This is a genomic window from Amycolatopsis tucumanensis (genome assembly GCF_021654135.1).
Taxonomy (GTDB): domain Bacteria; phylum Actinomycetota; class Actinomycetes; order Mycobacteriales; family Pseudonocardiaceae; genus Amycolatopsis_E; species Amycolatopsis_E tucumanensis.
Window position 1 is genome coordinate 1 of the sequence record NZ_JAKGSD010000024.1, and the last position, 112,766, is coordinate 112,766.

Consider the following 112,766-nt stretch of genomic DNA (forward strand, 5'->3'; position numbering starts at 1 on the left):
AGCAGCCGTGTCAAGGCGGGAAAGAGTACCTTGACACGCCTGATCGGCGACTAAAAGCAGGCTGTGGATCGGGGGCGGGGGAGGTCTGGTTGGGGTAGTCGGTGGCGTTGCGTTGCCGGGTGGCGGTTTGTTAGTGCTGGGCGTGGTCCACTGGGAGGTCTTTGCCCCACGTGGTGTTCGGTGTTGCGCCGACCGTCACGGTGATCGAGCCGCCTCCGTTGATCACCTGCTCGGGTAGCCAGGACCTGTCGGTCGCCTTGCCGTTCACCGACACCGACTGCACGTAGATGTTCGTCGCCGACGCTCGTGGGGCGCTCACCGTGATCGTCGGACCGTCGTCGCGTTTGACCCACGCCTTTTCGAACATCGGGCTGGACAACAGCATCTCCGCGCGGCTCGGGGTCTGCGGGTACATGCCCAGCGCGGCGAACACGTACCAGGCCGACATGGTGCCCAGGTCATCGTTCCCGGGCAGGCCGCTCGGGCCCGTCCGGTACACCAACGATGCCATCGCCCGGACCGTCTCCTGCGTCTTCCACGGCTGCCCCAGCCCGTTGTACAACCACGGCGTGTGGATGCCGGGCTCGTTCGTCGGGTCGTAGCGGAAACCGTCGCCGCCCGTGGCCCATGAACCGTCGGGGCGGTGGAAGAACGCGTCGAGCCGTGCCGCGGCCACCGACGGGCCGCCCATCGCCGCCGCCAGGCCCGACACGTCGTGTTGCACCATCCACGTGTACGTCGCGCTGGTGCCCTGCGCGAAACCCACATCGGACGTCGCCGAGAACGGCTGCACCCAGCTGCCGTTCGCGAGCCGGGCCTGCTGGTAACCGCCCTCGGGGGTGGCCGCCGGGTTGAACGTGTTGCGCCACCAGCTCGCCCGCGGCATCAGCTCGCGGTACTCGGCGCCGCGCCCCAACCGCGACGCCCAGTCCGCCAACGCGAAATCGGCGGTCGCGTCCTCCAGCGTCTCCGCCGCGCCGCCCCAGCAGTGGCACGTGTCCTGCGGCGCGTACCCGAGCCGCTCGTACTCCGCCAGGTTCGGCCGCTGCCCCTCGCACTGCCCGGGGCAACCCGCGTCCGACAAGCCGGACGGGTGCGGCACCGTCGCCTGGCGCACCAGCGAGTCGAACGCGCCACGCACGTCGAAGTTCCGCACACCCATCGCGTAGAACCCGGCCAGCGTCGGCGCCGACGGGTCACCCGTCATGACGTGCGTGGGACCGTTGACGTGCACCCACCGGTCCCACACGCCGCCGTTCTGCTGCGCCAGGTTGTACAGCGACTGCGCGAAATCCCCCGCCACCCCGGGTTCCAGCAGCGCGAGCAGCTGCGTGTGCGCCCGGTACTGGTCCCAGCCGGAGAAGTTGCCGTACTGCGCCCGCTGCCCGCGCGCGAGCCGGTGCACCGCGAAGTCGCTGCCCAGGTAGGTGCCGTCGACGTCGCTGGCGATGTTCGGCTGCAGGAACGAGTGGTAGAGCGCGGTGTAGAACGTGGTGCGCTGGTCCTCGGTGCCGCCGGCGATCTCGATCGAGCGCAGCTGCTTCGACCAGGCCTCCCGCGCGTCCGCGGCCACCGACTCGACGTCGTCCTTCGGCTTGACCTCGGCGGACAGGTTCTTCCGCGCCGCGTCGAGGCTCGTGTACGAAATGCCGACCTTCATCGTGACGTCGGTGTCCGCGAAGCTGACGTAACCGCCCGATCCCCGGCCCGCGCGGTCGGCGCCGGTCGCGTAGCCCTCGCCGCCGCTCGCGGTCGTCGCGCCCGGCCGCAGCTGGTCGTTCACCCACGTGCCGGTGCCGGAAAACGCCTTGTCGAACGAAGCCACGAAGTACAGGCGGTAGTAGCTCTTGCGGTTGTTGATCCCGCCGTTGGCGCGGCGGCCGCAGAACGCGCCGGTCAGCACGGAACCGGTGACCGTGCGGGTCGCCGGGTCGATGGTGATCTCGGCGTCCTCGCTGCCGTTGAGCGAGTTGGACACCCGGAACAGCAGGTTCGCGGTCTTGCCCGCGGGGAAGGTGAACTCCCCGACACCGGCCCGGGTGGTGACGGCCAGATCGGCGGTGGCGCCCGAGTCCAGGCCGACGCGGTAGTGCCCGGGTTCGGCGAGCTCGTTGTCGTGGCTGAAGTTGCTCGCGTAGATCTCGTCGCGGGTGTCGGCGGTCGGCGAGGACGTCACGTCACCGGCGAACGGCATGATCGGCACGTCACCGGCGGCGCCGGGGTGGCAGCCCGCGCCGTTGACGTGGGTCAGCGCGAAACCCCGCACGCGCGGCGTGTTGTAGGCGTAACCGTTGGCGCCCGCGGCGTTCGTCTGGTCGCCTGCCGTGGTGGTCGGGCTCCACGAGATCATCCCGAAGGGCCGCACCGCCCCGGGATAGGTGTTGCCGCCGCCCGCGGAACCGATGAGCGGGTCGACGTAGCGGGCGGGGTCGGTGACCTTGGCGGGCGCCGCGTCAGCGGGCGGCGCGACGAGGAGGGAGCCGGCCATCGCGGCGGCCAGGAGGGTGCGGATCACACGAGGATCTCACCCGCTGGTGCTGTCCAGGACGTGAACGATCTTCGTCCTAGGGGTGATCCCTTCGGTACGCGGCGGGGGTGGTGCCCAGCCGGCCGCGCATCACCCGGGTCAGGTGCTCCTGGTGGGAGAACCCGCACCGCACGGCGACTTCGGGGATCGGCAGCGTGCTGCCACGCAGCAGCCGGCAGGCGTGCTCGACGCGCAGGCGCATCAGGTACCGGTGCGGGGTTTCGCCGGTCGCGGCCTTGAACCGGCGGGTGAACTGGCTGACGCTCAGCGCCGCGACGGCCGCGAGCTCCGCCAGCGGCAGCGGTTCCGCGAGCCGCTGCTCCATGAGCTCCCGCACCGCGGCGAGCTGCGTCCGGGACAGCGCGGCCGACTCCGGCTCCACGGCCGTCCCGTAGCGGTGCGCGAGGTGCGCCGCGAGCAGCCCGGCGAGGTGGTCGACGTAGGTCCGGGCCGTCGGCGTCCACTGCCGCAGCACGCCGTCCAGGCCCAGCATCACCTGCTCGGCCAGCGGATCGGCGACCACGACCTCCTCGCCGAGGCCGACCGGGCCACCGGCCGCGTCGCGCAGCACCGAGTCGGGCAGGTAGGCGTGCACGGTCCGCAGCTTCCCGCCGAGTTCCACGGTGAGATCGCGGCCGGCCGGGTGGAGGAACAGCCCGCCGGCGGGGATGTGCGCCACCTGGTGCCGCCCGCGGCGCACGGTCACCGGGCCGTCGAGGTGCAGGATCACCAGGTGGGTGCCCGCCGCGTCGAAGCTCGCGCGGTAGGGCGCTTCGGCCTGCGTCGAGACGTAGAGCCGGTCCCACCCGAGGCCCGCGCTGGAGCGGGCCGGGTGGATCCACGGCTGGCGCAGGATGCCGTTGGTGTCGGCCAGGCTCAGCTCGGGCACGCGTCCTCCTCGGCGTCGAGGTCGTGCCCAGTCTAGGTCGCCGTCAGGCGCGCGAAAGGTGGTGACGAGTCCGCGGAGCCGGAGCGGTCCGGATCTCCGGGCGGGCGGCCTCCAGCCGGCGGGCGGCCACCTCGCCGCGGATCCGGAGCGCGTCGCGGTCTTCGACGTCGAAGCTGCCGGACATCCGGGACGGCGCCTGGCGGCGGTGGTTGCGGTTGAGGCCCCACACGATCAGGGCGATGAGCAGGAGGAACATCAGCAATTCGGTCATGGCAGAAATTATTCGCTCCGCCAGAACCTGCCACGAGTGGCAGAACGGTCCTTGTCCGGCAAAATTCTGCCAGTTACTCTGACGGCATGCTCCGCACCGTGGCCGCCGTGCTGGTCGATCGTGCCGCCGTCTTCGAGTTCGGCGTCGTCTGCGAGGTCTTCGGCATCGACCGGACCGAGGACGGCGTGCCGCCCATCGAGTTCCGCGTGTGCGGCGAACGGCCAGGCGAACCCCTCCGGTCCGGCGTCGGCGTGCAGTTCATCCCCGAGCACGGCCTCGACGGGCTGGACGGCGCCGACCTGGTCGCCATCCCGGCGGCCGCCGTTCGCGACGACTACCCGCCCGCGGTGCTCGACGCCATCCGGCGGGCCCACGCGAACGGCGCCACCCTCCTGACCGTCTGCAGCGGCGCGTTCCTGCTCGCCGCCACCGGCCTGCTCAACGGCCGCCCGTGCACCACGCACTGGAAGCACATCGACGAGTTCAAGCAGCGGTTCCCCGAGGCGATCCTCGATCCGGACGTGCTGTTCGTCGACGACGGCGACATCATCACCAGCGCGGGCACCGCGGCCGGGATCGACGCGAGCCTGCACTTCGTGCGCCGCGAACTGGGCTCGGCGGTGGCCACCGCGATCGCTCGCCGCATGGTCGTGCCTCCGCAGCGCGACGGCGGCCAGCGGCAGTTCGTCGAACTGCCCATGCCGGAGTCCACTGCGGACAGTCTGGAACCGGTGCTGACGTGGATGGTCGAGAACCTCGCCGAGGAGCACACGGTCCCGGCGCTGGCCCGGCGCGCCCAGATGTCGGAGCGGACCTTCGCCCGCCGGTTCGCCGCGGAAACCGGCACCACGCCGGTGAAGTGGCTGACCACGCAACGCGTCCTGCACGCCCGCACGCTGCTGGAGACCACCCGGCTGAGCGTCGAGGAGATCGCGCGCGAGTGCGGGTTCAGCACGGGCGCCCTGCTCCGGCACCACTTCCACCGGGTGATCGGGGTGTCCCCGCACGACTACCGGCGCACGTTCGCCGGTTCGTGAGGCATGCTGGGCCGCGTGGCCTATGACGTAACCGCAGTACGCAAGCACTTCCCGGCGCTCGACGAGGGCGCCGCGCACTTCGACGGCCCCGGCGGCTCGCAGGTGCCGGACGTGGTCGGCGAGGCCGTCGCCAGGACGTTGTGCGCCGCGATCGCCAACCGCGGCTCGGTCACCGCGGCCGAGCGCCGCGCCGACGCGATCGTCGCCGAGGCGCGCCAGGCCGCCGCCGACCTGCTCGGCGCCCAGCCCGGCGGCGTCGTGTTCGGGCGCAGCATGACCCAGCTGACCTACGACTTCTCCCGCGCGCTGGCGAAGACCTGGCAGCCTGGCGACGAGGTGGTGGTGACCCGCCTCGACCACGACGCCAACATCCGGCCGTGGGTGCACGCGGCGGAGGCGCGCGGGGTCGCGGTGCGGTGGGCGGACTTCGACCCGGCGACCGGTGAGCTGCCGGTCGAGGCCGTGACCGGGTTGCTGTCGGACCGCACCCGGCTGGTGGCGGTGACCGCGGCGTCCAACCTGCTCGGCACGCGCCCGGACATCCCGGCGATCGCCGCGGCGGTGCACGAAACCGCGGCGCTGCTCTACGTCGACGGTGTGCACCTCACGCCGCACGCGCCGGTCGACGTCACGGCGCTGGGCGCGGACTTCTACGGCTGCTCGCCGTACAAGTTCCTCGGCCCGCACCTGGGGCTGGTCGCGGCAGCGCCCGAGCTGCTGGAGACCCTGCACCCGGACAAGCTGGCGCCGTCCACGAACGCCGTGCCGGAGCGGTTCGAGCTGGGCACGCTGCCGTACGAACTGCTCGCCGGGACCACCGCGGCGATCGACTTCCTGGCGGACCTGGTGCCCGGCGACGGCACCCGGCGGCAGCGGCTGCTGCGGTCGCTGACCGAGCTGGAGGAGCACGAGCAGGCCCTGCTCGACCGGCTCGACGCGGGCCTCGCGGACATCCCCGGCGTGACCCGGTACGGCTCCCCCACCCGGCGCCGCACGCCCACCGTCCTGTTCTCCGTCGAGGGTGTGCCGTCGCAGGTGGTCTACGAGCGGCTCGGCGCGCAGGGCGTGAACGCGCCCGCGGGCAGCTTCTACGCGCTGGAATGCTCCCGCCACCTGGGGCTCGGCGACACCGGAGCGGTCCGGGCCGGCATCGCGCCCTACACGACGGCCGCCGAGGTCGACCGGCTCCTCGACGGGGTCCGCAGCCTCTGACCGGGCGAGGTGCACAGGCGCGACGGCGAGCCTGTGCACCTCGCACAGTGACCGGGGCGTTGGCGCTGTTTACGGTGCTGGGAACCGTTTCCTCTCCGGATAAGGAGGTCGGCATGGCCTCGTCAGTCGGTGTCGACGACTACGCCCTCACCAGAGTCCCGGACAGCGCCCGCTACTCGTGGTGGTCCGTCGCGATCCAACGGTTCGGCCAGGTGTCCGCGCTGTCGCAGTTCCTGCTCGGCGCTACCGTCGGCTTCGGGATGGGCTTCTGGCAGGCGTTCCTCGCGTTCACCCTGGGCTCGGTCATCCTCGAGCTCATCACGATCCTCGTCGGCGTGATCGGCATGCGCGAAGGCCTGTCGACCTCGATGATCGCCCGCTGGACCGGCTTCGGCCGCGGCGGGTCGGCGCTGATCGGGCTCGCGATCGGGATCAGCCTCATCGGCTGGTTCGGCATCCAGTCCGCGGTGTCCGCGCAGGGCCTCGTCTCGCTCATCGGCGGCCTGCCGGAGTGGGCGTGGGCGCTGGTGTTCGGCCTGGTCGTGACCGCGATCGTGGTGCGTGGCTTCCATTCGATGGCGTGGACGGCGTACCTGACCGTGCCCGCGTTCCTGATCCTGGTCGGCTGGTCGATCATCTCCGAGCTGTCCAGCCACGACGTCGGCGCGCTGGTGTCGTCGGCGCCGCCAGGCCCGGGCCTGAGCCTGCTGGAGGGCACCACGCTGGTCGCCGGCGGGTTCATCGTCGGCGCGGTGATCACGCCGGACATGACGCGGTTCAACCGCACCACCGGTGACGTCGTCAAGCAGACCCTGGTCGGCATCACGCTCGGCGAGTACGTGATCGGCATGGCCGGTGTGCTCCTGGCGCACGCGGTGAAGTCGGCCGAGATCACCACCATCGTCACGTCGTCGGTCGGCTGGGTCGGCCTGCTGATCGTGATCGCCGGGACCATCAAGATCAACGACTGGAACCTGTACTCGTCCGGGCTCGGCGTCGTGAACTTCATCGGCACCGTGTCCGGCCGCAAGGCCCACCGCGGCCTGATCACCGCGGTGCTCGGCATCGTCGGCAGCGTCCTCGCGGCGGCCGGGATCCTCGGGGCGTTCAGCGACTTCCTCACCCTGCTCGGCGTCGCGTTCCCGCCGATCGCCGGGATCATGGTGGCCGAGTACTTCGTGGTCAAGAAGTGGCGCGGCGAGCTGGAAGCCGCGCGCGCCAAGGGAACCGTGCCCGAGGACGCCCCCGTGTGGGTGCCGGCCACCATCGTGGTCTGGGTCGCCTCCGCGTTGATCGGCAAGTTCGTCGAGTGGGGCCTGCCCAGCATCAACTCGCTCGTCGTGGCCTTCCTGCTCTACGTGATCGCCGGGAAGCTCGGCCTCATCCGGGGTGTCGGCCGCAGCCGCACCGCCGACGCCGACCCGGTTCCCGCCGTCTAAGAAAGGAAATCCCAGTGCGCATCGGCATCGACGTCGGCGGCACCAACACCGACGCGGTCCTGCTGGACGGGCGGCAGGTGCTCGCCTCGATCAAGACCAGCACCACCGAGGACGTCACCTCCGGCATCGTCGCCGCGATCAACGGCCTGCAGCAGCAGCGCGCGTTCGACCCGGCCGCGGTGCAGGCGGTGATGATCGGCACCACGCACTTCATCAACGCGCTCGTCGAGGCGCACCGGCTCGCGCCGACCGCCGCGGTGCGGCTCAGCCTGCCCGCCGGCGCGTCGCTGCCGCCGATGGTGGACTGGCCGCAGCGGCTGGTCGACGCCGTGTCCGGGCGCAGCTACCTGGTGCACGGCGGGCACGAGTTCGACGGCCGCCACATCGCCGAGCTCGACGAGTCCGAGCTGCGCAAGGCGGCCGAGGACATGGGCGCCAACGGGGTGCGCAGCGTCGCGATCACCTCGGTCTTCTCCCCCGTGAACGCCGAGTTCGAGGCGCGCGCGGCGGAGATCATCGCCGCCCAGCTGCCGGACGTGGCGATCTCGCTGTCCCACGAGATCGGCCGCATCGGGCTGCTGGAGCGGGAGAACGCGACCGTCATCAACGCCGCGCTGCGGGAACTCGCCGCGCACATCGTGGACGGCCTGGCCGCGTCGGTGTCCGGCGCGGGCATCACCGCGCCGCTGTACCTGAGCCAGAACGACGGCACGCTGATGGACGTCGACTTCGCCCGCCGCTACCCGGTGGCGACGTTCGCGTCCGGCCCGACCAACTCGATGCGCGGCGCCGCCGTGCTGTCCGGTTTGGACACCTGCGCGGTCGTCGACGTCGGCGGCACGACCAGCGATGTCGGCGTGTTGCGGCAGGGCTTCCCGCGCGAGGCGACCACGGACGTCAGCGTCGCCGGGATCCGCACCAACTTCCGCATGCCGGACGTGCTGTCGATCGGCATCGGCGGCGGCAGCCGGGTCCGCGGCGGCGCGGGTGACGTCACGGTCGGGCCGGACTCGGTGGGCTACGAGCTGACCTCGAAGGCCCTGGTCTTCGGCGGGGACACGCTCACCGCGACCGACATCGCGGTGGCCGCGGGCCGCGCCGAGATCGGCGACCCGAGCCTGGTCGCCCACCTCGACCGCGACCTGGTGCGGGCCGCGCTGGAGAAGATCGCGGCGGACGTCTCCGACGTCGTCGAGCGGATGCGCACCTCGGCCGAGCCGCTGCCGGTGGTCGCGGTCGGCGGTGGGTCGGTGCTGCTGCCGGACGAGCTGGCCGACGCGGGCAAGGTGCACCGGCCGGAGAACTACGCGGTCGCGAACGCGATCGGCGCGGCCATCGCGCAGATCGGCGGCGAGGTCGACCGGGTGTACGCGATCGAGCCCGGCCGCCGCGAAGCCGTGGTGGAGGAGGCGAAGCAGGAAGCCGTGGACCGCGCCATCGCCGCGGGGGCCAGCCCGGCCTCGGTCGGGATCGTCGACTTCGACGAGGTGCCCATCCCCTACCTGCCCGGCAACGCCACCCGCATCCGGGTCAAGGCCGTCGGCGACCTGCAGCTGGGAGCGTGACGATGCGCGAGATCACGATCGACCACCTCGACGACATCGCCCGCGGCGCCGCGATCCTCGGCACCGGCGGCGGTGGCGACCCCTACATCGGGCGCCTGCTGGCGTCCTCCGCGGTCCGCGACCACGGCCCGGTCGAGCTGGTGCCGCTGGAGGAGGTCGGCGACGACGCCGTGGTCCTGCCCGTCGCGATGATGGGCGCGCCGACGGTGATGGTCGAGAAGCTGCCCTCGGCCGAGCAGGTCGGGCTGGCCGCCCGCACCCTGGCCACCTACCTGGGCAAGGAGCTGACCCACATCGCGTGCGCCGAGGCCGGCGGGGTCAACTCGCTGATCCCGGTGGTCGCGGCGGCGCAGCTGGGCCTGCCCCTGGTGGACGCCGACGGGATGGGCCGGGCGTTCCCCGAGCTGCAGATGGTGCTGCCCACGCTGTACGGCATCCGCGCGACGCCGATGTCGATCGCCGACGAGAAGGGCAACCGCGGCGTCCTGGACACGGTGGACAACCACTGGGCGGAGCGGCTGGCGCGGTCGGCGACGATCGACATGGGCTGCTCGGCGATGATCAGCAACTACGCGATGTCCGGTGCGCAGGCCCGTGAATCGCTGGTGCCCGGCACCCTCAGCCTGTGCGCCGAGCTGGGCGTCGCGGTGCGGCAGGCGCGAGCCGAGCACGCCGATCCCGTCGCCCGCGTGGTCGAGCGGCTGGGCGGTCGCAAGTTGTTCACCGGCAAGGTCGTCGACGTCGCCCGGCGGACCGTCACCGGCTTCGCCCGCGGTGAGGCGAGGCTGTCCGGAATGGACGGTGACGCGGGCAGCGAGATGGTGCTGAAGTTCCAGAACGAGCACCTGGTCGCCGAGCGGGACGGCGTCGCGCAGGCGTCCGTGCCGGACCTGATCTGCTGCCTCGACCGCGAATCGGGCGAAGCCGTGACGACCGAGGGCCTGCGGTACGGCCAGCGCGTCACGGTCATCGCCGCGCCCGCGGACCCGCGCTGGCACACGCCGGAGGGCATCGAGCTGGCCGGGCCGCGGTACTTCGGCTACGACCTCGACCCGGTCGGGGTGCCCGCGTGAGCTGGACACTGACCGAGGACCACCTCGAAGATCTCGCGCGCGGCGCGGCCGTGCTCGGCACCGGGGGCGGCGGCGACCCGTACGTGGGCAGGCTGCTGGTGCGGCAGGCCATCCGCGAGCACGGGCCGATCACGATTCTCGACCCGTCCGAGGTCGGCGACCACGAACTGGTCGTGCCGACCGCGCAGATGGGCGCCCCGACCGTCGTGCACGAGAAGCTGCCCAGCGGCGCGGAACCCGTGCTGGCGCTGCGCACGCTGGAGAAGCACCTGGGCAAGCGGGCGAGCGCGACGATGCCGATCGAGTGCGGCGGCATCAACTCGATGATCCCGCTGGTCGTCGGCGCACGGCTGGGCCTGCCGGTGGTGGACGCGGACGGGATGGGCCGCGCGTTCCCCGAGCTGCAGATGGAGACCTTCGGCGTCTACGGCGTGCCCGGGTCGCCGATGGCGATCGGCGGTGAGCGCGGCGAGACGACGGTGATCGACACCGGGACCGACAACAAGCGGATGGAGTGGCTGGCGCGCGGCGTCACGATCCGGCTCGGCGGGGTCGCGCACATCGCCGAGTACGCGATGAGCGGCGCGGAGGTCAAGCGCACCGCGGTGCCGCGCACGTTGTCGCTGGCCCTGACGGTGGGCCGCACGATCCGCGAGGCGCGGGAACGCAACCTGGACCCGATCGCGGCCCTGTCGGAGGCGTTGCGCGACACGCTGTACCGGAACCTGCGGGTGCTGTTCCGCGGCAAGGTGTCCGATGTGGAGCGCCGCACCGAGGCGGGGTTCGCGCGCGGGCGGGCGCAGGCGGTGTCGTTCGACGGCGAGCACAAGCTGGAGCTGCTGTTCCAGAACGAGCACCTGCTGGCGCTGGTCGACGACGAGGTGCGGTGCCTGGTGCCGGACCTGATCTGCGTGCTGGAGTCCGAGTCGGCCGAGCCGATCACGACCGAGACGCTGCGCTACGGCCAGCGGGTCGTGGTGGTCGGCATCTCGACGCCGGACCTGATGCGCACGCCGGAGGCGCTGGCCACGTTCGGGCCGGCCGCGTTCGGGTTGTCCTACGAGTTCACGCCGGTGGAGGAGTTGGTATGAGCCTGGCGGATCGGGTCGTGGTGATCATCGGCGGCGGTTCGGGCATCGGGTTCGAGGTGGCGCGGCGGGCGGCCGACGCGGGAGCTCAGGTGTTCCTGGGCGGCCGCACCGCGTCCACGCTGGCGGCCGCGGCGGCGAAGATCGGCGCGCAGTGGCACGTCGTGGACAACACGGACTCCGACTCGCTGGCCGAGTTCTTCGGCGCCGTGCCACGCGTGGACCACCTGTTCACGCCCGGCGCGTCGTACCGGACCGGGCCGATGCGCGAGTTGTCCGACGAGGACGCGGCGAGCCCGTTCGTGACGAAGTTCTGGGGCCAGTACCACGCGGTCAAGCACGCGGCGCCGAAGCTGTCGCGCGACGGTTCGGTGGTGCTGATGTCCGGGGCGGCGAGCGTGCGGCCACCCGGACCCGCGCCCGCCTACGTCGCGTGCAACGCCGCGATCGAGGGGCTCGGCCGCGGGCTGGCGGTGGAGCTGGCGCCGGTGCGGGTCAACGTGGTCGCGCCCGGCACGATCGACGGGAACCTGTGGTCGCAGCGGCCGGCGGACGTCCGCGAGGCGAGCTTCGCGCAGTACCGCTCGGACACGGTGCTGCACCGCGTCGGCACCGAGTCCGAAGTGGCCGACGCGGTGCTCTACCTGTTCGGCGCCACCTTCACGACGGGCTCGACGCTCTACCCGGACGGCGGCTACTCGTTCCGGTAGGGCCGTTGGTCGGGTGTTTTTCGGCCGTCCGTGAGGTTGACTCTCCCGGATGAGAGCAGCACTCGCATCGGCCGCCGCCGTCGCCGCGATCCTGGCGACGGCGGCCCCGGCCTCGGCCATCAACTCCTACAACGCGACCCCGGCGCCCGAGCGCACCGAGGTCGGCGCGCTCGTCGCGACCTGGGACAACGACGCGAACCCAGCCACGCCGGACCGGGTGGACTGGGTGTGCTCGGGCACCATGGTCGACCGCGACACCTTCCTCACCGCGGCGCACTGCACCAGCGACTGGCCCGCCGGCGTGCGGTTCTTCGTGTCGCTCGACCAGGACGTGCAGTCCGGCCTCGACGCCGCCGCCCAGCAGTACCCGGGCGATCCCGCGGCGGTGGCACGGGCGGTCGCGGTGGAAGGCGTGGCGCACTCCGACCCGGCCTACCCGGGCAACTCGGCGGACGCGCACGACATCGCGGTCATCCAGCTGCCCGCGCAGCAGGTCGCCGCCCGGTGGTCGTTCACTCCCGCGCAGTTGCCCACAGCCGGGCAGCTGGACCAGCTCGGTCCGCGCGGCCTGAACAGCACGCCGTTCGTGGTCGCCGGCTACGGGACGCAGGAGGCGGTCAACGGCCCCGGCGGGCAGACCCACCCGGGCGGCGGCGTCCGGATGAAGGCGCCGGTCACCTTCGACGCGCTCAACAAGACGTGGGTGCGCCTGGCGATGACCGCGCCGCAGGGCAACGGCGGCGCCTGCTACGGCGACTCCGGCGGGCCGAACTTCGCCACGATCGGCGGCACGCGGACCCTGGTGTCCACGACGATCACCGGTGACGCGCCCTGCTACGCCACCAACGTGACCTACCGCCTGGACACCCCGTCCGCGCGCACGTTCCTGGCGCCGTTCACCGCGCTGCCGTAGGCACCCGGTACTCGCTGTCCCGCCGGTCGGTGATGAACATGTGCCCCGGCGAGTGGGTGATCGCGAACGGCGGCTTCGACGCCATCAGCGCCGCCTGCGGGGTGACCCCGCACGCCCAGAACACCGGCACGTCACCGGGTTCCGCCTCGACCGGGTCGCCGAAGTCGGGGCGGGACAGGTCGGCGATCCCGAGCCCGGCGGGGTCGCCGACGTGCACCGGCGCGCCGTGCACCGCGGGCATCGCGCCGCTGATCGCGATCGCCTCGTCGACCCGGCCTGCCGGGATCGGGCGCATCGACACGACCATCGGGCCGTGCAGCCGCCCGGCAGGCCGGCATTCGCGGTTCGTCACGTACATCGACACGTTGCGGCCCTGCTCCAGGTGCCGCAGCGGGATCCCGGCCGCGAGCAGCCCGGTCTCGAACGTGAAGCTGCACCCGATCGAAAACGCGACCAGGTTCTCCTGCCACAGGCCGCTGACGTCGTCGACCTCCTCGGCCAGCTCGCCGTGCCGCCACACGCGGTAGCGCGGCAGGTCGCGGCTCAGGTCGGCGCCGGGGGCGAGCGTGGTCGCGGTGCTGCCCGGGTCGGTGACGTCCAGGACCGGGCACGGCTGCGGGTTGCGCTGGCAGAACAACAGCACGTCGTAGGCCCAGTCGCGCGGCACCGCGATCAGGTTGGTCTGCGTGAAACCGGTCGCCCACCCCGACGTCGGCGCCACGGTTCCGGCGCGGAACGCCGCGCGCGCCTGTTCCGGGGTCATGGTGGCTGGATCGTCTACCCTGGTCATACCTCCAGCTCAGCACATGAAGGCAAGCATGCGCATCACCGCGGCGGACGTGCCCGCACTCGAACGGGGCGTCGCGCTGCTCGGGTCGGGCGGTGGCGGCGACACGATGACGGCCGCGGCGCTGCTGCGCCAGCTCGTCACGCACGGGCGTGAACCGGACATCTCCGGCGCGCTGGACCCGTCCACACTCGTGATGCCGGTGGGAATCGTGGGCGCGACCGCCGCCTTCACCGAGAAACTGCCCAGCGGGGCGGAGTTCACGACCGCGGTGTCGGCGATCGAACGCTGGACCGGGGCCCGCGCCGGCGCGCTGGTGTCGATCGAGATCGGCGGGCTGAACGGGCTGATGCCGCTGGTCGCCGCCGTCGAGCTGGGCCTGCCGTGCGCCGACGCGGACCTGTCCGGACGCGGGCTGCCGAGGCTGGACCAGCTCTCCATCGCGGCGACCGGCCGCGGGCTGGCGCCTGCCGCGCTCGCCGAGCCCGGCGGTCAGGTGCTGGTGCTGGCGGCCGGCTCGGACGAATCGGTCGAGCGCGGCGCCCGCGCGTTCCTGGCCAGTTCCGGCGGCTGGGCGGCGATGGCGTTCGCCCCGGTGCCGGCGGGCGAACTGCCGCAGTGCGCGGTGATGGGCAGCGTCACCGGCGCGCTCGAACTGGGCAGGCGGGTGCTCGCGGCCGGGGAGGGCCCGGAGCCGGACCGGCTCGCCGAGGCCTGCGGCGGGCGGGTGCTCGCGATGGGCCGCGTGCTCGAGGTGTCCCGGCACCCCGGTCCCGGAGCGCACGGCCGCGCCGGCTTCGGCCGCGGCAGCGCGACGCTGACCGACCACCGCACCGGCGCACTGCTCCGGCTGGAGATGGAGAACGAGTACCTGCTGGCGCTGCGGGACGGCCATCCGGTGGCGTCCACCCCGGACGTGCTGGCCGTGGTCGATCACCGCACCGGCGTTCCGGTGCCGTGCGACGGGATCCGCGCCGGGATCGAGGTCGACGTGCTGCAGCTCGCCGCGGCGCCGTTCTGGACCGACCCGCGGCGGCTGCCGGTGCTGCGGCCACGCGCGTACGGCATCGACTCGGACCCGGTGCTCGCATGATCCTGCGCCGCCTGCTGGCCCTGCCGTCGTGGGCCGGTGTCCGGGTCGCCGCGGGCGAATCCGGGTTGGACCGTCCACTGGAGACGGTGCGGGCCACCCTCGACGCCGGGGACAGCCCCGGGCCGGGCGAGCTGCTGGTGCTGGCCCGGGAACTGCGTGGCACGGACTGGCAGATCGACGCCCTGCTGCGGCGCGGGGCGGACAGCGGCGCGGCGGGCCTGCTCCTGCCGGAGGTCGAACCGCTGACCGCGACCCGGCTGCTGGCCGACCGGCTCGCGATGCCGCTGCTGGTGACGGCGGCCCGGCCGCTGGACCTGCTCGTCGACGCCCGCCTGATGCTCGCCGCGCCGGAACTGGACCGCGCGAACCTCGTGCTGGCGACGCACCGGGCGCTCGGCGAACGGCTGCGCTCGCCGGAGGAGGTGGTCACCGCGCTGCGCGGGCTGCTGCGGTCGCCGGTCGCGTTGCTCGACGACCGGGGCGAGCCGGTGGCCGGGGAACTGGCGTCGGCCGGGCGGATCCGCGTCGGCGAGCCAGTGCCGCAGCGGGTAGACCTCGACGACGGCGTGCTGCTGGCGCACCCCGCGCTGCTGGCCGGCCCGGTGCTGTGGGTGGCGGCCGAGCTGACCGGCGCGGAGGCGGCGCGGGCGGACGTGGTGCCGCCAGCGCTGGCGGTCGCGGCCGGCGCGGTGCAGCGGTGGCTGCTGGCGAACCGGCTGGAGCTGGAACGGGACGCCCGGTCGCGCACCGCGCTGCTCGGCGACCTGCTGCGGCTGGACGCCGAGCCCGGCGCGGACCTGCGCCGCCGGGCGGCCGACGCCGGGTGGCGGCTGGGCGGCTGGCACGTCGGGCTGCGCATCGGTGTGGCGTCCAGTGTGGACACGGTGGCGCGGACGACCGAGGTGGTGCGCGCGCTGCGGGCCGAGCAGATCGCCGCGGTGGTCGTCGAGCACGGCGACGGCTGGACCGGGTGGGTGACGTTCGACCAGGAACCGACGGCCGAGCGGGTCCGCACGCTGGCCGCCGGGCTGCGGAAGGCGCACAAGGCGCTGCGGCGCACGCTCGGCGCGCACCTCGGGGTCGGCCGCCCGCACCCGCGCCCGGACGGCCTGGCCGCGACGATCGCCGAGGCCACCGACGCCGCGCGCCTGGCCGCGACCCGCCCGGAGTCGGGGCACTTCCTGCACGTCGACCAGCTGGGCATGGCGCAACTGCTGCTGGAGTGGACGCGGACGGACACCTTCGAGCCGGCGGCCCGCGCGCTGGTCGCCCCGCTGCGCAACGCGCCCGGTGACCTGGTGCGCACGCTGGCGGTGTACCTGGACGCGGAGTCCTCGATCGCGGAAACCGCGGCGGTGCTCGGCGTGCACCGCAACACGGTCACCGCGCGCGTCGCCCGGATCGAGCAGCTGCTGGGGGTGGACCTGTCCCGCCCGGACGACCGGCTGGCGCTGCACCTGGCCTCCCGGGCCATCACCCTGGCCGACTGAGCGGGACCGGTCAGCCGTCCGCGTCGAGTTTGGCCAGCAGGTGGTCCAGCTGCGCCAGTTCGTCGGCGTCGAGCGCGGCGAAGAACGGGGGCGGCTCGCTCAGGATGCGGTTCGCCGCGGCCGCCATCTCGGCGCCCGCGGGCGTCACCGTCACCAGCTTGCGGCGGCGGTCGTCCGGGTGGACGGTCCGCGACACCAGCCCGCGCTGTTCCAGGTCGTCCACCACGACCGTCGTGTAGGGACGGTCGGTGTCCAGGAGCTCGGCGAGCTCACCCAGGGTCAGCGGCCCTGGCACGAGCCGCCGCAGGGCCTTGGCCTTGAAGAAGCTCAGCCCGAGCGCGTCGGCGACCAGCCGGCGCCGGTCGTGCCGGTGCAGCACCAGGTCCTGCATCCGCTCCCAGACCCGCTCCGCGGCGGTCACGTCCGCGCCCCGGCCGGCTCGTCGAACAGCACCGTCGCCCGCCGGGCTGTCGCCATCGCCCACGGGGACGTCGTCAGCACGCCCAGCACCATCACCACCACGCCGCATCCGGCCATGATCCACCACGCGACGTGGCTCGCCGCGGGAAAGCCCGTCGTGAACGCGCCGGTGATGTGCGTCGTGACCACCGCGCCGAGCACCGCGACCCCGAGTGACGCCCCGACCTGCCTGCTCGTCGACGCCACCGCCGCGGCCACCCCGGCCTGCGTGCGCGGCATGCCGGACACCGCGGTGTTGGTGATCGGCGGGTTGAGCATCCCGAACCCGGCGCCGAACACGACGTAGGCCACCACCAGCCACGCGATCCCGGTGTCCGCGCCAAGCCGGGTCAGCAGCACCCCGCTCACCGCGAGCCCCAGTCCCCCGGTCACCAGCGGGATCCGCGAGCCGCGCGCGGCGACCAGCCTGCCGGACAGCGGCGCGAGCGCGAAGATCGCCAGCGCGCTGGGCAGCGTCAGCAACCCGGCGTGCAGCGGCGTGAACCCGCGGACGTTCTGCAGGTACAGCGCGTTGAGGAACAAAAACCCGCTCAGCCCGGCGAACCCGCACACCGCGATCACCGTCGCCCCGGAGAACGGCGTGCTCGCGAAGAACCTGGGGTCCAGCAACGGTTCCGCCCGCCGCCGCTCGTAGACGACGAGCCCGGCCGCGGCGACGGCCGCCACCGCGAAGCACGCCACGGTCAGCCCGGACAGCCAGCCGTGGTGCGGCGCCTCGATGATCCCGTACGTCAGGCTCGCCAGCGCCACCACGACCAGCAGCTGCCCGACCGGGTCGAGCCGGCGCGCCCGTGGCGCCTTCGACTCCGGCACGAACAACGCGGTCAGCACGAGCGCGGCGACCCCGACCGGGATGTTGATCCAGAAGATCGACCGCCACCCGACCGCGTCCACCAGCAGGCCGCCGACCACCGGGCCCAGCGCCATGCTCAGCCCGACGACCGCGCCCCAGATCCCGATCGCGCGCGCCCGTTCGCGCGCGTCGGTGAAGGTGTTGGTGATGATCGACATGGCGACCGGGTTCAGCATGCTGCCGCCGACCGCCTGCACCATCCGGAAGGCGATGAGCAGCCCGATGTTCGGCGCGACGCTGCACAGCAGGGAACCGAGCGTGAACAGCACCAGCCCGGCCTGGAACGTGCGCCGCCGCCCGATCCGGTCGGCGGTCGAGCCGGACAGCATCAGCAGGCTGGCCAGCACGAGCGTGTAGGCGTCGATCGTCCACTGCAGACTCGACACGCTCGCGGAGAAGTCGCGCTCGATGGACGGCAGCGCGAGGTTGACGATCGTGGTGTCCATCGAGACGACGAACAGGCTCAGGCAGCAGATCGCCAGCACCAGGAGCCGACGTCGCTGGGACAGTTCCGGCACACGCACCCCAAACGTTGTACTTCTATAACAGTTTTGACTGTACAACTTTCTGGCCAGCGGAACCACTGTGACTTCCGACGCCCCTGGACTTGAATCATCGAATGATTTAACGTTCGGAGCGCACGTACTCGACGGAGAGGAACAGGCTCGTGACGGGGCAGAGGCGCAGCGCGGCGTGGTTCGGGGCGACCGGCCGCGCGGGGATGATCTACCGGTCCTGGATGCGCAACCAGGGCTTCGGGGCCGAGGTGTTCGACGGCAGGCCGGTCATCGGCATCGCGACCAGCGCGTCGGAACTGGCGCCGTGCAACGCGCACCTGACCCGCGTGGCGGAGGCGGTCAAGCGCGGGGTGTGGCAGGCGGGCGGGTTCCCGCTGGAGTTCCCGACGATGGCCACCGGCGAGACGCTGATGCGGCCGACGGCGATGCTCTACCGCAACCTGATGGCGATGGAGGTCGAGGAGCTGATCCGCGCCAACCCGCTCGACGGCGTGGTGCTGCTCTCCGGCTGCGACAAGACGACCCCGGCGATGCTGATGGCCGCCGCGAGCGTCGACCTGCCCGCCGTGATGGTCACCGGCGGCCCGATGCTCAACGGCAAGTACCGCGGCGCGGACGTCGGCTCCGGCACGCACGTCTGGAAGTTCGAGGAGGAGCTCAAGGCCGGGCGCATGACCCAGGAGGAGTGCTTCTTCGCCGAGGGCTGCATGGCGCGCTCGAACGGGCACTGCATGACGATGGGCACCGCGTCGACGATGGCGTGCATGGCCGAGGCGCTGGGCATGCAGCTGCCCGGCTCGGCGACCTGGCCCGCGGTCGACGCGCGGCGGTTCGAGATCGGGCAGGCCGCCGGGCAGCGGATCGTGGAGATGGTCGAGGAGGACCTGCGCCCGTCGCACATCCTCACGCGCGAGGCGTTCGAGAACGCGATCCGGGTCAACGCCGCGATCGGCGGGTCGACGAACGCGATCATCCACCTGCTCGCGATCGCCGGGCGCGCCGAGGTGGACCTCACGCTCGACGACTTCGACACGCTCATCCGCGAGGTCCCGACGCTGGTGAACCTGATGCCGTCGGGCAAGTACCTGATGGAGGACTTCTGCTACGCCGGCGGCCTGCCGGTGGTGATGCGGCAGCTCGCCGAAGCCGGTCTGCTGCACACCGGCAGCGTTTCGGTGACCGGCAAGCCGGTCGGTGAGAACGTGGCCGGGGCGGAGAACTTCAACACCGACGTGATCACGACCGTCGAGGAGCCGTTCCAGCCGGCCGGCAACGGCACCGCGGTGCTGCGCGGCAACCTGTGCCCGGGTGGCGCGGTGATCAAGCAGTCGGCCGCGTCCCCGCACCTGCTCAAGCACCAGGGGCGGGCACTGGTGTTCGACACGGTCGAGGACTACCACGCCGTCGCCGACGACCCTGACCTCGACGTGGACGAGACGAGCATCCTGGTGATCCGCGGCGCCGGGCCGAAGGGCTACCCGGGCATGCCGGAAGTCTCGAACGTCGCGCTTCCCGCCAAGCTGCTGAAGGCGGGCGTGACGGACATGATCCGGATCTGCGACGGGCGGATGAGCGGCACCGGGTACGGCACGGTCGTGCTGCACGTGACACCGGAGTCCGCGGCGGGCGGGCCGCTCGCGCTGGTGCGCACCGGTGATCTGATCACGCTGGACGTGGCGGCGCGGACGCTGAACGTCGAGGTGTCCGACGAGGAGCTGGCCGCGCGGCGGGCGTCCTGGCAGGCGCCGGAATCGCCCTACACCAGCGGGTACACGTGGCTCTACACGGAGCACGTGCTACAGGCCGACCAGGGCGCGGACTTCGACTTCCTGCGCGGATCCCGGGGCCACTCGGTCCCGCGCGATTCGCACTAGGTGGCGTCGAGGCAGCAGGCGACGAAGTCGGCGACGACCGGGTTGTCGTCGTCGGCCGGGTGCCAGGCGATGCCGACGCGGGTCGGGCTGAGGCCGCGCACCGGGCGGTAGACGATGCCCGGCCGGGCGTAGAAGCGGGCGGCCGATTCGGGAGCGAGCGCGATGCCGTAGCCGTTGGCGATCGCGCTCAGCCACTCGTCCGGCTGGTCGGTCACCGCGCCGATGCGCGGCTCGCCCTCGCGTTCGTCCGCGCCGAGCCAGTGGTCGCGCCACCAGCCGGTCTCGGCCGGGGCGGCGACGTACGGCTCGTCCCACAGCTCGCGGAACTCGATCTCGTCGCGGCAGGCGAGCGGGTGGGAGGCGGGCAGCGCGACCCAGCGGGGTTCGCTGAGCAGCTCCCGCACGCGGAGTTCGTCCTGGCCGGGGAACGGGAGGCGCAGCAGCGCGACGTCGACGTCGGCCGCGGCGAGCCCGGCGGTCGGGTCCGACCAGGCGGCCTGCCGCATGTCGACCCGCCACCCCGGACGGCGGCGGCCGAACGCGGCGATGATGGCCGGCGTCGCCTCGTTGGCGGCGCTGGCCAGGAAGCCGACGCGCAGCACGCGCTTGCCGGCCGCACGGGTCTCGCGGCAGGCGTGGTCCCACCCGTCGAGCAGGGCGGGCACCCGGTCCGCCAGCACCCGGCCGGCGTCGGTGAGGGCCATCCCGTGGCGGGAGCGGGTGAACAGCGTCGTGCCGAGCTGCGCTTCGAGCTGTTTGATCTGCTTGGTGAGCGCGGGCTGGGACACGAAGAGCCGCTCCGCCGCGCGCGTGAGGTGCCCCTCCTCGGCGACGGCGGCGAAGTAGCGGAGCAGGCGCGTGTCCACGTCCATGCCTTCAGGTTATGAGAGCAGGTATTGGACGCGCTGCCGCCGCCGCGCCGAACCTGGTGGTCATGTACGTGACAGTGACTGTGCTGACGATCGTGCTGAACGCCGCGATCGCGATCGCGGACTTCGCCAGAGCGCGGTTCGTGCTGGCGAACTCCGCGGCGGTGGACGTGCCGGAGTCGTGGCTGCCGCTGCTGGGGGCGCTGAAAGCCGCCGGTGCCGTGGGGCTGCTGATCGGGCTGCTGGGGGTGCGGTGGATAGGGATCGCCGCGGCGGCCGGGCTGGTGTTGTTCTTCACGGGCGCGTTGGTGGCGCATGTGCGTGCCAGGGTGTTCGGCAACATCGCGGTGCCGGGACTGTTCCTGACCCTCGCCGCGACGAGCCTCGCGCTCAGCCCGTGAGCCGCAGCGGTGGGGTCGGGCCGGCCCGCACTGAAAGCCGCCGATGCCCCGGGCCGCTGATCGGACTGCGCTGGATCAGACTCGCCGCGACCTCCGGCTGGCGTGTTCTTCACCGGGGCACTGGTCGCGCACGTGCGGGCCAGTGTCACGACAACATCGCCGTGCCCGCCCTGTTCCTGGCCCTCGCCGAGACGAGCCTCGCACTCACCCCGTGAGCCACAGCGTGCCGGAATCTTGGCTGCCCGCCCTGGGGCGCTGAAAGCCGCCGATGCCCCGGGCCGCTGATCTGACTGCGCTGGATCAGACTCGCCGCGACCTCCGGGCTGGTGTGCTCTTCACCGGGGCACTGGTCGCCCACGTGCGCACTGCTCGGGGTGCGGTGGATCGGGATCGCCGCGGCGGCGGGGCCGGCATTGTTCTTCCTCGCGGCGCTCATCGCGCGTGCGCGCGCCCGGGGTTCAGCAACATCACCGTGCCGGGTTGTTGCGCTCAGCTGAGGGACCCGGGCGTCAGCAGACCGCCGGGGTCGGCAGGACGCCCGGCGGTCCGCCCGCCCCTCAGCCCTTGAGCTGAGGCAGCACCTTCGACGACCAGGCGTCGAAGAACTTGTCCTGCTCCGGGCCGATCTGCGACACGTACACCTCGTCGAACCCGGCGTCGGCGAACTGGCGCACCGCCTGCGCGTGCGCGTCGGCGTCCGGGCCGCACGGGATCTGGCCCGCGACCTGCTCCTCGGTCACCACCGGCACGGCCTGTTCGAAGTCCCGCGGCGTCGGCAGGATCCGGCCGAGGCTGCCGGGCAGCAGGTCGCTCGCCCACAGCCGGTGCGCGGTCTCCCGCGCCTGCTCCGCCGAATCGGCCCAGCACACCTTGAACCCGCCCTGGATCGGCCCCCGCCCGCCGGCTTCGCGGTAGGAGTGGACGAGCTCGCCGTCGGGCATCACTGTGGCGAAACCGTCCGCGATCTTCGCGATCCGGCGCGCCGTCTTCGGCCCGAACGCCGACACGTAGATCGGCACCGGCTGCTCCGGCAGCGTGTAGATGCGCGCCTGCTCGACCGTGTAGTGCTTGCCGTAGTGGGTGACCTGCTCGCCGGTGTGCAGCTTGCGGATCACCTCGACGGCCTCCTCCAGCATCTCCAGCCGCCGCGAGCCGGGCGGCCACGGATCGCCGAAGATGTGCTCGTTGAGCGCCTCACCCGAGCCGACCCCGAGCACGAACCGGCCCTCGCACTGCACGGCCGCCGTCGCCGCGGCCTGCGCGATGATCGCCGGGTGGATGCGCACCGTCGGGCAGGTCACCGCCGTCGTGATCGGCAACGAGACCGCCTGCGACAGCGCGCCGATCACCGACCACACGAACGGGCTGTTGCCCTGCTCACCGGTCCACGGGTGGAAGTGGTCGGAGATCCACAACCGCTCGAACCCGGCCTGTTCCGCCTTCTTCGCCTGTTCCACCAGCTCGCGAGGCCCGTGCTCTTCGCTGGACAGGAAGTATCCGACGCTCACCATGTGCCGGGGCTACCCGCGGAGCTCAACCCTCACGCACCGCGGCGAGCGGTTCGAACCCGGACATCTCCAGCACCCGCCGCACGGGTGACACGGGCGCGACGACCAGGTCCAGCTCCATCTGCAGCACCTTGAGCCGCCCGGCGAGGGTGAACAGCACACGCAGGCCCGAACTGTCCAAATAGGTCACGTCCGTGAGGTCGATCGAGACGCGCATGGCGTCGTTGTCGATCGCGGTGAAGATCTGGTCCTGGACGGTGGACGCGTTCGCGAGGTCGATCTCGCCGCTGACCCGCAGCAGGACGTGACCGCCGTCGTTTTCGGCGTCGACGGTGGCCGACGTCATTCCGCGGGCCCGATCGTGCGGCGGATCATGACTTCCGTCCCGTGCGCGTGGTGGTCGATGCGGACCTCGTCCCCGCAGCGGTGCATCAGCAGCGTTCCCCGGCCACGGTTCTCGCCACGCGGCGGTCGCCAGCGGCCCTCGTCACACACGGTCGCGATCACGTCCTGCCCCCGCAGTTCAATCCGCACCTTGATCACGCCGCCGGCGGGCCCGTAGGCGTGCTCCACGGCGTTCGAGGTGGCCTCGCCGACCGCGACCAGCAGGTCGGCCGTGGCGTCCGCGCTCGCGCCGACGACGGTCAGCCACCGCCGCATCGCGGACCGGACCTCCTTCAACGACTCCGGCACCGCCGGCACGGTCATCTCCAGCGGGCCGACGTCCGCGCCGTTCTGGCGGCGCACGGTCAGCAGCGCCACATCGTCGTCCGGGGTGTCCTCGCCGATCAGCTCGGCCATCACGTCGGCGCAGACGGTCTGGGCCTGACCCGGGTGCACGGCGGCGCGCAGGCGGTCGAGCCCGTCGTCGAGGGCGACGCCACGCCGCTCGACCAGGCCGTCGGTGTAGAAGCAGACCACCGAGCCCGGCGGCATCTCCGTCACCGTGACACGGCGGCGCACGTCTCGCAGGGCGCCGATCGGCGGGTCGACGGCGACGTCGAGCAGCCTGGCCCGTTCGCCCTCGCGGCCCTGCACGGGCACCAGGTGCCCGGCCGAGGACACGTGCAGGCGCTCGAAGTTCGGCTCGATCAGCGCGTACAGCACGGTGGCCATCATCCCCGGCTCGAAGTGCTGCATCTTGCGGTCAAGGTTGGCGAGCACTTCGGCGGGGTCGCCGCCCTCCAGCGCGAAGGCCCGCAACGCACTGCGCATCCGGCCCATGACGATCGCCGCGGGCAGGCCGTGCCCGACCACGTCGCCGATCACCACGCCGAGCCAGCCGTTGGGCAGGAGGAACACGTCGTACCAGTCGCCGGCGATGGCGCCCTCGTCACCGGGCACGTACCGCGCGGCGAGTTCGAGACCGGGCACGACCGGCAGCTGGGTCGGCAGGAGGCTGCGCTGCAGCTCGGCGGCCGCCGCGCGCTCGGCCTTGGAGCGCTGGGCGTGGGCGGCGAGCGCTATCCGGTCGGCGGCCAGCTGGAGCAGCTCGACGTCCTCCGGCGTGAACTCCCGCGGCGAGAGCGACCCGACGTGCAGCACGCCCAGGGCCTCGCCGCCGACCAGCAACGGGACGCCCAGCAGGGTCTGCAGGCCCTTCTCCCAGAGCAGCCGGTTGACCACCGTCGTCGAGTCGACCCGCTGCAGCTGCACCGGCTCGCGGCGGGCGACGACCTGCCCGGCGAAGCCCTTGCCGACCGGCACGCGGACGCCCTGCGCCACCTCGGTCTCGATGCCGCGCGCGGCGACCGCCACCAGCTCCCGACCGCCCGGTTCGAGCAGCAGGACAGCGGCGGTGTCGGAATGCAGGACCTGGCGGACGCGGTCCAGGAGCTCGGGAAGCAGGTCCTCGGTGGTGAGGTGGGCGAGCGCGCTGTCGCTGACGAGACCGATGCGCTGGAGCTTGTGTTCAGCTTCCAGTCGCGCGCTGGCCGATGTGGACATGATGCGAGACTAGCCCCTGCCCAGGTCGTAGAAACCTGTGGTTTCCGAGGATTCGGGTCATTCCCGCCACGGTTCCGCCTGAGTTGCCGGGGCGAGCAGGGTCGACGATACCGCAGGCCAGGCGGTGCTGTCCGGGTCGATCAACGCGAAATGGCCCGCATTGGGGAGGACGATCAGACGCGCACCGGGGTTGACCTCCCGGTAGGCGCGGGAGAGCTCCGGGGGAACCACCTCGTCCGCGTCGCCGTGCACGAGCACGACGAGCCCGGCCGGCGACGACAACCGCGCCGGGTCGAGTCCGTCCGGCGGGACGTCGCCGAGGAACGCGCGGACGGCGCCGTCGCCGAGGCCGAGCCGCGTGGCCAGGGCGAGGTCGGCGACCGGCGCCAGCGCGACGGTGGCGGTGAGGCCTGGTGGGGGCGCGGTCGCCGCGGCCAGCAGGGCGAGGTGGCCGCCCGCGGAATGCCCGGTCAGGACCACCCGGCCCTCGAACTGCCCGGCGAGTTTCACCGGCAGGTCACGCAGCGCGGCGGCGACGTCGGCGGCGGCGAGGCGGGGCTCGCCGGGGACGCGGCGGTACTCGATCGAGAGGACGTTCGCGCCCGTCCGTGCCAGGGCCGACGCCATCGGCCGGGTGTGCAGCCGGTCGTAGGCGGGCCGCCAGAAGCCCCCGTGGACGACGACGATCAAGGGCGCGTCCGGGCGGCCCTGCCAGTGGTCGGCGACGTGGTCGGGCTCCGGGCCGTAGCGGAACTGCCCGTCCGGCTCCGGCGCCGGGCGGGTGAGGACCGAACGATCTTCCGTCATCGGCCGGCCGCCTCCACAAAATCACTCGTTCGGGTGGCGCGGGGCGCGCCCGCGCCATGGGCTCGGTGTTGCCGGGCCGGTATTGGACCTCGGCGGGCCCGCCTTGCCGGGCCGGCGCCACGGGGGGTTGGTGTTTCGACCCGGACCCGCGGCCACGTCCGGCCTTGCGGCCGACGACGCGCCCAGTGGTGCGACCCAGTCTCACTACCTGGCGTCGCGGCCCGGCTTCGCAGCCGGGCCGGTCTTGCGCCCAGTGTTGCGGCCGACCCCGCGGGCCGACCCGCGACCCGACCCCGCCGCCCGACCCTGCGGGCCCCGCGCCCGGAAGCGCGGGCCCGCACCGGAATCACCCTCGCTCGATGAGGTGTCCGATGACGTCCGGGCCGGGGTGGGGGGCTCCCGAGGCGTCGCGGCGGACGGTGGGCTCCGGGAGCTCCACCGGGTCGCCGTTCTTCGACGCTCCGGCGGGCCGGGGGCCCACCCAGCCGACCGTCAGGCGCGTCTCCCCCTTCAGGAAGCGCTGCGCCCGCACCCCGCCGGTCGCGCGGCCCTTCGCCGGGTACTCAGCGAACGGCGTCATCTTCACGCTCGCCCCCGTGGCCGTCACCACCATCGGCTCGCCGTGCTCGGCGTCGTCCGTGCGGATCGCCCCGAAGAACACCACCTCGGCGTCCGCGGCGAGCTTGATGCCCGCCATGCCGCCGCCCTTGAGGCCCTGCGGCCGCACCAGCGAAGCCGGGAACCGCAGCAGCGAGGCGTCCGACGTGACGAACGCGAACGTCTCCTCACCATCGGCCAGCCACGCCGCGCCGACGACCTCGTCGCCGTCCTTCAACCCGATGATCTCGAACTCGTCGGACCGCACCGGCCAGTCCGGCGCCACCACCTTCACCACGCCCTGCCGCGTGCCGAGCGCGAGACCGGGCGACCCGGCCGCCTGCTCGCCCAGCGGCGCGATGCCGATGACCTTCTCGCCCTTGTCCAGCGGCACCAGCTCCCGCGCGGCCATCCCGCCGCGCAGCGACACCGTCCCGGACTGCTCCGGCAGCACGGGCAGCGGCAGCACGTCCGTCTTGAACGCCCGCCCGCGGCTGGTCACCAGCAGCACCTGGCCGCGCGCGGTCGAGTGCACCATCGCCGCGACCGCGTCGTGCTTCACCCGGCCGTTGCGGCGGCGGCCCTCCGGCGCCTCCTCCGACTCGGCCGCCGTGCGGGCGACCAGGCCGGTGGCGGACAGGATCACCTGGCACGGGTCGTCGGCGACCTCCAGCGGCCCGGCCGGCTTCGACGCGGCCAGCACCTCCTTGAGGTCGCCGTCGATCAGCGCCGTGCGCCGCTCGGTCTTGAAGTCCTTGGCGATCTTGGCCAGCTCGTTGGAGACGACCTTCTTCAGCTCGCGGTCGTCGTCGAGGATCTTGGTCAGCTCGGCGATCTCGGCGCGCAGCTTCTCCTGCTCGTCCTCGAGTTCGAGCTTGTCGTACTTGGTGAGCCGGCGCAGCGGCGTGTCCAGGATGTAGGTGGCCTGGATCTCGGACAGCTTGAACCGCTTCATCAGGCCGTCCTTGGCCTGCGCGGCGTCGTCGCTGTTGCGGATCAGCCGGATCACCTTGTCGATGTCCAGCAGCGCGATCAGCAGGCCCTCGACCAGGTGCAGCCGCTCCTCGCGCTTGCGGCGCCGGTACTTCGTGCGCCGCGTGACCACGTCGTAGCGGTGCTCAAGGAACACCTCGAGCAGCTGCTTGAGACCCAGCGTCTGCGGCTGGCCGTCGACCAGCACCAGGTTGTTGATGCCGAACGACTGCTCCAGCGGCGTGAGCCGGTAGAGGTCGGCCAGCAGCGGGTTCGGGTTGACCCCCACCTTGCACTCGATGACCAGGCGCGTGCCGTTCTCGCGGTCGGTGAGGTCCTTGACGTCGGCGATCCCGGTCAGCCGCTTGGACTTGTTGACCTCCTCGGTGATCTTCTCGATCACCTTCTCCGGCCCGACGCCGTAGGGCAGCTCGGTGACCGTGATCGCCTGGCGGCCGCGGCTGCCGGGCAGCGGGCCGATCTCGACCTTCGCCCGCATCCGGACCACGCCGCGGCCGGTCTCGTACGCCTTGCGCACCTCGTCCAGGCCCAGCAGCATCCCGCCGGTCGGCAGGTCGGGGCCCGGCACGAACTCCATCAGCTTGTCCAGGGTGGCGCCGGGGTGGTTGATCAGCCACCGCGCGGCCGCGATGACCTCGCCCATGTTGTGCGGGATCATGTTGGTCGCCATGCCGACCGCGATGCCGGACGTGCCGTTGACCAGCAGGTTCGGGTACGCGGCGGGCAGCACCGACGGCTCCATCAGGGAACCGTCGTAGTTCGGCCGGAAGTCGACGGTCTCCTCGCCCAGCTCGCCGACGAGCAGCATCGCCTCCGGCGACATGCGCGCCTCGGTGTACCGGGACGCGGCCGGGCCGTCGTCCGGGCTGCCGAAGTTGCCGTGGCCGTCGATGAGCGGCGCGTTCATCGAGAAGTCCTGCGCCAGGCGGACCATCGCGTCGTAGATCGCCGTGTCACCGTGCGGGTGGTAGCGGCCCATCACGTCGCCGACCACGCGCGAGGACTTCACGTACGCGTGGTTGGGCCGGTAGCCTGCCTCGTTCATCGAGAACAGGATCCGGCGGTGCACCGGCTTGAGGCCGTCGCGCGCGTCGGGCAGCGCGCGGGAGTGGATGACCGAGTAGGCGTACTCCAGGTAGGAGTCCTCGATCTCGGTCTTGACCGGGTTCTCGAAGACCTGCGCGCCGGCCTGGTCGAACGCTGCCGGATCGACCCGGGTGACGGCTGTCTTGGATCGGCGTGCCATTGCTGTTGTCTCCTAGGGGGAACTCAGACGTCGATCGCTTCGCGGTCCACGCGGGCGGCGGATTCGACGAGCCAGTTGCGCCGGGGTTCGACCTTCTCCCCCATCAGCAGCTCCAGCGCGGCCTCCGCGGCCTCCGCGTCGTCCAGCGTGATGCGGCGGACCGAGCGCGTCGCCGGGTTCATCGTGGTCTCCCACAGCTCGTCGGCGTCCATCTCGCCGAGGCCCTTGAACCGCGGGACCGGCTTGACGATCTGCTTGCCTGCGGCCTCCAGCTCGGCGACCTTCTGCTCCATCTCGCGCTGCGTGAAGGTGAAGATGGTCTCGGGGTTGCGGCCCTTCGTGACGATCTTGTGCAGCGGCGGCATCGCGGCGAACAGCCTGCCGTCCTCGATCACCGGCCGCATGTACTTCGCGAACAGGGTGATCAGCAGCGTCCGGATGTGCGAGCCGTCGACGTCGGCGTCGGCCATCAGGATGACGCGGCCGTAGCGCATCGCGGACAGGTCGAAGGTGCGGCCAGTGCCCGCGCCGAGCACCTGCACGATCGAGGCGATCTCGGCGTTCTTCAGCGTGTCGCCGAGCGAGGCCTTCTGCACGTTCAGGATCTTGCCGCGCAACGGCAGCAGCGCCTGGTACTCCGACACGCGCGCCATGCGGGCCGACCCGAGCGCGCTGTCGCCCTCGACGAGGAACAGCTCGCTGCGCGAGATGCCGGTGGTGCGGCAGTCGACGAGCTTCGGCGGCATCGCCGCGCCCTCCAGCGCGGTCTTGCGGCGCGCCGCGTCCTTCTGCTGCTTCTGCGTCAGCCGCACGCGCGCGGCGTCCACGATCTTCTGCAGCACGACCTTGGCCTCGGCCTTGGTCTTGCGGTTCTCCGTCCACTCCTTGAGGTGCCGCTCCACGATGCCCTGCACCACGCGGGTTATGCCGGAGGTGGACAGCTCGTCCTTGGTCTGCGAGGTGAACTGCGGCTCCGGGATGCGCACGTGGACGACCGCCGTCATGCCCTCGAGCACATCGTCGAGCGTCGGCAGGTCCTCCTTGGCCTTCAGCAGGCCGCGGGTGCGGGAAATGGCTTCCTGCAACGCCTTCGTCGCCCCGCGGTCGAAGCCGCGGCGGTGGGTGCCGCCGTGCACGTTGCGGATGGTGTTGGTGAAGCACTCGACCGTGCGCTCGTACCCGGTGCCCCAGCGCAGCGCGATCTCGACCTCGGCGTGACGCTCCACATTGGACCGCATGACGCCGTTGGCGTCGGCCGCGTTCTCCTTGTACGAGCCCTCGCCGCGGATGATCAGCGTGCCGGACACCGGCTTCTCGTCCGACGGCGCGAGGTACTCCACCATGTCCGCGAGGCCGTTGGGGAAGTGGAATGTCTCCTCGCTGATCGACCCCTCGGTGGCGGTGCGCAGCACGTACGTGACGCCCGGCACGAGGAACGCGGTGTTGCGCAGCTTGGTGCGCACCTGCTCGACGTCGAGCTCCGCGCCCTTCTCGAAGTACCGCGAGTCGTGCCAGTAGCGGATGGACGTGCCGGTGCGCTCGCCGCGCTTCATCTTGCCCCGGACGCGCAGCCCGGGCTGCGGCGTGAACTTCGCCTTCGGGCCGGGGCCGTCGAACACGCCCGGCGTGCCGTGCGCGAAGGACATCTCGTGCACCTTGCCGCCGTTGCGGACGGTGACGTCGAAACGGTGCGACAACGCGTTGACCGCGGAAGCGCCGACGCCGTGCAGGCCACCCGAGGTCTTGTAGCCGGAGCCGCCGAACTTGCCGCCCGCGTGCAGCCGGGTGAGCACCAGCTCGACGCCGGACAGACCGGACTTGGCGTGCACACCGGTCGGGATGCCGCGGCCGTCGTCGTCGACCTGGACGCTGCCGTCCGCGTGCAACGTGACGACCACCTTCGTGGCGTGACCTGCGACACCCTCGTCCGTCGAGTTGTCGACGATCTCGGTGAACAGGTGGTTCACGCCGCGGCTGTCGGTCGACCCGATGTACATGCCGGGGCGCTTCCGGACCGCTTCCAGGCCTTCCAGGTGGGTAAGGTCGTCGGCCCCGTAGAGAGGCTCAGCAGAAGCAGTCACAGGATCTTCTCTCCCAGTAGCGATTGGGGTGGTGCGGCACCAGGGCGCCGCGCGTATGCAGGGTAACGGAGGGCACCGACAACCCCGGGGATTGCGGCCTACTGCCGCCGTGCGGCGTGGATCGCGCCGACGAGCATGTCGAGCTCCGCGTCGAAGATCTCGTCGGCGGTGGCGGCGCGCAGGTGCGGTACCAGTGCTTTCAGTGTAGGCGCTGCCGAGCCCGCCCGTGCGGCTTCGAAGATCCCGGCGTGGTCGGGTCGCGGTGGGCGCCGCCCAGCACGACGTCCAAGAAGACCAGGTGGAAGCGCGCCTGGGCCGGTTCGTCCAGACCGGCGGCCCCGGCTCGGCGCGCGTGGCCCTGCGGCTCGGCGCCGGAACGGCGATGGCCGACTGCTCGGCGGGGTTCGCGCTGGTCGCGGGCGTGGCGCTGCTCGCGGCGAGGCCGGCGGTCGCTGCGGGGGGTGGTCGCTGCGGGGGCCGTGGTCACCGGCGTGACGGCGGTCGCCGTGAACGGCGGTGGTCGTCGCGGGGCGGTGGTCGCCGCGGTGGCGGTCGTCGCGGCGGGCGCGGTGGCCCCTCGCTACAGTGCTGACCGATGAGACGCAAGCCGCCCCCGTCCCCGCTGCCGCCGCGTGACGGGGTCAACGCGGCGCGCATCCGGACCCCGCCGGACGGCCCGTGGGACACCATCCGCGACTACCTGGTGCGCAAGCTGACCAAGCTAGACCCGGCGGTGATCGACGCGATGCTGGCCGAGGGCGCGATCGTCGGGGTGGACGGGCCGATCGACGCCGCGACGCCGTTCACGCCCAGCACTTTCCTGTGGTTCCACCGGGACCGCTGCGACGAGGTGCCGGTGCCGTTCGAGCTGACCGTGCTGCACGAGGACGACGTCCTGCTGGTGGTCGACAAGCCGCACTTCCTGGCCACCACGCCGCGTGGCGGGCACGTCCGGGAGACCGCGCTGGTGCGGCTGCGGCACACGCGGGGCCTGCCGGAACTCTCCCCCGCGCACCGCCTCGACCGGCTGACGGCGGGTGTGCTGATGTTCGTCAAGACCGCGGCGCACCGCAGCGCGTACCAGAACCTGTTCCGGGATCGCCTGGTGCACAAGGAGTACGAGGCGATCGCGCCCTACTCGCCGGAGCTGGCGCTGCCGCGTGTGGTGGAGAGCCGGATCGTGAAGAAGCGCGGCGTGCTCACCGCGCGGGAGCTGCCGGGGCCGGTGAACGCGCGGACGCACGTGGAGCTGATCGAGCACCGCGACGGGCTGGGCCGCTACCGGCTGGTGCCCGAAACCGGCCGCACGCACCAGCTGCGGGTGCACCTGAACTCGCTGGGAATCCCGATCCTGGGCGATCCGCTGTACCCGGAGGTGCGGGAGGTGCCGCCCGGTGAGTTCCGCCGTCCGCTGCAGCTGCTGGCGAAGGTGCTCGCGTTCACCGACCCGCTGACCGGCGCGGAGCACCGCTTCGAGAGCCGACTTCGCTTGGGCGCGTGGGATTCGGCGGACTGGTAGGACCGTCCACACCGGATCGCGGTCGCACTCCCGGCTACCGCCGAACATCCGCCGAGCACCCGGTCCCGGCCGGTGCGCGAACCGCCCTGCGGCGCCTCCGCCGCCGCGGATCCGACACCGTGGCAAACCTCAGGCAGCACGACGTCCTCACCGGCGGCGCAGACCGCCGCGCGCCGTCAGGAGCGGTCGCTCGGCGGGGCCAGCTCGATCTGCCGCTGCAGCGTCGTCCGGAACACGTCGTGCGCCGCGTCGCCGTGGCCGGCCGTTTCGACCACCACCACGCGGTCGTAGAGCACGTACGCCGCGGCGAAGCGGGCCAGCGGGGCGCCCACCGGGGTGCCGTACACGATCACACCCTCCAGCGACAGGTCCCGGTCCGCGGCCAGCCCCTGCAGCTCCACTCCCGCGCCGTACGCCCGCACCGCCCCGCGCGGATCGCCCGTCGCCAGCGCGTACAGGCCGATCGTCACCCCGGCCCGCACCGCGGTCTTGCGCACCCCGTCGCTCATCCCGGCCGTGGTCAGCACGTCTACCATCGGCTGCGGCAGCGACACCGTGCTGCGCAGCGCGGCGAGGGTGAACGGCCCGCTCGGGCCGGGCGCGCCGGGCGGTTCGACGAGGGCCAGCGCGCTGTGCTCGGGCGCCGGCTTCGCGTCCGGCGGGTCGGCAAGGCCGGCGTTGCGGGTGAGCAGGTACCCAGTCGCGGACACGGCGAGACCCAGCGCCAGCACCACGATGATCGCGATCCCGACGGTCAGTTCCCGGCGCTGCCGGCGGACGTCACTGGACACCGTCAGTAATTCCCTCCCCGCCGCAGATTACCGGGCATCAGTATCACCCGCGGCCCCAGTACCGGTAGCCTTCCGGCTCATGGTGGGACCTCGGGGGATCGACTGGACGGGCGAGCGCTGCGTGCCCTGGACGGACGACATCCAGGTGATCTACGAGCACTACCACCGCTACGCGCTCGCCGCCCGCTACGCCTTCGGCCGCCGCGTCCTCGACCTCGCCAGCGGCGAGGGCTACGGCAGCGCGCTGCTGGCCGCCCACGCGTCCGAGGTGATCGGCGTCGACATCGACGAGGCCAGCGTCGAGCACGCCCGCGCGCGCTACGGCGGGCAGCCGAACCTGCGGTTCACCACCGGCTCGATGACCGACCCGGACCTGCTCGCCGACGCCGGGAAGTTCGACGTCATCACCTGTTTCGAGGCGCTCGAGCACGTCGCCGAGCAGGACGAGCTGATGGCGCTGGTGCGCGCCCGCCTCGCGCCCGGCGGCGTCTTCTTCACCAGCACGCCGGACGTCCTCGTCTACACGCACGAGCACGGCAACGAAAACCCCTTCCACGTCAAGGAGTTGACCGAGCCGCAGTTCCGCGCGCTGCTCGGCGCGTCGTTCCGGCACGTGACGGTGCTGCGGCAGAACGTGGCGATCGGCTCGGTGCTCACCAGCGACCGCGAGCACGGCCCGGTGCTGTCGCAGCAGCTGCGCCGCACGGGCGAGGACAGCTGGTCGGTCGGCACCGGCGCGCCGCACACCTACCTCGTCGGCGTCGCCTCCGACAACCCGGTGGAGGTGCCCGCCGCGGCGACGATGCTGGACCCGCAGCTCGCGTTGCTCGGCGCGGCCGCCGAACGCGCCGCCGCGCCCCTGCGCGCCGAGATCGAACGGCTCACCAGCGACGACGGCGGCCCGAAGTACCGCAAGGTCATCGAGCGCTACCGGCCGCGGCGCCGCGCCACCGAAGGCCCGGTCACGGTCTCGACCAGCGACGACCCGCTCGTCAGCATCATCGTCCCGGTGCACGGGCAGTGGAGCTACACGCGCCGCTGCCTGCAGGCGATCGAGGACAGCGGCACGCGCGTGTCGTTCGAGGTCGTGGTGGTCGACGACGCCTCGCCGGACGATTCGGCCGAGCAGCTCGCCGCGTGCCCCGGTGTCCGGCTCGTGCGTGCCCCGGAGAACCTGGGGTTCCTGCGCGCCGTGAACCTCGGCGCCGCGCAGGCCCGCGGTGAACTGCTGGTGCTGCTGAACAACGACACCGAGGTCCGGCCCGGCTGGCTGGACGCGCTCACCGAGGTCGTCCGCGGCGACGAGAGCATCGGCCTGGCCGGGGCGAAGCTGGTCTACCCGGACGGCAGGCTGCAGGAGTGCGGCGGCATCGTGTTCGCCGACGGCAGCGCCGCCAACTACGGCCACGGCGACAACCCGGAAGACCCGCGCTACCAGGCCGTTCGCGACGTCGACTACTGCTCGGGCGCGGCGATCCTCGTGCGCCGGGACCTGTGGGAGCGGCTGGGCGGGTTCGACGAGCGCTACTCCCCCGCCTACTACGAGGACACCGATCTGGCGTTCGCGGTCCGTGCCGCGGGCCACCGCGTCGTGGTGGTCCCGAACGCGGTCGTCGTCCACCACGAGGGCGTCTCGCACGGCACCGACGTCATGCAGGGCGTCAAGCGGTACCAGGAGGTCAACCGCGAGGTCTTCACCGAGAAGTGGACGGGTGCCCTCGCGGAGCAGGCCGACCCGGGCACGCCGCTGTGGATCGCCCGCCAGCGCGTGCCCGGCCGGACCCAGCGCGACGGCGATCTGGTGCTGGTCGCCGACGTCACCGTGCCCACCCCGGACCGCGACTCCGGATCGGTGCGGTTGCGGTGCCTGCTGGACGAGCTGGTCGCGCTCGGTCACCGCGTGGTGTTCTGCCCGATGGGGCCGCCCGCGGACCCGGCGTACCTGGACCAGCTGCACCGCGCCGGGATCACCGTGCTCGCCGACAACGGCCTGCGCGAGCAGTTCCTGCACGAGGCGGGCAAGCACATCCGGCTGGCGCTGCTGTCCCGGCCGACCGTGGCCTGGCACCTCGCCGACCGCCTGCGGATCTGCGCGCCACAGGCGCGGATCGTGTTCGACACCGTCGACCTGCACTTCGTGCGCCTGTCCCGGGAGGCCGAGCTGGTGGAGCGGCTGGGCGGCGCGCCGGAGACGTCGACGATGCTGCACCAGCGCGCGAAGCTCTACCGCGAGCTGGAGCTGGCGCTGGTGCGCGCCTGCGACCGCACGCTGGTGGTGTCCGACGCCGAACGCGACCTGCTGGCCGACCTCGCGCCGGGCGCGCCGGTCAGCGTGCTGTCCAATGTGCACACCCCGGGGCCGGAGGCGAGCCCGGACGGGCGGCCCGGCGTGTTGTTCGTGGGCAGTTTCGAGCACCCGCCCAACCGCGACGCGGCGTACTGGCTGGCCGGCGAGATCTGGCCGCTGGTGCGCAGGCAGGTGCCGGACGCGGTGCTCGACCTGGTCGGCCGCGACCCGACGAACGAGCTGCGCACGCTCGACGGTCACGGCGTGAAGTTCCGCGGCTGGGTGCCCGCCCTCGACGCGCTCTACGAGACGGCCAGGCTGTCGGTCGCGCCGCTGCGGTTCGGCGCCGGCGTCAAGGGCAAGGTCGGCGAGAGCCTGGCGGCGGGTGTCCCGGTGGTCGGCACGACGCTGGCGTTCGAAGGCATGCGGTTGCGGCACGGCGCGGAGGTGCTCGCCGGGGACAAGGCCGAGGAGATCGCCGCCGGAATCGTGTCGTTGCTGACCGACGACGCGCTCTGGCTCCGGCTCTCCCGGGCGGGGCAGGCCGCGGTGGCCGCGCAGTTCGGGCCGGACGTCGCGCGCGCCGCGCTGACCGAGCTGCTGGGCTGAGCGGTGCCGGTGGACAACTCGGCGGAGCGCACGCAGGAGATCCGCCCCGTCAAGTACGCCAAGGCCGAGACCGGGTTCGCGTGGCTGCGGCTCATCGGCGCGAGCATGGTCGTCGTCGAGCACTCGTTCCCGCTCGTCGACCCACAGCGGCTGACGATCCTGCCCGCGAGCTGGGACCTGTCCCCCGGTTACTTCGCGCTCATGGGTTTCTTCGCGATGAGCGGCTTCCAGATCACCGACAGCTGGGCGCGCGACGCGTCCTGGTGGCGGTACGCCGCCAAACGGGTGCTGCGCATCTGGCCGCCGCTGCTCGTCGTCGTCATGTTCACCGCGTTCGTGATCGGTCCACTGGTCACCGTGCTCGACGCGTCCGAGTACTGGACGGACACGGCGACCTGGGGTTACGTGGTGCACAACGCGGCGCTGTACCCGTTGCAGCACCTGCTTCCCGGCGTGTTCGCGGAGAACCCGTACCCGTGGTCGGCGAATGGCTCGCTGTGGACGCTGCCGATGGAGACCACCGGGTACGCGCTGGTTCTCGTCGCGGGACTGACCGGTCTGCTCGGCCGCGCCCGGGCCGGGTTGTTCGCGCTGCTGGCCGGGATCGTCGTGCTCGACGGTTTCCTCGGCGCCACCTACACCTTCCAGGGCCGCGGCGGGTCGTTGCTGTCCGTGCCCGTCGGCGCGATGGTCGCGTTCGGTGTCGCGTTCGTCATCGGCATGGTGATGCACCGTTACCACGGAACGATTCCGCTGTCGCGAGCCGCCGCGTACGCGGGCGTGGCCGTGTACCTGGTGGTCAACTTCGTGCCTGTCCTGCAGCCCTGTGCGCGGATCGTGCTGCCGTTCGCGGCCGGGTACGGCGCGATCGTGTGGGCGCACCACTGGCCGCGGCGGCTGGCGCGCTACGACAAGTGGGTCTACGGCAGCTACGGCATGTACATCTGGGCGATGCCGGTGCAGCAACTCATCGTGTTCGCCGGGGTGCGCAACTCGTATCTGCTGATGGCGCTGGCGTTGCCGCTGGCTTACGCGTGCGGGTTGCTGTCCTGGCAGCTGGTGGAAATCCCGACGCAACGGCTGCGTGTTTACTTGCGCCCTCAACCGAAATCTCCTCGTAACGTTCGTCCGCGCGATTCCGTCTCCGGAAGGGGGGCACATCGTCGTGAAAGGACGGGCGTATGAAAACATCCCGAATCCTGCTGACGGCCGCCACCGCGCTCGCGGTGACGCTGGTTCCGCTGAGCGCGGAGGCCGGCGGCAAGGTGTCCACAGTGGCCGGCGGCCTGGACAGCCCGCGCGGGCTGTCGTTCTCGCCTGACGGGGCCCTGTACGTCGCGGAGTCCGGACGCGGGGGCGCCGGCCCGTGCATGGCGGGTCCCGAGGGCGAAGTTTGCTACGGCGAATCCGGCGCGGTCACGCGGATCGACCGCGGGCAGCAGAAACGCGTGCTGAGCGGCGTGCCGTCGCTCGCCGCGCGCGACGGTTCCGGCGCAATCGGCCCGTCGGACGTTTCGTTCCTCGGCAAAGGCAACATGTACGTCACCGTCGGCCTGGGGGCGAACCCCGCGGTGCGCACGAACCTGCCGCCGAAGGGGCAGCAGTTCATGGGGTGGTTGCTGCGCAACGGAAAACCGGTCGCCGACATCGCCGGCTACGAGGCAACGGCCAACCCCGATGGTGGCGAGCCGGACAGCAACCCCAACTCGGTCCTCGCCCTGCCCGGCGGCCGCGTCGTGGTCGACGCGGGCGGCAACTCGCTGCTGTGGGTCCCGGACAAGGGCCGCATCCACACGATCGCCACGTTCCCGACCAGGATGGCGACCGCGCCGGACGGCTCGCAGATCCCGATGCAGTCGGTGCCGACCTCGGTCGCGCTCGGCCCGGACGGCGCGCTGTACGTCGGCGAGCTGACCGGCTTCCCGTTCCCGAAGGGCGCGGCGCGGGTGTACCGGGTGGTGCCGGGCAAGGCGCCGCAGGTGTACGCGCAGGGCTTCACCAACATCATCGACATCGGCTTCGCGCACGGGAAGCTGTACGTGCTGGAAATCGCGCACAACGGCCTGCTCAGCGGCGACCCGTCGGGCGCGTTGATCCAGGTCGGCAAGAACGGCGCGCAGCACATCGTGACGCAACAGCTCACCATGCCCGGCGGGCTGGCGCTGCGTGACGGCAAGGCGTACGTGTCGAACTGCGGCGCCTGCCCGAACCCGCCCGGCGCGCCGGGCAGCGGCAGCGTGGTGCGGGTCGGTCTGTGACACGGAACCGGCCGCCCGCCTCGCGGCGGGCGGCCGGATTCCGGGGCGTCAGCGCTTGAGCACGCTCCGGATGGCGTCGCGGGCTCGGTCCATCAAGGCGGCCGGCGGGCCGAGCAGCATGTTCTTCGCGGCGCTTTCCGTTCCCGGGTGCGGGCGCGTCGGGGCCACGGCCTCGGCCGCCCGCACCGTGTCGGCCATCGCCTCCAGCCGCTTGCTGTCGTAGGCCTGGCGCAGCAGCGGGAACTCCGACCGCTCCTCGTGCTCGGCGTGGGCGAGCACGTCGTCCCGGAGCTGGATCAGCAGGGTGTCGAAGCCCTCCGCGTCCGGGCCCATGTCGTCCAATGTGGACAGCAGTTCCTTGGCGCGGTGCTCCTCGCCGATGCGGGCCTCGACGATCGGCTCGCCGCCCTCCTGGCGCCGCACCTCGGGGTGGACCAGTTCCTCCTCCGCGGTCTCGTGAACCGACAGCAGCCGCACGAGGTCGCGGAAGGCGTCCTCGCGCTCATCCCCCTTCGCGCGTTCGACCACGCCGAACAGGCGGCGGATCTCCTGGTGCTGGTCCTCCAGCAACGCGATGACGTCCTTCTTGTCCGTCGACACGGTGACCTCCTTCGCTTCGCCGAGAGGGCTACCCGCGCCGGCGGGGGTTCACTCGCTCAGTGACGAACGCGAACCACGACCTTGCCCACCTGGGCGTTCGACTCCAGGTGCGCGTGCGCCTCGACGATGTCGGCCAGGTCGTCGAACACGCGGTCCACGGCCGGGCGCAGGGTGCCGATGCGCAGGCCGGCGTTGATGAAGTGCTCCGATCGGCGCCGGCGCTCCGGGTTCCGCGCGACGTAGCTGCCGTTGCCGTAGCCGAACAGCGTGACCTGGCGGTCCCAGTTCATCGGCAGCGGGGTGGGTTCACCGGCCATCCAGCCGTAGAGGACGAGCAGCCCGCCGACGGCGGTGGCCTCGACCAGGTCCACCACGCCGGGGCCGCCGACGGGGTCGAACGTCATCGTGGCGCCGTCGCCGCCGGTCAGCGCGCGGACCTCCTTGACCAGGTCCTGCGAGTCGAGCGTGACGACGTGCGCGGCGCCGGCCGCGAGCAGCTGGTCCCGCTTCGCGACGGTGCGGGTCACCGCGATCGGGACCGCGCCCAGGTGGTTGGCGATCTGGATCGCGGCGATGCCGACCCCGCTGGACGCGGCGGTGATCAGCACGGTGTCGCCGGGCCGCAGGCCGCCGCGCTCGACCAGCGCGCCGTAGGCGGTCTGGTGCGTCAGCCAGACCGACGCGCCGGTGACCTCGTCGACCGTGCGGCGGACCAGGCTCGACACCGGCACCACGACCCGGTCGCCGTACACCCCGTAGTCCCGCATCGAGAACGAGGCGAGGGTGCTGATCTCGGTGCCCTCGGGGAAGCCCTCGGCACCGGTTTCGACCACCCCGGCCGCCTCGTAGCCGATCCGGGACCCCGGCAGGACCGGCTGCTCGTAGTAGGTGCCCGCGCGGAACAGCGCCTCCGCCCTGTTGAGCCCGATCGCGTCCACCCGGATCCGGACCTCGCCGGGGCCGGGCTCGGGCACCGGCCGGTCCTCGACCCGCAGCACCTCGGGCCCGCCGAGCCGGTCGAACAGGACTGCTCTCACCATCACGTCTCCTCAACGGCGTTCGTTTACTACACGGCGTGTAGTATCAACACGGCGAATAGTAGACCAACGCCGTACAGTGTCAAGGTGGGTGAAGGGACGACGAGCCGCCGGGAACGGCTGCGGGCGGAGACGGCACGCGAGATCAAGACGATCGCGCTGGAGCTGATGGCCAAGGGCGGGCCGGACGCGATCTCGCTGCGGGCGATCGCGCGTGAGATGGGCATGACGGCCGGCGCGATCTACGGCTACTACCCCACCCGCGACGACCTGATCACCACGCTGATCTCGGACGTCTACACCTCGCTCGTCGACACCGTCGAGGCCGCGCGGGACGCGGTGCCCGCGGACGACCCGGCCGGGCGGATCCTGGCGTGGGGCCGCGCGTTGCGGTCGTGGTCGCTCGCCAACCCGGAGGGCTTCCGGCTCATCTACGGCGATCCGGTGCCCGGCTACCGCGCCCCCGAAGGCGGCGCCGCGGCGGACGCCGAGCGCCGGGCGTGCGCCCTGCTGACCGAGCTGATCGCCGGGGCCTGGCCGGCGGTCCAGGCCCCGGACGAGTTCACCTGGGAGGACTTCGGCCCCTCCCTGGTCCAGCACATGCGCGAGGAATTCCCCGGGCTGCCGCCCGCCGTGCTGGCCCTGTCGCTGCGCACGTGGGGCCGGATGCACGGCCTGATCTCGCTGGAGGTCTACGGGCACCTCGGCCCGCAGGTCACCGACCCGGCGAAGCTGTACGAGTCGGAGTTGCGGGCGCTGCTGCGGTCACTGGGCCTGTGACCTGCCGTCGGCCCTTCACCCACCGCAGGGAACCGGGCTTGCGGGCCTCGCGGCGGATCTTCAGCACACCGAGCTCGCAGGTCAGCTCCTTGTAGGTCGCGCCGAGGCGGCCGCCGACGTGGAAGTTCTGCGCGGTGTCGTCCTTGCGGGCGAACTGCCGCACGGCGGCGTGCCTGCCGAGGCTGACGCACGACCCGACCAGACCCACGTCGAGCACCGGCGGTTCGGTGCCGGCGATACGGCTCAACAGGGTGTCGGCGGCCTGCGCGCCGAGCGGCCCGGCGACCTGGCAGCTCATCCGCAGCGGCTGGCCCGACGGCGCGGCGGAGTCGTCCGCCGCGACGAGCCGGTGGTCGTCGACGCTGGTCAGCGTCTCGTCGGTGAGCAGACGGCCGAGGTCGTCGGTGCGCAGCCCACTCGCGGCCACGAGCTCCGGCGCGGCGAAGCCCGCGCTCCAGATCGTCAGCGCGCTCGGCCGCGTCGTGCCGTCGGCGAAGACGACCGCGTCCGGCCGGACTTCGGCGACCTTGACGGTCTCGGCCACCGCGACCCTGTGCCGGGACAGCCACTTGGCGATGTACCGGCGGCCGCCCGCTCAACGAAGGCGCCAGCGTCCCGCCGCACACCAGGGTGACCCGGCGTCCCCGTTCGGCCAGCTCGGCGGCGGTCTCGATGCCGGTCAGCCCGCCGCCGAGCACCGTGACCGGCGCTTCCGGTGGCAGCGCCGCCAGCTCGTCACGCAGCCGCCGCGCGGACTCCAGTTCGGCGATCGGGACGGCGAATTCGGCCGCCCCGGGCACCGCGGGCGCCGCCGCGGTGCTGCCGACCGCGTAGACCAGGTAGTCGTAGCCCAGCTCGCGGCCAGCCGCACGGCGCGGGCGGCGGTGTCGATGCGCGTGGCGGTGTCGACGACCAGGTGGACGCCGTCGTCGAGCAACGTGCCGTAGTCCCCTGTGGCCTCTCCGGCGCCCGCGACGAACTGGTGCAGCCGGACGCGGTCGACGAACGCCGGACGGGGGTTGACTAGCGTGACGTCCAGGTCGTCGCGCATCCGCAGGCGATTGGCCGCGAGGGCGCCGGCGTACCGGCTGCTCGGTTCGCTGGCCGAGGACGTGGTCCAGGAGACCTACGCCCGCTGGTACGCCATGTCCCGCGACGAGCAGGACGCCATCGCCGCACCCGGCGCCTGGCTGACGAAGGTCGCCGGCCGCCTGTGCCTCAACGTGCTGTCCTCGGCCCATGCGCGGCGGGAAACCTATGTGGGGGAATGGATTCCCGAGCCGGTGCCGGACAGTCGGGAGTGGTGCCCGGCCGACCCGGCCGACCGGGTGACGCTCGACGAGTCGGTCAGCATGGCGGCGCGCCGACGAGGCCAGCTGGCGGCACGCCGCCGGGGTGCGGCCGACGATCTCGGCGATTTCGGCGAACGGATACCGGAAGACGTCGTGCAGGATGAACGCGACGCGCTCGGCCGGCGTCATCGAGTCGGGTCGTCCGGGACTTCAAACGGGCCTGGGAAGCACGTGACATCGAGGCCCTCCTCGGCCTGCTCACCCCCGACGCCACGGCGATCAGCGACGGCGGCGGCCTGGTGAGCACGGTGCTCCACCCGGTCGAGGGCGCCGAACGGATCCTGAGCGCGCTGGGCCGCCTCGAGCACCGGTTCCGCGGGCACACGCTCCTGGAGCGCACCGTCAACGGACAGCCGTGCCTGATCGCGCAGCAGGACGGTGTCACAGTTTCGGTGTACGCGTTCGAGATCGCAGGCGGGAGGATCCGGCGCATTTGGGCGGTGCGCAACCCGGAGAAGCTGCGCGCGTGGAGCGCCGGTGCCATCGACCTGCCGCAGCGGTCACCGCACCCGCGCGCCCGCCAGCCACACCCCCACCGGACGCGCCAACGCCGTGACGTCCCTCAACGGATCGCCATCCACCAACAGCAGATCCGCGTCAAAACCCGGCCGGATACGGCCCTTGCGATCCAAACCCGCCACCTCCGCGGCCACCGACGTCGCCGAAGCGAGCGCCGCTTCCGCCGGGATTCCGCCGTCCACCAGCCACTCCACCGATGTCGCCAGCATGCCGTGCGGCTTGCCCGGCGAAATACCCGAGTCGCCGCCGGAGACGATTCGCACTCCGGCGTCCGCCATCCGCACGACTTGGCCGATCCGGTCGCGGATCGTGGAACCCGTCCGTTCCAGGAACTCGCGCAACGCGGGCGGCGGCGTCATCTCGCCGACCGCCCCGAGCGTGGGGCACACGGTGATCCCGCGCGCGGCGATCGCGGCGGCCAGCTCGTCGCTCATCCGGATGCCCTCGGGCGTGAAGCAGCTGCAGTGCTCGATCCCGTCCACGCCCGCTGCCACCGCCTGCTCCACCGACGGCGTGCCGTGCGCGTGCGCGGTCACCGGCAGCCCGGCCGCGTGGGCCTCCTCGACGATCAGCCGCAGCTCGTCGAGGGTGAACTGGCACGCCATGATGTCGGTGCCCGGCGTCATGCCGCCGCCGCTGGCCATCACCTTCACGACGTCCACGCCACGCTCGGCCCGCTCGGCGACGGCCGCGCGCAGGCCGTCGGCGCCGCTCGCCTCGCCGCCCATGTTCCAGCAGTGCCCGCGGGGACTGGTGATCGGCGGCCCCGCGGCGAGGATCGACGGCAGGCCGGGACGGCCGCGCCAGCGCAGCGTGGCGTACCGGCGATCGCCGAGGTCGCGCACGCTGGTGACCCCGGCGGCCAGCTGCGTGCGCAACGCCCGCTCGATCACGTCGTCCAGCTCGTCCTCGGAGTAGTCCGCGAGCCGGTCCAGCGCGCCGAACCCGCCGTCGCCGCAGAGGTGGGTGTGCATGTCGATCAGGCCGGGCAGCAACGTGCCCGGCGAGTCGACGACCGGCCAGTCCGGCACCGGGCCACCGAGCAGCGCGATGGCGCCGTCCTGCACGAGAACCGGCAGGTCGCGGTGGGTGCGTTCGCCGTCGAAGACCTGGGCGGCGCGGATCACGAAGGCGTTCACCACCGTGAAGTCGCTTCCTCGTCCGCCGGCGTGACAAGATCCCCTCGGTCCACACGACGGAGTGTGCCGGAAGGACGGTCATGAAGCGATCGCTGCTCGCCCTGCTGGTCCTCGTGGGCGCGGTGCTGGCGCCCGCGTCCGCCACCGCCGCGGACGGCCCCGCGCTGCGGGTCCCCGAGTCCGCGCTCGACGCGGCGCTGGTGTGTTCCGGGGACGTCCGCGGGTCCGGGCACAACCCGATCCTGCTGATCGCCGGGACGACGCTGACGCCGGAGGTCTTCGCCTGGAACTACGGGCCCGCCCTGACCGCGCTGGGCCGTCCGTTCTGCACGGTCGCCCTGCCGGACAACGGGATGGCCGACATCCAGGTCGCCGCCGAGTACGTCGTGCACGCGATCCGCGCGGTCAGCGCCGCGGCCGGGCGCGACGTGGACATCGTCGGGCACAGCCAGGGCGGCATGGTCCCGCGCTGGGCGCTCAACTACTGGCCGGACACGCGCTCGCGGGTGGGCGACGTGGTCGGGCTGGCGCCGTCGAACCACGGCACGGTCGTCGCTTCGGCCGTCTGCCTGCCGGGCTGCGCGCCCGCGTTCTGGCAGCAGCGCACCGGATCGGCGTTCCTGACCGCGCTGAACAGCGGCGCGGAAACCTGGGCGGGCATCGACTACACGAACGTCTACACGGTGCTGGACGAGGTGGTCGCGCCCAACCTGAACGACTACGGCAGCAGCTCGCTGCACACCGGGCAGGGGCGGATCAGCAACGTCGGCCTGCAGGAGGTGTGTCCCGCGCACGTGGCCGACCACCTGACCACCGGCACCACCGACGGGGTCGCGTTCGCGCTGGTGGTGGACGCCCTCACGCACGACGGACCGGCCGACCCCGCGCGGCTGCCCGCGGACGTCTGCACGCGCCTGCTGATGCCCGGCGTGGACCCGCTGCACCTCGCCGTGGACGAGGTCCGGATGGCCACGGTAGTGGCGACGCAGGTCGCGCTGTACCCGCACGTGCCGGCGGAACCCGAACTGGCCGGCTACGCCCGCTGAGCCGGCTCATCGCCCGTCGCATGTTCCAGCTCGTGGAGCGGATCTGGCTTCGCCCACGGGGAGGCCGCGCGACACATCGCGAAGCGTCCGCGGCTGCGCGGGAACGGGGCAGCGCGGCCTCCCTGCGGCGAATCCTCGGCGACGAGCCGGCCGGCTCCCCGGGCCTGGTGCGCGCCGCCGACCTGACCACCAAGGCCGCGACGAGCGCGCCCACCGCGGGGCGGGTGATGTACGCCGGGTTGCGCCGCGCGGTGCCGGGTGATCCGGTCGCCCGGCTGTGGCATTTCCCCCGCCGAGCTCGACGAGCTGATCGCCGAGCTCGAACCGATCACCGCGAGGCTGGTGGCCGCCGGATCGCGCTGACGAATTCTCGCCCGAGTCAGGCCGAGTCAAGCGCCGAGCGTGTCGATCTGGGTCGACAGGATCGCGGCCTGCTCATCCAGCTCGCGGTCCTCCGGCTGCTCCCCCACCCGCTGCCGCAGCGTCTCGCGCTCGATGACCGTCATCGCGCCCTCGTGGCGGGGCAGCTCCTCGGCAGGCAGCACCGCGAGGCTGCCCTCCTGCAGGACCAGCTGCGCGCCGTTCCCGGCGTCCAGCAGCGCCTTCAGATCACCCGCGGTCACGTTCATCGGGCCTCCCTTCGTAGGCCCCCGGCTACCCGCTCCGCCGCCCCGTCAAGCGTTGCACCCGCAGCGCGAGCTGGATCTCCAGCGCCCGCCCCGGCTCCTGCCAGTCGTCGCCGAGCAGGGTCGCTATCCGGTCCAGCCGCTGCACCACCGTGTTGACGTGCACGTGCAGCGCCTCCTTCGCCCGCGTCAGGTTGCCGCCCGCCGCGAAGTACGCGTGCAGCGTTCCGGTCAGGTCCGTGCCGCGCCGCTCGTCGTAGTCGAGCACCGGGCCGAGCGTGCGTCGCACGAAACCGGTCAGGTCGCCGCGCTCGCCGAGCAGCACCCCGAGGAACCCGAGCCCGCCCGCGGACGCGCCCTCGCCGGACCGGCCCAGCGCCAGCAACGCCCGCAGGCACCGGACCGCCTCCGCGTGCGCCGCGGCGATCGCCGCCGGGCCCCGCGCCGGACCGGCCGCGCCGACCGTCACCGGCGTGTCCGTCGCCGCAGTCAGCGCCTCCGCGATCCGCGCGGCCACCGCGTCCGGGTCGCCGCGGACCAGCAGCACGACCTCCTCCGCGTGGATGCCGGCGAGCGCCGCGTGCCGGGCCGCGGCCACCGCCAGCCGTGCCCGGGACACCGACTCGGCGTGCGCGACCAGAACCGCGTGCGGTTCCGCCAGGTCCACGCCCAGCCGTTCGGCGCGCGCGAGCAACGCGCCCGGGTTGCGGTCCGGCGCGGTGAGCAGGTCGGTCAGCAGCTCGCCGCGGACCTCGTCCTCCGCCTTCGCCACCGACCGGCGCAACAGCAGCAGCAACGCGGTCACCACGGCGGCCCGCTCGAACAGCCGCCGGTCGGCGTCGAGCAGCGCGTCCCGCCCGGCGAGCACCATGCTGCCGAGCAGCTCCGGCCCCGCCTGCACGGCGCACACCAGCGACCCGTCGCCCGAAACCGACCGCCCGGTGCTCCGCGACAGCGCCACCACCTCGGGATCCGGCGCGGGCGGGGCGATCCCGGCGTGCGCCAGCTCCTCGCCCGCCGCGTCGAACAGGCCGATCGAGCCGCGCAGGACGTCGGCCACCGCGGCGGCCACCTCCGGCACGTCCCCGCCGCGCAGCACCAGGTCCATGAGCCGGTCGTGCGCCTCCTCGGCGCGGTGCATCGCCGCGGAGTGCGAGCTGATCTCGTCCAGCAGCCGGGCGTTGTCCAGCGCGATGACCGCGTGGTCGGCCAGCGAGGACAGCAGCGCGACCTCGTCCGGGGTGAACTCGCGGGGCGTGCGGTCGGACGCGTAGAGCACGCCGATCACCGTGCCGCCCAGTGACAGCGGGACGCCGAGGATGCCGGCCAGGCCCTCGTCGCGCACCGCGTCGTCGATCGGTTTGGTGTGCAGGAAACGCTCGTCCCGGAAGTAGTCCGGGGTCGCGTACGGGCGCGCGCTCTGCGCGACCAGACCGCCCAGCCCCTCGCCCATGCCCAGGATGACTTCCTTGAACAGGGGCGACACGCACCCGTCGGTGACGCGCATGTAGGTGCGGCCGGCGGTTTCGTCGTTGAGGCTGAGGTAGGAGACGTCCGCGCCGAGCAGCGTGCGGGCCCGCCGCACGATCGAGCGCAGCACGGCGTCCGGGTCGCGCAGGCGGGCCAGATCGCTGGCCGTGTCGAACAACGCGGTCAGCTCGGCTTCGCGGCGGCGGTGCGCGGTGAGGGTGGCGTGGATGCGCAGCGCCAGCTCGGTGGCCTTGGGGTGCGCGGCGCCGGCGTGCGCCAGCTGCTCGCTGCTCGCCCCGCCGGCGAGCAGGTCGAGCAGCCGGAGCACGTCGTCGTCCACGCCGATCATCGTCTCATCGCGTCGCCGGCTGCGGGGCGGCCGCGGGCTCCTCGTCGTGCAGCGAGCTGCCCGCGGTCTCCTTCGCGCTGGTCACCGCGATCACGGTGAGCACGCACATCGCCACCACGTACAGCGAAACCGCGAGCGTGCCGCCGAACTCCTTGAACAACGCGACCGCGACGATCGGCGCCAGCGCGCCGGCGGCGATCGAGGACAGCTGCCCGCCGATCGACAGGCCGGTGTAGCGGACGCGCGTCGGGAACTGCTCGGCGAAGAACGCCGCCTGCGGGCCGTACATCGCGCCGTGCAGCACCAGGCCGATCGTCGCGGCGAGGATGATCATCCCGGACGAGCGGGTGTCCATCAGCGCGAAGAACGCGAACGCCCAGCCTGCCATGGCGACGGCGCCGAACAGGTACACCGGGCGGCGGCCGATCCGGTCGGACAGCGCGCCCCACAGCGGGATCGTCACGAAGTGGATCGCCGACCCGATGAGCACCGCGTTGAGCCCGGCCGACTTGCTGAGCCCCAGCGGACCGGTGACGTAGACCAGGATGAACGCGGTCAGCACGTAGTAGGACACGTTCTCGGCCATGCGGGCGCCGATCGTGATGAGCACCCGGCGCCACGCGCCGCGGAAGACCTCCACCGCCGGGGCGCGGTGCTGCTCGCCGCGCTGACGGGCCTTCTCCTGCGCGGCCAGGAACACCGGCGACTCGGTGACGGTGAGCCGGATCCACAGGCCGATGATCACCAGCACGCCGGAGAGCAGGAACGGAATGCGCCAGCCCCACGAGGTGAACGCGGCGTCCGACTGCACCGCGGCGAGGATCGCGAGCACCGCGGTGGCCAGCAGGTTCCCGCCCGGCGCGCCGCACTGCGGCCAGGAGGCCCAGAACCCGCGGCGGCGGTCGTCACCGTGCTCGGACACGATGAGCACCGCGCCGCCCCACTCGCCGCCGAGCGCGAAGCCCTGCACCAGCCGCAGCGCCGTGAGCAGCAACGGCGCGGCCACGCCGACCGCCGCGTAGGTCGGCAGCAGGCCCATCGCGCAGGTCGAGCCGCCCATCAGCAGCAGGCTGAACACCAGCAGCTTCTTGCGGCCGACGCGGTCGCCGAAGTGGCCGAACACCAGGCCGCCGAGCGGCCGGGCGAGGAAGCCGATCGCGTAGGTGGCGAACGAGAGCAGGGTCCCGGTCAGCGGATCGCTGCCGGGGAAGAAGAGCTTGTTGAAGACCAGTGCCGCGGCCGATCCGTAGAGGAAGAAGTCGTACCACTCGATGGTGGTGCCGATGAGGCTCGCACCGACCACTTTCGCGATCGAGCGGTTCTCGCTGCGGGGCATGGGGCAACACTCCTTTGTGCCGTGGCGGAAACTCAGGCGGCGGTCCAGCCGCCGTCGAGGGGCAGGGAAATCCCGGTGATGTGGCCGGACGAGGGGCCGCACAGCCAGCGCACGGCGTCGGCGACCTCGGCCGGGCCGATCAGCCGCTTGATCGCGGCGCGCCCCAGCAGGACCTCGCCGAGGATCTCGTCCTCCGGCCGTCCGTGCGCGGCGGCCTGGTCGGCGATCTGGTCGCGCACCAGCGGGGTGTCCACGTAGCCCGGGCTGACGCAGTTGCTGGTCACCCCGTGTGGCGCGCCCTCCAGGGCGGCCACTTTGGACAGTCCTTCGAGCGCGTGCTTCGCGGACACGTAGGCGGACTTGAAAGCGCTTGCGCGCAGGCCGTGCACGCTGGAGACGTTCACGATCCGGCCCCAGCCCTGCGCGTACATGTGCGGCAGGACCCGGCGGATCAGCAGGAACGGCGCGGTCACCATGACCTGGTGCATGCGGGTGAACACGTCCGGCGGGAACTCGGTCAGCGGCGCGACGTGCTGGAAGCCGGCGTTGTTGACGAGGATGTCGGCGTCGGCGGGCAGGGTGTCGACGGCGCCGGGGTCCGCGAGGTCAGCGGTGTGCGCCCAGCCGCCGGTCTCGTCGGCGACGCGCGCGGCCGCGTCCGCGTTGATGTCCACCACGTGCACCTTCGCCCCGGCCTCGGCCAGGGCGTGCGCGCAGGCGCGCCCGATCCCGCTGCCGGCGCCGGTCACCAGCGCGACGCGCCCGTCCCAATAGCCACTCATGGCGACAGACGGTAAGCGGCCCGGAGCGGGTTGCCTATGTGTTCGATCGCCACAAGTTCCCGGGGTTTTGTGGTGGCCGGTGCCACCCGGAATAGGTGACGTCCGGGGCGTGTTGCACCGCGTATGGCGACGGTAACGCTGACCAAGGACAACTTCGAAGAGGTCGTCAACTCCGACGGCATGGTGCTCGTCGACTTCTGGGCGGCCTGGTGCGGGCCGTGCCGGATGTTCGCGCCCGTGTTCGAGGGTGCGGCCGACCGGCACGACGACATCGTGTTCGGCAAGGTCGACACCGAGGACCAGACCGAGCTGGCGCAGGCCTTCGGCATCCAGTCGATCCCGACGCTGATGGCGGTGCGGGACGGCGTCGTGCTCTACGCCCAGCCGGGCGCGCTGCCCGAGCAGAGCCTGGAGGAGCTGATCGGCAAGCTGCGCGAGGTCGACATGGACCAGGTGCGCGAGGAGATCGCGAAGCAGCAGCAGGCCGAATGACGGTTTGCCGGTGGTCGCCGGCGAGCCGATGATGGAGGCATGACGTCCCGGGGGTTCGACGCGGTAGCCGACGAGCTGTACGCGCTGCCCCGGGACGAGTTCACACCCGCCCGCACGGAGCGGGCCAAGGAAGCGAAGGGCCGCGACCCCGAGCTCGCCAAGCGCATCACGCAGCTGCGCAAACCGACCGTCGCCGCGTGGCTGGTGAACCAGGTGAGCCGGCGGCACGCGGACGAGATCGGGCAGCTCGCGGACCTGGGCGCCCGGTTGCGCACCGCGCACCAGAAGCTGGCCGGCGACGAGCTGCGCACGTTGTCGCGGCAGCGCAACGAGTTGATCCGGCGGTTGAGCGGACGGGCGGGTGGTGTCGCCGGCGAGGCGGGCGTCCCCTACAGCGACGTCGCGATGCGCCAGGTGGAGGACACGTTCGAGGCGGCGGTGTCCGATCCGGACGCGGCGACGGAAGTGGCCGCGGGACGGCTTTCCGCGGCGCTGGAACCGTCCTCTTCGGAGGATTGGCTGGCGGCCGCACTGGCCGCTTCGCCGAAGCGCAAGGCGGCCCCCAAGCCGGCCCCGAAACCGGCGAAGCGGGACCCGGAAGCCGAGCGGCGGCAGGCCGCGCTCGAAGAGGCCCGCACGAAGGCCGACGAGGCGGAGGCCGCCCGCGACGAGGCTCAGCAGGCGCTCGACGAGGTCACCGCCCGGGCCGAAAAGGCCGCCGCGCGGGTGGCCGAGCTGCGCTCACAACTGGACGACGCGACCCGCGAAGAACGCGCGGTGCGCAAGGAACTCACGGCCGCCCGCAAGGCCGCGACCGTGGCGGACAAGACCGCCGACGAGGCGCGGAGGCAGGTGGCCGAGATGGAGTCGTTCGGCAAGCGGTCGAAGCGCTGAGGCGCAACACCACGGCCACCGCCCGGCTCAGCAGCGCCGCCCAATCGAAGGGCACCTCGCCACACCAGGCGATCAGCAGGCGGAGGCCCCCGCCCCACCGGCCGCCGCGCCGCGAGCACGCCCCCGGGCAGCAGCGCCACCACGAACTCGGCCGCCCTACTCGCCTGCTCCAGCGCCCAGGCCACCCCACCACATCAGGCGATCAGCAGGCGGAGGCCCCCGCCTCACTGGCGGGCGGGCGCTGAGCACCACCCTCAGGCAGCAGCGCCGCAACGAACTCAGCCGTGCTGCGCTCCAGCTCCGCCGGCCCCGGCGCACGAGCCGCCCCGGCTCCGGCCACCGAATCGAACAGCACCCCGTCGCACCAGGCGATCAGCATCCGCGTGTGCCGCGCCGGGTCCGGGGAGCCCGCGTGCGCCAGCAGTTCGGCGCAGCTGTCGCGGAACCGCTGCCCCACCCGGTCGTAGATCGCCCGCAGCTCGGGGCGTCGCGTGGCCTCCAGTGCGAACTCGTAGCGCGCCACCAAGCGCGTCCGGCCGGTCGTCATCGCCGTGTGCAGGAACCGCGCGAGCGCCGGCGCCAACTCGTCATCCGCCTCCGTCAGCGACGCGTCGTCGAGTTCGGCGATCCGCCTGACCGCCAACTCCAGCAACGCCGCCCGCGTGCGGGCGTAGTAGGAGGTCGACCCGGACGGCAGGCCCGCGGCCCGGTCGACGGCGCGGTGGGTCAGGCCGCGCATCCCCTCCGCGGCGACCACCTCGATGGCCGCGTCCGCGATCGCCGTCAGACGCACGCCGGTGACTCTACAGGCGTAGAGTCGCGTGCGTGCGAACAGCGGCGGTCATCGGCGGCGGCATCGGCGGGTTGAGCGCGGCGATCGGGCTGCGCCGGGTGGGCTGGGAGGTCGCCGTCTTCGAACGCGCGCCGCGGTTCGCCGAGGTCGGCGCGGGAATCACGTTGTGGCCCAACGTTTTGCGCGCACTGGAATCGCTCGGCCTCGACCTCGCGCCGCTCGCCGTGCCGCAGGTCAGCGGGCGGCTGCGGGACCACCACGGCCGCCTGCTGACCGAGGTCGACGGCGCCCGGTTCGAACGCGCACTGGGCAAACCGCTCCTCGGCATCGCCCGCGCCCAGCTCCTCGACCTGCTGCGCGACGCCATCCCGGCCGCGGATCTGCGGGCGGGCACCACCATCACCGAAGTCACCGGGGACGGCCGGGTGCGCTGGGACGGCGGCGAGCTCACCGCCGATCTGGTCGTCGCGGCCGACGGCGTGCACAGCGCGGTCCGCTCGGCGCTCTGGCCCGGCCACCCCGGCCCGGTCTACACGGGCCACACCGCGTTCCGGGCGATCCTCGACGATCCGGGGCCGCTCGAACTGTCCGGTCTCCTCGGACCGGGCACCGAGGTCGGGGCGGTGCCGCTGACCGGTGGCCGGCTGTACTGGTACCTGGCGTGCGAGTCGCCCCGCGATGTCCGGCACGCGGACCCGAAAGCCTTCCTGCGCCGTCATTTCGGTGACTGGCCGGAACCGCTGCCGAGCCTGATCGAGGCGACGCCGGGCGACCGGTTCCTGCAGCACGACCTGCTCGCGCTGCGCACCCCGCTGCCGACGTACGTGCGCGGCCGCGTCGCGTTGCTCGGCGACGCCGCCCACGCCATGTCGCCGTACCTGGGCCAGGGCGGCTGCCAAGCCATCGAAGACGCGGTCGTGCTCGCCGCCGCGACCGTCCGGCACACGTCGGTCGCGGACGCGCTGAGCGCCTACGACCGCGAACGTCGTCCGCGCAGCCAGGCGATCGCGCGCCGGTCCGACCAGGCCGGGCGGCTGGGCGCCCAGCTGAAGAACCCACTGGCCGTCGCGGCACGCAACGCGGTGCTCCGGCTCATGCCTGCCGGGCTGTCGGTCCGCGCGGCCACCGCCGCCGCCCGCTGGACCCCTCCCGCACCGTTGACCGCCGTGTCAGACTGAGCGGGTTCGCAGCAGCCGGACTGGTGGTGATCGCCGATGACCGAGCAGGAACGCACCACAGCGACGGCCGCGGGCGTGTACGACTGGTACCTGAACGGGCACCACCACCTGCCGTGCGACGCGGAGGTGGCGATCGCGGCACAGAAGGTCTTCCCGCTCGCCGGACAGGTCGCGCGCTACAACCGGGACTTCCTGCAGCGGGTGGTCCGCTGGATGACCGGGCACGGGATCCGGCAGTTCCTCGACATCGGCTCCGGCTACCCGGTGGCGGGCAACGTGCACGAGATCGCCCAGCGGTACGCGCCGGGTTCGCGCGTGGTCTACGTCGACCTGGACCCGCGCACGGTCGAGGTGAGCAACGACCTGCTCGCCGGGGAGCCGGACGCGACCTGCCTGCTGGCCGACGCGCGGGAGCCGGAGGACATCTTCGAGCGGGCCGGGCTGCTGGACTTCGGCGAGCCCGTGGGGCTGCTGATGGTGTCCGTGCTGCCCTTCGTGCCGGGCGACGTGCGCCCCCTGGTGCGTCGTTATGTCGACCGGCTCGCGCCCGGCAGCTACCTGGCGCTCACGCACATCACGACCCCGGAGGACGAACGCCAGCAGCGCAAGCAGGAGGACGTGCGCGACACCTACAACGCCAAGGTGCGACAGTCCGCGCAGGTGCGCGGGCGGGCCGAGGTGGCGGCGCTGTTCGAGGGCACGGAGCTCGTAGCGCCGGGCCTGGTGCTCGCCACGCACTGGAACCCGCCGCGGGGCTACCTCCCGGACCCGGACGACCAGGCGAGCGCCGTGCTGCTCGGCGCCGTCGGACGGGTGCCCAGCGGGACGTAGGCCCGGGCAGTGAGGCAGCTCCCGCCCGGGCGCGTGCCGCCGCCGCTCACGCACGGCAGGGCATGTGCGACGAGCCGGATCAGCGTCCGCAGAGCTATCCTCGGGCGCGAAGCTCGCACCGGACCTGGCCCCGGTGCTACCTCCCGGACCCGGACGACCAGGCGAGCGCCGTCCTGCTGGGCGCCGTCGGACGGGTGCCCAGCCGCACATAGCCCTGGCCACGACGCAGCTCCCGCCCGGCGCGTACGGCCACCGATCACGCGCGAGCGGGTGCACGTAGGCCCTGCGCGACGAGCCGGATCAGCGTCCGCTCAGCCATCCTCGAGCGCGAAGCCGGCACCGGCCCGGCCCCGGTGCTACCTCCCGAACCCGGACGACCAGGCGAGCGCCGTCCTGCTCGGCGCCGTCGGACGGGTGCTCAGCCGCACATAGCCCTGGCCAAGACACAGCGCCCGCCCAGGCGCGTGCCGCCGCCGCTCACGCACGGGAGGGCATGTGCGACGAGCCGGATCAGCGTCCGCTCGCCCGCTCAGCCATCCTCGGGCGCGAAGCCCGCACCGGGCCCGGCCTGGCCGCCGTCCGGTGTTCCGCCGCCACCTCGCGCGCCGCCCTGGCCAGTGCCGAGATCGCGGGTGAGCGTGTGCCCTGCGGCCAGGCCAGCAGCAGTCGTGCCGGAGCGGCGTCCACCACCGGCACCGTCACCAGGTTGTGGTCCAGCGCGTCCAGCACCGACTGCGGCAGCAGCGCGACGGCCCGCCCGCGCGAGGTCACCCGCAGCAGCTTCGCCAGGTCCGTCACCTCGACGCCGCCGTCGTCCGGGTAGCCGGCCCACCGCCCGACCGGCTCGCCGCGCAGGTCGCTCAGCTGCAGGATCGACCGCCGCGCCAGGCGGTGTTCCGGCGGCAGCAGCGCCGACCTCGGCTCGGCGCGCAGCTCCTCCGTCTCCAGGCCACCCGCGTCGTCGAAGGGGGTGTGCAGCAGGGCGACGTCGGCACGCCCGTCGCGCAGCAGGGACACCCTGTCCTCGTGCGCGGTGACGAGTTCGACCGGCACCGCGGCGGGGTCGCTCTCGTACCTGCGCAGGATCGGCGGCAGCAGCCCCGCGTCGCCGCCGGGTTTGGCGGCCAGGGCGAGGTAGGGCACGCCGCGCCCGGCCCGCTGCGTGCGCCGGGCCGCGGCGGCGACGGCCGCCAGCGCCTTCCGCGCCTCGTCGAGCAGGACCTCGCCGGCCGGGGTGAGTTCGACCCGCCTGCTCGTGCGGTCGAACAAGGTGACCTCCAGCCGCCGTTCCAGCGACCGCACGGCCTTCGACAGCGCCGGCTGGGCCAGTCCCAGCCCTTCCGCGGCGCGACCGAAGTGCAGGGTCTCCGCCACGGCGACGAAGTAGGCGAGTTCTCGCGTCTCCACCCGATCCATTCCGGGAGGTTATCGGATGTCCGTTTTCATCAGACGTCTGAGGACTTGATACGGTGCGGGCATGACGCCCGTGCTGCAGGTGAGCGATGTCGATCTCGTCCGCGACGGCCGGTACCTGCTCCGGTCGATCTCGCTGACGGTGCACGAGGGCGAGCACTGGGCGCTGCTCGGCGCGAACGGCGCGGGCAAGAGCACGCTGCTCGGCCTGCTGGGGGCGCTCACCCACCCGACGCGCGGGACGGTCGACGTGCTCGGGCACCGGCTGGGCCGCGTCGACATGCGCAAGCTGCGGTCGTTCCTCGGGCACATCAACCCGCGGCACCCGCTGACCTCGCCGCTGTCGGTGTTCGAGGTGGTGCTGACCGGGCTGACGAACACGACCGAACTGGTGCCGCGCTGGCAGCCGACCGCCGCAGAGCGGGAACGCGCCGAGCGCCTGATCCGGATGCTGGGCCTCGCCGGGCAACGCGACGCCCGCTGGCCGACCCTGTCCCAGGGCGAACGCGGCCGGGCGCTGATCGCCCGCGCCCTGATGCCGTCGCCGCGCCTGCTGCTGCTCGACGAACCGGCGACCGGCCTGGACGTCGCGGCCCGCGAGCAGCTGCTGTCCAGTGTGGACGTTCTGCGGCGCGACCACCCGGAGCTGGCGACCGTGCTGGTCACCCACCACCTGGAGGAGCTGCCGGCGAGCACGACGCACGCGCTCCTGCTGCGCGAGGGCCAGTGCCTGGCGTCCGGGACGGCGGACGACGTGGTGACCACGGACCACATCAGCAAGTGCTTCGACCACCCGGTGCGCATCACCCGCACCGAGGGCCGCTGGACCGCCCGCGCCGAGCCGCTCGTCTGACGGGTTACAGCTCGACGAACACGTCCGCCAAGGCCTTGCGCCCGACCGGCACGGCGGACCGGCCACGCAGACGCTCCCCCGGCCAGCCGAGCGCGAGCGCGTGGTGCGCGCGCCACGGGTGCCCGTGGCCGGTGAGCGCGGCGGCTTCCACCGCGTTGGCGTTGGGGTACAACGAGACCGGGCAGCTGCCGAGGCCGGCGAGGTGCGCCGCGACGACGACGGTCTGACACAGCCGCCCGAGGTCGAACTCGGTGTCCGCACCGGCTTCCGAGTCGGACAGCAGCACGAGCGCGACCGGGGCCGCCGCCAGTGGCAGCGCGTACTGCCCGAGGCGGGCCAGCGCGTGGCGCACCGCGGGGTCGGTCACCGAGACGAGCCGCCACGGCTGGCGGTTGCGCGCGGAACCGGTCCAGCGCGCCGTCTCGACCAGGTCCACGACGAGGTCCCTTGGCACCGTCCGGTCGGCGAACACTCGGGTGGCGCGGATGGCGCGCAGCGGGTGGTCCATGGCCCAGAGCATGCCGGACGAGTGAAAAGGGACCTTCGGCCCTGGATCGGCCCCTGGCGATCGGGCACTGTATGTGGCAGACCCCGAGGTGCCCGGGCACTACGAGGTCGAGGCCCTACGGTCCCGCCCGACGGCGGCTCCGAAGGCCGCTACGCCGATTGGATACCGGACCTGGTTCACCTCCCCGTCGGCGAACCAGGCCGGAACTAACGTGTCGACACGCAGTGAAGGGCCCTTCGCACCGTCGCGAAGGGCCCTTCAGCGCGTTCAGGGGCGTGACCCGGGCGTCACCAGCCGTGAAAGGCCCTCCGCACCATCGCGAAGGGCCCTTCAGCGTGTTCAGGGGGCATGACCCCAAGCGGCGAACGCGGCGAGGTTCGCCGCGGCCGGTTCCTCCGCCGTCGTACGCGGCCGAACGCCGTGGGCGCGGCGAAGGGATCGTGACCCCAAGGTCCCCTCCGGCCGGGCACGCCGCGAGGTTCGCCGCGGCCGATTCCTGCGCCGTCGTGCGCGGCGAACCCCCTTCAGCGCGTTCAGGGGATCGTGACCCCGGCATCGCCCGCAGCCAGGCGCGCCGCGCGGTTCGCCGCCGCCAGTTCCTCCGCCGTCGTGCGCGGCGGGACTCCGTCGGCGAACCAGGCGGCCAGCAGCAGCGCCACCTTCGACCGCATTTCGCTCTGCAGCCGGTGGAACGAGTCGACCGGGTCGGCGCCCACCTGCCCCAGCAGCAGCCACCACGCCCACGCCGCGGCGCCCGCGTTCGCCACGAAGTCCGGGACCACCGGGATCCCCCGCGCGGCGAGCATCGCCTCGGCCTCGGGCGTGGTCGCCGCGTTGGCCGCTTCCACCACGACCTTCGCCGACACATCCGGGACGTTGTCCGGCGTCAGCGCGTAGGAAATCGCCGCCGGCACCAGGATGTCGGCCGACACCCCGACCACCGCGTCGCGCGGCAGCTGCCGGACCGAGCCGGGCAGCCGCGAGCGGTCCACCTCGCCGTAGGCGTCCCGCAGCTCCAGCAGCGCGGGCACGTCCAGCCCCGCCGGGTCGTACAGCGTCCCGGCGGCATCGGCGACCGCGACGACCCGCATGCCCGCCTCGTGCAGGTACCAGGCCGCGCCGCCGCCCATCGTGCCGATGCCCTGGATCGCCACGGTCGTGGCGGCCGGCTCCCAGCCCCACGCGCTCGCCGCGCCCAGACACGCCTGCGCGACGCCGTAACCACCGACCACGTCACCGAGCAGCAGCCCGCCCGGCACCGGCGCGTTCAGCCCGGCGTGCACGCGCCGCAGGGTTCGCGCCGGATCGGGCGAACGGCGGATGGCGGCGTGGTACGACTGCTCCAGCCCGAGCCGCTCGAAGACGTCGTCGATGAGGTGCTGCGGCACCCCGAGGTCCTCGGCGGTCACCCAGTGCGCGTCCAGCCACGGGCGCATCGCCTGGCAGAACCGCTCCAGCACCCCGACGGCCCCCGGGTCCCTCGGGTCGAAGTCGATCCCGCCCTTCGCCCCGCCCACCGGCAGGTCGAACGTCGCGGTCTTGGCCGCCATGCCGCGCGCCAGGTCCTCGACCTCGGACAGCGTGCAGCCGGCGCGCATCCGGGTGCCGCCGGTCGCCAGGCCGGAAACCAGCGTGTGCACCACGAGGTAGCCGTGGGTGCCGGTGACCGGGTCGGTCCAGGTCAGCCGCAGCATCGGCTCTTGGGTGCGCGGGCTGGTCCGCTCGCCGGCGAGCCCCCGCGGATCCTGCATCGTGGTCAACTGTCCCCTCCAAGCCTGTCGCCGATTCCGGGCGCAGCACAGCCCGCCTCCGCCACGCGCGGTGGCTTCGGTCGCCGGTCTGGGTGGAATCGGGAGATCCATTCCCGCTGACACCAGGGTGCGGCAGGGTCGGCGGAGACGTCCAGTTAGGGATCATGCACGGTTCCGTTCACGTTCCCTGCACAGCAGGTGATCCTTACCTACCCTGGGCGGCATGGAGCTTTCGCTGCACCGGTTGCGGATGCTTCGGGAGCTGCACCGCCGCGGCACCGTCACCGCGGCCGCGGCCGCCCTGCACTACACCGCATCGGCCGTGTCGCAGCAGCTCGCGCAGCTGGAACGGGACGTCGGGGCCAAGCTGTTCGAGCGGCTCGGCAGGCGGGTCCAGCTGACCGAGCTGGGCGTGGTGCTGACCGAGCACGCCGAGGAGATCCTCAAGTCCGTCGAACGGGCGACCATGGCGCTGGAGGAGGCGCAGGAAGGCGTCACCGCGCGGCTGACCGCGGGGGTGTGGGCGTCGGTGGCGTCCGGGTTGCTGCCGTTCGCGTTGTCCGCGCTGGCGCGGGAACACCCGGGGATCGAGGTGCGCACGAAGGAGCTGGCGCCGGAGGAAACCGCGGGCGCGGTGCGGGACGGCGCGCTCGACTTCTCGTTCGTCATCGACTACTCCGACTACCCGATGCCGTGGGACCCGGCGCTGACCCGGGTGGTGATCGCGGTCGAACGGCTGCACGCGGCGGTCCCGCGCGGCGCGGTGCCCGCCACCACGGTGAGCCTGACCGAGCTGGCCGAGCACCCGTGGATCCTCGCCGGGCCGCGCTCGCACTTCGGCCGGGCGGTGCGGCTGGCGTGCCAGCGGCACGGGTTCGAGCCGAAGATCAACCACGAGGTCGGCGAGCAGGCGACCGCACTGGCGATGGTCGCCGCCGGGCTCGGGGTCACGCTGGTGTCGGACCTGGGCCTGTCGCTGCGGCCGCCCGGGGTGGACATTGTGGCCCTGACGGAACCGCCGATGCGAACGGTGTCGATCGCGCATCGCACGGTCTCGGCGCGGCCTTCGCTGCAGCTGGTCATCGACGCGGTCCGCGCGGCGGCCGCGGAGCGGGGCCTGGGCGCGGCGGCGCCACTACCGTGAAAGGGCTTTCCCGGGCCGCTTGACCGAAGCGCCGATCAGCACCGTCTCCACCTCGGTGACGCCCAGCGCGGCCAGGTCCTGCGTGATGAACGCGTACAGGTGCTCCAGGTCTCGCAACCACACGGCGGCGTGGAGGTTCGACGCGCCCGTCGTCGCCATCGCGCCGTGGACGGCCGGGTGGCGGGCCAGCGCGCGGCCCGCCCGGTCGAGGAGGTCCGGGGGCACCCGCATGAGCAGGTTCGCGTCGATGGTCAGCCCGAGCCGCGTGGGGTCGACGAACGCCTGCGTCACGAACCGGCCGTCGGCGCGCAGGGCGCTCAGGCGGCGCCGCACGGTGGACTCCGGGTGCCCCAGCCGGGCGGCGATCGTGGCGGCAGGCAGCCGCAGATCTTCCCCGAGCAGGCGCAGCACGGCCCGGTCGAGGTCGTCCAGGGGGCGCTCCGCCGCCTGCCCACCGCAACCCAGCGCGGCTCGCTCGGCGTCCGACAGCACGCCGAGACGCCAGTCGGTCGCGTCGCTGAACACGTGCATCACCGTCTGCGCTTCGACGGAGGTCACGGCGCTGGTCGCGGGGAGCTGGCGGAACACCAGACGGTGACGTGGATCCGGGCCAGCCAGCAACAGCGCCAGGATCTCGTCCCCGGCGGCCGACACGTCCACCAGCGGGATGTCCTCCCTGGCCGCCAGGGCCGCCGTGATCGGGTCGAGTTTCCCGCGCAACACCCGGATCCGCAGCACCACCACGCCCCGCGCCAGCGCGCCCGGCGGCACCGCGACCACGCGCACCACACCGTCGCCGAGCAGCACGCGCATCCGCCGCTGCACCGCCCGCACCGGCAACCCCAGCACCCGCGCCGTCTGCTCGACCGTCACCCGGCCGTCGCACTGCAGCGCCTCGATCAGCCGCAGATCATCCCCGTCGAGAGCCGGATCAGCCACCACGAGCCGAGTTTCGCACGATCTCGCTCGGAAACCGGCTGACGAGCCCACCGATCCGCCGCGAGCTCCGACACTCGGACCCGTGAACCTCCTCGATGGCATCACCGCCGCCGCCGAAGAAACCGGCGAGATCCTCCGCGGCCTGCCCACCCCGCCCCCGGCCCGCACGCTCGACGAGTTCCGCACCACCTTCGCCGAGGTCGAACGCGCCGCCGAACCCCTTCTCCGGCAACGGCTCGGCACCCTTATGCCCGGCATCCCGTGGGCCGACGAGTTCGGCACCGGCCTGTCCGCCGGGACGACCTCGTGGGTGGTCGACATCGCCGACGGCGCCGTGCAGTACCTGCGCGGGCTGCCGTACTGGTGCGTCAGCATCACGCTCGTGCGCCACCGCGAACCGGTCGCCACCGTGCTGCACCACCCCGTCCGCGGCGAGACCTACCGCGCCGAGCGGGGCCGCGGCGCCACTCTCGACGGCAGACCCGTCACCCCGTCCGCGCAGACCGACCTGGCCGCCGCCCTGGTCACCACGTCCCAGCCGCCGTTCCCGGGAGCCGAAGCGGCGGCGCTGGCCGGCCGTTCACTGGGCGACGTCCTGCCCGCCGTCGGCGCGGTGCGCAACCTCGGCCCCACCTCGTGGCAGGTGGCAGAGGTCGCCTCCGGCCGGATCGACGCGTTCTGGGAGTTCGGCCACGACGACGCGAACCTGGCCGGAGCCGCGCTCGTCGCGAGCGAAGCGGGTGCCACCGTCACCGACACCGGCGGCGCAGGGTGGCGGCCGGGCGCGCCCTCGTTCCTGGCCGCCGCCCCGGCCCTGCACGCCGGGCTGCGCAGGCTGCTCGCCGGTCAGCCGGCCAGCGCGTCCTCGCACGTCGGGTAGAGGGGGAACTCCTCGTCGAGGCCGACGACCTCCATCGCGCGCACCACGACCGGGTCCGCGGCGGCGAGGCGGATCGGCAGGTCGTCCCCCGCGGCCTGCCGCACGGCGACCAGCGAGGCCATGCCGGCCGAACCCAGGAACGTGACCCCCGTCAGGTCGAGCACCAGCAGCGACGGCTGCTCGCGCAGCGCCCGGCTCGCCGCGTCGTCCAGCCGCGGCGTCGTCAGGAGGTCGAGTTCGCCGCTGACCTGGACCACCACGGCCTTGCCGCGGCGTTCGACGGCGACCGCGACACCGTCGACGGGGTCGACGGCCGGATCGCGCGGGTTCAGTGGATCGGGTGCCTGCACGCACCCATCCTCCACTTCCGCGCGCCCTGGCGGAACACCTCCTTCACCGGATCCGCCGCCCGGGTCAGGCTCGCACCTCCGGCAGCCACCGCCGCAGGCACTGGAGCAGCTCCTCCGCGTCGACCGGTTTCGTCAGGTAGTCGCTGGCCCCGGACGCGAGCGCCTTCTCCCGGTCGCCCTGCATGGCCTTCGCGGTGACGGCGATGATCGGCATGTCGGCGAACCGCGGGATGTCCCGGATCGCCGCCGTGGCCGCGTAGCCGTCCATCTCCGGCATCATCACGTCCATCAGCACCAGCTCGATGCCGTCCTCGGCGAGCAGCACGTCGATGCCCTTGCGCCCGTTCACCGCGTGCCGCACCTCCAGCCCGTAGCTCTCCAGCGCGCCACGCAGCGCGAACACGTTGCGCGGGTCGTCCTCCACGATCAGCACCTTGTGCCCGCGCAACGGCTCGTCCACCGGACGGTCGTCGACCGGCCGGGTCAGCGACGGCAGCGGCGTGCGCGGCTGGGTCAGCGGGATGACGTCGTCCGGCTGGTCGGCGGACAGGTGCAGCGCGATCCGCTCGCGCAGCTCGTCGAGCGAGGGCAGCAGCTCCAGCGGCTGCATCGCCGCGCGGGTCTGCACCAGGCTCTCCTGGTCCGGGGTCAGCTTGCGGGACGGGTGCGCGAGCACCGGGACCGAACACAGGTCCGGGTGGTCGGCCAGCGCGTCCAGCACGGCGAACGCGCCGCCCTCGGGCAGGCTCACGTCCAGCACGACGCAGTGGTGCGGGCGGCTGAGCAGGACGTTCGTCGCCTGCTCCGCCGTGCTCACCGTGGCGACCGTGACCGTGCCGTGGGTGTCGGCGAGGTCGGCGGCCGCGCTGCTCGCCAGCAGCGACAGCAGCCCGGTGCCCGCCGACTCGACGACGAGCACCTGCCGCTTGCCGTGCGTCTCACGCGCGGCCTCCGACGCCGGCTCGGGCACCTCGACCTCGGCGGCCGCGGGCGCGGGCAGGCCGTCCGGGGACTTGCCCAGCGGCAGGAACAACGTGAACGTGCTGCCCTCGCCGAGCTCGCTCTCCGCGCGGATCTCGCCGCCAAGCCGGTAGACCACCTCGTTGCTGATGGACAACCCCAGCCCGGTGCCGCCGTAGCGGCGGCTGGTGGTGCCGTCGGCCTGCTGGAACGCGGCGAAGATGGCGCTCAGGTTCTCCTTCGCGATGCCGATGCCGGTGTCGGTGACCGCGAACGCCACCACCGGGCCGCTGGTGCCCGCCGGCAGCTCCTCCTCGCGGGCCATCCGCACGTGCAGCTCTACCCGGCCGTGGTCGGTGAACTTGACCGCGTTGGACAGCAGGTTGCGCAGCACCTGCCGCAACCGCTGCTGGTCGGTCACCAGCTCGCGCGGCACGTCCTGGTCGGCGGTGACCGCGAAGGTCAGCCCCTTCTCGGCGGTCAGCGGCTGGAACGTGGCCTCGACGTAGTCCAGCAGCTGGTTCAGCGCGAACGGCTCCGGGTGGATGTCCATCCGCCCGGCCTCCACCTTGGACAGGTCGAGGATGTCGTTGATCATCTGCAGCAGGTCCGAACCGGCCGAGTGGATCACCTCGGCGTACTCCACCTGCTTGGCGGTGAGGTTGCGGCTGGGGTTCTGCGCGAGCAGCTTCGCCAGGATCAACAGGCTGTTGAGCGGCGTGCGCAGCTCGTGCGACATGTTCGCGAGGAACTCGGACTTGTACTTCGAGGCCAGCGCGAGCTGCTCGGCGCGCTCCTCGATCTCCCGCCTGGCCTGCTCGATCTCGGTGTTCTTGACCTCGATGTCGCGGTTCTGGCGGGCCAGCAGCGTCGCCTTCTCGGCCAGCTCGGCGTTCGAGCGCTGCAGTTCCTCCTGCTGGACCCGCAGTTCGGCGGCGAGCCGCTGCGACTCCTCCAGCAGCGAGTCCGTGCGCGAACTCGCCACGATCGTGTTGACGTTGACGCCGATCGTCTCGCCCAGCTGGTCCAGCAGGTCGCGCTGCGCCTGGGTGAACCGCTCGAACGAGGCCAGCTCGATCACGCCGAGCGTGCGGTCCTCGAAGGTCACCGGCAGCACGACGAGGTTCACCGGCGGCGCCTCGCCGAGGCTGGAGGAGATCCGCACGTACCCGGGCGGGGTCTTGTCGACGATGATCGGCCGCCGGGTGCGGGCCGCCTGCCCGATGAGCGTCTGACCGACCTCGACCTCCCGAACCAGCTCCTCGGTGGAGTGCGCACCGTAGGTGGCGATCAGCCGCAGCCGCCCGCTGCCGTTCTGCCCGCTGCTCAGGAAGAACGTGCCCTGCTGCGCGTTCACCAGCGGCACCAGCTCGTCCAGCACCAGCTCGGCGACGGTGGCCAGGTCCCGGTGCCCCTGCATCAACCCGGCGATGCGCGCCAGGTTGGTCTTGAGCCAGTCCTGTTCCTGGTTGGCGTGCGTGGTCTCGCGCAGCGACCGCACCATCGAGTTGATGTTGTCCTTGAGCTCGGCGACCTCGCCCTGCGCCTCGACCGAGATCGAGCGGGTCAGGTCGCCGGTGGCCACGGCGCTGGCCACCTCGGCGATCGCGCGCACCTGGCGGGTCAGGTTGCCCGCCAGCTCGTTGACGTTCTCGGTGAGCCGCTTCCAGGTGCCGGACACGCCCTCGACCTCGGCCTGGCCGCCCAGCCGTCCCTCGCTGCCCACCTCGCGCGCCACGCGGGTCACCTCGGCGGCGAACGAGCCCAGCGTGTCGACCATGGTGTTGATCGTCGTCTTCAGTTCGAGGATCTCGCCGCGCGCGTCGACGTCGATCTTCTTGGTCAGGTCGCCGTCCGCGACGGCGGTCGTCACCTGGGCGATGTTGCGCACCTGGTTGGTCAGGTTGTTCGCCATCGAGTTGACGTTGTCGGTGAGGTCCTTCCAGGTGCCCGCGACGTTGGGCACGCGGGCCTGGCCGCCGAGGATCCCTTCGGTGCCGACCTCGCGGGCCACTCTGGTCACCTCGTCGGCGAAGGCGCCGAGCGTGTCGACCATCGTGTTGATCGTGTCGGCCAGCGCGGCGACCTCGCCCTTGGCCTCGACGGTGATCTTCTTCGACAGGTCGCCCTGCGCCACCGAGCTGGCCACCTGCGCGATCGAGCGCACCTGGCTGGTCAGGTTGGACGCCATCACGTTGACGTTGTCGGTCAGGTCCTTCCAGGTGCCGGACACCCCGCGGACGTTGGCCTGGCCGCCCAGGTTGCCGTGCGTGCCCACCTCGCGGGCCACGCGGGTGACCTCGTCCGCGAACGCCGACAGCTGGTCGACCATCGTGTTGATGGTTTCCTTGAGCTCCAGGATCTCGCCGCGCGCGTCGACGCGGATCTTCTGCGTCAGGTCGCCCTTGGCGACGGAGGTGGTCACGTCGGCGATCGACCGCACCTGGTCGGTCAGGTTGGCGGCCATGACGTTCACCGATTCGGTGAGCGCCTTCCAGGTGCCCGACACACCCTTGACGTCGGCCTGACCGCCGAGGCGGCCCTCGGTGCCCACCTCGCGGGCCACGCGCGTGACCTCGTCGGCGAACGCCGACAGCTGGTCGACCATCGTGTTGATGGTGTTCTTCAGTTCCAGGATCTCGCCGCGCGCGTCGACGGTGATCTTCTGGGAGAGGTCACCGTCGGCGACCGCGGTGGCCACCGAGGCGATCGAGCGCACCTGATCGGTGAGGTTGCCCGCCATGAAGTTCACCGAATCGGTGAGCGCCCGCCACGTTCCGCCGACACCGGGCACCTGCGCCTGCCCGCCCAGCCTGCCGTCCGTGCCGACCTCGCGCGCCACTCTCGTCACCTCGTCGGCGAACGACGAGAGCTGGTCCACCATCGTGTTGATGGTGTTCTTCAGTTCCAGGATTTCCCCGCGCGCGTCGACCATGATCTTCTGCGACAGATCGCCGCGCGCCACGGCGGTGGTCACCTGAGCGATGTTGCGCACCTGATCGGTGAGATTCCCGGCCATGAAATTCACCGAAGTGGTGAGGTTCTTCCAGGTTCCGGAAACGCCGGGGACTTCCGCCTGACCGCCGAGAATTCCTTCGGTGCCGACTTCACGGGCCACTCTCGTGACCTCGTCGGCGAACGAGGACAACTGGTCCACCATCGTGTTGATGGTTTCCTTCAGCTCCCGGATCTCGCCCTGGACGTCCACCGTGATCTTCTGCGACAGGTCGCCCTTCGCCACCGCGGTCGCGACCTGCGCGATGTCGCGCATCTGAGCCGTCAGGTTCCCGGCCATCGCGTTCACCGAATCGGTGAGGTCCGCCCAGGTCCCGGACACCCCGGGCACCCGCGCCTGGCCCCCGAGCTTGCCCTCGGTGCCCACCTCGGTCGCCACCCGCGTCACCTCGGACGTGAACACCGACAGCTGGTCGACCATGCCGTTGAAGACCGCCGCGATCTCGTCCAGCAGCTCGTCGCCGACCTGCGGCAGCCGGGTTCCGAAATCGCCGTCGCGCACCGCGGTCAGCCCGGCCAGCAACTGCTGCAACCGGGGATCGGCCAGCTCCCGTTCACCGCCCCGGCCCGGGTCCCGCTTGGCCTGGGCGGTCCGGCTCTCAGCCATCAGCGCACTCCGATTCCGTGAGGCTCTGGGAACCGCTCTTGCGAACAATCCCCGCAGAAGAGGAATCTACTGGTAGCGCGACACGTATCCCAGCGCCACTTCACTAGACTTGTTTCGTCCGCCCACCGCGACCGAGGGGCTCGAGTGACGGCCCAGTACCCGCCGCAGACCAGCGACCTCGATCCGCGCGTCGCCGGGCTCGCCGCCGTCGTGGAGTGCCAGCAGCAGGAGATCGAACGGCTGCGCGCCGAACGGGACGGCGGGCTGCTCGTCCCGGTCGCCGAAGGCATCCTCGTGGAACGGCTCGGCTACTCCCCCGCCGAGGCCGCCACGCACCTCACCGAACTGGCCGCGCGCACCGGGATCACCGTCGCGGAGCTGGCCGCGGACCTGGTCGCGGGCGCGGTCCGGCCGCCACGGGCGCCGTGCGAGCCCGACAGCGCTCCCGACTTCGCCCGGCTGCCCGACGCCTCCGCGGAGAATTCGGCTCTGCTCGAGGAAGTCCGGCGCACCGCGGGCGCGGCCGCGGTCGCGGTGTGGCAGGTGCGGCCGGACGGCGCGCTGGCCCTCGCCGGGCACAGCGGGCTCGGCCTGCTGGAGGCCAGCCGCTGGCGGCACATCCCGGTGCTGATGGACTGCCTGCCGCAGCGGGCGGCACGGGAACGGCGTCCGCACTGGATCCCGGAGGTGGGATTCGCCCCCGCCGTGCCGCTGCCGGCGGACGACCGGCGCGGGGCGCGGGCGGTGATCCCGGTGACCACCTCGCGCAGCATCGCCGGCGTGGTGGAATTCGTCTGGGCCGCGCCGCTGCCGCTGTTCCCGCCGGAGCAGAAACGACGGCTCACCGCGCTCGCCGCGTTGTGCGGCCGGGAGATCGTGCTCGGCACGCAGCCGGCCGGGGCGCTGCCGTCGATGGTGGGCCTGCTGGACTCCGGCCTGTTCGCCCGGCCGCGTTCGGACGAGTCCGGCCAGGTGACCGACTTCGAGGTCGCCCAGGTCGGCGAGGACTTCGAGGACCCGCACGGGCGGCAGCCCGCGGAACTGGTCGGCCGCGGGCTGACCAGGGCGTACCCGCTGCTGTGCGCGTACGGGCTCGCCGACCGCGCGGTGGAGGTGCTCACCACCGGCGCGAGCGCGCGGCTCGGGCCGGTCCCGCTGGTCGCCCGGACCGGCGGCGCGGCCACCCCCGCGACGGTGGACGTGCGGATCACCCGGTTCCTGGACGGGGTGCGGATCGTGCTGACCGTCGGGCACGACGACCACCGGCTCGCGCAGCTGCTGCACAACCTGCAGCACATCGCGCGGCTGGGCAGCTGGGAGCACAGCGTCCTCACCGGCGAGATGACCTGGACCGAGCAGACCTTCGAGCTGTTCGGGCTGCCGCTGTCGGCGGGCCCGGTCGCGTGGGACGAGCTGTGCACCTACGTCCACCCCGAGGACCTGCCGATCGCCGAGGCGTTCCAGACCACGCTGCTGGCGGGTCAGGAGGCCGCGACGGTGTTCCGGCTGATCCGGCCGGACGGCACGCACCGGCAGATCCGCGCGCACGGCGAGCCGGTGCTGTCGGAGAGCGGGCAGCTGGTCGCGGTGCGCGGGATCTACCAGGACCTGTCGGCGCAGTACCAGAGCCAAGTCGCGTTGAACGCCACGCGCGACCGGCTGGCCGACACCGAACACGAAGCCCAGCGGCAGAACCGGATCGCGCGGGAGCTGCAGCAGGCGATCCTGCCGTCGGCGGCGCGGCCGGTGGAGATGGACGGGCTCGACGTCGCGGTCCGGTACCGGCCCGCGGCGCAGGAGCACAAGGTCGGCGGCGACTGGTACGACGCGACGGTGCTGCCGAGCGGGCGGATCCTGCTCGTGATCGGCGACGTCGCCGGGCACGGGATCGGCGCGGCCACCGGCATGATCGCGTTGCGCAACGCGCTGCGCGGGCTGGCCGTGACCGGGGCGAGCCCCGGACGGCTGCTGGAATGGCTGAACACCACGACGTTCACGGTCAACCGCGGCGTCACCGGCACCGCGTTGTGCGGGCTGTACGACCCGGACAGCCGGACGCTGACCTGGGCGCGCGCCGGGCACCTGCCGCCGATGCTGGTGCGCGACGGCGTGGCCGAGCAGCTGTCCCTGCCGCGCGGGATCCTGCTCGGCGCGCGGCCGAACGCCCGGTTCGAGGAGACCACGCTGGAGCTGCGGCCCGCGGACACGCTGGTCCTGTTCACCGACGGGCTGATCGAACGGCGCGGCGTGCTGCTCGACGACAGCCTGGACCGGCTGGCCGCCGCGGCCTGCCACGCGGGCGCGGACGTGGAGCGGATCAGCGACCAGCTGCTGGCCGAGGCGACGTCCGACACCGAGGACGACTCGTGCCTGATCGTGATCCGGGTCTCCCAGCCGGTCACATCGGCGTGACGGGATCCGTCAGAGCGGTATGACCGAGAACGAGTGGCTGGCCGAGCGGTTCGAGTCGCACCGGGCGCACCTGCGAGCGGTGGCGTACCGGATGTTGGGTTCGCTGACCGAGGCCGAGGACGCGGTGCAGGAGGCGTGGCTGAAGCTCAGCCGCAGCGACGCCGGCGAGGTGCGCAACCTCGGCGGCTGGCTGACGACCGTGGTCGGCCGGGTGTGCCTGGACATGCTGCGGTCGCGGTCGTCGCGCCGCGAGGAGTACCCCGAGCGCCTGCCGGACCCGATCATCGTCCCGGAGGACGGCTCGCACCCCGAGCAGCAGGCGCTGATCGCCGACTCGGTCGGGCTGGCGCTGCTCGTCGTGCTGGACACGCTCGACCCGGCGGAGCGGCTGGCGTTCGTGCTGCACGACATGTTCGCGCTGCCGTTCGACGAGATCGCCCCGATCGTGGACCGGACCCCGGCCGCGGCCCGTCAGCTGGCGAGCCGCGCGCGGCGGCGGATCCAGGGCAGCCCGACGGTGCCGGACGGGGACGTGACCCGGCAGCGCGAGGTGGTGGACGCGTTCTTCGCCGCCGCGCGGGACGGGAACTTCGCCGCACTGGTCAGCGTGCTGGACCCGGACGTGGTGCTGCGGGCCGAGGCCGCCACCCTGCCCGCGGGCGCGGCCCGGCTGGTGCGCGGGGCCGAGGCGGTGGCCGGGCAGGCGCTCACCTTCCGGCAGTCCGGCCAGGGCGGGCAGCCGGTCCCGGTGCTGGTCAACGGCGTCGCGGGCCGCCTCATCCTGCGCGACGGCCGCCCGCAGACGCTCTTCGCGTTCACGGTGGTGAACGACCTCATCGCGGCGATCGACATCATCTCCGACCCCGAGCGCCTGGCCGAGCTGGCCTACTGAGCCAGCAGGTCTGCCACCTCGTCCACGGACCAGAAGCCCGCCGCCCCGCGCAGGCCGCACAGGTACTCGGCCACGCGGGGCGGCGGCCAGCCGTGCGACTCCCGCAACCCGTCGCCGAGCATCCGCAGGTACACCGCCGACGGCGGGTTCCACGGCACCTCGTCGGCGGCCCACGGAGCGGTGAACGTCAGCACCGGGAACCCGTCCAGGTCGCCCACGTGCAGCAACGTCTCGTAGCGCCCCGGCCCCAGGACGTCCCGGCCCGCCGACAGCACCGTCGTCAGGTCCAGGTCGCCGTCCGGCGCGCGGTACATCTCCTGCGCCGCCAGGTCCGAAAACTGCCCCACCGTCAGCAGGTACGCCCGGCCGGCCGCGGTTCCCGGCAACGAGGGGTCGTAGAACGCGCGGCCGCCGCCCCACGTCGCGGACTCGGTCGCGAAGTACACCGCGCCGGGCATCGAATGGGCGACGATCCGCTCCGGCGGACGCGGGTCACGGCACCCGGGGCACGACCGCCGCCCGCCCGGCGGCGTGCCGCCCTCCAGGTAGTACCGCAGCCGCGCGGCGTGCAGGTTGGACCCGTAACCCACGTACCAAACCGACCCGGTCACGGGCCGATTCTGGCGGAGTTTTTCCTACCCCGCAGGGTGTTGTCGCAGGCAGGGCGGTCTGCGAGGATTGGCCCCCTTCGCGATGGAGGGAGACCCGGAAATGGCTTCGCGGCTCAACCCGTACATCAGTTTCGCCGGCGACGCGCGGCAGGCGATGGAGTTCTACCGGCAGGTCTTCGGCGGCGAGCTCAACCTCAACACCTTCGGCGACTTCGGCGGCATGGAAGGCGCCGACGCGGACAAGGTCATGCACGCCCAGCTCGAAACCGAGCGCGGCTTCACGCTGATGGCCTCGGACACCCCGCCCGGCATGGAGCACCAGCCCGGCAACAACATGTCGATCAGCCTCAGCGGCGAGGACGCCGACGAGCTGCGCGGCTACTGGGACAAGCTGTCCGACGGCGGCACGGTCACCGTCCCGCTGGAGAAGCAGATGTGGGGTGACGAGTTCGGCGCGTGCCTGGACCGGTTCGGCGTCTCGTGGATGGTCAACATCGCGCAGAGTTCGTGATCCGGGACCGGTGATCGAGAGCGCGCCGCCGGGTTACCGTTCGGTATGACCTCTCTCGATCACCGGACGCCGGTCCTCGTCGGCGTCGGCCAGGCGTCCGAGCGCATCGACGATCCCGGCTACCGCGGGCTGTCCGCGGTCGAACTCGCGGCCGCGGCGGCCCGGGACGCCCTCGCCGACACCGGCGCGGACCCGGGTGACGTCGCGTCCGCCGTCGACACCGTCGCGGGCATCCGCCAGTTCGAGATCTCCACGCCGATTTCGCACTCACCGCTGGGCCGGTCGGACAACTTCCCGCGCTCGGTCGCGAACCGCGTCGGCGCGGCGCCCGCCCGCGCGATCCTGGAGGTCACCGGCGGCCAGTCGCCCCAGCACCTGGTCACCGAGCTGGCCGGGACGATCGCCGCGGGCGGGGCCGAGGTCGCGCTGGTCGTGGGCGCGGAGGCCATCTCCACGGTCCGGCACCTGCAGCAGGCCGACGACAAGCCGGACTTCACCGAGCACGTCGACGGCGACCTGGAGGACCGCGGGTTCGGGCTGAAGGGCCTGGCCAACCGGCAGATGCTGGCGCACGGCCTGCTCGAACCGACCAGCCAGTACGCGTTGTTCGAGAACGCCCGCCGCGCCCGGCTCGGCCTGTCCCGCGAGGACTACGCGCTCGCGATGGGCGAGCTGTTCGCGCCCTTCACCGCGGTCGCCGCGGCCAACCCGCACGCCGCCGCGCCGGTGCGGCGCGACGCCCGCGAGCTGGCGACGCCGACCGAGCGCAACCGCCCGATCGCCGACCCGTACACGCGGTTCCTGATCGCCCGCGAGCAGGTCAACCAGGGCGCCGCGGTGCTGCTGATGTCGGTGGGCGCCGCGCGGCGGCTCGGCGTGCCCGAGGAGAAGTGGGTGTTCCTGCACGGCCACGCCGACCTGGAGGAACAGCCGCTGCTGGAGCGCGAGGACCTGAGCGGGTCGCCCGCCGCGGTGATGGCGGTGCGGCACGCGCTGGACCTCGCCGGCATCGGGGTCGGCGACCTGGCCACCATCGACCTGTACAGCTGCTTCCCGGTCGCCGTGTTCGCCGTCTGCGACGGGCTCGGCCTGGCCCCGGACGACCCGCGCGGCCTCACCGTCACGGGTGGCCTGCCGTTCTTCGGCGGCCCCGGCAACAACTACTCGACACACGCGATCGCCGAGACCGTCGTGCGCCTGCGCGCGCGGCCGGGCGCGTTCGGCCTGGTCGGCGCCAACGGCGGCATGCTGTCCAAGTACTCCGCCGGTGTGTACTCCACGACCCCGGCGCCGTGGCGGCCCGGCCGCAGCGCCGAACTGCAGGCCGAGCTGGACGCGCGCCCCGCGGTGCCGACCACGGTGCACCCGGACGGCTGGGCCACGCTGGAGACCTACACCGTCCAGCACGCCGCGGGCAGCGCCGTGGTCATCGGACGGCTCGACGACGGCCGCCGCTTCCTCGCCTCCACCAAGGACGAGGAGACGCTCGGCAGGCTGCTGGACGGCGAGCCGATCGGCAGCAAGATCCACGTGCGCTCGTTCGGGTTCGGCAACCGGGTCACGATGACGGCCGAGCGGATGGCCGAGCTGTTCCCGCCGCGCGCGCCGGGCTTCCGCGACGACTACGAGCACATCCTGGTGCGCCGCGACGGGCACCTGCTCGAAGTCACCATCAACCGCCCGGATTCGCGCAACAGCCTGCACCCGCCTGCCAACGCCGAGCTGGACGAGGTGTTCGACGCCTACTTCGCCGACCCGGACCTGTGGGTCGCGATCATCACCGGCGCCGGCGACAAGGCGTTCTCCGCGGGCAACGACCTCGTCTACTCCGCGAGCGGGAAACCGATGTGGGTGCCCAAGAACGGGTTCGCCGGGCTCACCAGCCGCGAATCCCTGCCGAAACCGGTGATCGCCGCGGTCAACGGGTTCGCGCTGGGCGGTGGCTGCGAAATCGCCCTCGCCTGCCACCTCGTGGTCGCCGACGAGACCGCGCAGTTCGGCCTGCCCGAGGTCCGGGTCGGCCTGGTCGCCGCGGCGGGCGGCCTGGTGCGGCTGCCGCGCGCGATCCCGCCGAAGGTCGCGAACGACGTGATCCTCACCGGCAGGCGGTTGTCCGCCGCGGAGGCCGAGTCCTACGGCCTGGTCAGCCGGGTCGCGCCGGCCGGGCAAGCGCTGGCGGTCGCGCGCGAGCTGGCCGCCGCGATCCTGGAGGGCTCGCCGACGTCGGTGCGCACCTCGCTGCGGATCATGGCGGAGGCGGACGGGTTCGCGGACACCGTGGAAGCCGTCCGGCACCCCTCGCCCGCGCTCGACGAACTCCTCGTCAGCCAGGACGCGTTCGAAGGACCGGCGGCGTTCGCGCAGAAAAGGAAACCGGTGTGGCGAAACCGCTGACCCGAGCGGTTCCGCGCTGACCGGTGTGAGTAACCGCGTCCGGCCGCCGTGACCCTGTGTCCCGGCGCCGGACGCGGCTCGCCAGGTCACCACGTTCAGGGGTCGTTCGACCCGGCGAAAAGCCGTTCTCACACTTTCCGCCGTCCGCCTCCCGGCACAGACTGAATACGGATTTTCCGCATTTCCGGAAACCGTTTCGAGAATTCCTTTCGGGAGGCGAGATGGCGGTGCCTGCGACCGTGCGCCTGCGGGAGAAGTCCATGCCCATGCGGGATTTCCTCGCCGACTGCGTCAGCGCGCTGTCCGAGGGGCGGACCAGCCGCGAGCTCACCACGTTCCTCACCGCGGGCGCGGCCGCGCTCGCCGCCGAGGAGGACCGGTGGGTGCAGTGGGGCCTGGAAACGCCGGATCTGCCGGAACTGCACGGCGCGATCGCCGCGCTGGCCCGGGACTGGTTGTGGCAGCAGACGATCGACGACTTCTTCGTGATGCACAAGCCGCCGGGGCTGCGCCTGCGCCTCGCTCCCGCGCCCGGGCACGCCGAGCACGTGGAAGCGTTGCTGCGCAAGCGGATCCGGCTGTGGCAGGACATCGGCCTGGTGACCAGGGCGGTGCCGTCGGTGTACGAGCCGGAGGCGCACCTGTTCGGCGGTCCCCGCTCGATGGCGTGGGCGCACCGGCTGTTCACCGTGGACTCGCTGACCTGGCTCGACCACCACACCCGGCCGTCCGGCTGCCCGCAGTGGGCGCTGTCGATGCTGATGCTGCGCGGCGTCTTCGACGGGCTGCGGATCGCCGGCTGGGAGGACCGGGACGTGTGGGCGCGGGTCCGCGAGACCGGGCGGCGGCACCCGGAGCCGGTCGACACCGCGGTCGCCGCGGCGGGCCTGCGCCGGTGGTGGCACCACCCGGACGAGCTGGCGGCCACCGTGCCCGGGCCGGCCCGGCGGCTGGCCGAGCGGCACGCCGAGGAGGTCCGGCCGCTGCTCGACGGGTGGTGGAACCACTACTTCACCGCGGACGGCGCGCGGGTCGGCCCACGCGAGGCGGCCTGCTACTACGTGGTGTTCCACTGGAACCGCGGGACGCTGAGCTTCGGCAGGCAGGTCCTGATCGCCGAGTCGCTGGCGGCGGGCGATGACTGATCCCGCACTGGTGAGGGTGGCGGGCCTGCCCGCGGCGCTGCCCGCCGCGCTCGGCACGCCCGACCTGACCGAACGGATGCGTCACCTGATCCGCGCCGAGACCGCCTACCGCGCGTGCGCCGCGGACGTGGCCGAGCGCATGGGCGCGGAGCTGGTCCCGGCCCTGCCGCGCGAGGCGCGGCGGCAGGCGCTCGACGTCCGGCGCCGCCTGCACCGCGGCGAGTTCGTCCAGCCCGGGGACCTGGACTACCGTCCGCTGGCGCGGATCGCCGAGTGGGGCGCCGCGCTGGCCGCCGAGACCGCCGCGCTGCACGACGCGGTCGAGCGGACCGCCCGGATGCACCACGGCCTGGTGTGGGACCTGATCACCGCCGATCCCGCCGCGGCCCGGATGGTCGCCGCCACCGCGCCCGGCGTCGTCGAGGACATCCGCGCCCGGCTCGCCGCCGGTGAGCCGTGGACCGGCAAAGCACTGCGCAAACGCGCCGACTACCTGCTGCGGCTGCTGTTCCGGGCCGCGTTCAAGACCACCCCGCGCGGCTGGCTCGCACACGTCGCCCTGGCCGGGACCGGCCCTGGGCCGCTGACGGTCGGCGACCACGCGGTGCACCGGCTCACCAACATCCAGGAGGACCGCCGCAGGCTGACCGCGGCCCCGGTCCTGCCGGACGCGTGGCTGAGCCTGACGGCGCTGCGGTGGACGGAGGGCGACCGGCTGTGCTGGCACGTCGCCGACCACGACGGGCCGGACGCGGTGCGGCGCGGCGACATCCGGCGCACGCCGGTGGTGGACGCGCTGTGCCGGGTTCTCGGCGCGCGGGCGATGCGCACCCGGGACGTCGTCACGCTGCTCGCACCGGACGCGCGGCGCAAGCCGGTGCTGCGCGAGTTCCTGCGGCACCTGGCGCAGCTGGGGCTCGTGCAGGTGTCGTCGGCGCCGACCGGGCGGCTGCACCGCTGGCGGGTCGCCGCCGAGCCCGGCGACGGGTTCACCGACGTCTACCGGCGCGCGCACGGCGGCGTCCCGGTGCCGTCGCGGCTGCCCGAGCTGGTCGCCCACGCGGGACGGCTCGCCGCGGTGATCGCCGACCGTCGGTCGCACCCCGCGCTCGACCTCGTCGGCCCCGACCCCCGGCCGCTGTCGGAAATCGTCGCGGAGGCCTTGGACTCCGGCGAGCCGCCCCGGCCCGCCCTGCCCGGCTCGGCGTGGCCGGAACCACGGCCGCGGACCACCTACCAGCGGTTGTGCGAGTGGATGGCCCGGCACGCCGACGAAAGCGAGATCGAACTCGGCCCGGCGGTGCTGGACTACCTGGGCGCGCCGCCCGCGCGGCCGTCGCCGTGGCCGGTCGACTGCCTGCTCCGCCCGCTGCCGGAAAGCCGGGCCGTGCTGGAGGCCGTCACCCCGGCGGGCGTGACGGACGCGCGGTTCGCCGCCGCGCTGCAGAGCCTGCACGGCGAGGTCCCGCAGGTCAGCGCGCACCGCGCGTTCCTGACCGAGACGGCGGCCCGGTGCGGCGCGGAGCTCGTCGAGGTGCTCGTGCCGCCGCAGGGCAGCCAGGGCGCCAACACCGTGCGCCGCCCGCGCTACACGCGGACCTGGACCGGTGACGCCGACCCGGCGACCTATGTGGACGATCCGGCCGGGATGCGCCGCTACCTGCCGCTGGACGAGATCACGCTCCGCCGCGACGCGCGTGGCGTGATCGCGGAGGACCGCGCCGGCCAGGTGCTGTGGCCGGTCTACCACGCGACCCGGCGGCCACCGCCGCCGTGGGACCTGGTGGTTTCGCTGCTCACCGCGGCGTCCCCGGCCCGGCGGCTCGCGGTGTCGCACGGGTTCGGCGATCCGCGCGCCGCCTTCCCCGGCCGCGCCCGCACACCGCGGCTGCTGGTCGACCCGGACCTGGTGATCGCCCCGGCGACGGTGTTCGCGGGCCGGGACGTGCTGCCGGAGCCGGGCGGCGACCGGTTCGCGCGGATGCGGGCGCTGGCGAACCTGCGGCTGGTGACCGGCGCGCCGCGGTGGGTGTTCGCCCGGGACGGCCGCCGGTCCCAGCCGGTCGACCTGGACAGCGTCGCCACGTTGCGGGTATTCGACCGGATGCTGGCCGACCCCGCGGTCGGCGGCCTGGTGCTGGAGGAGATGCTGCCCGCTCCCGACGACCTGACGGTGTCCGATGTGGACGGGTCGCGGCGAGCGGCGCAGGCCGTGGTGCGGTTGCCGCTGGGCGCCTCGCCGTCCCGGCTGGCCGACGACGTGACCGCCGCCTGGCAGCGGATCACCACCCGGCGCGCGCGGCGCGCCCCAGAGACCACCGCAGTCGGTGGGTAGAGGAAACCAACGGAAGGAGTTCATCATGGAGTCGACGCTGGAGCTGTCCGAACTGGACGGTCTGGTCGAGCGGCTGGACGCGCGGATCAGCAGTTCCGGGGACCCGGAAACCGGTAAGCCGCCCTCCCTGCTGCTGTGCAGCGGGTATTGCGGCGACGAAGATGCGAGCTGGTTCGTGTGCTGACCGGTACGGGATGGCGCGGGAGCTGACCGGCGCCGCCGCCACCACGGTCCTCACGACCTGGGCCGAGCAGCAGGAAGCGAGCACGGCCGCACCCGATGCCGGGGCGGCCGTGCTCGCCACGCTGCTCGGCGACCACCCGGCGAGCCGGGCGGCGCTGCGGGCCTGGTTGCAGGCGATCCCGCGCTGCTCCGGTGCCGGTCTGCACGGCGGCTTCGCCGGGGTCCTGGCCGGACTGCGCCTGGCCGCGCGGGTCGATCCCGCGTTGGGGCCGCTCGCCGACCGGACCGCTGAGCGGCTGGCGCCGGGCGGCGGCTGGCGGTCGCGCGAGGTCGGTTTCGCCGACTACGACCTGGTTTCCGGACCGGCCGGGCTGCTGGCGGTGCTGCCCGAGGCGTCAGCAGCGCGGGAGCACCTGGCCGCGCTGGATGTGCCCGGCGGGTTCCGCATCGGCGGGGCCGCGCCGGCATGGGCGCGGGGCGGGGTCGTGACCGGGTTGGCGCACGGGGTGGCGGGCCCGCTGGCCGTGCTGGGGCCGGGCGGGTCGCCGGATCTGGCGTCGTGGCTGGTCGAGCACCAGGAGACGGACGAGCTGGGCGTGGTGTCGTGGCGCTCCCGCCCGGACGGCCCGCGGCGTGCGGTGGTGCGGCGGCAGGCGTGGTGCTACGGCACGCCCGGGATCGCGTGGGCACTGTGGACGGCGGGCGGCGCGTTCGCGGATGCCGGCCTGCGGGCGATGGACACACTGTGCGCGGCGTACGACGAGGAGGTCCACCTGAACGACCACCCGCTGAGCCTCTGCCACGGCGCCGCGGGGGTCCTGCTGATCGCCGACGCGTTCGCGAGGAACTCCCCCGTCGGCGGCCCCCTGCGGGACCGCCTGCTCCGGTTCCTGCACACGCGGCTGCCCGACGTGCTCGTGATGACGGACCTGAGCCTGCTCACGGGAGCCACCGGAGTGCTGGCCGCACTGCTCACGGTCGAGGGCGCGGATCGGGACTGGTTGCGCCTGCTGGCCCTGGCGTGATTTCAATTGCCGCGGCCCCACGGATCACCGCTACGCACCCCGCCGCGACCACAGCTGCCGCAGCGTGAAGCCGCGTCCCGAGGGGTCCAGGGGGCGCGTCGCCTGCTTGAACAGGTACTCCGCGCGCTCGTAGGACAGCCGCCCGCGGCCCGTGTCCGGGCAGAGGTCCGCGGCGCGCCGCATGCGGGCCGGGCCGGGGCGGCGGTCCGCCAGGAACACCGGCCCGCGCGTGCGCCCGCCGAGCAGTTCAGGCAGCAGACGCGCCGTGCCCGAACGCCACGTCACCCACCGCGAACCCACGCGCGCCCGCCGGTCCGCCAGGTCCAGGTCCTCCACGTTCAGCGACAGCACCGGCCGCACCCCGGCGGCCGACTCGTGCAGCAACCGCCACAACGTCCGCTCCCGCACCGGCGCTTCCACCGTCCACAAGCGACGCAGCAGGTCGTCCGCCAGACCCGGCACGCGTGACCGGCTCTCCGCGCGCCGCTCCAAGCCGTCAGCCAGCTCCGGCCGCCCGGCCCACGCCCCGAACGACCGGACCGCCGACCGGTGCCGGTTCCACGTCTTCGCCGCCGCGTCGCCCCACGCCACCTCGAAGACGCCGGTGACGTCGTCCCCGGTCAGTGACTCCAGCGGCCGCCGGTCGCCCAGCGCCAGGCACAACCGGCGCAGGGTCTGGCCGTACGACCGCAGCGTCGAGGCGTCCAGGTCGTCCCGCGCCAGGAAGTCCGCCGCCGCCCGCCCCAGCGTCGCGACCGGCTCCGCGGGCCCCAGCTCGTCCGCGCGCCGCAACAGGAAGTCGCGCTCGGCCGTGTTCTTCGCCAGCGCCGCGGCCCGCGCGAACTCCACCCGCGCCTCGGCGCTCCGGCCCAGCTCCGCCAGCAGATCGCCACGCACGCTGGGCAGCAGGTGATAGTCCCGCAGCGTGCGATCGGCGAGCAGCTCGTCGGCCAGCGCGAGCCCGGCCGCCGGGCCGTGCGCACGGCCGACCGCGACCGCCCGGTTCAGCCGCACGACCGGCGTGGGCAGCAGCCGGACCAGCGCGTCGTAGAGCACCGCGATCTGCCGCCAGTCGGTGTCCGCCGCGGTGCGGGCCTGCGCGTGGCACACCGCGATCGCCGCCTGCAGCACGTACGGCCCCGGCGGCCCGCCGAGATCGCGCGCCCGCAGCATCGCGGTGAACCCGCGCCGGATCAGCAACGGGTCCCAGCGGTCCCGGTCCTGCTCGTGCAGCTGCACCGGTTCCCCGCGTGGCCCGGTGCGCGCGGCCGACCGGGACGCCTGGATCTCCATCAACGCGACCAGCCCGTGCACCTCGGCCTCGTCCGGCGCGAGCTCGGCCAGCAGACGGCCCAGCCGCAGCGCCTCCTGGCACAGGCCGGGCCGCATCAGGTCGTCCCCGGCGGTGGCGGAGTAGCCCTCGTTGAAGATCAGGTACACGACCCCGAGCACCGACGACAGCCGCTCGGCCAACGCCGCGCCTTCCGGCAGCTCGATCGACACGCCCGCAAGCGTTTGCTTCGCCGCCGCGATGCGCTGCGCGACCTGCTGCTCGGTGGTCAGGAACGCGCGCGCGATCTCCGCCGCCGACAGACCGCCGACCACCCGCAGCGTGAGCGCGACCCGCTGCTCGGTCGGCAGCACCGGGTGGCAGGACAGGAACATCAACCGCAGGACGTCGTCGTGCTGAACGTCCCGCGGCTGCGCCAGCTCGCGCGCGAGCTGCTCGTGCCTGCGCTCCAGCCGCTCGGTCCGCCGCAGGTGGTCGATCGCGCGACGCTTCGCTGTGGTCATCAGCCAGGCGGCCGGGTTGTCCGGCACGCCGGACGACGGCCACTGCTCCAGCGCCGCGACCAGCGCGTCCTGGGCCAGCTCCTCGGCGAGACCGACGTCCCGCACCAGCCGCGTCAGCCCGCCGATCAGGTTCGCCGACTCCCGCTTCCAAACCGCGTCGACCGTGCCGCGGACGTCGGTCACCCGAAGACCTGGTGGATGCGGCTCTCACCGTCCCCCACGATCCGGCGGAAGCGGCGGGCCAGCTCGACGGCCTCCTCCTTGGAGCTCACCTCGACCAGCGCGAAGCCGCCCACCGACTCCTTGGCCTCGGTGAACGGGCCGTCGGTCACGGTGATCTCGTCGCCCGCCGAGGTCACGCGCGTGCCGGCCGGGTCGAGCCCGCCGGTCGCCAGCAGCACGCCGGAGGCCGTCATCTCCTCGATGAACTTGCCCATCTCGGCGAACAGCTTCTCGTCGGGCGCTTGACCGGTCGCCATCTGCATCATCAGGAATCGCATCGGCCCAGCTTAGCGGCGCATTCCCTGTCACATCGCCCGGACGACGTGTGGATGACCCTCCAAGAAAGGAACCCCCGAGATGACCACCACCGCCCTCCGGCCCGCCGCGTCCCGTCTGACCGCGCTGGCCGTCGCCGGCCCGCTGTGGGCCACCGTCTCCCTCGCCCAGGCGGCCACCCGCGACGGCTTCGACCTCACCCGGCAACCGCTCAGCTTGTTGAGCACCGGCTCGCTGGGCTGGCTGCAGATCGCCAACTTCGTGGTGGTCGGCGTCCTCACCGTCGCCGGCGCGAAGGGATTGCCCGGCAAGTGGGCGCCCCGGCTCGTGCTGACGGCCGGCGTGGGCCTGGTCGCCGCCGGGGTCTTCCCGATGGACGCCGTCGGGTTGTCCTGGCACGGCGTCGGGCACATGATCGCCGGCACCGTGACCTTCGCGTCGCTGATCGCCGCCTGCCACGTGCTGGGACGCCGGTTCTCCGGTCGCGACGCGGTTTTGTCGCACCTCGCCGGCACGGCCCTGCTCGTCGGCGACGGCTGGGCGATGGCCCGCGGTCCGGCCGGTTCGCTCACGCTCGCCGTCGGCGCCATCGCCGCCATGCTGTGGATCTCCGTCGCCGCCGCCCGTCTCCGCTGAAAGGAAGTCCTGCCATGACTGTCACCGAATACCTCGAGAAGCTGCCCGCCGCCCAGCGCGAAATCGCCGAACGCCTGGTCGGCCTGATCGAGACCGCCCTGCCCGGAACCGGCGCCGTGTGGCACGGACACCCGGTGTGGAGCCTCGGCCCCGCGCCCGGCAAGCAGGCGGTGTGCCTGGTCAAGGCCTACCCCAAGCACGTCACGTTCGGCTTCTGGCGCGGCCAGGAGATCGCAGACCCGTCCGGCCGCCTGCAGCCGGGAGCGCGCGGGATGGCGAGCGTGAAGCTGCGGGAGCCCGGCGAGATCGACGACGAACTGTTCGCCAACTGGCTCAAGCAGGCTGCCGAACTCTGAGCGGAGCGCCGGGCGATCCCGCCCGGCGCTCCGTCACGTCTCCGGCCGGCACAGCACCGGGTTCGCCAGCTCGGCGCAGGGCCGGTCGCCGTGCGAGCGGACGATGTCGGCGCCCACCTGGTTCGTGAGGTACCGCAGGAAGCTCGCCGCGAGCGAGTCGGCCTTCGGTTCGCCGTAGGTGTAGGCGTACTCGGTCTGCCAGAACGGGTACACGCCGTGGTCGGCGCCCTGCACGCTCGCCTTCTGGCCGTCGATCCAGACGGTGCGCAGGTCCGCCCGCTTCTCCGCGGCGCCGAGTTCGCTGTAACCGATCGCGCCCGGGGTGGCGGCCACGGCGTCGAGCAGCGACTCGGTGTCGTTGCGGCGGCAGCGGATCACGTCGGCGGCCGTGCCCGGGCGTCGCGGCTCGACGCAGTCGTTGGAGTTCTCCCCCGGCTCGATCGCGTCGAGCACCTGCTGCTCGAACGTCGTGCGTGTGCCGGAAAGCGCTTCCCGGTCCACGATCCGCACCTCCTGGTCCGCGCCGCCCAGCTCCTTCCAGTTCCGGACGCGCCCGGCGAACACGTCACGCACCTGCGCCGCGGTCAGGTCCTGCACCCCGGCGTCCGGGTGGATGACGATCGTGAACAGCAGGAACGCGATCGGCCGCGGCAGCAACTGCGGGGACCGGTCGCCCTTCACCCCGTCGGAAAACGCCAGCACCTCACCGCTCTTGGCCGCGTTGAGCCGTTCCAGGCCGTCGGTGCTGCCGCTCATCTCGATGGTGAACTTCGCGCCGGGACAGGTGCGGCTGTAGGAGCCGGTGGCTTCCCGCACGACGGGGGCGAACGCGGTGGAGCCGGTGACGGTGAGCGATCCGGAAGCGCAGTCCAGCGGCGGCGGGTCCGGCGTGGCCAGCCCGATCACGAACGGTTCAGCCAGCGCGACCGACACCAGCAGGTACACCAGCACGGTCAGCCAGCGCGGGATTCCGGTGCGGCTCTTGGTCTCCCGGATCGCGCCGTTGCGCACGCCGCCCTTGATGCCGGCGATCACCACCGGGTCCGGGCACTTCTTCACCTTCGGCCCGGCGCGGTCGAGCACCGCGAGGACCTTGTAGTGCTGGCCCTGGTTCAGCGGCACCTTCGGCAGCTGGATGACGCCGACGTTGCGGCCGTCGCTGTCGACGATGTTGTCCACGCCGAGACCGGAGTTCTCGCCGAAGTTCTCACGCAGGAAGTCGTCGCTCAGCTCGGTCACGACCATGCCGGCGACGCGGCGGTCCGGGAAGTTGATCTTCACGCCCGCCTGGACGTTGCTGAGGACGGCGTAGTCCTGGCTGTCGATGTTCGTCGTGCCGGTGTTCTCGATGCGCACCAGCACGAACGACGGGTCGGTCAGCGCCTTGCCGTCCTTGTCGTCCAGGCGTTGCAGCGCGCCCGCGTTCTCAGCCGCGACCTCCTGCCGCGCGGTGGTGTCGACCTGCACGCGGTAGCCGAGCCGTTTGCGCCCGACGAACACGAACTCCCACAGAAACGCGAACACCGGCACCACGAGCGCCAGCACCGCCAGGACGATTTCCCAGGGAAAGTTGGACAACCGGGCCTCCGCGCTGGGGACACAGGACGAGACATCCATCTTGTGCGAGCGCGAGCCGGAAGATCACCGCTCTCCGAGCTGTTCGGCAGTTGTTCACCCGGGCGTCAGCCGCATTCGACCGACGAGGGGGTGTCGTCCTCCGGCCCGGGGAGGTCGACGCGGTAGCCGTGGAGCATTCCGTGCGCCCTGCCGTAGAAGTCCGGGCTCTCGTACCAGGTGCAGGTGACGCCGGTGTCGTTGGTCCAGGACGAGATCCGGTCGGCGAGGTCGTAGGTGGCGAGGTCACCGACCCGGTCCCCCGGTCGCAGGGCCAGACCGCCGCCGGTGAAGCCGTGGTCCCGGTACAGGCACAGGCTGCCCGGCGGGCAGTCGCGGCCGTCGAACGTGGAAACCTCTTGTGCCGCAGCGGTGGCCGGCACGAACGCGATCGCCAGTACGGCGAGGAACACCGATGCACGCATGGCTCCGCGATACCCGCATCACCCGGATCAACGCGCTCATCACCGCATCGAGCTAGGGTGCCGGGAATGGCAGACCCCTACGGCTCGTTCGGACGCGGCTACTCGTCGGTGCGGCGGCCGGATCCGCGGATCGCCCGCCAGGTGCACGCCGCGCTCGGTGCGGCCGCGACGGTGCTGAACGTCGGCGCGGGCGCCGGATCGTACGAGCCGGACGGCCGGGACGTGCTGGCGGTCGAACCGTCGGCGACGATGCTGCGCCAGCGGCCGCCCGGTTCGGCCCCGGCCGTGTGCGCGGTCGCCGAGCAGCTGCCGTGCGCCGACCACCGGTTCGACGCCGCGCTCGCCGTGCTGACGGTGCACCACTGGCGCGACCCGGCGGCCGGGCTCGCCGAGCTGCGCCGCGTGTCCCGGCGGCAGGTGGTGTTCACGTGGGACGTCGAGGTGATGGCGCGGTACTGGCTCGTCGGGGAGTACCTGCCGGAGATCGCCGAGCGGGAGCGGGGCCTGGCGAATCTGGACGCGGTGGTGCGCGGGTTGAGCGGCCCGGACCGGCGGGTGGTGGTCCAGCCGGTGCCCGTCCCGTGGGACTGCAGCGACGGCTTCCTGGCCGCCTACTGGCGACGCCCGCACAGCTACCTGGACGACGACGTGCGGGCGGGCATGTCCGGCGTGGCGGCGCTGCCGTCGGACGTGGTGCGACCCGCGGTGCGGAGACTGGCCGAAGACCTCAGCTCCGGCAAGTGGCAGCGCGGCCACCGCGACCTCCTGGACCGGGATTCACTGGACGTCGGCTACCGCCTGGTGGTCGCGACTAGTGCCCCGAGTCGTTGATTCGTCGGCAGCAGGGGGCGAGGGAGTCGCCCAGGTGTTTTCGCCAACCTACCGAGCAACGGCCGCCGGCGGGAGGGCGATCAGCTGAGCGCGCCCGCGATCCCGCAGATCAGCGAACCCAGCCGCGTGTCCGACACACAGCCGCTCGCCGGCTGGGGCTGCGTCGGGTCCGGCGCGGGCGACGAGGACGGCGGGGTGGGGGTCGCCGGTGAGGTGGGTTCCGCGGGCGAGGACGGCGCACCCGGTGGCACCTCGGGCGTCGGCGCGCCTGGCACCGGGAGCCCGGGCGCCGGCGCCGACGGCACCGGAACCGGCGGGGTCGCCCTGCCCGGCCGGTTCACCGGCAGGACCCCGCCGACCTGATCCGGCGCGGGCCGGGTGACCTCCGGAGCGGGCGGGACGACAGGAGTCTCGGCCGGCGGCGCGACCGCGGGCGGCCGGGCGCCGATCCCGAGCGCGATCGCCGACGCGTCGTCGCTCAACCCGTTCAACCCGGGGCCCAGCGACCACGCCACACCCGCCGCGACCACCAGCGCCGCCCCGGCGGTCCCGATCTTCGCCTTCACTCCCATGCGCGCAGTTTAGCTTGCGCCGCAAGGCTTTCCGAGAAGTCAAATAGGTTACACCCGGACCGCGGCGAACCGCTCGGCCGCATCCCAGAGCTCTCGCTCGCGCCGCGGGTCGTAGGACTCCGGGGACGACGGGACGACCGCACCGCGGTCCACATAGGACCCGTTCGGCGCGTCGATCGCACCGAGGACGACGTCGGCCAGGTAGCGACCCGCGGTGGCGGGGCTGGTCGCCCACGGCGTCCAGGTCATCGCGGGCAGGATCCGGCGCACCGCGAACCGGACGACCGGATTGGCGTCGCGGGTGAGTCCGGTGCCGGGCACGAACGCCGGGTTGTACGCCACGGCCGCGACCCCTGGCGGCAGGCGCCGCGCGTACTCATGTACCAGGTGGATGGTGGCCAGTTTGCTCGTCGAGTACGCGGTGCGCCCCGCGGCCGCGCTCGACGGGTCCGGGAAGGCGCCGGGCCGCGCGAGCACGTCCGGGGACTGCCAGACCGGGCCGGGCACGAGCCCCAGGTTGTGGCGGAAGTCGCCGAAGTGGGTGTCGCTGGTGGTGATCACGACCCGCCCTGGGGTGGTGAAACGGTCCTGCAGCACGCGGACGAACACGTGGTTGGCGAGCACGTTGACCGTGAAGGTCGACTCGTACCCGTCCGGCCCCGTCGTGAGCGCGTTCGTGTGCTGGACGCCCGCGTTCCCCACGAACGCGCGCAGCGGCGGCAGGTCACCGCGGTCCAGCCGGTCGCGGATCGCGCTGGCGGCGTCCCCGACACTGCGCAGCGAGCTCAGGTCCGCGGTCACCGTGCCGTCGCCGAGGTCCGTTCGCGCGACGACGACCACGTGCGCATCGGGGTCCCGTCGACGGATCGCTTCCAGGGCGACGCGCCCGATGCCGCGGCTGGCGCCGGTCATGACGATCGTGTGGCTCATGCGACCACCGTCCCGCCCGCCGCGGAGATCAGCCAGGGACCAGCAGTACCCACGCTGATCCGGCGGGGAACGGACAGAATGGACCCGTGACCACCGGTTTCGGCAGCCTGCTGCGCGCCTGGCGCGACCGCCTGTCCCCGGCCGACGCCGGCCTGCCCGTCACGACCGGCCGCCGCGCTCCCGGCCTGCGCCGCGAGGAGCTCGCCCAGCTGGCCGGGCTGTCGGTGGACTACGTGCTGCGCCTGGAGCAGGGCCGCGCGAAGAACCCATCGGCGCAGGTGGTCGGCGCGCTGGCGCGGGCGCTGCAGCTGTCCCGGTCCGAACGCGACCAGCTCTACCGCGCGGCCGGCCTCCTGCCGCCGCAGGACGGGACGGTGAACGTGCACGTGCCCGCGGGCGTCCAGCGTCTCGTCGCGCGCCTCGGCGACGTGCCGATCGGCGTGTTCGCCGCGGACTGGACGCTGGTCTGGTGGAACGCGACCTGGTCCGCCCTGTTCGGTGAACCGGGCACCGACCGGAACCTGGTGCGAGCGGTCTTCACCGGCGCCGCCCCGCCGGTGCGGCCGGAGCGCGGCGCGGAGGCGTTCGCGATGTCGCTCGTGGCCGACCTGAAGGACGCCGTGTCCCGCTACCCGTCCGACGCCCAGCTCGACCGCCTGGTGCGGGAGCTGCGCCGGACCTCGGGCGCCTTCGCCCGGTACTGGGACACGCAGACCACGGCGGCCGTGCACGAGTCCGAACGCAAGACGGTCACGCACCCCGAGGTCGGCGACATCCTGTTCGACTGCGACGTGCTGCTGGTGCCGGGCGCCGACCTGCGAGTGGTCACCTACACGACGGCGGCGGGCAGCGCGGACGCCGGCAAGCTCGACCTGTTGCGGGTCACCGGCGGGCGTCCGCTGACCACGTCCTAGAGGTCGTCGCAGGCGGCCCTGGCTCGGTTCATCGCCGCGTCGAACTCCGGTCCGGACGCCTCGAAAGTCCGCGTGACGATCTCGAGCGGCGCCTTCAACGCGTCGGCGAGGGCCTGGTAGCGCGGATCCTGCTCGGCTGCCGCCGCCGCGAGCTGCGACGCCGCGCCCCACCGCTGGAAACCGGCGTACTGGGTGCCGGGATCGAGCGACGTGGTGCGTTCCACTGCCGCGCAGGCCGCCTCGGCGTCCGACGCGGCAGCGCCCGGCGCGGAGCCGATCCAGACCAGCCCGACGACTCCCGCGCCGACCACGAGCCCCACCACGAGGGCGGTCACGACGAGCGGCCACCGGCGACGCGACGGCGGGGCGGGATACGGCTGGGCCATGGAAGTCCTTCCGTGGGCGGGCTGTCCTCGCATGGACGTGCCGCCACCGCGCCCGGTTCCGCCGCGCCGGGCGGGTCAGCGCACGGTCACGTTGCTCCGGTCCGGAACAGCGGCTCGTGACCGGCGGGCGCACGCGTCGCACGTCCGATCCGGTTGCCACGCCTTCGCCGCGGCACGCAGGGCACGCCGGAGACTGCGCGGCGAACGGACGGCGCCGGTCTCGTCGCGCAGGGGCGTGCCGAACACCTGGAGCCTGCGCTGCTTGCGCCCGCACGCGCACACCGTGCGGCGGTAGCACCGGAGCACAGCGGATCCGTTCGTCACCCGTACCCTGCCGCGCCAGATCATCCGTGCCCCCTCGTGTTCGTCGCTCCGGTGTGGAGACGGCGCACCCCCGCTCGGCATGTCGCCAAACGGACCGACACGTTCGGATGCGATCGGGGTCACAGCCCAGCGCGGTCAGGTGTGGCGGCGCCGCAGCCGCCGCCACGCCAGCTTGTAGGGGTCGACTTCGAGGACCCGCCCGGCGCGCACGTCCGTCCGGGCGCGGGCCAGCGCGCGCCGGGCTTCCTGCACGTCGATGCCGTACTCACGGCACCGCGCGAAGAAGGCGCGCAACGCGTCGTTCCCACCCACCCGATGATGATCGTCCGCAGGGCCTTCCCAAAACGTTGATCAACTGATCGTGTCACCGACGATCGCGGTGCCCGCGTGCAGCGCCGCACGCGCTGGGCCTGCTCCCTGTGGAACCAGCGTTGACCACGGTCCCGGCTCACCTCGACAGCCCACGCACACCGTGAGTAGCATCACCCTCGATGCGGGGTGGATCGCGCGAGGGGTGGTTCGGTAGTGGAGAGCCCGCCGGCGCACCGTCACGGCGACGAGGAACGTGAACGGACCACACAACCGGCGGGAGACGCGGTGTCCGCGGCGGTGACGACCCTCCTGACCCGCTGGCGGGCGCGCTCACACGAACTCGGCTGGCCCGCGGACCTCGACTGGGAGACCGACGCGGCGCCCGCCGTCGTCGAGGCCTGCCTGACCGGCAGCGGCCTGCTCCCCGCGCTGCGCGAACTGGCCGACCAGCGCCTCGGCTCGGCCGCCACGGACAGTGACTTCGAGCGCGACGTCGACGCACTCGCTTCGTGCCTGCCCGGGGCTACGCTGGGGCCCGCCCCCGCGGACCTGGTGGCGGCCGCCGCCCGCGCGGTGCGGGAGATCGTCGCCCGCGACGCACTCCTCGCGCACGGCACCGATCCCGTGACCGGGTTGCGGACCCGCTCCGCCTTCGTGCACGACCTGACCTCGCCCGGCTACGGCGACGTGGACCCGCACGTCGTGGTGGCGCGGTGGGAACCGGCGAAGGCGCCCTGGTCCGCGATGTCGGTGCGGACCACGATCGCCGACCACCTCCGGCCGCACCTCGGCCCCCGTGAATCCGCCGGATCCGTCGGCCTGTGCGACATCGCGGTGCTGGTGACGAGCCCGGAGCGGGCCGAGCAGCTGGGCGAACTCCTCCGCGGCCTGCCGGGAACGCCGACGCTCACGGTGTCGATCGCCGGGTGGCCACGGGGCGCCGATCCCGCGCGGCGGGCCGAATGGCTGCTCGACCTCTTCCCGTCCCTGGTGGACGAACCGCTCATCTGAGCAACTCGCCGAGGTCCCGCGCGCAAAAATGGAGTAGCGTTACCGTTTCGTGATAAGCGCCCGCCCGCGGTCGTGCCGTATCGGCTCGCCCAGCACAGCCGTTATCCGTAAAACCCGCCAATCACCCGTTGAGCGGACAGAACGCGAAATTATCCGCTCTCAGTAGTCCGAGTTCACCCAATCGGTTCGCCAAACCTGTAGTTGCATTCTTCACCTGGAAGTGCATTGGAGGAGGGGCTGATGGGTGACACCGCGACGCGGGAGCTGGCCGGCATGTCGGACGACGATCTGCTCGGCGAAGCTCGTGGGGGTGATCGCGAGGCGTTCGCGGTCCTGGTGCACAGACACCAGGCCGCGGTCCTGAGATACGCGTGCTCGGTCGCCCGCTGTCCGGCGGACGCGCAGGACCTGACCGCCGACGCGCTGGTGCGGACGATGCTGGCGCTGGAGGGCGGCGGCGGCCCGGCCACCAACTTCCCCGCCTACCTGCGGACCACGGTCCGCCGCCTGGCCATCGACCTCGGCGCGCGGAACGGGCGCGCCGTCGCGGCGGGCCTGTCCCCGGTCGTCGTCGAGCCGAGGACGCCGCCCCTGGACGAGCAACTGGAGGGCGACCGGAACCTGGCGGACGCGTTCGCGGCCCTGCCCGCCCGCTGGCGCCGCGTCCTCTGGATGGTCGAGGTGCTCGGGCACCGCCCCCAGGACGTGGCCGTCGAGCTCGGCATCGCGCCCGCCGCCGCGTGCTCGCTGCTGTGGCGGGCGCGGACGGCGCTGCGGCGGCAATACGAACTCCTCGCGTCCCGCGATTCGTGACCGCCGGATTTCATCACGCGTTTCATCAACCGTCCGCATTGTCCGGACTCACCGGCGCAGGTATACCGGAAGAGAAAGCGTATTCCCGTCGACGGCCACGGAGGACCAACCCGGTGCGGATTTCGGTGCTGGGCAGCGGGATCGTCGGTCGCACCCTGGCCGCGCGGCTGGTCGAGCTCCGGCACCGCGTCGTGATCGGGAGCCGCGACCCCGGGCAGCCGCACATCACCAGATGGGTCCGCGCGGCGGGCGAACTGGCACGGGCCGGCACCTACGCGGAGGCGGCGCGATCAGCGTCGATCGTGGTCAACGCCACCGCCGGAACGGCCACTGTGGACGCTCTGCGCGCGGCGGGCGAGGCCGAACTCGCCGGCAAGGTGCTGATCGACGTGGCGAACCCGGTCAGCGACCCGGCGGCGGACCCGCCCCCGATGCGGACCGGCGAGCGCAGCCTCGGCGAGGAGATCCAGGCGTTGTTCCCGCAGACCAGGGTGGTCAAGGCGCTGAACACGGTGAGCCCGTCGGTGATGGTGAACCCCAAGCGCGTGCCCGGCGGGCACGTCGCGTTCCTCGCCGGCGACAGCAGGCAGGCCAAGACGATGGTGACCGGCCTGCTGCGTGAGTTCGGCTGGCCCGCGGACGCGATCGTCGACCTCGGCGACATCACCGGCGCCCGGTCGATGGAGATGCTGTTCCCGCTGCGGCAGCGGCTGAGCAGGTCCCTCGGGCACACCAACTTCAACCTCGGGGTCCTGCACGCCTGACGGCGCTAGGACGCCTGCCGCCGCTCGGCGTCGGGCTGCCCGGGCACGACGAGCAACCCCGCCCGGAACGCCAGGGCGACGGCGTGGGTGCGGTCCCGCGCGGCGAGCTTGCGCAGCACCCCGCGGACGTGGGTCCGGATCGTCTCCACCGACAGCAGCAGGCTCGCCGCGATCTGCGTGGTGCTGAGCCCTTCGGCGATGAGCTGCAGCACCTGGTACTCGCGCCCGCTCAGGGCGGGTCGCGGCGCGACCGGAGGTGGCTCCTCCCCCGCGATCTCCCGCGGCAACAGCAATCCCCGCAGCTGCCCGTCGACGTGGATCTGCCGGGTCGCTGCGGAGATCGCCTCGGTGATGCGCAACGGGTCGGCCGCGCGCGCGACCACCCCGCGCGCCCCCGCGCGCAGCAACTCGCCGAGGTGGGCGCGGTTCAACTGGCCGGGTTCCAGCAGCACCACCACCGCGACCGTGTTCCGCACCCCGGTCAGCAGCGGGATGAGCTGTGGCTGGCGGTTCACGCCCGCCCCGAGCAGGACGACGTCGGGGTGCGCGTGCTCGACCAGGCGGAGCAGGTCCGGCGCGGTGCCCGCGTGCCCGGCCCAGCGCATCGTGGTGCTGCGCCGGACCAGCGCGAAGAGCCCCTCGCGGAAGAGCGGAAGCGAGTCCGCCACCGCGACCCGGATGCCGGCTCTGCCGTGGACGGCGGAAGTCGTGGACAAGGTTGTTCCTCCTCTGGTTGCGGTTGTCAGCGCAGCAGCCGCCGGATCCCGGTGACCGGGCCGATCGCGTCGATGTCCGCGATCCGGACCGGCTCACCGGGGCGGGACGCGTGCACCGCACGCGACCCGTCGATCGCGACGGCGACGTGGCTGACGGGCTGGTAGTAGAAGACGAGATCGCCGGGGCGCACCTGGTCCCGCGGCACGGGGACACCCACCTCCGCCTGCGCTGCGCTCGTGCGCGGCACGGCCAGGCCGGCGGACCGGAACGCGGCCAGCACGAGGCCCGAACAGTCGTAGCTGCCGGGCCCCTCGGCGCCCCACACGTACGGTTTGCCGAGCTGCGCCAACGCGAACCGCACCACGTTCCCGCCATCGCCCTCCGCGACCGGCGGCAGCGCGTCCACCCGGCGCTGTTCGTCCACCCGGTTCTGGGCGTCCTGGACGCCGCGAAGGGCGGCGTCGCGCCGTGCTCCGGCGGCCGCGAGCGCATCGGCCGCCGCGGTGCGGGCGGCTTCGGCCTGTGCCAGGGCATCCGCGGACGTGGTGACCGCGGACTCGGCCTGGCGCACGGATTCGTCGGCCGCCCGTACCTCGGCGAACTGGTCGGCGGCGACGAAATCGAGCAGGGGCAGGGCGGCCCGGTAGTCCAGCGGCGCGCGGTTGTCCAGCACCGCGAACTCCCGGCCACGGCGGAACTCCGCGGAGACCCCGGAGTAGAAACCGGCCACGCGCGAGCGGGCCGCCACGGCAGCGGACCGTGCCACGCGCAACGCCTCGCCGGTGGACCCGTTGCCTGCCCGCGCGGCCGACAGGTTCAGCTCAGCCGCGGCGAGTTCGGCTTCCTTGCCGCTCACTTCGCTCTGCACGGCGGTGAATTCGTCCTGGGCGCGCCGGAGTTCCTGGTACGCACTGTCCACGTCGAGTCGCGGTGCGGCCAGTGCCGGCCCGGCCCCGAGCACGGCCGTCAGCCACACCACGACCAGCAGCGTCATCCTGACCACACCGAACAGACCGGCCGGCGCGGCGGAACCTGACGCGCAGCGGCGGATCAGGGCGGGAAAAGACCGGCCCGGATCGCGAGCGCCACCGCGTGCGCCCGCGACGACGCGCGCAACTTCGTTTTCGCCGTGCGCAGGGCGGATCGGGCGGCGGCAGGGGTGAGACCGAGTTCGGCCGCGGTCTCCTCCGCCGTCATCCCGCGCGCGGCGCACTCCAGGACCGCGATCTCCTGCGCCGTCAGGCCGGTCACCCGGTTGCCGGGCGTCCGGGCCACCGCGGCGACCTCGGCGAGCGCGCCGAGCACGTTGCCCGGCAAACCGTTGCGGAGCAACGCCCAGCTGATGACGCCGTCCACGCCGGGCGGCGGTGGTGCGTCCTCGGCCAGCAGCAGCACGACCGCGGACGGCGCCGCCGCGCGGATCTCGCGGCACAACGCGGGCACGTCGTCCACTTCGCCGTCGACGATCACGATGTCCGGATCGGACTGTCGCACCGCGCGGAGACCCGCGACACTCGTGTCCGCGATCTCCCACCGCGGCGCCGGACCTCCCGGCTGGGCCGACCGCAGCGCGCGCGCGCGAGCCGGGTCCTCCCCGACGTACATCGCGACGAGGGCGGCCGCGGGCATCCACCAACTCCTGTGTGTCTTCAAACCGGTGACCCGAGACTAGTTGATCTTGTGCGCACCGAGCGGGTGAACCGCAAGGACACTGTCAGTAGCAGTAAGCGCTTCCAGACGATCACTTCTCCGCGGTGGTTACTATCCGAGAAGTGCACGACGGCAGCTCGCTCGACGAGTTCCCCGCAGAACTGCGCCGGATCGTCGGCGCGCAGGACTGGGACGAGCTGGAGGACTTTTGCGACCGGCACTGGCTGGCGTTGCCCGCGGACCTGGCCGCGACGCTCGTCGCCGCGCTCGGGTCGATCCCGCCCGAAGTCCTGCACGGCAGGCCGCGGCTGGTGATCGCGTGGCTCACCAACGCCCACGCGCTGGCCGGCCCCGCGGACGCGGAACTGCGCGCGTTCCTCCGGCGCTACATGGAAGTGGGTGCGCGGATGGCCAACGAGTTCGACCTGACCGCGGACGTCCCGCCCGCCACGCTGATCGCGCTGGGCACCGCGAAGCTCGTCCAGTTGCGGGGGCAGGGCAGCCTGGACGAGGCGGACGAGCTCGGCGAGCAGCTCGCGCGGCGGGTGGACGAACTCCGCCCGCTGCCGCGGGAACGGTCGACCTTGCGGCCCGGATGGCTTGCGCTGCAACGAGGTCTGACCCGGTCGCTGGCCGGTGACCTGGACGGCGCCACCGCCCTCTACCAGCTGGCGCACGAGCAGGCGCGGGCCGAGCCGCTCACGCACTTCGCCGGGATCAACGCCGCGGCTAACCTGGCCATGGTGTTCGCGCACCAGGGCCAGCAGGAGGCGGCCGCCCGCTGGATCAAGACGATGCGGTCGTACCCGCCGCCGATGCCGTCGGTCGCCTTCCTCGGCACCGTCGGGGCGACGATCGCCGAGGGCTGGCTCGCGCTCGACCGGCACGACCGGGACGGCGTGGCGGCCGCGCTCGCGGTGACCGGCGACGGCACCAAACCGATCGAGGTGTGGCCGTTCGTCGCGGCCATGGTCGGCGCGGCCGCGCTGCACTTCGGTGATCCGGCGGACGGGCTCGACCAGCTCGAGCGGATTCGGATCAGCAGGCAGGCCACCGCCGGGCCGGGCATCGCGCAGCAGGTGCTGGACCGCGCCAGGGCCGACCTGCTGATCGCCGCCGGACAGGGAAACCGCGCGCTGCGGATGCTCCGGCGCGAAACGGCCGCGGTGCCGGCTTGGCTGGCGGTCCCGTCGGCCCGGCTGCACCTGCTGGCGGGCGACCACCGGCAGGCCAGGGCGATCGCCGCGCGCAGCGTGTGGGACGCGGGCACGCCGCGCCGCGACAAGGCGCAGCTGCTGCTCGTGCACGCCGTGGCCGCGCTCCGGATGGGTGACCGGGAAGCCGCCCGCGGCGCCGTCCGGATGCTGTCCTCGGTCCGCGAGCCGGACGAGGTGGCGTCCCTGGCGACGCTGCCCGCGGCCGAACGCGCGGAACTCCTCGGCGAGATCGAGCTGACGGAGACCGCCGCCGCGCGCCTGGACCACGCGCGCCCGGTTTTTCCGGAGCGGATCGACCTGGTGGCGCTGACCAACCGCGAGCACCGGGTCCTGACCGAGCTGGCGCAGGGCCACTCGCCGCAGGAGATCGCCCGCAGCCTGGTCGTCTCCGTGGCGACGGTCCGCTCCCAGTTGCAGAGCGTCTACCGGAAGCTGGGCGCCTCGAACCGGGACGAGGCGATCATGCGCACGTACGAGCTGGGCCTGCTCTGAGCCGGGGTGGCACACGCTCGCCGGGAACACCGCCCGTCCCACCCCCTTCGACCCCAGAGCCGGACGGCGTCCGCCGGCGAGCTTCGCGGCCCCCCGCACCACTCAGACCGGGCAGGGGCCGCGGACATGACGCGGTGGGTCAGGGAGTTCGGCCGTCGCCGGCGAGGAACGCGGTGAGGTGCCGGGCCTCGTCGTCGACGGCGATCCGCTCGGCGCGGGTGAAGCGGCGCAGCGGGGTGACGGTCACGGTGTCCGCTTCGACGGTCCAGGTGGCGGCGACGCGGCCGTCGACCAGCACGACGCGCTCACCGGCCACCGAGAGGTTGCGGTGGGCGTCGTCGATGATGCGGGCGCGGTCCTGGTAGCCGAGGATCGCGTTGTCGAACGCGGGCAGGAACCGGATCGGGGCGGATGTGCCGGGGTCGGGGCGCGGTGCGTCGGGCAGGTCGAGGAGTTCGCGGCCGTGTTCGTCGCGGAAGGCGACCAGTTCGTCGCGGATGGCGGCCACCGCGGCGGGCAGCCCGGCGAGGCCGCTCCAGGCGCGCAGGTCGGCCACGGTGGCCGGGCCGAAGGCGGCCAGGTAGCGGCGCGCGAGCGCCTGCCCGACGGGATCGGCGCCGTCCTCGGGGAGCGGCTCGACGTCGCGTCCCAGCCAGGAGGACAGCCGGACGTTCTGGACGCCCGCCTTGGCGCGCCACAGCCCGCGCGGCGGCACCTGCACCGTCGGCACGAGTGCGGCGATCGCGAGTTCGCCCAGCGGGCGTGGCCCCGCGGACGGCCAGCGCCCGGCGAGCGCCCGCCCGATGTCGGCCATGGTGCACGGCTCGTCACGGGCCAGCTCCGCCCGCGCCGCCGCGGCCACTTCGCCGGGGTCCACGCCGTCCAGCTCGCGCCGGTAGACGCCGAACACCCGCTGGCGCAGCATCGCGTCGTGGCGGCTCCGCCAGGCCAGGACGTCGTCCGCCGTGACGAGGTGAATGGTGCGGCGCATGAGGTGCGTGCGGACGACCCGCCTGCCGGTCAGCAGCTCGTCGAGGGCGGCCGGCTGGAACCCCCGAAGCCGCGACCACAGCCCGACGAACGGTTCCTGGGGCTCCTGGGCCTGCAAGCCGCACAGGTGGGAGACCGCGTCCACGACCGGCAGATCGGCCCGCTCGAGGAGCAACTGGCGAGCCAACGCCGCCCGGTTGAGGGCCCTGCTGTCCATAGTGGTCACGGTGCCCATGGTCGCAGGGGAAGCGGTCAGGTGGTGTCCTCTTTCCGGGCTGCTGGGTGCAGATCGCCTGCTGTCGCGGGCAGGAACAGGCGGTCGAGGTGGTAGGCCAGGATCGCGTGGGCGTCGTCGGTGCTGCGCTGGCCGACCAGCACGCTGGTCCCCAGTCCGTGGCTGAGCGCCAGCAGTCTCGCGGCTTCCGCGCGGTGGTCCCTGCCGGGGTGTAGTTCACCCCGGGTGGCGGCGTCGGCCAGGATGTCGGCGAGTTCGCGTTCGCGCCGGTTGGGGCCGTCGACGAACGGGTGCGCGGCGAGGTCCGGGTCGGTCATGGCCAGCACCGCGTACGAGGTCCATACCAGGTGGTGCGCGCGGCTCTCGGCATCGGTCGGCAGCGCCTCGGCGAGGAAGCCTTCTGCGATTGCCCGCGTCGACGACTGGGCATCCCGCGTCCTCTCTCGCCAGCGTTCGACGCTGCGCCGTTCGAGGTGTTCAAGCGTGCCGTGCAACAGTTCGGCCTTGGTGTCGAAGTAGTACTGCACCAGGCTGACCGACACCCCGGCTTCTGCGGCGACCGTGCGCATCGTGACCGCGTGCAGCCCCTCGCGCGCCGCGACCCGGACCAGCGCCTCGGCGATCTGCGCGCGGCGTTCGGCGTGATCGACGATCTTCGGCACCACTTCCTCCGCTCGGTCTTTATAGTACGCATGTATATAATACGCTTGTACAGTAAAGGGGTCGACGTGGGGTCCGACGAGGCGAAAACCCGGGGCAGAGCGCTGCTGGCGTTGTCGTGTGCGGCGCAGTTCATGGTGGTGCTCGACGTCTCGGTGGTGAATGTCGCGCTGCCGTCCATCCAGTCCGCACTCGGGTTCAACGCTGCGGACTTGCCGTGGGTGGTCAACGCCTATGCCGTGGTCTTCGCCGGGTTTCTGCTGCTCGGCGGCCGACTCGCCGACGTCTGGGGACGGCGCCGGACCTTCCTGGGCGGCCTCGCCCTGTTCACCGCGGCCAGCCTGGCCGGGGGCGTCGCCGGCACGGCGGGGCTGCTCACGGCGGCGCGGGCGGTGCAGGGACTCGGCGCGGCGGTGCTCGCCCCGGCGACGCTGACCGTGCTGATGGCGGCGTTCCCCGAGGGCGCCCGGCGGACGCGGGCGCTGGCCGTGTGGACGGCGGTCGGGATAGCCGGCGGCACGGCGGGCAATCTGCTCGGCGGCGCGCTGACCGAGTTCCTGACGTGGCGGTCGACGTTGCTGATCAACGTCCCGGTCGGGGCGCTGGCCCTGGTCGCCGCGGTGAAGCTGCTGCCCGCGGACACCGGCCGGGCGTCGCGGCCGCGCCTGGACGTTCCCGGTGCCGTCGCCGTCACCGTCGGCCTGGGCGCGCTGAGCTACGGCGTCAGCCGGTTCGCGGACGGCGGCGGCCACGGGCTCGCGATCGCCGCCGTCGGAATCGGTATCACGGCATTGACGGCGTTCGTCCTGATCGAGTGGCGGGCCGCGGGGACACCGTTGATTCCGCTGCGGCTGTTCACCAGTCGCGCGATCCTGGTCGGCAATGCCGTGATGCTGCTAACCGGGGCGTGCCTGAACCCGATGTGGTACTTCCTCGCGCTGTCCATGCAGAACGTGCTGCACTACAGCGCTGTGCAGACCGGACTCGGTTTCCTGCCGCACACGCTGCTGAGCATCGCCGTCGGCACGTGGCTTACGCCGTGGCTCATGCGGTTCGTCCGGCACCAGCTGCTCATCGTCGGCGGCGCGCTCCTGGCCGCAGCCGGCTTCGGGTGGCAGAGCGCGCTCACTCCCGGCAGCGGCTACCTCGTCGGCATCGCCGGACCGGCGATCCTGATCGCGCTCGGCTCCGGCCTGCTCAACACCCCGCTGACCACCACCGTCACCGCCGGAATCGACCCGGCCGACGCGGGTGCCGCCTCGGGATTGATGAACACCACGAAACAGGCCGGCGCCGCCCTCGGTCTCGCCGTGCTCGTCGCGGCGACCGGCACAACGGCCACCACGCCTGAGCAGTTGGCCGCTGCCTACGGCCACGCGTTCCTGCTCATCGCGGCCATTCTGACGGCGGCTGCCGCGGTTGCCTTCGCGATTCCCGGACGAGCCCGGCAGCTTGCGTCAACGGGCTCCTCGTAGCGGATCAGGCGTCCGCCGGAGCACGACGCCGCTCGCCGCGACGACCGCGATACCGCGACGAGCCGGGTAGGGCGCCGGGCTGGTGCCTCCCTCTGCGCAGCACCAGCCCGGCGACCAGGTCAGTTGTCCCACGGGTGCCCGGCGACCACCGAGTTACTCCACGGATGCCCGGCGACCACCGAGTTGTTCCAGTCGTGCCCCGCCACCACGGAGTCGTTCCAGTCGTGCCCGGCGACCGCGACGAAAGCCGCCGCCGCCAGAACCGCCGTGACGATGCCCTTGATGCGCATGCCTTCCCCCTGACGAGTCGAGGTAACTGTCCTGCGCAGCGTCCCGCCACCGTGCATCACATCTGCATCACGGGCGCCCCGGCCGCCGCCGGCGAGTGGTTGTCTGGACCGCGCCATGGATATTCGGGTACTGGGGCCGGTCCAGGTGCTGGCCGGAGACCGCCCGGTGCGGGTGTCGGGGCCGCGGCAGGAACGCGTCCTCGCCGCGCTGGTCCTCGACGCCGGCCGCGTCGTCCCGGTGTCGCGGCTGGTCGAGGTGGTCTGGGACGGCGATCCCCCGGCGACCGCGGTGCGCCAGGTCCGCAACGTCACCTCGGCGCTGCGCCGCGCGCTCGTCGCGGCCGGGTTCCCCGACGACGTCCTCACCGCCACCGGCCCGGGGTTCGTCCTGAACCCGCCGGACAGCGACCTGGCGCGCTTCGAACGGCACGCCGCGGCCGAGGAGTACCGGGAGGCGCTGGCGTGCTGGCGCGGCCCGGCACTGGCGGGCGTCACCAGCCACGCCCTCGCCGGCGAAGTCGCCCGGCTGGAGGAAAAACGGCTGACGATCCTGGAAGCGCACCTGTCCCGTGCGGGCGACATCGCGGAACTGACCGCCGCGGTCGCCCAGCACCCGCTGCGCGAAGGGCTCGCCGCGTTGCTCATCCAGGCGTTGTGGCGGCAGGGACGCACCGCCGACGCCCTGCTCACCTACCGGCGCACCCGGGACCGGCTGGCCGCCGAACTCGGCGTCGAACCCGGACCGGCCCTGCGCGCCCTGCACGCGCGGATCCAGCGGGACGGCAGCGCGTGCTACCTGCCCTACCGGACGCCCGACTTCACCGGACGCAGGCGCGAGCTCGACCTCGTGCTCGGCGCCTTGCACGGCGGGAACGTCGTGCTCGTCCACGGGATGGCGGGCGTGGGCAAAACGGCTCTCGCGGTGCACGCCGCGCACCGGGCCGCTTCCCGCTTCCCCGACGGCCAGTTGTTCGTCGACCTCCACGGCTACTCGCCGGGCCGGGACCCACTGGATCCCGCGGCCGCGTTGTCGTCCCTGCTGCTCCAGGTCGGCGTCCCGGCGCCGCAGCACCCGGGCAGCCTCGACGACCGCGCCGCGTTGTGGCGAGCACGCACCTCCGGCCGGGCGCTGCTGGTCCTGCTCGACAACGCCGCCGGGGCGCACCACCTCCTGCCGCTGCTCCCGGGGTCCCCGTCCGTCGCGGTCCTCGCCACCAGCCGGCGCCGCCTCACCGCGGTCGACGGCGCGGTGCCGGTGCCGCTCGACGTCCTGCCCGAAACCGACGCCGCCGCGCTGTTCACCGCGGTCTCCGGACGACGCGACCACGGCGTGGCCCGGCTGTGCGGCGGGCTCCCCCTGGCGATCCGGATCGCCGCGTCCCGCGTGCGCCACCAACCCGGCCGGGCCGCCGAACGCCTGGCCGGCCGGCGATCGAGGCTCCGCGAGCTGCGCACCACCGACCGCGACATCGCGGCGGCGTTCGCACTGTCCTATCGCGACCTCGGCGAACCCCAGCGGTACCTGTTCCGCGTCCTCGGCATCCACCCGGGCCCGCTCGTCACCCCGGACGCCGCCGCGGCGCTGACCGGGCTCCCGGACACCGAACGCCTGCTGGACGACCTGTGCGACGCCCACCTGCTGAGCCGCCCGCACCCGGACGGGTACACGTTCCACGACCTGCTGGCCGAGTACGCCCGCGACCTCGTCCGGCCCGGCGAAGCGAGGGCCGCGCGGGACCGGTTGCTCGGCTACTACCGCGACGGCGGCGACACCGAGTGGCACGTCCGGGAACGCCCGAACCTGCGCGCAGTGGCCGAGTTCGCGCTCGCGCAGCGGTGTGAGGTCCACGCGTGGCGCATCGCCGACCACGCCGCCCAGTTCCTGCGTGTCCGGGGGCACCGGGACGACTTCGTCGCCGTGGCCCGCGCCGGGTTCGCGGCCGCGGAACGTCTCGGGGACACCGAGGCGTTGCTGCGCAGTCTCGACAACCTCGCCAACGCCCAGTGGGACAGCGGTGACCTCGACGCGGCGATGACCACGACGCGACGACGTCTCCGGCTGGCCGTCGACGATCCGGCGGCCCAGGCGAGCGCGCTGTCCCGGATCGGCACGCTGCACGGCATGCGGGGCGACTACCGGACGGCGATCACGTACTACCGGCAGGCGCTCGACGTGCCGGCCGACGAGCGCCTCACCGCGCTGGTGCTGGGCAACCTCAGCCACGCGCAGGAGATCCTCGGCGACTTCGCCGACGCGCTCACCTCGATCTCCCAGGCCCGTGACCTGCGCGAACGCACCGACGACCGGCACGGTTCGGTGCTCAGCGACGCGCAGTACGCCCACGTCCTCGCCCGGCTGGGACGGACGCGCGACGCCGTCGGAACCGCGTCCGAGGCCGTCGCGAGGGCCGTGCGGCTCGGCTACCCGTTCGGCGAAGCGTGGGCGCGCACGGACCTCGCGGACGTGCTGCTCGCCGCGAACCGGCCCGCCGAAGCCCGCGAGCACGCCGGACGCGCCCGTGACCTGCTGATGCACCTCGACCACCCCCTCCTGCTCGCCATGGCGGCCAACAGCCTGGGCGACGCGCACCACGCGCTCGGCGAGACAGCGCTCGCGCGCGAGTGCTACGGCCTGGCGCGAGAAACCGCCACGCGGGTCGGCTACCGGCGCGAGCGGGAGCGGGCAGAGCGCGGTCTCGCACGTGATCTCGGCGATACCGGCGTAACGGATCGCGGCCGTCGGCGACGAAGGCGGTGAATCGTGTCCGGCGCTCTACCGAGGGGGTGTGCTCGTGTCCGCATGGTTCCCCTCGCGCGCCAGAAGACGCGTGTGGACACTCGTGACGGCCATCGCGGTCCTCGCCGCGGGGCTGGCCGGCCTCGACTGGATCAACATCGGCGCGAACCCCGTGGGCGAGGTGGCGAAGGCGCGATCGGTCAGCCGGCTCCTGCAGCCGGAGGTGGGCGCACCGCCCCGGATGACCCGGCTCGCCGGGCACCCGCTGCTCGCCCACGACGTCAAGCTCGCCGACGTCACCTGCAAGCTCCCGCCGTTCGACACCCCGCCCGAACCGCTGCAGGCCTACTACGAGGCCGCGGTCGGGTGCATGGAAGCGGCCTGGGCGCCGGTGTTCGCCGCGCTCCGCGTGCCGATCCGGCCCGTCACGATCAACGGGGCGGACGACATCCCGCGCAACCTCTGCGGGCGGCCGTCCGCGGACGAGGCGGCCGCGATGTACTGCTCCGCGAACACCACGATCTACATGCCGCGCAGCCGCGTGCTGGTCCCCGGCGGCGACGCGCGGTACCAGCGGGCCGTGGTGCTGCCGATCCTCGCCCACGAGTACGGGCACCACATCCAGTACCTCAGCGGCATGCTCCGGGCGGCCGAGCGGGCGCAGGACGACGCAGGCCACGGTTCGGCGGCCGCGCTGGAGACGACCCGCCGCGTCGAACTCCAGGCGACGTGCTTCGCCGGCCTGTTCCTCGGTGACGCCGCACGCGGCGGATCGATCACGAAATCCGCCGCGGAAGAGATGATGGACACCTTCCACACCACCCTCAGCAGCGAAACGCACGGCTCGCGGTTGAACCAAGCCGACTGGGCGGACCGCGGCCACCGGACCAACGCCACCGCCCAGTGCGACACGTGGACCGCCCCGGCCGACGACGTGGGCTAGTTCCCCAGTGCACGCTGGGGAAGTTCCCCGAAGGTGCGAACGGGCGGTCTCAACCTGCACGACCTCACCGCCGGGGCAGCGCCGCCATGGCCGTCCTCGAATTCCGGCGGTCACCACCTCGGCATCAACACCACCCTCGGCGGCACGGCCGGCGCCAGCACGTTCGCCCCCCACCCACCTGGCGGGCAACCCGCCGTCTACACCAACGCCGACGGCGGAGAGGTGCAGCCCTTCGCGGCCAGAAAGCCGCCCTCTACCAGGGCGAGGAAGTCGCGGCCATGGTCTGCGCGCCCGGCAGCACCTGCGACTACCCCACCGGCACCGGGCTCTCCGGCGCGGATCTCACCGACGAGCAGAAGCAGCTTCTCCTCAACCCGGGCCGAACGCCTACATCGAGTTCGCCAGTCAGCAGGGTTCGGCGGGCGCCGACGTCGACGGCGTGAACACCTCCGGCTGGGGCCACGTCCACACCATCTACCGCGACCCCACCAACGAGTACGCGAACAGCGCCACGCAGCAGGAAGCCACCGGCGGCAAATGGGTGCCGGCGCCCCGCCGGCAGGCGGCACCCCACCCGCGGGCAACTGACGCCTCGACTGGCAGTACCTCTCCTGGTTGCGCTCCCGTACCCGGCGCCTTGACCTGCGCGCCCTGACGATCTTCGTGACACCACCACGCCAGCACCCGGGCCTAGATTGAACGCTGTTTGCCTTTGGTCGCAACGAAACCCGGGAGGGTGTGGATGCGCAAGCATTGGAGACCGGCGATCACCGGCGCGGTACTGGCTCTGGGATTGGCTTTGCTGCAGACGCCGTCGGCGTCGGCGGCTTCGGCCGACGGTTCCTGGTCGGTGACGCCGGTGGACGGCGGCTACCGGATCACTCTGACGCTCGACAAGCGGCTCCCGGCGCGGGACGCGTCGCCGGAACTCGCGGTCGACGGCCGGTCCCTCGGTGAGGCGCAGGAGTCCCGGGACGGCCGGACGCTCACCCTGGTGACGACCGATCCCGCCGCGGCGAACCCGTCGTCGGTGCGGGTGGCGTGGCAGGGCGTGGTGCCCGGCACGAGCACCCGCAGTGCCGCCACCGCGACCGACGTGGCCGCCGGGACGCCGATCACGTCCGCGCCCGAGGCAACGGGACGCTACGGAGTCACCCGCGCCGACTACGACTTCGGTGACACCGCGCTCCAGCTGTCCGGGTTGACCGGCGTGCCGGTCGAGGAGCGGGCCGCGGTGTGGGTGCCGGTCGGCGCGTCCGGCAAGCGGCCGGTGGTGGTGTTCCTGCACGGCCGAGCGGACGCCTGCTACGACCCGGACTCCGGCGCGTTCGACAACGCGAACTGGCCCTGCGTCAACGGCCTCGAGCCGGTGCCCAGCTACCTCGGCTACGCCCGGCCGGCGGAAACCCTCGCCAGCCAGGGTTACGTCGTGGTGTCGATCAGCGCGAACGCGATCGGCGCCTTCGACCAGAGCACGGCGTCGCCCGACCGCGGTGGCCTGGCCCGCGGCCAGCTGGTGATGGCACACCTCGACCTGCTCGCCAAGGCCGACGCAGGCACCGCGGCCGGGATGAGCACCGTGCTCAAGGGCAAGCTCGATCTCGGCAACGTCGGCCTGATGGGCCACTCCCGCGGCGGCGACGGCGTGGTCCGCGCCGCACTGCTCAACGCCGCCCGCCCCACCCCGTACGGGATCAGGGGCGTGCTCCCGATCGCCCCGATCGACCGGACCCGCCCCGCACTGACCGACGTGCCGATGGCCGTGCTGCTGCCCTACTGCGACGGCGACGTCTCGAACCAGGAAGGCCAGCACTTCTTCGAGGACTCGCGGTACACGAGCGGCACGGACACCGCGCTGAAGTCGTCGTTGCTCGTGATGGGCGCGAACCACAACTACTTCAACGACGTGTGGTCAAAGCTGTACGGCGACGACTGGGACCTCTACGTCGACCCGGCCGACCCGGCCTGCGGCAGCACCACGGCGGGCAACACCCGGCTCACCGTGGACGAGCAGCGGGCGGCAGGCGTCGCCTACACCGCCGCCTTCTTCCGCATGACCCTCGGCAGGGAAAGCGCTTTCCTGCCGATGTTCCAGTCCGGCTCCGGCAGCGCGGTCCAGGTCGGCGCGGCGACGGTGCTGCAGGCGACGCAGTCGCCCGCCGCGCAGCGGCTCGACGTCGCTCCGCTGCAGGCGCCGGCCGCCAACGTCGCGTTCTCCGGCAAGGTGCTCGGCCAGTACTGCGCGAGCATCGCCGGCGCCTCCCCGCAGAGCGGCCTGCCCTCGTGCACCGACTCCACCGCCACCAGCCGCTTCCCGTCGTTCACCCCGGTGACCCACACCGCGAACGTGCCGGCCACTCCGATGCTGCACCTGACCTGGGCCGGCGGTGGCCAGATGACGGCCGCCCTGCCGTCCGGCCGGTACGACGTCAGCGGCTACGGCGCGCTGACCCTTCGGGCGGCGCCGGACGCGGGCAACACCGCCGCGGATCTGCGGCTCACCGTCGTGGACGGCGCCGGCCGGACGCAGTCCACCACCGTCTCGGCCCTGAGCGGCGCGCTCTCGCCGCTGCCTGCAGGGAACGAGGACCTGCTGCCGAAGACGTGGTTGCGCACCGTCCGCTGGCCGGTCGCCGCGATGACCGGGGTGGACACGACCGACATCCGGCAGATCCGGATCACGACGGCGACCACCACCGGCGGGGTGCTCCTGTCCGACCTCGCGTTCACCACGCCGTCCGTCGGCACGGGTGCGCCGACCAAGCTGTCGCAACTGTCCGTCAGCGACACGACGGCCGACGAGGACGCCGGCAACGCGACGGTCGCCGTGCGGCTGTCCAAGGCGAGCAGGCTGCCGGTGACCGTGCACCTGCAGGCCATGGCCGGTCCGGGTACCCAGATCACCGCGGCGGCCCAGCAGGTCACGATTCCCGCCGGGCAGACCACCGCCACGGTGACCATCCCGATCAAGGACAACTCGACGGTGGACGCCAGTGCCGACACCCGGTACGAAGTCGTGCTCGGCTACCCCACCAACGCAGTGACCGGCAAGAACACCGCCTACGCCACCGTCCACGACGACGAAGCATGATCCCGGCAGCGGGGGTTTCCCTCACGCAAGGGGAACCCCCGGCACCGCCAGCCCGAGGACGCACCGGAAACACTCCTCGCCTTCGGGTTGTTCCTCGCCTCAACCTGACGTCCCAGGTGGAGCCGCCCCGGCTGCCCCCTGCCTCCGTCGTACACTGCGCCGTTCGGGACGGTCCGAAGGAGGACGCCACCAATGAGATCCAGTGCCCCGAACAGCTCCTACGGCTACCCGGGCCATCCGACGGGCACGGACATGCCCGGACTGATGAGGGCGGCGCGGGTACTCCTGTTCGTCATGGGTGGCCTGCAGCTCACCGTCGGCGTGCTCGTCGCCGGCCTCTTAGGCGGCATCGTCGCCAACGACGGCGGGGGCATCGCCGATGCCGTCGCCGTCGTCGGTGTGCTGCTGGGCCTGGGTGCGCTGTCGATCATCCTGGGAACGAAGTTCGCCACCGGCGGTGGCGGTGTCCGGGTCACCACGATCGTGTACGCATCGCTGATGATCGTCGCCTGCGTGGGCGGCCTGGGCCTGGGGGACGGCTTCGGCCTCATCTTCACGGGCGGCCCGGTCATCGGGTTCGCCTGTAGCGGCATGATCCTGGCGTTGATGGCCACCGCCCAGGCCGGCGCCTGGTTCAACCGCCCGCGGTAGGCGCTGAGCAGCACGGCACCCACACACGCGCGCGGGTCCCGCCGTGGCATGCCTACACCAACCCCATGCAGGACACCGAAAAGAAAATCGCCCGACCTGCTACCGTGAGCAGATCGGGCGATCTTGACGACTGTGGAGCTAAGGGGACTCGAACCCCTGACCCCCACACTGCCAGTGTGGTGCGCTACCCCGCCTGACCTGCGGCTTTAGAGAATTCCCTGGTCGGCTGGGGCACTCTGGGGCAGTTGAGCGCCGTTCGATGCCGTTGAACGCCGCTACAGGCATGGCCGTGCCCCAGTTTTGCCCCAGGGGCAAGCCGCGTGAAACGGAGCGGGAATCCCGGTTGCCATTTGGGACGCCGCAGACCGACAGGTCATCGTCGTGCGTCACCTGGCCTCGCTGGGCTGACCGAACGAGGCCGCTGACTTGAGTGGGGCGCGACCTGATCCGCCGTTGCCCGCTGGTGATCGCTTGCGGGCAGACTGCTGGCAGCGACTGCAGGCGCCGAGGTGGAACACCGTGGATTCGTATCTGATTGCCCGCTCCTGACTATCACGGCTAACTCCGCGCAAGTGGGCATGTTGTTGCCACGCCCGGAGAGCTCCGTCGTCAGTCGATGGGCAAGGTAGCCGGGGCGACGATTGCCGTAATGGCGATGGCGGCGGCGATGACCAGCACGAGGTTGGCGAATCCGCTGCGGATCGTGTGTGCCGGCAGCCGACGGCCGAGGCGGGCGCCCGCCAGGGCGGTCAGGGTGGCAGCGCTGCCGAAGATGCCGGTGGGAGTCCAGTCCAGTGGCGCGTCGGCATGCGCGGAGAGCCCGGCGGCGGAGTTGAGCACGATGATGACCAGCGACGTGGCGACCGCTTCACCGGCGTCGAGCCCGAGGAGAAGGGTCAGGGCGGGCACGATGAGGAAGCCACCGCCCACGCCGAACAGCCCGGTCGGCAGCCCGACCACGATCCCGGCGGCGAGGGCCTTGGGCAGGCACGCCCGCCAATTGACCCGGCCGCCGCTGTTCCGGCACGCCGCCGCACCGGTGCCGGTGGGTTCGCGGAGCATCCGGACGGCGACCAGGGCCATCAGGACGGCGAACCCGAGTAGCAGGAACCGTGGCGGCACCAGACGCCCGATCGCCGCCCCGGCGAAGGCGGCGGGGACACCGGCGGCGCCGAAGACCAGCGCGACCGGCCAGCGTACGGTGCCGGACCGCAGCCGCGGGATCACCGCCGCCGCCGAGGAGACGCCGACGACAAGCAAGGAGGCGGGGATCGCGGAGGCGGTGAATCCGGAGATAGGCCCGCGCAACCGGGCAATCACCTCTCCCAGGGCCGGTGAGGAGCGCGATGCCGATGGCGATCAGGACGACTCCGCCCGCCTGCTGGATGCGTCGGATGTGGCGGCGCAGCCAGCCCCTGGCGATCACCGCGCATCGGGCGCCCACGGCGAGCAGCAGGAACGGCAGGCCGAGCCCCAGGCAGTACGCCGCGATCAGCAGCAGGCCGCGCCAGGTGGTGGGGCCGACCTGGGTGCCGCTGGCCAGGGCGATGACTCCGGCCAGCGCCGGGCCGAGGCAGGAGGTCCAGCCCAGGCCCTACACCGCGCCGAGCAGCGGCTGCGCGCCCGCGCGGAGAACGCCGCCGAGCAAGCGCCGGTACCGGTGCGGGTCGTGCCCGGCCACGCCGACGCCCCGCCGGTCGAGAACGACAGCCTTGATGCCGCAGTCGCGTCGCTCGTGCTGTGCTCCGTGCCCGACATCGCCGGTGCGCTCGCCGAGATCCGCCGGGTCCTCCGGCCGGGCGGCGAGCTGCGGTTCTTCGAGCACGTCCGGTCAGCCAAGCCGTGGTTCAGCCCGCTGCAGGACGCCATTACGCCGCTGTGGTCGCGAGCGGGCGGCGGCTGACACCTCAACCGGGACACCGCCGCGGCCATCCGGGCGGCAGGCTTCGACATCGACGAACTCGACCGGTTCTCCTACGCGCCGTTGCGGTGGGTTCCGGCGCACGCCCACATCCTCGGCCGCGCCCACCCGGTGCGCTGAGCGAAGAGGTCAGCCACCCAGCGGGTCACACATTGCGAAGCCGGCCGCGGTGAGCAGCACGGTGACCAACGGGCCGACGACCAGCAGCGCCGACAGCGCGGTCAGCAGCAGACGTGCCCGCATCCGGCCGGCCGGGCCGGGCGGCGCGGCCAGGCGCTGGGCACGGGCGAGCACACCGACGCCGGTGGCCCCGAGCGCACCGCGCAGGATCGGGGCGGCGTCGGACATGGCGAGCAGGGCGCCGAGGAGCGTGCGGGATCCGTGGGTGCGGGCCGCGGCGTCGTCGGCGCACATCTCCAGCAACCGGGCGACCTCGGCGGCACCGGTGGTGAACAGCTCGACCCTGGGCAGGATCGCCGCCAGTCCCCGTACAACGGCGAGGATCAGGTGGTGCCGTCCGGCCAGGTGGGCCCGCTCGTGGCAGAGCACCGCGTCGAGGTGGGGCTCGTCGAGCGCGTCCAGTGCCGCGCTGGTGACCACGATCGTGTGCGGGCGTCCGGCGACGCAGTACGCGGCCCGTTCGGGCGCGTCGAGGACCACCGCCTCCAGCCCGGCCACGTGTCGCCCGGCCAGGCGAGCCATCCGGGCGTGCTCGTGGGTGCAGGCCCGCGCCCGCAGCAGGGACCGTGCCAGCCGCCAGGCCAGTCGGCCCACCGCCGCGGCGGCCATTGCGGCGAGCACGAGCAGGCCGATCTGGACGAGCACGCCGTACCGGCCGAGGGCGCTCTGCTGCAGCATCGCGAAGCAGGCGCTGACCACCGTGTCGCCCGGCTGGGTCCAGTCCCGGACGAGTTCGCCGGCCAGGAACCCGGCGGCGACCGCCCAAGACGCCACGACGCTGCCGATCGCGACCAGCCACACGGTCACGCCGAGTCGCGGCGCCACCCCGGTGCGGGTCAGCCTGGTCAGCAGGCCGGGGCCGAGCACCACGACAGCGAAGCTGTAGAGCAGCAGGCAGGCCGCGACACTCATTCCGCCTCCCCGGTCGAGGCCAGACGCCGCAGCGCCCCCTTCAGCGTGGCGGACTCCTCGTCGGTCATCTGCGCCAGGAAGTGGGTCAGCACGAGATCGGAGTTTCCGCCCGAGGTCATCGCGTCCCGCATCAGCCGGGCGCTGTACTCCTCCCGCGTGAGCGTGGGCCAGTAGCGGTATGCCTTGCCCTGGCGTTCCCGGTCCAGCCAGCCCTTGCGGTGCAAGTTGTCCATCGTGGACATGACCGTGGTGTAGGCGATGTCCCGCTTCTTACGCAACTCGTCGAACACCTCGCGCACCGTGGTCTTGCCCTCGCGGCTCCACAGGCGGTCGATCACCACCGCCTCCAGGTCCCCGAACCCGCGCACACCGCCTCCCGATCCTCGTCTCGCCCATCCCAGCCTACGGCGCTGGGCCACGCGATCCGTCGCCGCTGGTCACCAGCCGGTCACCAGGGGAGCAGGTCGGTGCAACAGCGACCACACACCACCAAGCTACTATCTACGTACGGAGACCGTAGATGGGAGTGGCGATGCAGAACCTGCTGCTGACCCTGGCGGCGCTGGCCTGCCCGATCGGGATGGGCCTGATGATGCTGCTGATGGCCCGCCAGAGCCGGTCACGCCCGCCGACCGCGCCGTCCGGCGGCGCCGAGCAGGAGCTGGCGCGGCTGCGCGCCGAGGTGGCCGACCTTCAGGCTGAGCGGTCGGACATGCCGGAGGCTGGCCGTGGGTGAGCTGCTGCTCGGGACCACGCTGCTCGCGTCGTTCCTCGGCGGGGTGGTCGCGTTGCTGGCGCCGTGCTGCGTGTCGGTGATGCTGCCCGCCTACCTGGCCACCGGCTTCCGGCACCGCGGCGGGGTCGTGCCCGCGACGCTGGTGTTCGGCGCCGGAGTGGCCACCGTGATCCTGCCGATCGGACTGGGCGCCACGTTCCTGAGCAGCCTGCTGGTCAGCCAGCACCTGTGGATCTTCTCCATCGGCGGTGCACTGATGATCCTCGGCGGGATCGCGGTCCTGGCCGGTTGGAAGCCGAACCTGCCGATGCCCGGCGCCCGCACCGTCAAGGAAGGCAGCTTCGGCTCCGCCTACGTACTCGGCGCGTTCTCCGGCGCGGCCAGCGCCTGCTGCGCCCCCGTGCTGGCCGGCGTCGCCGTGCTCTCCGGTGCCGCCGCCTCCTTTCCCGCGGCGCTGGCGATCGGCGGCGCCTACGTCGCCGGGATGGTCGCGCCGCTCGCCCTGGTCGCACTGGTCTGGGACCGTCGCCGGGAACGCGCCGCGCGGCTGCTGACCGACCGGACGCTGCGGCTGCGGCTGGGCCGCTGGCAGCGCCGGATCGCGCTGGGCAGCGCCGCGGGCGGGCTGTTGATGATCGCCATGGGCGTGCTCGCCCTGGTGCTGGCCTTCACCGGCCCCGGCATGCCCAGCGGTGGCTGGCAGACCGAGCTGAGCGCCTGGCTGCAGCACGCCAGCAGCGTCGTGGTGAACGCCCTGGCGTGGATCCCCGGCTGGGCGTTGCTCCTCGTGCTGCTGCTCGGCTTCGCTCTGCTCCTCCACCGCGCCCTCCGCGCCCGGCGCACCGCGGTCCCTGTCGAGACGAGCAGCACCTCGTGTGCGGGCGAGGACGAGACCGATTTTGGGCCGATTCCCGTGACCGTCGAAGAGGGGAACCGACGTGAGCAAGACCAGCAGTAAGACCGCGAAACGGACCCCGGCGGGCAAACGCGCTCGCCAGATCCAGACACGCCAGCGCCAGCAGGCACAGGCTGCGGCGCGGTCGGTGCGGGAGGCGCGGGATGACTCGTCGCGCCGTCCGGTGTGGATCATCCTCGGGGTAGTGGTGGTCGTCCTCGCCGTCACCGTGCTGTACCTGATCTACCAGAACTCCCCGAGTCAGCAGAGCCAGCAGAACAGCACGACGGGTGGGAGCGGTTACCAGCACGTGGCCGGTCAGCCCGGTGCCGGCGCCCCGGCTCCGGAATTCACCCTGGCCTCCGCCAGCGGTGGGCGGGTCAGCCTGGCCGACTTCCGTGGCAAGAACGTCCTGCTGTACTTCCAGGAGGGTCTCTCCTGTCAGCCGTGCTGGGACCAGATCCGCGACCTGGAACAAAACCAAGCCGCGCTCAAGAACGCGGGCGTGGACGCCGTGGTGTCGATCACCACCGATCCGGCTCGCCTGATCGGACAGAAGATGGCCGACGAGAAGCTGTCCACCCCGGTACTGTCCGACCCGGACCTACGGGTATCCCGCGCCTACACCGCCAACCAGTACGGGATGATGGGCGAGATGCGCGACGGCCACAGCTTCATCCTGGTCGGCCCCGACGGGATCATCCGCTGGCGCGCGGACTACGGCGGCGCACCCGACTACACCATGTTCCTGCCCACCCAGAAGATGCTGGCCGACCTCACCGCGGAACGGAAACCGTGACCGAGCCGGTGCAGATCACCCTGCTCACCCAGCACGACTGCGGCTTCTGCGACCAGGCCAAGCAGGTGTTGAACCGGCTGGCCGACGAGTACCCGTTGCAGGTCAGCGAGATCGACCTGGCCAGCCCGGAAGGCCAGCGCCTGGCCACCCAAGCCGGGGTGTTGTTCGCGCCCGGTGTGCTGGTGGATGCCCAGCCGTTCTCCTTCGGGCGACTATCCGAACGCAAGCTCCGCCGCAAACTCAACACCCGCGTCCACACATGACCAAGCCGACCTGGCGTCGGACACTGGGCCGAGTAGCCGTCCTACTGGTCGTGCTCGTGACCACGACGCTGGCGGGCGCGGCACCGGCTAGCGCGCACCCGACGCTGCTGTTCACCGAACCGGCCACCGACACGGCCGTGCCGGACACTCCTGCGGTCGTCACGCTGGTGTTCAACGAGACCGTCACGATCGGGCCGCGCGCCATCACTCTGCTCGACAGCGCGGGCCGCCCGCTACCGATGGGCGACACCAGCACGGCCAGGGATGGGACCGTCGTTACCGCGCGCCCCGTGGGTGCGCTGCAGCCGGGCACCTATGTGGTGCGCTGGCAGGTGACCGGGTCGGACGGTGATCTGGTCGACGAGGAGTTCCGCTTCGCTGTCGGCACGGCCGTCACCGGTGCCACCGCGAGCAGCGGCAGCCAGGTGTCCTGGGTCGAGGCCGCGCTGCGCTGGCTGCTGTTCGCCGGCCTGGCGGTCGCCCTGGGCGGCGTGGTCGGCAAGCGCCTCACCCGCTCGGCACGCACGGAGAATCCCACACTGCACCGCGTGCGGTCCTGGGTCGTACCCGGCGGGCTCGTCGGCCTGCCCGGGGTCGCGGGGCTGGCGGCGCTGCTGGTCACCGACACCGGCACTGTGAGCGCCCTGTGGCAGGGCCGTGCAGGCCAGCTTCTTCTCGCCGAGGCCGCCGGCCTGGCGGTAGCCCTCGCGCTGGCCGCGCTGGGGCGTCAACCATGGGCCGCGGCACCGTTGCTGGTGGTCGTCGCCGCGGAAGGGCTGCGCTCCCACGCGAACGTGGCCGCGCCCGGCTGGGGCGCGGTGCTCACCGGCGTGCACCTGGCCGCCGTCGCGATCTGGGTCGGCGCGCTGCTGCACGTGGTCCGAGCCGCCGTGGCATGGCGCCGAGAAAGGCCCGCCGTGCGGTGGGTGCTGTTCGGCTACGCCCGGCTCGCGGTGTGGGTGTTCCTCACCGCGGTTGCCACCGGCACCATCACCGCGCTCCTGCTCGTCCCGCTCCCCGCGCTGGTGACCACCACCTATGGACAGGTACTCCTCGTCAAACTCGCCCTGGTCACCGTCGTGGCCGGGCTGGCGCTCACCGCCCGCCTCGGCCTGCGCCGCGCCGAACACCTCGGCCGCGTACGTCGGCTGGCCCGGCTCGAAAGCACCGTGCTCGTCGCGGTGCTCGCGGTCAGCGCCGCGCTGGTCTCCACCCCACCGGTCGGCAGCCAGCCGCCGACCCCACCACCGGCGCGTGGACAGGTGATACCGCTCGGGACTCTGGCTGGGCAGATCGGCGTGAGCGCCGCCGCAAGCGACGGCCAGCTCGTGGTCCGGCTGACCACGCCGCGCCGGGGCGACTACTACGCACCCCAGGAACAGCAGGACTACACGCTGTCCGGGCAACAGGGCCGTGACCGCGAGACTGCCGCACCGCTGGAGTTCCGCGGCTGTGGCGTGGGCTGCTTCGTGTCCACCGTGGACTGGCACGAGGGTGACAACGTGGTGACCCTGCGGGCGGAGGCATCGACGTGGCGGGGCGGCACGGTGAGCCTGCTCGTTGCCTGGCCACCCCAATCCGGCGCCGACGAACTCGCGCGGGCGGTGGCGGCGTTGCGCACCGTCGAACGCGTGACCGTCTACGAGACCGTCACCAGCGATACCACCACCGGCGCGGGCACGCCCCAGAAGCTCGACCTGACCGGAGCGTTCTTCCTCTCCCAGGAGCCGTATGCGTCAGGCGTCGCGCCGATCGCCGCGCGGATCTCCCGTAGCGACCAACCGGTCCGGCTCGCGCTCGGCTACCCCGCCGCGTCGGCCAACGTCCTGCTCACCCTCGACAACCGAGGGCGGATCAGCGAGGAAACCCTCACCGACGACAAGCACCTCGTCCACCGCCGGTTCCTCTACCCCGACCACGACTGACCACACCGGTCACCCGCACATCCGGCCCATCTGCGACATCATCTCGCCCATCGCGTCCGCGGTCGCCGGATAGCCCATCGCGAGCAGCGCGCCGAGCAACAGCACGGCCACGACGACGAGTACCGGTACAAGCGGTCGACGCGTCGTCGATGCCCGCGGTGCGGGAGTGGGCAAGTCACGGGTCAGGACGTCGAGCTCGCCCCTGGTGCGTGACCGGTAGGCCGCCGCCGACCGTTCAGAGAACTCGTCCAGGGTCAACCGGCCCTCGCCGACGTGCTGCTGCAACGCGGTCACCACGCGCTCGCGGTCGGCATCGGAGGCCCGGATCGTCGAGTCGCTCATTGGCGCTGCCTCCTGGAACAGAGGGATGTTTCGACCATGTGGACAACCTGTGGATACCCCGACGCGGAGTCAGACATCCGTGGGCGGTGCTGACTTGCCGCCGGACACCTGGCCGGCGTCCAGCGAGTCCTGTGCCCGCAGGACCCGCACTTCCTCCCGCAGCTCGGCGATCTGTCGATCGAGCTCGGGGTTCTCGCCGGATCCGGCGCAGTGCCCGTCTCCGCGCCGCATCGGCCGGATACAGGTGAAGTACGTGACCGTGACCGCGGCGACCGCGATGAGCGCGGCGACCCAGGTGGACATCACTGGGCACCCTTCGGCTGCCGCGTCTCGCGATCGGCCTTGAGCTGGTCGATCTCCGCACGCAGCTGTGCCACCTGCTGCTCGCTGCTGTCGCCGGAACCTTTGCGCTGGCCGCGCATCATCATCCACATCATCAGGCCCATACCGACCGGGCAGGCCAGCACCGCCAGAGCTAGAAGAAGCGATTCCACGATTCCTCCACCGGGTCGAGGTCCAACACCCTCTTCTACTATCTACGTACGGAGATCGTAGATAGTTCCCGGTCGTGATGCCACGTT

General features: G+C 72.7%; 102 protein-coding genes and 5 pseudogenes. 53 read left to right on the plus strand and 54 right to left on the minus strand.

Features of this window, described 5'->3' with window-relative positions; genetic code table 11:
* Positions 1 to 130: 130 nt before the first annotated feature.
* Genes L2C96_RS22995 through L2C96_RS23005 form a run of 3 tightly spaced genes read right to left on the minus strand, consistent with a single transcriptional unit; the run spans position 131 to position 3,687 of the window.
* A complete protein-coding gene (locus L2C96_RS22995; protein ID WP_237337703.1) occupies positions 131 to 2,515 on the minus strand; it encodes a GH92 family glycosyl hydrolase in 2,385 nt (794 codons plus the stop codon).
* Between the two features lie 49 nt (positions 2,516 to 2,564).
* Entirely contained in the window at positions 2,565 to 3,416 is an 852-nt protein-coding gene (locus L2C96_RS23000) for an AraC family transcriptional regulator (protein WP_020417725.1), read from the minus strand.
* A 43-nt stretch (positions 3,417 to 3,459) separates the two neighbouring features.
* The gene (locus tag L2C96_RS23005) at positions 3,460 to 3,687 is read right to left on the minus strand and encodes a hypothetical protein (protein WP_237337704.1); all 228 of its coding nucleotides are present in this window, start codon (positions 3,685 to 3,687) and stop codon (positions 3,460 to 3,462) included.
* Between the two features lie 86 nt (positions 3,688 to 3,773).
* Between L2C96_RS23005 and L2C96_RS23010 the strand changes: the two genes are divergently transcribed.
* The 8 genes from L2C96_RS23010 (at position 3,774) to L2C96_RS23045 (ending at position 12,724) form a co-directional block, all read left to right on the plus strand.
* Positions 3,774 to 4,724: a GlxA family transcriptional regulator gene (locus L2C96_RS23010; RefSeq protein WP_237337705.1), complete on the plus strand. Its 951-nt coding sequence runs from the start codon at positions 3,774 to 3,776 to the stop codon at positions 4,722 to 4,724.
* A gap of 15 nt (positions 4,725 to 4,739) precedes the next feature.
* Positions 4,740 to 5,936, plus strand: coding sequence for a cysteine desulfurase-like protein (locus L2C96_RS23015; protein ID WP_237337706.1), 1,197 nt, complete (start codon positions 4,740 to 4,742; stop codon positions 5,934 to 5,936).
* A gap of 113 nt (positions 5,937 to 6,049) precedes the next feature.
* The gene (locus L2C96_RS23020) at positions 6,050 to 7,375 is read left to right on the plus strand and encodes a purine-cytosine permease family protein (RefSeq protein WP_237337707.1); all 1,326 of its coding nucleotides are present in this window, start codon (positions 6,050 to 6,052) and stop codon (positions 7,373 to 7,375) included.
* A 14-nt stretch (positions 7,376 to 7,389) separates the two neighbouring features.
* Entirely contained in the window at positions 7,390 to 8,940 is a 1,551-nt protein-coding gene (locus tag L2C96_RS45145) for a hydantoinase/oxoprolinase N-terminal domain-containing protein (protein ID WP_237337708.1), read from the plus strand.
* Positions 8,937 to 10,013: an S-methyl thiohydantoin desulfurase family protein gene (locus tag L2C96_RS23030; RefSeq protein ID WP_020417719.1), complete on the plus strand. Its 1,077-nt coding sequence runs from the start codon at positions 8,937 to 8,939 to the stop codon at positions 10,011 to 10,013. The genes L2C96_RS45145 and L2C96_RS23030 overlap by 4 nt, the downstream gene beginning before the upstream one ends.
* Positions 10,010 to 11,104 carry an S-methyl thiohydantoin desulfurase family protein gene (locus L2C96_RS23035; protein WP_237337709.1) on the plus strand — a complete coding sequence of 365 codons (1,095 nt, stop codon included), beginning with the start codon at positions 10,010 to 10,012 and terminating at the stop codon, positions 11,102 to 11,104. The genes L2C96_RS23030 and L2C96_RS23035 overlap by 4 nt, the downstream gene beginning before the upstream one ends.
* Positions 11,101 to 11,811 carry an SDR family oxidoreductase gene (locus L2C96_RS23040; protein ID WP_237337710.1) on the plus strand — a complete coding sequence of 237 codons (711 nt, stop codon included), beginning with the start codon at positions 11,101 to 11,103 and terminating at the stop codon, positions 11,809 to 11,811. Before L2C96_RS23035 ends, L2C96_RS23040 begins: the two co-directional genes overlap by 4 nt.
* Before the next feature lie 49 nt (positions 11,812 to 11,860).
* A complete protein-coding gene (locus tag L2C96_RS23045; RefSeq protein WP_237337711.1) occupies positions 11,861 to 12,724 on the plus strand; it encodes a trypsin-like serine protease in 864 nt (287 codons plus the stop codon).
* Here the strand turns inward: L2C96_RS23045 and L2C96_RS23050 are convergent.
* Positions 12,708 to 13,487, minus strand: coding sequence for a putative hydro-lyase (locus tag L2C96_RS23050; RefSeq protein WP_020417715.1), 780 nt, complete (start codon positions 13,485 to 13,487; stop codon positions 12,708 to 12,710). The genes L2C96_RS23045 and L2C96_RS23050 overlap by 17 nt on opposite strands.
* A gap of 55 nt (positions 13,488 to 13,542) precedes the next feature.
* Between L2C96_RS23050 and L2C96_RS23055 the strand changes: the two genes are divergently transcribed.
* Positions 13,543 to 14,604 (plus strand): DUF917 domain-containing protein, encoded by a 1,062-nt coding sequence (locus L2C96_RS23055; RefSeq protein ID WP_237337712.1) that lies wholly within the window; start codon positions 13,543 to 13,545, stop codon positions 14,602 to 14,604.
* Positions 14,601 to 16,094 (plus strand): helix-turn-helix domain-containing protein, encoded by a 1,494-nt coding sequence (locus L2C96_RS23060; protein WP_237337713.1) that lies wholly within the window; start codon positions 14,601 to 14,603, stop codon positions 16,092 to 16,094. The genes L2C96_RS23055 and L2C96_RS23060 overlap by 4 nt, the downstream gene beginning before the upstream one ends.
* A 10-nt stretch (positions 16,095 to 16,104) precedes the next feature.
* Here the strand turns inward: L2C96_RS23060 and L2C96_RS23065 are convergent, their stop codons facing one another.
* The gene (locus L2C96_RS23065) at positions 16,105 to 16,515 is read right to left on the minus strand and encodes a MarR family winged helix-turn-helix transcriptional regulator (RefSeq protein ID WP_237337714.1); all 411 of its coding nucleotides are present in this window, start codon (positions 16,513 to 16,515) and stop codon (positions 16,105 to 16,107) included.
* Positions 16,512 to 17,945 carry an MFS transporter gene (locus L2C96_RS23070; protein WP_237337786.1) on the minus strand — a complete coding sequence of 478 codons (1,434 nt, stop codon included), beginning with the start codon at positions 17,943 to 17,945 and terminating at the stop codon, positions 16,512 to 16,514. The genes L2C96_RS23065 and L2C96_RS23070 overlap by 4 nt, the downstream gene beginning before the upstream one ends.
* 149 nt (positions 17,946 to 18,094) lie before the next feature.
* Between L2C96_RS23070 and L2C96_RS23075 the strand changes: the two genes are divergently transcribed.
* A complete protein-coding gene (locus tag L2C96_RS23075) occupies positions 18,095 to 19,819 on the plus strand; it encodes an IlvD/Edd family dehydratase (RefSeq protein ID WP_237337715.1) in 1,725 nt (574 codons plus the stop codon).
* On the opposite strand, the gene L2C96_RS23080 is transcribed toward L2C96_RS23075, so the two are convergent.
* Complete coding sequence (locus tag L2C96_RS23080) at positions 19,816 to 20,691, minus strand: LysR family transcriptional regulator (RefSeq protein WP_237337716.1); 876 nt, start codon at positions 20,689 to 20,691, stop codon at positions 19,816 to 19,818. The two genes, L2C96_RS23075 and L2C96_RS23080, sit on opposite strands and share 4 nt — an antisense overlap.
* A gap of 62 nt (positions 20,692 to 20,753) precedes the next feature.
* On the opposite strand from L2C96_RS23080, the gene L2C96_RS23085 reads away from it, so the two are divergent.
* A complete protein-coding gene (locus tag L2C96_RS23085) occupies positions 20,754 to 21,089 on the plus strand; it encodes a DoxX family protein (protein WP_237337717.1) in 336 nt (111 codons plus the stop codon).
* 557 nt (positions 21,090 to 21,646) lie between these two features.
* On the opposite strand, the gene L2C96_RS23090 is transcribed toward L2C96_RS23085, so the two are convergent.
* The 6 genes from L2C96_RS23090 to L2C96_RS23115 all read right to left on the minus strand — a co-directional run bounded on the left by L2C96_RS23090 (position 21,647) and on the right by L2C96_RS23115 (position 30,268).
* The gene (locus tag L2C96_RS23090; protein ID WP_237337718.1) at positions 21,647 to 22,600 is read right to left on the minus strand and encodes a TIGR03557 family F420-dependent LLM class oxidoreductase; all 954 of its coding nucleotides are present in this window, start codon (positions 22,598 to 22,600) and stop codon (positions 21,647 to 21,649) included.
* A 22-nt stretch (positions 22,601 to 22,622) separates the two neighbouring features.
* The gene (locus L2C96_RS23095; protein ID WP_020417706.1) at positions 22,623 to 22,943 is read right to left on the minus strand and encodes an STAS domain-containing protein; all 321 of its coding nucleotides are present in this window, start codon (positions 22,941 to 22,943) and stop codon (positions 22,623 to 22,625) included.
* Complete coding sequence (locus tag L2C96_RS23100; protein ID WP_237337719.1) at positions 22,940 to 24,544, minus strand: ATP-binding SpoIIE family protein phosphatase; 1,605 nt, start codon at positions 24,542 to 24,544, stop codon at positions 22,940 to 22,942. The genes L2C96_RS23095 and L2C96_RS23100 overlap by 4 nt, the downstream gene beginning before the upstream one ends.
* 57 nt (positions 24,545 to 24,601) lie before the next feature.
* Entirely contained in the window at positions 24,602 to 25,351 is a 750-nt protein-coding gene (locus tag L2C96_RS23105; protein ID WP_237337720.1) for an alpha/beta hydrolase, read from the minus strand.
* A 346-nt stretch (positions 25,352 to 25,697) separates the two neighbouring features.
* Positions 25,698 to 28,187, minus strand: a complete 2,490-nt coding sequence (locus L2C96_RS23110) for a DNA gyrase/topoisomerase IV subunit A (protein WP_020417703.1) — start codon at positions 28,185 to 28,187, stop codon at positions 25,698 to 25,700.
* A 23-nt stretch (positions 28,188 to 28,210) separates the two neighbouring features.
* Positions 28,211 to 30,268, minus strand: a complete 2,058-nt coding sequence (locus L2C96_RS23115; protein ID WP_027935816.1) for a DNA gyrase/topoisomerase IV subunit B — start codon at positions 30,266 to 30,268, stop codon at positions 28,211 to 28,213.
* Positions 30,269 to 30,863: 595 nt separating this feature from the next.
* Here L2C96_RS23115 and L2C96_RS23120 point away from each other — a divergent pair.
* Positions 30,864 to 31,787: a pseudouridine synthase gene (locus tag L2C96_RS23120; protein WP_237337721.1), complete on the plus strand. Its 924-nt coding sequence runs from the start codon at positions 30,864 to 30,866 to the stop codon at positions 31,785 to 31,787.
* A gap of 176 nt (positions 31,788 to 31,963) precedes the next feature.
* Here the strand turns inward: L2C96_RS23120 and L2C96_RS23125 are convergent, their stop codons facing one another.
* Positions 31,964 to 32,578, minus strand: coding sequence for a hypothetical protein (locus tag L2C96_RS23125; RefSeq protein WP_020417699.1), 615 nt, complete (start codon positions 32,576 to 32,578; stop codon positions 31,964 to 31,966).
* A gap of 79 nt (positions 32,579 to 32,657) precedes the next feature.
* Here L2C96_RS23125 and L2C96_RS23130 point away from each other — a divergent pair, with 79 nt between their 5' ends.
* From L2C96_RS23130 to L2C96_RS23140, 3 genes are read left to right on the plus strand one after another with little or no spacing between them, the layout of a single operon-like run.
* On the plus strand, positions 32,658 to 35,474 hold the full coding sequence (locus tag L2C96_RS23130; RefSeq protein WP_237337722.1) for a glycosyltransferase: 2,817 nt from the start codon (positions 32,658 to 32,660) through the stop codon (positions 35,472 to 35,474).
* 9 nt (positions 35,475 to 35,483) lie between these two features.
* The gene (locus tag L2C96_RS23135; protein ID WP_235716103.1) at positions 35,484 to 36,659 is read left to right on the plus strand and encodes an acyltransferase family protein; all 1,176 of its coding nucleotides are present in this window, start codon (positions 35,484 to 35,486) and stop codon (positions 36,657 to 36,659) included.
* Positions 36,656 to 37,732 (plus strand): ScyD/ScyE family protein, encoded by a 1,077-nt coding sequence (locus tag L2C96_RS23140; protein WP_237337723.1) that lies wholly within the window; start codon positions 36,656 to 36,658, stop codon positions 37,730 to 37,732. Before L2C96_RS23135 ends, L2C96_RS23140 begins: the two co-directional genes overlap by 4 nt.
* Before the next feature lie 48 nt (positions 37,733 to 37,780).
* On the opposite strand, the gene L2C96_RS23145 is transcribed toward L2C96_RS23140, so the two are convergent.
* Together L2C96_RS23145 and L2C96_RS23150 are read right to left on the minus strand one after the other, a co-directional pair.
* Complete coding sequence (locus L2C96_RS23145; RefSeq protein ID WP_237337724.1) at positions 37,781 to 38,332, minus strand: hemerythrin domain-containing protein; 552 nt, start codon at positions 38,330 to 38,332, stop codon at positions 37,781 to 37,783.
* Positions 38,333 to 38,388: 56 nt separating this feature from the next.
* Entirely contained in the window at positions 38,389 to 39,372 is a 984-nt protein-coding gene (locus tag L2C96_RS23150) for a zinc-dependent alcohol dehydrogenase family protein (RefSeq protein ID WP_237337725.1), read from the minus strand.
* An 84-nt stretch (positions 39,373 to 39,456) separates the two neighbouring features.
* Between L2C96_RS23150 and L2C96_RS23155 the strand changes: the two genes are divergently transcribed.
* Positions 39,457 to 40,149, plus strand: a complete 693-nt coding sequence (locus L2C96_RS23155; protein ID WP_237337726.1) for a TetR/AcrR family transcriptional regulator — start codon at positions 39,457 to 39,459, stop codon at positions 40,147 to 40,149.
* Here the strand turns inward: L2C96_RS23155 and L2C96_RS45150 are convergent.
* Positions 40,085 to 40,693 (minus strand): NAD(P)/FAD-dependent oxidoreductase, encoded by a 609-nt coding sequence (locus L2C96_RS45150; RefSeq protein WP_237337727.1) that lies wholly within the window; start codon positions 40,691 to 40,693, stop codon positions 40,085 to 40,087. The two genes, L2C96_RS23155 and L2C96_RS45150, sit on opposite strands and share 65 nt — an antisense overlap.
* Positions 40,694 to 40,832: 139 nt before the next feature.
* Positions 40,833 to 41,270 (minus strand): annotated as a pseudogene (locus L2C96_RS45155) (FAD-dependent oxidoreductase); the annotation flags it as partial.
* On the opposite strand from L2C96_RS45155, the pseudogene L2C96_RS45160 reads away from it, so the two are divergent.
* A pseudogene (locus L2C96_RS45160) lies at positions 41,262 to 41,324 on the plus strand (hypothetical protein); the annotation flags it as partial. The pseudogenes L2C96_RS45155 and L2C96_RS45160 sit on opposite strands and share 9 nt — an antisense overlap.
* Before the next feature lie 237 nt (positions 41,325 to 41,561).
* Here L2C96_RS45160 and L2C96_RS45360 read toward each other — a convergent pair.
* A pseudogene (locus L2C96_RS45360) lies at positions 41,562 to 41,630 on the minus strand (hypothetical protein); the annotation flags it as partial.
* A 371-nt stretch (positions 41,631 to 42,001) separates the two neighbouring features.
* Complete coding sequence (locus tag L2C96_RS23180; RefSeq protein WP_237337728.1) at positions 42,002 to 43,162, minus strand: metal-dependent hydrolase family protein; 1,161 nt, start codon at positions 43,160 to 43,162, stop codon at positions 42,002 to 42,004.
* A 77-nt stretch (positions 43,163 to 43,239) separates the two neighbouring features.
* Here L2C96_RS23180 and L2C96_RS23185 point away from each other — a divergent pair, with 77 nt between their 5' ends.
* Positions 43,240 to 44,205 carry a lipase family alpha/beta hydrolase gene (locus L2C96_RS23185; RefSeq protein ID WP_237337729.1) on the plus strand — a complete coding sequence of 322 codons (966 nt, stop codon included), beginning with the start codon at positions 43,240 to 43,242 and terminating at the stop codon, positions 44,203 to 44,205.
* 389 nt (positions 44,206 to 44,594) lie between these two features.
* On the opposite strand, the gene L2C96_RS23195 is transcribed toward L2C96_RS23185, so the two are convergent.
* The 4 genes from L2C96_RS23195 to L2C96_RS23210 are packed head-to-tail and all read right to left on the minus strand — an operon-like array spanning position 44,595 to position 48,768.
* Entirely contained in the window at positions 44,595 to 44,834 is a 240-nt protein-coding gene (locus L2C96_RS23195; protein WP_020417689.1) for a hypothetical protein, read from the minus strand.
* A 25-nt stretch (positions 44,835 to 44,859) separates the two neighbouring features.
* Positions 44,860 to 46,650: a helix-turn-helix domain-containing protein gene (locus L2C96_RS23200; RefSeq protein ID WP_020417688.1), complete on the minus strand. Its 1,791-nt coding sequence runs from the start codon at positions 46,648 to 46,650 to the stop codon at positions 44,860 to 44,862.
* A 4-nt stretch (positions 46,651 to 46,654) separates the two neighbouring features.
* Positions 46,655 to 47,986 carry an MFS transporter gene (locus L2C96_RS23205; RefSeq protein WP_020417687.1) on the minus strand — a complete coding sequence of 444 codons (1,332 nt, stop codon included), beginning with the start codon at positions 47,984 to 47,986 and terminating at the stop codon, positions 46,655 to 46,657.
* A gap of 32 nt (positions 47,987 to 48,018) precedes the next feature.
* Complete coding sequence (locus L2C96_RS23210; RefSeq protein WP_237337730.1) at positions 48,019 to 48,768, minus strand: 3-hydroxybutyrate dehydrogenase; 750 nt, start codon at positions 48,766 to 48,768, stop codon at positions 48,019 to 48,021.
* A 123-nt stretch (positions 48,769 to 48,891) separates the two neighbouring features.
* Between L2C96_RS23210 and trxA the strand changes: the two genes are divergently transcribed.
* Together trxA and L2C96_RS23220 are read left to right on the plus strand one after the other, a co-directional pair.
* Positions 48,892 to 49,260: a thioredoxin gene (trxA, locus tag L2C96_RS23215; RefSeq protein WP_020417685.1), complete on the plus strand. Its 369-nt coding sequence runs from the start codon at positions 48,892 to 48,894 to the stop codon at positions 49,258 to 49,260.
* Positions 49,261 to 49,299: 39 nt separating this feature from the next.
* Entirely contained in the window at positions 49,300 to 50,154 is an 855-nt protein-coding gene (locus L2C96_RS23220; RefSeq protein WP_237337731.1) for a hypothetical protein, read from the plus strand.
* Positions 50,155 to 50,356: 202 nt separating this feature from the next.
* On the opposite strand, the gene L2C96_RS23225 is transcribed toward L2C96_RS23220, so the two are convergent.
* Positions 50,357 to 50,947, minus strand: a complete 591-nt coding sequence (locus tag L2C96_RS23225; RefSeq protein WP_237337732.1) for a TetR/AcrR family transcriptional regulator — start codon at positions 50,945 to 50,947, stop codon at positions 50,357 to 50,359.
* A 32-nt stretch (positions 50,948 to 50,979) separates the two neighbouring features.
* On the opposite strand from L2C96_RS23225, the gene L2C96_RS23230 reads away from it, so the two are divergent.
* Both L2C96_RS23230 and L2C96_RS23235 read left to right on the plus strand, forming a co-directional pair.
* Positions 50,980 to 52,125: an FAD-dependent monooxygenase gene (locus L2C96_RS23230; protein ID WP_237337733.1), complete on the plus strand. Its 1,146-nt coding sequence runs from the start codon at positions 50,980 to 50,982 to the stop codon at positions 52,123 to 52,125.
* A 36-nt stretch (positions 52,126 to 52,161) separates the two neighbouring features.
* Positions 52,162 to 52,956: an SAM-dependent methyltransferase gene (locus tag L2C96_RS23235; protein ID WP_237337734.1), complete on the plus strand. Its 795-nt coding sequence runs from the start codon at positions 52,162 to 52,164 to the stop codon at positions 52,954 to 52,956.
* A gap of 510 nt (positions 52,957 to 53,466) precedes the next feature.
* On the opposite strand, the gene L2C96_RS23240 is transcribed toward L2C96_RS23235, so the two are convergent.
* Positions 53,467 to 54,372 (minus strand): LysR family transcriptional regulator, encoded by a 906-nt coding sequence (locus L2C96_RS23240; RefSeq protein WP_237337735.1) that lies wholly within the window; start codon positions 54,370 to 54,372, stop codon positions 53,467 to 53,469.
* Positions 54,373 to 54,433: 61 nt separating this feature from the next.
* On the opposite strand from L2C96_RS23240, the gene L2C96_RS23245 reads away from it, so the two are divergent.
* A complete protein-coding gene (locus tag L2C96_RS23245; protein WP_020417678.1) occupies positions 54,434 to 55,222 on the plus strand; it encodes an ABC transporter ATP-binding protein in 789 nt (262 codons plus the stop codon).
* Between the two features lie 4 nt (positions 55,223 to 55,226).
* Here the strand turns inward: L2C96_RS23245 and L2C96_RS23250 are convergent, their stop codons facing one another.
* Both L2C96_RS23250 and L2C96_RS23255 read right to left on the minus strand, forming a co-directional pair.
* The gene (locus L2C96_RS23250) at positions 55,227 to 55,730 is read right to left on the minus strand and encodes a nitroreductase family protein (RefSeq protein ID WP_237337736.1); all 504 of its coding nucleotides are present in this window, start codon (positions 55,728 to 55,730) and stop codon (positions 55,227 to 55,229) included.
* A gap of 533 nt (positions 55,731 to 56,263) precedes the next feature.
* Positions 56,264 to 57,481 carry a Glu/Leu/Phe/Val family dehydrogenase gene (locus tag L2C96_RS23255; protein ID WP_237337737.1) on the minus strand — a complete coding sequence of 406 codons (1,218 nt, stop codon included), beginning with the start codon at positions 57,479 to 57,481 and terminating at the stop codon, positions 56,264 to 56,266.
* Between the two features lie 223 nt (positions 57,482 to 57,704).
* Here L2C96_RS23255 and L2C96_RS23260 point away from each other — a divergent pair, with 223 nt between their 5' ends.
* Positions 57,705 to 58,625, plus strand: a complete 921-nt coding sequence (locus tag L2C96_RS23260; protein WP_237337738.1) for a LysR family transcriptional regulator — start codon at positions 57,705 to 57,707, stop codon at positions 58,623 to 58,625.
* Here L2C96_RS23260 and L2C96_RS23265 read toward each other — a convergent pair.
* Positions 58,617 to 59,567, minus strand: coding sequence for an Lrp/AsnC family transcriptional regulator (locus tag L2C96_RS23265; protein WP_237337739.1), 951 nt, complete (start codon positions 59,565 to 59,567; stop codon positions 58,617 to 58,619). The two genes, L2C96_RS23260 and L2C96_RS23265, sit on opposite strands and share 9 nt — an antisense overlap.
* 79 nt (positions 59,568 to 59,646) lie before the next feature.
* On the opposite strand from L2C96_RS23265, the gene L2C96_RS23270 reads away from it, so the two are divergent.
* Positions 59,647 to 60,444: an inositol monophosphatase family protein gene (locus L2C96_RS23270; RefSeq protein WP_237337740.1), complete on the plus strand. Its 798-nt coding sequence runs from the start codon at positions 59,647 to 59,649 to the stop codon at positions 60,442 to 60,444.
* Here L2C96_RS23270 and L2C96_RS23275 read toward each other — a convergent pair.
* Both L2C96_RS23275 and L2C96_RS23280 read right to left on the minus strand, forming a co-directional pair.
* Positions 60,411 to 60,794, minus strand: coding sequence for an STAS domain-containing protein (locus tag L2C96_RS23275; protein WP_020417672.1), 384 nt, complete (start codon positions 60,792 to 60,794; stop codon positions 60,411 to 60,413). The two genes, L2C96_RS23270 and L2C96_RS23275, sit on opposite strands and share 34 nt — an antisense overlap.
* Before the next feature lie 64 nt (positions 60,795 to 60,858).
* Positions 60,859 to 65,376 carry a HAMP domain-containing protein gene (locus tag L2C96_RS23280; protein ID WP_237337741.1) on the minus strand — a complete coding sequence of 1,506 codons (4,518 nt, stop codon included), beginning with the start codon at positions 65,374 to 65,376 and terminating at the stop codon, positions 60,859 to 60,861.
* Between the two features lie 144 nt (positions 65,377 to 65,520).
* On the opposite strand from L2C96_RS23280, the gene L2C96_RS23285 reads away from it, so the two are divergent.
* Complete coding sequence (locus tag L2C96_RS23285; protein WP_237337742.1) at positions 65,521 to 67,788, plus strand: SpoIIE family protein phosphatase; 2,268 nt, start codon at positions 65,521 to 65,523, stop codon at positions 67,786 to 67,788.
* Between the two features lie 19 nt (positions 67,789 to 67,807).
* Positions 67,808 to 68,680, plus strand: a complete 873-nt coding sequence (locus L2C96_RS23290; RefSeq protein WP_020417669.1) for a sigma-70 family RNA polymerase sigma factor — start codon at positions 67,808 to 67,810, stop codon at positions 68,678 to 68,680.
* On the opposite strand, the gene L2C96_RS23295 is transcribed toward L2C96_RS23290, so the two are convergent.
* The gene (locus L2C96_RS23295) at positions 68,674 to 69,291 is read right to left on the minus strand and encodes a hypothetical protein (RefSeq protein ID WP_020417668.1); all 618 of its coding nucleotides are present in this window, start codon (positions 69,289 to 69,291) and stop codon (positions 68,674 to 68,676) included. The genes L2C96_RS23290 and L2C96_RS23295 overlap by 7 nt on opposite strands.
* A gap of 100 nt (positions 69,292 to 69,391) precedes the next feature.
* Here L2C96_RS23295 and L2C96_RS23300 point away from each other — a divergent pair, with 100 nt between their 5' ends.
* The 6 genes from L2C96_RS23300 to L2C96_RS23325 all read left to right on the plus strand — a co-directional run bounded on the left by L2C96_RS23300 (position 69,392) and on the right by L2C96_RS23325 (position 76,884).
* Positions 69,392 to 69,802, plus strand: coding sequence for a VOC family protein (locus L2C96_RS23300; RefSeq protein ID WP_020417667.1), 411 nt, complete (start codon positions 69,392 to 69,394; stop codon positions 69,800 to 69,802).
* Positions 69,803 to 69,847: 45 nt separating this feature from the next.
* A complete protein-coding gene (locus L2C96_RS23305; protein ID WP_237337743.1) occupies positions 69,848 to 72,196 on the plus strand; it encodes an acetyl-CoA acetyltransferase in 2,349 nt (782 codons plus the stop codon).
* Positions 72,197 to 72,417: 221 nt separating this feature from the next.
* Positions 72,418 to 73,341, plus strand: a complete 924-nt coding sequence (locus tag L2C96_RS23310) for a thiopeptide-type bacteriocin biosynthesis protein (RefSeq protein ID WP_237337744.1) — start codon at positions 72,418 to 72,420, stop codon at positions 73,339 to 73,341.
* Positions 73,334 to 75,676 carry a lantibiotic dehydratase family protein gene (locus L2C96_RS23315; RefSeq protein ID WP_237337745.1) on the plus strand — a complete coding sequence of 781 codons (2,343 nt, stop codon included), beginning with the start codon at positions 73,334 to 73,336 and terminating at the stop codon, positions 75,674 to 75,676. Before L2C96_RS23310 ends, L2C96_RS23315 begins: the two co-directional genes overlap by 8 nt.
* A gap of 25 nt (positions 75,677 to 75,701) precedes the next feature.
* On the plus strand, positions 75,702 to 75,860 hold the full coding sequence (locus tag L2C96_RS23320) for a hypothetical protein (protein WP_020417663.1): 159 nt from the start codon (positions 75,702 to 75,704) through the stop codon (positions 75,858 to 75,860).
* Between the two features lie 10 nt (positions 75,861 to 75,870).
* Positions 75,871 to 76,884 (plus strand): lanthionine synthetase LanC family protein, encoded by a 1,014-nt coding sequence (locus L2C96_RS23325; protein ID WP_237337746.1) that lies wholly within the window; start codon positions 75,871 to 75,873, stop codon positions 76,882 to 76,884.
* Positions 76,885 to 76,914: 30 nt separating this feature from the next.
* On the opposite strand, the gene L2C96_RS45365 is transcribed toward L2C96_RS23325, so the two are convergent.
* The 3 genes and pseudogenes from L2C96_RS45365 to L2C96_RS23335 form a co-directional block, all read right to left on the minus strand.
* Positions 76,915 to 77,676 carry a site-specific integrase gene (locus L2C96_RS45365; protein WP_372491257.1) on the minus strand — a complete coding sequence of 254 codons (762 nt, stop codon included), beginning with the start codon at positions 77,674 to 77,676 and terminating at the stop codon, positions 76,915 to 76,917.
* Positions 77,650 to 78,861 (minus strand): annotated as a pseudogene (locus tag L2C96_RS45370) (RNA polymerase sigma factor); the annotation flags it as partial. The gene L2C96_RS45365 and the pseudogene L2C96_RS45370, both read right to left, overlap by 27 nt.
* On the minus strand, positions 78,858 to 79,178 hold the full coding sequence (locus tag L2C96_RS23335; protein ID WP_237337748.1) for a YciI family protein: 321 nt from the start codon (positions 79,176 to 79,178) through the stop codon (positions 78,858 to 78,860). The gene L2C96_RS23335 and the pseudogene L2C96_RS45370, both read right to left, overlap by 4 nt.
* A 79-nt stretch (positions 79,179 to 79,257) precedes the next feature.
* Between L2C96_RS23335 and L2C96_RS23340 the strand changes: the two genes are divergently transcribed.
* Both L2C96_RS23340 and L2C96_RS23345 read left to right on the plus strand, forming a co-directional pair.
* Complete coding sequence (locus L2C96_RS23340; RefSeq protein ID WP_237337749.1) at positions 79,258 to 79,812, plus strand: DUF998 domain-containing protein; 555 nt, start codon at positions 79,258 to 79,260, stop codon at positions 79,810 to 79,812.
* A gap of 14 nt (positions 79,813 to 79,826) precedes the next feature.
* Positions 79,827 to 80,168 carry a DUF1801 domain-containing protein gene (locus L2C96_RS23345; RefSeq protein WP_237337750.1) on the plus strand — a complete coding sequence of 114 codons (342 nt, stop codon included), beginning with the start codon at positions 79,827 to 79,829 and terminating at the stop codon, positions 80,166 to 80,168.
* A 33-nt stretch (positions 80,169 to 80,201) separates the two neighbouring features.
* Here L2C96_RS23345 and L2C96_RS23350 read toward each other — a convergent pair whose 3' ends face one another.
* Both L2C96_RS23350 and L2C96_RS23355 read right to left on the minus strand, forming a co-directional pair.
* Entirely contained in the window at positions 80,202 to 81,746 is a 1,545-nt protein-coding gene (locus L2C96_RS23350; protein ID WP_237337751.1) for a substrate-binding domain-containing protein, read from the minus strand.
* A gap of 104 nt (positions 81,747 to 81,850) precedes the next feature.
* The gene (locus tag L2C96_RS23355; RefSeq protein ID WP_237337752.1) at positions 81,851 to 82,207 is read right to left on the minus strand and encodes a peptidase inhibitor family I36 protein; all 357 of its coding nucleotides are present in this window, start codon (positions 82,205 to 82,207) and stop codon (positions 81,851 to 81,853) included.
* Between the two features lie 66 nt (positions 82,208 to 82,273).
* Between L2C96_RS23355 and L2C96_RS23360 the strand changes: the two genes are divergently transcribed.
* Positions 82,274 to 83,038, plus strand: coding sequence for a class I SAM-dependent methyltransferase (locus L2C96_RS23360; RefSeq protein WP_237337753.1), 765 nt, complete (start codon positions 82,274 to 82,276; stop codon positions 83,036 to 83,038).
* Positions 83,039 to 83,118: 80 nt separating this feature from the next.
* Here the strand turns inward: L2C96_RS23360 and L2C96_RS23365 are convergent, their stop codons facing one another.
* Complete coding sequence (locus L2C96_RS23365; RefSeq protein WP_237337754.1) at positions 83,119 to 83,610, minus strand: hypothetical protein; 492 nt, start codon at positions 83,608 to 83,610, stop codon at positions 83,119 to 83,121.
* A 48-nt stretch (positions 83,611 to 83,658) separates the two neighbouring features.
* Positions 83,659 to 84,540, minus strand: a complete 882-nt coding sequence (locus tag L2C96_RS23370; protein WP_237337755.1) for a Rossmann-fold NAD(P)-binding domain-containing protein — start codon at positions 84,538 to 84,540, stop codon at positions 83,659 to 83,661.
* A gap of 86 nt (positions 84,541 to 84,626) precedes the next feature.
* Here L2C96_RS23370 and L2C96_RS23375 point away from each other — a divergent pair, with 86 nt between their 5' ends.
* Entirely contained in the window at positions 84,627 to 85,454 is an 828-nt protein-coding gene (locus L2C96_RS23375) for a helix-turn-helix transcriptional regulator (RefSeq protein WP_237337756.1), read from the plus strand.
* Here the strand turns inward: L2C96_RS23375 and L2C96_RS23380 are convergent.
* Together L2C96_RS23380 and L2C96_RS23385 are read right to left on the minus strand one after the other, a co-directional pair.
* Complete coding sequence (locus L2C96_RS23380; protein WP_237337757.1) at positions 85,451 to 85,840, minus strand: hypothetical protein; 390 nt, start codon at positions 85,838 to 85,840, stop codon at positions 85,451 to 85,453. The genes L2C96_RS23375 and L2C96_RS23380 overlap by 4 nt on opposite strands.
* Positions 85,841 to 86,299: 459 nt before the next feature.
* The gene (locus tag L2C96_RS23385; RefSeq protein ID WP_020417649.1) at positions 86,300 to 86,476 is read right to left on the minus strand and encodes a hypothetical protein; all 177 of its coding nucleotides are present in this window, start codon (positions 86,474 to 86,476) and stop codon (positions 86,300 to 86,302) included.
* A gap of 297 nt (positions 86,477 to 86,773) precedes the next feature.
* On the opposite strand from L2C96_RS23385, the gene L2C96_RS23390 reads away from it, so the two are divergent.
* From L2C96_RS23390 to L2C96_RS23400, 3 genes are all read left to right on the plus strand, one after another.
* A complete protein-coding gene (locus tag L2C96_RS23390; RefSeq protein ID WP_237337758.1) occupies positions 86,774 to 87,487 on the plus strand; it encodes a hypothetical protein in 714 nt (237 codons plus the stop codon).
* 240 nt (positions 87,488 to 87,727) lie between these two features.
* Complete coding sequence (locus tag L2C96_RS23395; protein ID WP_020417647.1) at positions 87,728 to 88,300, plus strand: RNA polymerase sigma factor; 573 nt, start codon at positions 87,728 to 87,730, stop codon at positions 88,298 to 88,300.
* Positions 88,301 to 88,413: 113 nt separating this feature from the next.
* The gene (locus tag L2C96_RS23400; RefSeq protein ID WP_020417646.1) at positions 88,414 to 89,064 is read left to right on the plus strand and encodes an NADPH-dependent F420 reductase; all 651 of its coding nucleotides are present in this window, start codon (positions 88,414 to 88,416) and stop codon (positions 89,062 to 89,064) included.
* A gap of 5 nt (positions 89,065 to 89,069) precedes the next feature.
* Here L2C96_RS23400 and L2C96_RS23405 read toward each other — a convergent pair whose 3' ends face one another.
* Genes L2C96_RS23405 through L2C96_RS23415 form a run of 3 tightly spaced genes read right to left on the minus strand, consistent with a single transcriptional unit; the run spans position 89,070 to position 91,410 of the window.
* The gene (locus tag L2C96_RS23405) at positions 89,070 to 89,780 is read right to left on the minus strand and encodes a response regulator transcription factor (protein WP_237337759.1); all 711 of its coding nucleotides are present in this window, start codon (positions 89,778 to 89,780) and stop codon (positions 89,070 to 89,072) included.
* A 26-nt stretch (positions 89,781 to 89,806) separates the two neighbouring features.
* Positions 89,807 to 90,775, minus strand: a complete 969-nt coding sequence (locus L2C96_RS23410) for a C40 family peptidase (RefSeq protein ID WP_237337760.1) — start codon at positions 90,773 to 90,775, stop codon at positions 89,807 to 89,809.
* Between the two features lie 56 nt (positions 90,776 to 90,831).
* Complete coding sequence (locus tag L2C96_RS23415) at positions 90,832 to 91,410, minus strand: response regulator transcription factor (RefSeq protein ID WP_237337761.1); 579 nt, start codon at positions 91,408 to 91,410, stop codon at positions 90,832 to 90,834.
* A 143-nt stretch (positions 91,411 to 91,553) separates the two neighbouring features.
* Between L2C96_RS23415 and L2C96_RS23420 the strand changes: the two genes are divergently transcribed.
* Complete coding sequence (locus L2C96_RS23420) at positions 91,554 to 93,140, plus strand: LuxR C-terminal-related transcriptional regulator (RefSeq protein WP_020417642.1); 1,587 nt, start codon at positions 91,554 to 91,556, stop codon at positions 93,138 to 93,140.
* A gap of 139 nt (positions 93,141 to 93,279) precedes the next feature.
* Here the strand turns inward: L2C96_RS23420 and L2C96_RS23425 are convergent, their stop codons facing one another.
* The gene (locus L2C96_RS23425) at positions 93,280 to 94,347 is read right to left on the minus strand and encodes a winged helix DNA-binding domain-containing protein (protein WP_237337762.1); all 1,068 of its coding nucleotides are present in this window, start codon (positions 94,345 to 94,347) and stop codon (positions 93,280 to 93,282) included.
* A 35-nt stretch (positions 94,348 to 94,382) separates the two neighbouring features.
* The gene (locus L2C96_RS23430) at positions 94,383 to 94,934 is read right to left on the minus strand and encodes a TetR/AcrR family transcriptional regulator (protein ID WP_237337763.1); all 552 of its coding nucleotides are present in this window, start codon (positions 94,932 to 94,934) and stop codon (positions 94,383 to 94,385) included.
* 9 nt (positions 94,935 to 94,943) lie between these two features.
* Here L2C96_RS23430 and L2C96_RS23435 point away from each other — a divergent pair, with 9 nt between their 5' ends.
* The gene (locus L2C96_RS23435) at positions 94,944 to 96,500 is read left to right on the plus strand and encodes an MFS transporter (RefSeq protein ID WP_308191177.1); all 1,557 of its coding nucleotides are present in this window, start codon (positions 94,944 to 94,946) and stop codon (positions 96,498 to 96,500) included.
* Between the two features lie 119 nt (positions 96,501 to 96,619).
* Here the strand turns inward: L2C96_RS23435 and L2C96_RS23440 are convergent, their stop codons facing one another.
* Positions 96,620 to 96,790 carry a hypothetical protein gene (locus L2C96_RS23440; protein ID WP_237337764.1) on the minus strand — a complete coding sequence of 57 codons (171 nt, stop codon included), beginning with the start codon at positions 96,788 to 96,790 and terminating at the stop codon, positions 96,620 to 96,622.
* A gap of 115 nt (positions 96,791 to 96,905) precedes the next feature.
* Between L2C96_RS23440 and L2C96_RS23445 the strand changes: the two genes are divergently transcribed.
* The 4 genes from L2C96_RS23445 (at position 96,906) to L2C96_RS23460 (ending at position 104,212) form a co-directional block, all read left to right on the plus strand.
* Complete coding sequence (locus tag L2C96_RS23445; RefSeq protein WP_237337765.1) at positions 96,906 to 99,548, plus strand: AfsR/SARP family transcriptional regulator; 2,643 nt, start codon at positions 96,906 to 96,908, stop codon at positions 99,546 to 99,548.
* A 70-nt stretch (positions 99,549 to 99,618) separates the two neighbouring features.
* Positions 99,619 to 100,470: a neutral zinc metallopeptidase gene (locus L2C96_RS23450; RefSeq protein WP_237337766.1), complete on the plus strand. Its 852-nt coding sequence runs from the start codon at positions 99,619 to 99,621 to the stop codon at positions 100,468 to 100,470.
* A 742-nt stretch (positions 100,471 to 101,212) separates the two neighbouring features.
* Positions 101,213 to 103,561 carry a poly(ethylene terephthalate) hydrolase family protein gene (locus L2C96_RS23455; protein WP_237337767.1) on the plus strand — a complete coding sequence of 783 codons (2,349 nt, stop codon included), beginning with the start codon at positions 101,213 to 101,215 and terminating at the stop codon, positions 103,559 to 103,561.
* A gap of 192 nt (positions 103,562 to 103,753) precedes the next feature.
* The gene (locus L2C96_RS23460) at positions 103,754 to 104,212 is read left to right on the plus strand and encodes a hypothetical protein (RefSeq protein ID WP_237337768.1); all 459 of its coding nucleotides are present in this window, start codon (positions 103,754 to 103,756) and stop codon (positions 104,210 to 104,212) included.
* A 609-nt stretch (positions 104,213 to 104,821) separates the two neighbouring features.
* Here the strand turns inward: L2C96_RS23460 and L2C96_RS23465 are convergent.
* Together L2C96_RS23465 and L2C96_RS23470 are read right to left on the minus strand one after the other, a co-directional pair.
* Complete coding sequence (locus tag L2C96_RS23465; RefSeq protein WP_237337788.1) at positions 104,822 to 105,439, minus strand: sulfite exporter TauE/SafE family protein; 618 nt, start codon at positions 105,437 to 105,439, stop codon at positions 104,822 to 104,824.
* A gap of 57 nt (positions 105,440 to 105,496) precedes the next feature.
* Positions 105,497 to 105,854, minus strand: a pseudogene (locus L2C96_RS23470) (cytochrome c biogenesis protein CcdA); the annotation flags it as partial.
* Here L2C96_RS23470 and L2C96_RS23475 point away from each other — a divergent pair.
* Positions 105,828 to 106,115 carry a class I SAM-dependent methyltransferase gene (locus L2C96_RS23475; protein ID WP_237337789.1) on the plus strand — a complete coding sequence of 96 codons (288 nt, stop codon included), beginning with the start codon at positions 105,828 to 105,830 and terminating at the stop codon, positions 106,113 to 106,115. The pseudogene L2C96_RS23470 and the gene L2C96_RS23475 sit on opposite strands and share 27 nt — an antisense overlap.
* 147 nt (positions 106,116 to 106,262) lie before the next feature.
* Here L2C96_RS23475 and L2C96_RS23480 read toward each other — a convergent pair whose 3' ends face one another.
* A complete protein-coding gene (locus L2C96_RS23480; protein ID WP_237337769.1) occupies positions 106,263 to 107,225 on the minus strand; it encodes a M56 family metallopeptidase in 963 nt (320 codons plus the stop codon).
* Positions 107,222 to 107,593: a BlaI/MecI/CopY family transcriptional regulator gene (locus L2C96_RS23485; RefSeq protein ID WP_237337770.1), complete on the minus strand. Its 372-nt coding sequence runs from the start codon at positions 107,591 to 107,593 to the stop codon at positions 107,222 to 107,224. The genes L2C96_RS23480 and L2C96_RS23485 overlap by 4 nt, the downstream gene beginning before the upstream one ends.
* A 152-nt stretch (positions 107,594 to 107,745) precedes the next feature.
* On the opposite strand from L2C96_RS23485, the gene L2C96_RS23490 reads away from it, so the two are divergent.
* From L2C96_RS23490 to L2C96_RS23510, 5 genes are read left to right on the plus strand one after another with little or no spacing between them, the layout of a single operon-like run.
* On the plus strand, positions 107,746 to 107,961 hold the full coding sequence (locus L2C96_RS23490; RefSeq protein ID WP_237337771.1) for a hypothetical protein: 216 nt from the start codon (positions 107,746 to 107,748) through the stop codon (positions 107,959 to 107,961).
* On the plus strand, positions 107,954 to 108,919 hold the full coding sequence (locus L2C96_RS23495; protein ID WP_237337772.1) for a cytochrome c biogenesis CcdA family protein: 966 nt from the start codon (positions 107,954 to 107,956) through the stop codon (positions 108,917 to 108,919). Before L2C96_RS23490 ends, L2C96_RS23495 begins: the two co-directional genes overlap by 8 nt.
* The gene (locus L2C96_RS23500) at positions 108,900 to 109,655 is read left to right on the plus strand and encodes a peroxiredoxin family protein (protein ID WP_237337773.1); all 756 of its coding nucleotides are present in this window, start codon (positions 108,900 to 108,902) and stop codon (positions 109,653 to 109,655) included. The genes L2C96_RS23495 and L2C96_RS23500 overlap by 20 nt, the downstream gene beginning before the upstream one ends.
* On the plus strand, positions 109,652 to 109,918 hold the full coding sequence (locus tag L2C96_RS23505; protein ID WP_237337774.1) for a glutaredoxin family protein: 267 nt from the start codon (positions 109,652 to 109,654) through the stop codon (positions 109,916 to 109,918). The genes L2C96_RS23500 and L2C96_RS23505 overlap by 4 nt, the downstream gene beginning before the upstream one ends.
* A complete protein-coding gene (locus L2C96_RS23510) occupies positions 109,915 to 111,843 on the plus strand; it encodes a copper resistance CopC/CopD family protein (protein WP_237337775.1) in 1,929 nt (642 codons plus the stop codon). Before L2C96_RS23505 ends, L2C96_RS23510 begins: the two co-directional genes overlap by 4 nt.
* Before the next feature lie 9 nt (positions 111,844 to 111,852).
* Here L2C96_RS23510 and L2C96_RS23515 read toward each other — a convergent pair whose 3' ends face one another.
* The 3 genes from L2C96_RS23515 to L2C96_RS23525 form a co-directional block, all read right to left on the minus strand.
* Positions 111,853 to 112,185 (minus strand): DUF1707 SHOCT-like domain-containing protein, encoded by a 333-nt coding sequence (locus L2C96_RS23515; RefSeq protein WP_237337776.1) that lies wholly within the window; start codon positions 112,183 to 112,185, stop codon positions 111,853 to 111,855.
* 69 nt (positions 112,186 to 112,254) lie between these two features.
* Positions 112,255 to 112,488 (minus strand): hypothetical protein, encoded by a 234-nt coding sequence (locus L2C96_RS23520; RefSeq protein WP_237337777.1) that lies wholly within the window; start codon positions 112,486 to 112,488, stop codon positions 112,255 to 112,257.
* Entirely contained in the window at positions 112,488 to 112,679 is a 192-nt protein-coding gene (locus L2C96_RS23525; protein WP_237337778.1) for a hypothetical protein, read from the minus strand. The genes L2C96_RS23520 and L2C96_RS23525 overlap by 1 nt, the downstream gene beginning before the upstream one ends.
* Positions 112,680 to 112,766: the final 87 nt, after the last annotated feature.

Bases quoted from the DNA above. Each gene is read 5' to 3' on its own strand.
- L2C96_RS23195 (WP_020417689.1), bottom strand. From the start codon at position 44,834: ATGAACGTGACCGCGGGTGATCTGAAGGCGCTGCTGGACGCCGGGAAC.
- L2C96_RS23240 (WP_237337735.1), bottom strand. From the start codon at position 54,372: ATGGATCGGGTGGAGACGCGAGAACTCGCCTACTTCGTCGCCGTGGCG.
- L2C96_RS23430 (WP_237337763.1), bottom strand. From the start codon at position 94,934: ATGCGCACGGTCGCCGCAGAAGCCGGGGTGTCGGTCAGCCTGGTGCAG.
- L2C96_RS23090 (WP_237337718.1), bottom strand. From the start codon at position 22,600: ATGGTGAGCGTCGGATACTTCCTGTCCAGCGAAGAGCACGGGCCTCGC.
- L2C96_RS23010 (WP_237337705.1), top strand. From the start codon at position 3,774: ATGCTCCGCACCGTGGCCGCCGTGCTGGTCGATCGTGCCGCCGTCTTC.
- L2C96_RS23515 (WP_237337776.1), bottom strand. From the start codon at position 112,185: ATGAGCGACTCGACGATCCGGGCCTCCGATGCCGACCGCGAGCGCGTG.
- L2C96_RS23335 (WP_237337748.1), bottom strand. From the start codon at position 79,178: ATGCGATTCCTGATGATGCAGATGGCGACCGGTCAAGCGCCCGACGAG.
- L2C96_RS23100 (WP_237337719.1), bottom strand. From the start codon at position 24,544: ATGTCCACATCGGCCAGCGCGCGACTGGAAGCTGAACACAAGCTCCAG.
- L2C96_RS23095 (WP_020417706.1), bottom strand. From the start codon at position 22,943: ATGACGTCGGCCACCGTCGACGCCGAAAACGACGGCGGTCACGTCCTG.
- L2C96_RS23150 (WP_237337725.1), bottom strand. From the start codon at position 39,372: ATGGTGAGAGCAGTCCTGTTCGACCGGCTCGGCGGGCCCGAGGTGCTG.
- L2C96_RS23235 (WP_237337734.1), top strand. From the start codon at position 52,162: ATGACCGAGCAGGAACGCACCACAGCGACGGCCGCGGGCGTGTACGAC.
- L2C96_RS23245 (WP_020417678.1), top strand. From the start codon at position 54,434: ATGACGCCCGTGCTGCAGGTGAGCGATGTCGATCTCGTCCGCGACGGC.
- L2C96_RS23455 (WP_237337767.1), top strand. From the start codon at position 101,213: ATGCGCAAGCATTGGAGACCGGCGATCACCGGCGCGGTACTGGCTCTG.
- L2C96_RS23105 (WP_237337720.1), bottom strand. From the start codon at position 25,351: ATGACGGAAGATCGTTCGGTCCTCACCCGCCCGGCGCCGGAGCCGGAC.
- L2C96_RS23415 (WP_237337761.1), bottom strand. From the start codon at position 91,410: ATGCCCGCGGCCGCCCTCGTCGCGATGTACGTCGGGGAGGACCCGGCT.
- L2C96_RS23380 (WP_237337757.1), bottom strand. From the start codon at position 85,840: ATGGCCCAGCCGTATCCCGCCCCGCCGTCGCGTCGCCGGTGGCCGCTC.
- trxA (WP_020417685.1), top strand. From the start codon at position 48,892: ATGGCGACGGTAACGCTGACCAAGGACAACTTCGAAGAGGTCGTCAAC.
- L2C96_RS23320 (WP_020417663.1), top strand. From the start codon at position 75,702: ATGGAGTCGACGCTGGAGCTGTCCGAACTGGACGGTCTGGTCGAGCGG.
- L2C96_RS23205 (WP_020417687.1), bottom strand. From the start codon at position 47,986: ATGCCCCGCAGCGAGAACCGCTCGATCGCGAAAGTGGTCGGTGCGAGC.
- L2C96_RS23425 (WP_237337762.1), bottom strand. From the start codon at position 94,347: ATGGACAGCAGGGCCCTCAACCGGGCGGCGTTGGCTCGCCAGTTGCTC.
- L2C96_RS23140 (WP_237337723.1), top strand. From the start codon at position 36,656: ATGAAAACATCCCGAATCCTGCTGACGGCCGCCACCGCGCTCGCGGTG.
- L2C96_RS23355 (WP_237337752.1), bottom strand. From the start codon at position 82,207: ATGCGTGCATCGGTGTTCCTCGCCGTACTGGCGATCGCGTTCGTGCCG.
- L2C96_RS23005 (WP_237337704.1), bottom strand. From the start codon at position 3,687: ATGACCGAATTGCTGATGTTCCTCCTGCTCATCGCCCTGATCGTGTGG.
- L2C96_RS23460 (WP_237337768.1), top strand. From the start codon at position 103,754: ATGAGATCCAGTGCCCCGAACAGCTCCTACGGCTACCCGGGCCATCCG.
- L2C96_RS23255 (WP_237337737.1), bottom strand. From the start codon at position 57,481: ATGCAGGATCCGCGGGGGCTCGCCGGCGAGCGGACCAGCCCGCGCACC.
- L2C96_RS23310 (WP_237337744.1), top strand. From the start codon at position 72,418: ATGGCGGTGCCTGCGACCGTGCGCCTGCGGGAGAAGTCCATGCCCATG.
- L2C96_RS23220 (WP_237337731.1), top strand. From the start codon at position 49,300: ATGACGTCCCGGGGGTTCGACGCGGTAGCCGACGAGCTGTACGCGCTG.
- L2C96_RS23110 (WP_020417703.1), bottom strand. From the start codon at position 28,187: ATGGCACGCCGATCCAAGACAGCCGTCACCCGGGTCGATCCGGCAGCG.
- L2C96_RS23050 (WP_020417715.1), bottom strand. From the start codon at position 13,487: ATGACCCCGGAACAGGCGCGCGCGGCGTTCCGCGCCGGAACCGTGGCG.
- L2C96_RS23395 (WP_020417647.1), top strand. From the start codon at position 87,728: ATGGGTGACACCGCGACGCGGGAGCTGGCCGGCATGTCGGACGACGAT.
- L2C96_RS23130 (WP_237337722.1), top strand. From the start codon at position 32,658: ATGGTGGGACCTCGGGGGATCGACTGGACGGGCGAGCGCTGCGTGCCC.
- L2C96_RS23365 (WP_237337754.1), bottom strand. From the start codon at position 83,610: ATGGGAGTGAAGGCGAAGATCGGGACCGCCGGGGCGGCGCTGGTGGTC.
- L2C96_RS23300 (WP_020417667.1), top strand. From the start codon at position 69,392: ATGGCTTCGCGGCTCAACCCGTACATCAGTTTCGCCGGCGACGCGCGG.
- L2C96_RS23210 (WP_237337730.1), bottom strand. From the start codon at position 48,768: ATGAGTGGCTATTGGGACGGGCGCGTCGCGCTGGTGACCGGCGCCGGC.
- L2C96_RS23445 (WP_237337765.1), top strand. From the start codon at position 96,906: ATGGATATTCGGGTACTGGGGCCGGTCCAGGTGCTGGCCGGAGACCGC.
- L2C96_RS23345 (WP_237337750.1), top strand. From the start codon at position 79,827: ATGACTGTCACCGAATACCTCGAGAAGCTGCCCGCCGCCCAGCGCGAA.
- L2C96_RS23490 (WP_237337771.1), top strand. From the start codon at position 107,746: ATGGGAGTGGCGATGCAGAACCTGCTGCTGACCCTGGCGGCGCTGGCC.
- L2C96_RS23280 (WP_237337741.1), bottom strand. From the start codon at position 65,376: ATGGCTGAGAGCCGGACCGCCCAGGCCAAGCGGGACCCGGGCCGGGGC.
- L2C96_RS23305 (WP_237337743.1), top strand. From the start codon at position 69,848: ATGACCTCTCTCGATCACCGGACGCCGGTCCTCGTCGGCGTCGGCCAG.
- L2C96_RS23325 (WP_237337746.1), top strand. From the start codon at position 75,871: ATGGCGCGGGAGCTGACCGGCGCCGCCGCCACCACGGTCCTCACGACC.
- L2C96_RS23060 (WP_237337713.1), top strand. From the start codon at position 14,601: ATGATCCTGCGCCGCCTGCTGGCCCTGCCGTCGTGGGCCGGTGTCCGG.
- L2C96_RS23370 (WP_237337755.1), bottom strand. From the start codon at position 84,540: ATGAGCCACACGATCGTCATGACCGGCGCCAGCCGCGGCATCGGGCGC.
- L2C96_RS23080 (WP_237337716.1), bottom strand. From the start codon at position 20,691: ATGGACGTGGACACGCGCCTGCTCCGCTACTTCGCCGCCGTCGCCGAG.
- L2C96_RS23315 (WP_237337745.1), top strand. From the start codon at position 73,334: ATGACTGATCCCGCACTGGTGAGGGTGGCGGGCCTGCCCGCGGCGCTG.
- L2C96_RS23520 (WP_237337777.1), bottom strand. From the start codon at position 112,488: ATGTCCACCTGGGTCGCCGCGCTCATCGCGGTCGCCGCGGTCACGGTC.
- L2C96_RS23410 (WP_237337760.1), bottom strand. From the start codon at position 90,775: ATGACGCTGCTGGTCGTGGTGTGGCTGACGGCCGTGCTCGGGGCCGGG.
- L2C96_RS23040 (WP_237337710.1), top strand. From the start codon at position 11,101: ATGAGCCTGGCGGATCGGGTCGTGGTGATCATCGGCGGCGGTTCGGGC.
- L2C96_RS23055 (WP_237337712.1), top strand. From the start codon at position 13,543: ATGCGCATCACCGCGGCGGACGTGCCCGCACTCGAACGGGGCGTCGCG.
- L2C96_RS23185 (WP_237337729.1), top strand. From the start codon at position 43,240: ATGAAGCGATCGCTGCTCGCCCTGCTGGTCCTCGTGGGCGCGGTGCTG.
- L2C96_RS23290 (WP_020417669.1), top strand. From the start codon at position 67,808: ATGACCGAGAACGAGTGGCTGGCCGAGCGGTTCGAGTCGCACCGGGCG.
- L2C96_RS23340 (WP_237337749.1), top strand. From the start codon at position 79,258: ATGACCACCACCGCCCTCCGGCCCGCCGCGTCCCGTCTGACCGCGCTG.
- L2C96_RS23020 (WP_237337707.1), top strand. From the start codon at position 6,050: ATGGCCTCGTCAGTCGGTGTCGACGACTACGCCCTCACCAGAGTCCCG.
- L2C96_RS23260 (WP_237337738.1), top strand. From the start codon at position 57,705: ATGGAGCTTTCGCTGCACCGGTTGCGGATGCTTCGGGAGCTGCACCGC.
- L2C96_RS23085 (WP_237337717.1), top strand. From the start codon at position 20,754: ATGTACGTGACAGTGACTGTGCTGACGATCGTGCTGAACGCCGCGATC.
- L2C96_RS23250 (WP_237337736.1), bottom strand. From the start codon at position 55,730: ATGGACCACCCGCTGCGCGCCATCCGCGCCACCCGAGTGTTCGCCGAC.
- L2C96_RS23480 (WP_237337769.1), bottom strand. From the start codon at position 107,225: ATGAGTGTCGCGGCCTGCCTGCTGCTCTACAGCTTCGCTGTCGTGGTG.
- L2C96_RS23360 (WP_237337753.1), top strand. From the start codon at position 82,274: ATGGCAGACCCCTACGGCTCGTTCGGACGCGGCTACTCGTCGGTGCGG.
- L2C96_RS23200 (WP_020417688.1), bottom strand. From the start codon at position 46,650: ATGATCGGCGTGGACGACGACGTGCTCCGGCTGCTCGACCTGCTCGCC.
- L2C96_RS23510 (WP_237337775.1), top strand. From the start codon at position 109,915: ATGACCAAGCCGACCTGGCGTCGGACACTGGGCCGAGTAGCCGTCCTA.
- L2C96_RS23045 (WP_237337711.1), top strand. From the start codon at position 11,861: ATGAGAGCAGCACTCGCATCGGCCGCCGCCGTCGCCGCGATCCTGGCG.
- L2C96_RS23120 (WP_237337721.1), top strand. From the start codon at position 30,864: ATGAGACGCAAGCCGCCCCCGTCCCCGCTGCCGCCGCGTGACGGGGTC.
- L2C96_RS23440 (WP_237337764.1), bottom strand. From the start codon at position 96,790: ATGCGCATCAAGGGCATCGTCACGGCGGTTCTGGCGGCGGCGGCTTTC.